We start from the raw sequence: 115343 nt of genomic DNA on the forward strand, positions 1-115343 counted from the left end.
GGATAGCTCGCCAGGGTTTGCTCGACGTGCAGCAAATGCGCGGCGTCGGGGTATTGAGGTTGTTGCTGGATCGGCAGGGCGCGCCAGCTGTCAGGGCTCCAGGGTTGGCTCATTGCAGTCTCTAGTGTTTTACGCTCGGACGGTTATGTTATCAGCAATTAGTGCGTGACCTGTTCCCGTCGCTTCGCGGACAATCGCGCCTTTGCCGCTGCACGCAGCGGTTTTATTGCGCTGCTGTTTATTACATTGCAGGCCCGGTGACGATCAGGAGACGAAATGACTGAGGAGCGCGTCGAGCATTTGCTCGCCGAGGTACAGGATGAGTTCGGCGTGATTCGCGTGCTGGAAGTGGCTGATTACCGTTTTCTGGAGTTCGGTGATGCCATCGAACAGAGTTGCGTGTTCACCGCCGATCCGAGCTGGCTCGAGTACGATTACACCCGGGCAATGCTGATTGGCGCACTGTGCCATGAACAGCCGGAAAGCGCGCTGTTCCTCGGGCTCGGCGCCGGGACACTGACCCAGGCTTGCCTGAAGTTCCTGCCGCTGGAAGACGTCGAAGCCATCGAGCTACGCCCTGACGTGCCGCGCCTGGCCATCGAGTATCTGGGGCTGGATGATGATCCGCGGCTGTACATCCGCGTCGGCGATGCCCTGGAGTTGCTCGATACCGCCGAGCCGGCGGACCTGATTTTCGTCGACCTCTATACCGATGTCGGGCCGGGTGTCGGGCATCTGGCCTGGAGCTTTCTGGAAAACTGTCAGAAACGGTTGAACCCGGGTGGCTGGCTGGTGATCAACCAGTGGGCCACCGACGACGGCAAGCCGTTGGGGGCGGCGTTGTTGCGCGGTCTCTATCACCGGCATTACTGGGAACTGCCGGTGAAGGAGGGCAACGTGATTCTGATCGTGCCATCGGAGCTGGATCAGGAACTGGACATGGATGGGCTGATGGCGCGCGCTGAAGGCCTGGCGCCGCGATTGGGGTATTCGTTACAGTCGTTGATCAAGGCGATTCGGCCGGCGACATAGATAGTGGTTGGCCTTTAGGGCTTCTTCGCGGGCAAGCCTCCTCGCTCCTACAATGGTTGTGCGCATCCTGTATGTAGGAGCGAGGCTTGCCCGCGAAGGCTTTCTACCCGCCAACACATCCCTCAGAGCCCTTTGAAAACGCCCGGCCGCTTCTCGATCATCGACCGCACACCCTCCTTGGCATCCTCGCTATTCAGCAATTTCTTCACCTGCGCCGGCAAGGCCTGAGCTGCCGCCATTTCACCCTCATAGCGCGCTTTCCGGGCAGACATCAGCGTTGCCTGAACCCCCAACGGCGCCTGCCGGGCAATCCGCTCAGCCAGTTCAATTGCCCGTGGCAGCAGATCCTCGCTGGCCATGACCTCCTGCACCAACCCCAGATGCAAGGCGTCATGGGCGTCGAATTCATCGCCAGTGAGCAGCCAGCGCATGGCATTGCCCCAGCCGGCGATCTGATGCAGACGCAAAGTGGCGCCGCCGAACGGGAAGATCCCGCGTTGCACTTCCTTCTGGGCAAAACGGGTGTTGCTGGCGCACAGGTTGATGTCGGCGGCCAGCATCAACTCGATGCCGACGGTCAGGCAGTAGCCTTGCGCCGCGACAATCACCGGTTTGCTGACCCTGGGGCCTGCGAGCACGCCCCAAGGGTCGCAGCCACCGGGCGGTGCCTGCCAGCCTTCGGCCAGGGCCGCGCCGGCGCTGACCAGATCGAGCCCGGCAGTGAAATGCTCGCCATGACCGAACACCACCGCGACCCGCGCCTCGCTGTCGGCCTCGAACTCGCCATAGGCCAGACTGAGTTCGTTGAGCAGGTCGATGTCGAAGGCATTGCGTTTGGCCACCCGATCCAGGCCGATCATCAGGACATGGCCGTGCCGTTCACGGGTTACACGACTGGGGCTGGGCTGATTCATGGTGCATTTCCTCGGGCGGGAAGGGGTATGCCAGATCGCAGGTCTGCGTCACAAAGATGAACCGTTTTAGCGCTATCGTCAGCAGGGCCGGGCCTTTGAAAAATAGACCGTTGCACGATTATCCGCAAAGCCCGTGACATAACGGTGCGCGCCGGTTTTTTCCGATAAAAAAAGCTCCCTTTTCGGGCGAATTCCGGTATAGTGCGCGCCGGCCTTTAACCGGGCCGCGTTTAGGTAGCGCAATTCCCCGAAGCCAGCTTCGGCTGCACGTCCGCACAGCGGACTCTTCCTTGACGAATCTTTTTCATTCATTCGTTTTCGCAAATCCCCGCCGACAAAGCAGCCAGGGCGACTCTTGAGTCTTACACGGCATGCGCAGCTTTGGAGCATGGGTCTTTGCGGATGCACTTAGAGGCAGACCCATGACCCAGGAAACCGGCGGCTTCGCCGCTTTTAATCTTAATCCGAATATTCTTGCAGCCGTCATTGCGACCGGCTACGAAGAACCTTCGGCTATTCAGCAGCAATCGATCCCGATCATCATGGCCGGTCACGACATGATTGGTCAGGCGCAAACCGGTACGGGTAAAACCGCCGCGTTCGCCCTGCCGATCCTGCACCGCATCGATCCTGCCAAGCGCGAGCCGCAAGCCCTGATCCTGGCGCCAACCCGTGAGTTGGCGCTGCAAGTAGCAACCGCTTTCGAAACCTACGCCAAGCAAATGCCGGGCGTTACCGTTGTGGCCGTTTACGGCGGCGCGCCTATGGGCCCGCAACTGAAAGCAATCCGTAATGGCGCACAGATCGTTGTCGCCACACCGGGCCGTCTGTGCGACCACCTGCGTCGTGACGAAAAAGTCCTGGCTACCGTGAACCACCTGGTTCTCGACGAAGCCGATGAAATGCTCAAACTGGGTTTCATGGACGACCTCGAAGTTATCTTCAAGGCCCTGCCAGCAACCCGTCAGACCGTATTGTTCTCGGCTACCCTGCCGCAGTCGATCCGTGCCATTGCCGAACGCCATCTGCGCGATCCGCAACACGTGAAGATCCAGACCAAGACTCAGACCGTTACCGCGATCGAACAGGCTCACCTGTTGGTTCACGCTGACCAGAAGACCTCGGCTGTATTGAGCCTGCTGGAAGTGGAAGATTTCGACGCCCTGATCATGTTCGTGCGCACCAAGCAAGCGACCCTGGACCTGGCCAGTGCCCTGGAAGCCAAAGGCTACAAAGCCGCTGCGCTGAATGGTGACATTGCTCAGAACCAACGTGAGCGCGTGATCGAATCCCTCAAGGATGGCCGTCTGGACATCGTTGTGGCGACCGACGTTGCCGCTCGTGGCCTGGACGTTCCGCGTATCACTCACGTATTCAACGTTGATATGCCGTACGACCCGGAATCCTACGTTCACCGTATCGGCCGTACCGGCCGTGCCGGTCGCGAAGGTCGTGCACTGCTGCTGGTGACTCCTCGCGAGCGCCGCATGCTGCAAGTGATCGAGCGTGTCACCGGTCAGAAAGTAGCCGAAGTTCGCCTGCCGGACGCTCAGGCTGTTCTCGATGCTCGCATCAAGAAACTGACCAACAGCTTGTCGCCGCTGGTCGCTGATGCCGAATCGACCCACGGTGATCTGCTCGATCGTCTGACTGCCGATATCGGTTGCACCCCGCGTGCACTGGCCGCTGCTCTGTTGCGCAAGGCTACCAACGCTCAAGCGCTGACCCTGGCCGCGATCGAGAAAGAACGTCCACTGGTGCCGAACAATGCACCGCGTGGCGATCGTCCAGAGCGTTCCGGTGATCGTCCGGACCGTGGTGACCGCGAGCGTCGTGCTCCGGTCCCGCTGGCTGAAGGTCGTGCTCGTTGCCGTACCGCGCTGGGTGCGCGTGATGGTATCGCTGCCAAGAACCTGCTGGGCGCCATCCTCAACGAAGGTGGTCTGGCGCGTGAAGCCATCGGTCGCATCCAGGTGCGTGACAGCTTCAGCCTCGTCGAGCTGCCGGAAGATGGTCTGGAGCGTCTGCTGACCAAACTGAAGGACACTCGCGTTGCCGGTAAGCAGTTGAAGCTGCGTCGCTATCGCGAAGATTGATCCGCTCTCGGGCTGATTGATCGAACATAAAAAATCCCCGACTGGTTCGGGGATTTTTTTCGCCTGCTGTTTGTGCCCGGTCTACCTGTCAGCCAAAACGATAAATGTCCATCCCCAGCGCCCCCATGGTGAACCCCTGATGGGCCACGCTGAACTCACCCCCGGCCGCGCGGGCAAAGTACAGCGGTAGCAAATGCTCGTCACTCGGATGGTTACGTACAGCGTTCGGAGCTTGCTGACGATAGTCGTGCAACGCGGCTTCGTCGTTCGCTTCGAGTTTCTCGATCATCCAGTCGCGGAACGCCTTGGCCCATGGTTCAACGCTTTCCGGGCCGGCATGCCAGTCCAGTTCGCGCAGGTTGTGGGTGATGCTGCCGGAGCCGATCAACAGCACGCCGTGTTCGCGCAGGCTGGCCAAGGCACGGCCGACGCGGGTTTGCAGGGCAGGGCCGCCACGGGTGGGTAGCGAAACCTGCACCACCGGGATGTCAGCCTGCGGATACATCAACGACAAGGGCACCCAAACGCCATGGTCGAACGGTCGCTGGGTGTCGATGCGCGCAGGCAGGCCATCGGCCTTCAGCAGCTCGGTAACTTCCGCCGCCAGTTGCGGATTGCCGGGTGCCGGGTACTGCACTTCGAACAAGGCCTGCGGAAAACCGCCGAAGTCATGCCAGGTTTCGGGTTGGGGATTGCCGCTGACCAACAGTTCGCCGCTTTCCCAGTGTGCGGAAACCATCACGATGGCCTTGGGTTTCGGCAACGCGGCGGCCAGGCGTGCGAGGGCCGGCCCGCTGGCGCCAGGTTCCAGGGCTAGCATGGGGGAGCCATGAGATATATACAGGCTGGGAAACATGAATGAGCTCCTGAGAGTAAGATGGCACCATCTTCAGTCAGATCATTGATCTAAATCTAATATAAGTTTTAGGGTCTTTTGATCGAATTTTTCGGGGTTAACTATGCAGCCGGAGTTTTGGCACAAACGATGGGCGTCGAATCAGATCGGCTTTCATCTGCCGGAAGTGAATCCCTATCTGCAACGGTTCTGGCCGCAGCTGGGCCTTGATGAGGGTTCTCGCGTGCTGGTGCCGTTATGTGGCAAAAGCCTGGACCTGTTGTGGCTGGCGCACAGCGGTCACGAGGTTCTGGGTATCGAACTGTCGGAAAAGGCCATTGAGGACTTTTTCAATGAGCATCAACTGGACCCGGCCGTCAGCGAGCAGGGGCCTTTCCAGGTTTATCGGGCGGGGTCGATCGAGCTGTGGTGCGGTGATTTCTTCGAGTTGACGGCAGGCGATGTCGCCGATTGCGGCGCGCTGTACGACCGCGCGGCGTTGATTGCCTTGCCGCCGGCGATGCGTGAGCAATACGCAGCTCATCTGATTCGGATTCTGCCGAAGGATTCTTTAGGGCTTTTGATTACGCTGGATTACGACCAGGCGCAGATGGCCGGACCGCCGTTTGCTGTGCTTGATGACGAAGTGCAACGGTTGCTGGGTGTTTCGTGGGAGCTGAAGATTCTGGAGGATCAGGACGTCCTGGGTGAGAGCTGGAAGTTTCTCGAGGCTGGTGTCACGCGGCTTGAGGAGCGGGTGTATCGGGTTTCCAGTCGATAAAAGGGTATTGTTGCGGGCTTCTTCGCGGGCAAGCCTCGCTCCTACAGGTTTTGTGTAATTCGCCGATTATGTGAGCGACACAAGACCTGTAGGAGCGAGGCTTGCCCGCGAAGAGGCCTGATGAACACCACACCAACCAGAAGTCAAAAAGAAAAGGCCCGCATTCACTGCGGGCCTTTTCTTTTAGTGCAGAGCCTGTCAGCCCCGACGACGCAGTGCGTCGATGCGTTCTTCCAGCGGCGGGTGGCTCATGAACATACGGGCGAACCCTTGTTTGAGGCCACCGTTGATGCCGAAGGCATTCAGGGTGTCCGGCATGTGCACCGGCAGCCCTTGTTCTGCCCGCAGACGCTGCAGGGCACCGATCATTGCGCTGGTACCCGCCAGGCGTGCGCCGGCTTCGTCGGCGCGGAATTCGCGTTTGCGCGAGAACCACATGACGATGGCGCTGGCCAGGATGCCCAGAACCAGTTCAGCGAAGATGGTCGCCACGTAGTAGGCAATGCCCTGGCCTTCTTCGTTCTTGAAGATCACCTTGTCGACAAAGTTGCCGATGATCCGGGCGAAGAACATCACGAAGGTGTTCACCACGCCCTGGATCAGCGCCAGGGTGACCATGTCGCCATTGGCCACGTGGCCGATTTCGTGGGCCAGAACGGCTTTCACTTCATCCGGCGAGAAACGCTCGAGCAAGCCCTGACTGACCGCGACCAGTGCGTCGTTCTTGTTCCAGCCGGTGGCGAAGGCGTTGGCTTCATAGGCCGGGAAAATCCCGACTTCGGGCATCTTGATCCCGGCTTCGCGGGACAATTGCTCGACGGTTTGCAGCAGCCATTGCTCGTGCCGGGTGCGCGGCTGGCTGATGATCTGGGTGCTGGTGCTCATCTTCGCCATCCACTTGGAGATGAACAGCGAGAACAGGGAACCGGCGAAACCAAAGACCGCACAGAAAATCAGCAGCTGATTGAGGTTGAGATCAACCCCATTGGCCGCCATGAACCCGTTGAAGCCGAAAAGGCTCAGGGTGATGCTGGCAATCAGCACGACCGCCAGGTTAGTGGCCAAAAACAGCAAAATGCGCATCATGGTTGTAGAAATCTCCTCGTGCTAAAGATGTAGCGTACTGCGGGGTATATAAGGTGCTGCACCGGGCTATTCAACCGAGTGACTATTTCAAACTGTGTCCTACGGCAACAGTCTAGCTGTTTGAAGGGTATTTCCGACGTCGGCATGGGAAACGGTTGACAGCCAATTAGCGTTGCAAGCCCCCGCCGTTGTTAGGCGCGGGCATGAAACGTGTCGTCAGTCAGCGCTTGAAACAATGATGCAGGGCAGGGCGCACAGATGTGTTGCTGAATTAATCACCGTGCGACTTTCGCAAGCGTCGCACGGTGACAGGCTACTTACTGGCGATAGGACTTGAGGAAGTTACCGATCCGGCCGATGGCCTGATCCAGGTCGTCGAGCCGTGGCAGGGTGACCACACGGAAGTGGTCCGGCCATGGCCAGTTGAAGGCCGTGCCTTGTACCACCAGCAGCTTCTCCGAGAGCAGCAGGTCGAGTACGAATTTTTCGTCATTGTGGATCGGGCAGACTTTCGGGTCGATCCGCGGGAATGCATACAGCGCGCCCATCGGCTTGACGCAGCTCACGCCCGGAATGTCGTTCAGCAGTTCCCAGGTACGATTGCGCTGTTCCAGCAGGCGCCCCTGGGGCAATACCAGGTCATTGATGCTCTGGTAGCCGCCGAGTGCGGTCTGAATCGCGTGCTGGCTCGGCACGTTGGCACACAGGCGCATGTTGGCCAGCATGTCGATGCCCTCGATGTAGCTCTGGGCGTGGTGTTTCGGGCCGGAAATGGCGATCCAGCCGGAACGGAAACCGGCCACGCGATAGGACTTGGACAGACCGTTGAAGGTCAGGCACAGCAGGTCCGGTGCCAGCGAGGCGGTGCAGATATGCACGGCGTCGTCGTACAGGATCTTGTCGTAGATCTCGTCGGAGAACACCACCAGATTGTGCTGGCGCGCCAGTTCCAGCATGCCCAGCAGTACTTCTTTCGAATACACGGCGCCGGTCGGGTTGTTCGGGTTGATGATCACCAGAGCCTTGGTGTTCGGGGTGATCTTGGCCTTGATGTCGGCCAGATCCGGCCACCAGTTGGCCTGTTCATCGCACAGGTAATGCACCGGGTTGCCGCCCGCCAGGCTTACTGCGGCAGTCCACAGCGGATAGTCGGGAGCCGGCACCAGCACTTCGTCGCCGTTGTTGAGCAGGGCCTGCATCGACATCACGATCAGCTCGGAAACGCCGTTACCCAGGTAGATGTCTTCGATGCCGACGCCTTCCACCTGCTTTTGCTGGTAGTACTGCATCACGGCCTTGCGGGCGCTGAACAGCCCTTTGGAGTCGCTGTAGCCCTGGGCAGTCGGCAGATTGCGGATCACGTCCTGGAGGATTTCATCCGGTGCTTCGAAACCAAAGGGCGCCGGGTTGCCGATGTTCAGCTTGAGGATGCGATGGCCTTCCTCTTCCAGGCGTTTGGCGTGCTTGAGCACTGGGCCGCGAATGTCGTAGCAGACGTTGGCGAGCTTGTTCGATTTGCTGACCTGCATGGCGATGTGTTCCCGAAAATGAACGATCCAGGCGGCGTATGAACGACCGTGCTGGGAATCCTGCGTATTCACACAGGCCTGACGCCTTGAGTGCCGGCACTCATAATCCGTTTGAATGCGCGTGGTCTGGCTGCCAGACTGGCGTTTGACGAGGCGCAATCATACGTGCCGCCCGATCCGTGGAAAAGGTACAGATCGGGCTTTTTCAGCTGCTGAGGTGTGATGATGGAAAAGTTGGAAAAAACCCTGGAAGAATGGCGGGCCATGCTCGATCCGGAGCAGTACAACGTTTGCCGCCTCAAGGGCACCGAACGGCCGTTCTCCGGCAAGTACAACGACAGCAAGGTCGACGGTGTTTACCACTGCATCTGCTGCAATGCGCCTCTGTTCGACTCAAAGACCAAATTCGATTCCGGCTGCGGCTGGCCGAGTTTCTACGCGCCGATCGGCGACAGCGCCATGGTCGAGATCCGTGATGTCAGCCACGGCATGATCCGCACCGAAGTGGTCTGCGCCACATGCGATGCGCACCTTGGGCATGTGTTCCCGGACGGTCCGCCGCCCACTGGCCTGCGTTATTGCATCAACTCGGTGTGTCTGGACCTCGTTCCCCGCTCGTAATGCGAGCCCCGTAGGAGCGAAGGCGTCTTGGCATTCAACACCGATGTTGACTGACCCGGCGCCTTCGCGAGCAAGCTTCGCTCCTACAGATGAACGGCGTTCAATATTTTAAATTGCACACAATTCAATTGCTCGCTATGTTTGTTCTTTCTTCTACTCGGAGTTCGTGCCATGAGCGAAAACCTGCTGAGCATCCCGTGCACCACGATCAAGGGTGAGCAAAAGACCCTGGCCGATTTCGCCGGCAAAGCGGTGCTGGTGGTCAATACTGCCAGCAAATGCGGTTTCACCCCGCAGTACAAAGGCCTCGAAGAGCTGTGGCAGACCTACAAGGATCAAGGCCTGGTGGTGCTTGGCTTTCCTTGCAATCAGTTCGGCAAGCAGGAGCCGGGTAACGAGGGGGCGATTTCCGAGTTCTGCGAGTTGAACTACGGAGTGAGCTTCCCGCTGTTCAAGAAGATCGACGTCAACGGTGCTGGCGCCCATCCACTGTTCGTTCAGCTGAAAAAGCGCGCACCGGGTGTATTGGGTTCCCAAGGCATCAAGTGGAACTTCACCAAGTTCCTGATTGGCAAGGATGGCCAATTGGTCAAGCGTTTCGCGCCGGCGACCAAGCCGCAGGACCTGAGCCGCGAGATCGAAGCCCTGCTCAAATGAACACGTTGTCGGTTGATTCGCTAAAGCTCGACAGTCAGCTCTGCTTCAAGCTGTACGCTGCCTCTCGGGCGGTAATCCGAGCCTACAAGCCGATGCTTGATCAGTTGGGCCTGACCTACCCGCAATACCTGGCGATGCTGGTGCTGTGGGAATGGCAGGAAGCAGCGCCGGAGCAGCCGACGGTCAAGGCCCTGGGTGAGCGCCTGGCGCTGGATTCCGGAACCCTGACGCCGCTGCTCAAGCGTCTTGAACAGCTACAACTGGTGCAGCGTCAGCGTTCAGCGCGCGATGAGCGCGAGGTGCACCTGAGCCTGTCGCCCACCGGCAAAGCCTTGCGCGATCAGGTCGGGCCGCTCAAGGCTCGGCTGTTGTGCGATAGCGGCGTCGATCTGGATCGCCTGAATGATCTGCGCGATGGCCTCGATCATCTGTTGGGGCAAATCAAAGCGCTGTCGTAGTGGGTATCCACAAGTCGAGCAGGGCCGCCAGTTCTTCCCGGCGGAAGGGTTTGGCCAGGTAGTCGCTCATGCCCGCGGCACGGCAGCGTTCGCGTTCTTCGGACATGGCGTTGGCGGTCAGGGCAACAATGGGCAACTGTGGCCAGCGCCCGCTGCGACGGATTTGCCGACTGGCTTCATAGCCGTCCATCACCGGCATGTTGCAGTCCATCAGCACCAGATCGAATTCGCTCTGCTCAAGCTGATCCAGCGCTTCGGCGCCATGGGCCGCGACGCTCACCTCGCAACCGAGTTTTCCGAGCATTCCCTTGGCCACCAACTGATTGACCGGGTTGTCCTCCACCAGCAGGATGCGCCCGCGTCGTTGGGGTGACAGGACTTCGATCCGGGCGCCGTTGATGGTGTTGAGTTCCGGCTGCAAGATCCGCCGCAATGTCTGGTAGAGCGCGTTGCGTGCCAAAGGCCGCGCCTGTTGCTGCAAGGGCGCCAGAGCGTTGGCTTGTTCGCTGGGCAGGAAGCTGCCGTAAGCGGTCACCAGCAGAATCGGCGCGGTGAAGGTAGGGCGCAAGCCAAACAGGCATTCGGGACAGTCGGTGATCAGCACATCCGGCTCCAGGCCAATCAACCGGTCATCGATGGAACGTTGCTGATAGTCGAGCCCCCAACCGGGCAACAGACTGTTCAACAGTTCCGCCAGACCGCTGCTGGCGGCGGTGATTGCGATGATATTGCCCTGCAGCGGTGCCGGGGACACGGTCGGGGTATGGCAGGGCAGCGGCAGGTCGGCGCAGAACTGACTGCCAAAGCCTGCTTCCGAGCTGATTGTCAGACGCCCTTGCATGGCTTCGCAGAGGTTGTAAGTGAGCGCCAGACCCAGGCCGGTACCACCGAATTGCCGGGTAATGCCGGCACCGGCCTGGGTGAACGGCTGGAAGATTTTGACTTGCGCGTCCTGGGCGATGCCAATGCCGGTGTCGCAGACTTCAATTCGCACGCCGTCTTCGAACGTTGAAAGACGCACATCGACCCGCCCGAAACGGGTGAACTTGAGGGCGTTGGACAACAGATTGCTGACGATCTGCCGGACCCGGGTCGGATCACCGAGCACCAGTGCAGGAAATTGCGGATCGATCAGGCACGCCAGCTCAACGCTCGGCGCGGCGTTCTGGGACAGCAGGTTGGCGGTGTCTTCGATCAGCGAGCCGAGGTCGAATGGAATGTGTTCGAGTTCGAGCTGGCCGGCATCGAATTTCGACAGGTCGAGAATATCGTTGAGCAATTCCACCAGTACTTTGCCCGAGTCATGGGCGATGGACAGCTGTTGCTGCTGCTCGGCATTGAGCGGGCCGTCCAGCGAGAGCGCGATCATCCCCAGCAGACCGTTGAGGGGCGTGCGGATTTCATGACTCATGTTGGCCAGAAACACCGAGCGCGCTTCGGCCATGTCCAGGGCAGTGCTGCGGGCGACTTCCAGCTCCTCGTTCGATTGACTGAGCCGAGTGTTGATCGCCTTGAGCTCCGCGGTGCGGGCGGAGACGATATTTTCCAGCTGCGACAGGTAGTCGGTCAGGCGATTTTCGGCGTTGCGCCGTTGCTGGATTTCGGTGGCGATATTTTCGAACTGCTGATTGGCGACCTCGACCAAGACTCCGATTTCATCGTTTTCATGCCCCGTCGGACATTCCAGCCACGTCGGCTCCGCGCTGCGTGGATCACGCCCACTGAGTTCGCGGATGACCCGCACCAGCGGTTTGGTCAGCATCACGTAAAACAGCGCCAGCAGAATGCCCGTGAGAATCAGGCTGCGCGCGAAGCCGTTGAGCAGGGTCACTTCGGCCCGGCGCAGGAAACGACTGCCGAAGGTGTAGGTGTCGACTTCCAGGCGCAAAGTCCCGAGGGATTCGTCCGGCAAGTTGTCGAGATAGAGGCGGTCTTCGAACTGCCGGTTGGCGCCGAACAGGAAGTCGCTGATCATCCGGTCATTGTTTTCCAGACCTGGGCGTTTGACGCTGGCCAGCACAGTATTGTTGTTGTCTGTCAATTGCGCGCCGATGATTGCCGGGGAGCGCAACAGACCCAGGGCCAGTTCCTGAGCGAGTTCGGCATCGATGTTATAGGCGATGCGGGATGCGGGGTTATGGCTGATTTCCAGCAAGGACAGTATTTCGCGGTTGATGGAGGCATCTTCGCTGGCATAATCGATGCCTATTTGCAGCAGGCTGAGCAGCGTGCCCAGAATGAAACCGGCCAGCACCGTAATCCTGGCTTGTTTGTACGACAGCCGATGGCTGAACTTGATATCCATGGGATGTTGAACCACTTCCGTTTCCCTTCGCTGCTCAAGCATAGTCGATCATCAATGGATACCGATGTTCTCGCAAAACACCTATAGGGGGTGTAGACGCTGTATTTCGTCGCTGTATCGCCATCATTACCTTGAACGTGCCCGAGGAGAAGACGTGGATTCCCGATTGAATGCTTTTCTTGAACGCGCCGATGCCGTTTTGGCCCGTATCGAACCGCTGCTTCCCGCGCCTCGGCAAGCCATCGACTGGACGCACTGCCTGGCCGCACGCTGGCAGCGCGAGGGACGCAGCGGTTTTCTGTTGCCGCTGCAAGTCAGCCTGGACACGCGTTTGTCCGATTTGATCGGCGTTGACCGGCAACTGGAGCAACTGGGCCGCAACACCCAACAGTTCCTCGACGGCATGCCGGCCAACCACGCTTTGCTCTGGGGCTCGCGTGGTACCGGTAAATCGTCGCTGGTGCGCGCCTTGCTGTCGGAACACGCCAAGAGCGGTCTGCGGCTGATCGAGATCGAACGCGATCACCTGGCGGACTTGCCGCGCGTGGTCGAGCAGATCGCCAAGTTGCCTCAGCGCTTTGTGCTGTTCTGCGATGACCTGTCGTTCGAGTCGGGCGAAGGCGATTATCGCGTACTCAAAAGCGTACTCGATGGTTCGCTCGAACAGGCGCCAGACAACGTTCTGCTGTACGCCACCTCCAACCGTCGCCATCTGGTGCCGGAAAAGGAAAGCGATAACGAAAACTGGAAAAGGGTCGATGGAGAACTCCATCCCAGTGAGGCGGTGGAAGACAAGATCGCGCTGTCGGACCGCTTTGGTCTGTGGCTGTCGTTCTATCCGTTTACTCAGGAGCATTTCCTCAACGTCGTCGAACACTGGATCGGCCAATTGGCCGACAAGGCCGGCCTTGAGTGGCAGCGTGACGAAGAGCTGGACATCCTCGCAGTGCGCTGGGCCACGGGCCGGGGTAATCGCAACGGGCGATGCGCGTATCAATTTGCCCGCTATTGGGTCGGGCTGAAGCTGTTGGAGCACAAGGCATGATCGATTTACAAAAGAGCGGCCAGGGCTTGGAGGGCTACGGCATGCTGTGGGCGCAGCTGGAATCATTGCTGGCAGACGAGCGTGATTTTATCGCCAACGCTGCACAATTTTCGGCGTTTCTGTTCAATCAGCTCGATGACCTGAACTGGGCCGGTTTCTACCTTAATCGCAACGAAGAACTGGTGCTTGGCCCGTTTCAGGGGCAGATCGCCTGCGTACGGATTCCATTCGGCCGGGGCGTGTGCGGGGCGGCGGCAGCCACCTTGCAGACTCAACGGGTCGAAGACGTACACGCGTTCCCCGGGCACATCGCGTGCGACAGTGCCTCGAACAGCGAGCTGGTGGTGCCGCTAGTCAAGGACGGTCGACTGATTGGCGTGCTGGACCTCGACAGCCCGAAACTGGCGCGTTTTACCGCTGACGATCAGGCCGGTATCGAGCAACTGGCGGCGATTTTCCTGCGTCTGACCGACTGCTGATCACGCTTTCAATCCGGCCTTGATCAGCAGACTTGAGGGGTCGACGGCATCGATCTGTCGTGGCTCGAGGAATTGACTGGCGTACTGCAAGTAGATTTCATCGGTGATGAACAGCCCGAACAACTCAGCGTCGATGTGGGCGTCACGGCACATGGTGGCCATGATGCTCAGGGCTTCGCTCAAGGACTTGGCTTTCTTGTAGGGGCGATCGGCGGCGGTCAGCGCTTCGAAAATATCGGCAATCGCCATCATCCGCGCCGGCAGGCTCATGTCTTCGCGCTTCAACCGTTTGGGATAACCGGTGCCGTCCATTTTTTCGTGGTGGCCACCGGCGATTTCCGCGACATTGTTGAGGTGGCCGGGGAAGGGCAGGTGACTGAGCATCAGGATCGTCTGCACCATGTGGTGATTGATGATGTAACGCTCCTCACGGGTCAGGGTGCCTCGGGTGATGCTCAGGTTGTAGAGCTCGCCCCGGTTGTACTTGTAGCGTGGCACGTCGAGTTTGAACCCCCAGGGATTGTCGGCCGGGATCAGTTCGCTGTCGGCACGTTCGAGCAGGTGTTCGGGTTTATCCGCCAACAGCGGCTCGCTGACCGGCAGGGCCGGCGTCGGGGTCCGGGCCTGGCGACGGTTCTCTTCCCACGAAACGCCAAGCCGATCATCCAGGGTTCGGGTCCAGGTACGTTGGGCGATGGTATTGAGGCGTTGCAGATCGGCCTCGGCCATGACCTCGCTGCCGAGGTTGCAGCGGGCGATGAACGCGAAATCATCATCCAGCGCCGCCAGGTTCGCATTGCGCAATTGCGCCAGATGCGGCTCGTCACCCCCCAGGGCGATGGCCTGCCAGTAGTTGATCCAGGCATCACGCTTGAGCACTTCGAAGCGAGTGCGGATTTCGTGGATACGGTCGTTCAAGGTTTCGAGTTTCGTGGCTTTATCGACGACGTATTCAGGGGTCGTGACCTTGCCGCAGTCATGCAGCCAGGCGGCGATGTGCAGGGCTTCCCACTCATCGTCGGTGGGTTGATAGCTGCTGAAGGCCGGGTCCTGACTGGCCGCGGCCGCCTGCGCCAGCATCAACGTCAGTGCCGGTACCCGCTGGCAGTGCCCGCCGGTATAGGGGCTCTTGGCATCGATAGCACCCGCCAGCAGTTGAATAAAAGAGTCCAGCAACTGTTTCTGTCTGGCTTGCAGGCGCTGACTTTCGATACTCACGGCGGCCGCGCCGGAAACCGCCTGGAGAAACGCGATGCGATCCGGGCGCAGTTTTTCCAGGTCGTCTTGCGTGCCGCTGTCGGTCAGTAGCAGGACCAGCAGGCCCACGGTTTCGTTATGACGATTGTGCAGCCGGATACCGATCAGATGAACCCGTGGGCACTCCAGCGCGAGCAAAACCTTCTGCAAATCCCCCGCCTCTTCGAAACCCAGGCTGATGACGACATTATTGGCGTTTGACAGCTTTTGCATCCATTGAGGGCTTTGCGGATCCTGAGGCGCGTGACCTTGAATGTCGAATGACCGCAATGCCTGTGGGATGCCATTGATGACCAGCGCATGAGGCTCCACGCGATCATCATCGCTTTCCCGCAGGTAGAGCAGACCGGCCTGGGCTTGACCGATCTTCGCGGTTTCAAACAGCACCCGTTGCAGCAAGGGGGCGAAACGGGTCTCGGCGCTCAGGCTGTCGGTGATTCGGAAAAAACTCGCCAGGGTGTCTTTCATGCGTGCCATCGACACGCTCAGTTGGTCGACCTCAAGCACCGGCGAGCGACGGGTGGTCGGAAAGTTGAAATCGAAACTACGAATCGCATCGGCTTCCTGAACCAGGGCGCGCAAGGGTTTGACCAGGATCCTCGACGTCAGCCAACCCATTGGCAGGCACAACAGCAGCGTCGCCAGGGTAATCAGCGCACCTTGCCAGCGCATGCGGTAGGCATCGACGAGCAATTCGTCCTCCGGCACCAGCAGCGCCAGTTGCAGTCCCTGCGGGCCACCCTCCTGGATGCTGCTGCGCGCCACGATCCATTGGCGGTCTGTGGCGCTCAGGCGTTTGACCTTGGGAGGGCTGGTGAGCAAGGCCGCGAGGCTGGGGCTCAGGTCTGCGGCTTTGATCAACCGTGCCGTCTGGTCGTCGACGATCAGTTTGCTGCTGTCAGGGTAGGCGATGGCATTGCCCTGGGCATCGAACAGCACAATTTCGGTACTGGGTGTCACCACATGTTTGGCCAGGGTCGCTGACAGCTCAGCCAGCGTAAGGTCGGCCCCCATCACAGCTTGTTCGCCACTGCGCCGGGCCAGGGTGGTGCCGACGTTGTGGGTGGAGAAAAAAAGATAAGGTTCAGTGGTGATCTGATCCGGGGCACTGCGGGCGCTGGAGAACCAGGCGCGGGTACGGGGGTCGTAGGTTTCTTCGGGGTTGTCCTGACGGCTGATGAGGGCCAGGTTCTGATCGAAAAACAATGATTGGGAACGGACCTGACCGTTGCCTGGGTGCTCGATGCTCCATACCTGATATGCCGCGGTGTCCGGCGCCTTGACTAGCGTTTTCAGGGTGACGGTGCGCAGGGGGCGAACCATGAAGAAGTCGCCGTTGCCGTAGCCCAGGTACAGCGATGCCAGATCAGGGTTGTTCTTGAGGGATTGGCTGAAGGGCTTGAGCAACGCCAGGCGCTGCTCAAGGTCGGGCGCCCGGGTTGTTGGATTGTCCGCCAGCAGGCTCAGCAGATGACGAATCGGCTCATAGGTGCGATGCAGGTCCAGACGGACATCCTGCTCAATGCGGTTGAAGAGTTTTTCGCTGCTGGAAAGAATGATCTGGGTGGTTTGCCGGTAGTTGAAAATGCCCAACACCACCCCGGTCAGCAACAACAGGAAGGTGAACATCACGCTGATATGGATATGCAGGGGAAACCGGCGTTGATCCGGGCGCAGTGGGCTGGGCATTGCAGCTTTCTCCATGATGATGAACACACTGCTCAGCCTTCAAGCATAGTTAATGCTCCATCATTCTGCTTTTGTCGTGGTGTGCCATCTGTTGTTGCAACGCCTGCTCCAGTTCGAGCATGGCGCGCTCCATGGACTTGCTGCAATCGGCCACTTCCTCGTGGTGGAACACCTCATGACAAGCCTTCTCGAGCGCCTCGCAACTGTCGATCAGTCGGGAGGCCTGGACGATTCGGGCGGCGCCCTTGATTTTGTGGGCGATGTCGAGGAATGACTGCCGATCCTCTGTCTGGGACAACGCCAGCAGTGCTTGCCGGTCCAGACGGTTGCTGTTCAGCAGCTCGGTTAACAATCGCCGGTTCAGTGTCGGGTTGCCACCGGTCAACAGGTGCAACCCCTCCAGACTGAAGGCTGGCTCGCCGACCGTCGGCGTAATGCCTTCGACCCATTGACTCAAGGCTGTCAGGGTGAGGGGTTTGAACAGGCAATCGTCCATCCCGGCTTGTTTGCAGCGTTGTTTTTCCTCCGGCTGCGCGTTGGCGGTGAAACCCAGAACGGTACAGGGAGGGCGCTGCGTGTGTTGTTCATGTTGGCGAATGGCACGGGCCATGTCATATCCATTCATGATCGGCATGTTGCAATCGGCAATCACCAGGTCGAATGCCTCACTCTTCCACGCCAGGAGCCCCGCCTCGCCATCCGGTGCGACGCTGAACCGATGCCCCAGAAACTCCAGTTGCTGGCACATGAGCAAGCGATTGGCCGGGTGATCATCGACCACCAGAACGTTCAAGGGTGCAGTGCTTGGATGAATGTGCGGCTCGGCAATATCTGGTATCCGCTCCGGTGGCAGGGTTGCCAGGTTCAGCGAAACCCTGACCTGAGTGCCGACCCCAGGCTGGCTGCTCAATTGCAGGCTGCCACCCATCATTTCGCACAGATTGCGGCTGATCACCAGGCCCAGCCCCGCGCCGCCTCTGGGCAACTGGCCGGGGGTATCGGCCTGGATGAAAGGCTCGAACAACCGATGTTGGTCCTGCTCGCTGATCCCGGCGCCACTGTCTTCAACCAGCAATTGCAGGTGGACCCGCTCGGGCTCGTCGGTTCGCTGCAACTTGACGCTGATCCTGATGTGGCCCCGTTGCGTAAACTTGATGGCATTGCTGACCAGGTTGGACAGCACCTGCTTGAAGCGCATCGGGTCCAACAGAACATCGGTTGTCGGTTTGGCAGGGCTGAACTCCAGATGCAGTCCGAGATTTTTCTGCCGGGCCAGCCCGTCGAAGATCCGCACCACCGAGGCTACGTTTTCAGCCAGATTGACGCGTTCCGGGCTCAGGCTCAAACGTCCGGATTCGATGCGCGCAATATCTAGAATGTCCCCGATCAGTTCCAGCAGGTCTTTCGCCGAATGGTATGCAACCTCGATGGCTGCTCGATCCGGATGGCTATGATCATTCCGTTTGAGCGTCAGTTCGAGCATGCCGATGATCGCATTCATCGGCGTGCGGATCTCATGGCTCATGGTCGCCAGAAAGGTACTTTTAGCCCGGTTGGCTTCATCAGCACGTTCTTTCGCCGCCTGACGCTGTTTTATCTGGCGGCTCATGTAGGCGTTCCAGGCAACGGATATCAGCAGCAACACGCCGGCGCCTATAACGATCTGATAGAACACTCGGTGATAGTTGCTCCAGGTACTTTGCGAGGACGCTGAATAGCCACGCCAGCGGTTGTTGACGATGCCCAGCTCTTCCGGGGCGATGCTCAGCAGTGCCTTGTCGAGGATGGCATTCAGTTCTTTGGCGTCGCGTCCGGTCGCCAGGGAAAACGCCGCCTGCTGGGTGCCGATGGTGGTGCTGATCTGAAGTGCCTGTTCGAAGATCCGCGATGAGATGAAGTAGTTGGCGATCACCAGTGAGTTCACCGCACCCTCTGCCTGGCCCTCGGCGAGCAACTCCACGGCACTGAACGTGTCAGGGGTTTCAACCAGGTTGATCCGCGGGAACTCGTTGCGCAGGTAATCCACCAGTGGATTGCCTTGGGCGATGGCCAGGCGTTTGCCCTGTAGTTGGGTGAGGTTGGTCGGGCTGTCAGCCGCTTTGCGCGTCAGCAAGACAAAAGAGTTTTCCAGATAAGGGCGGCTGAAGTTCAACCTCGTTTCACGTTGGGTGCTGGGGAGCAGAGCGGCGATCAGGTCGGCTTGATGGTTACCGATCTGTTCGATCATCTCGTCATCGCTTCGGCTGCGCTGGATTTCGAAACGCAAACCGGTGCGCAGTCTGATCAGCTCGAGCAGGTCAGCCGTGATTCCCCGAAAGTTGCCGTCGCTGTCGAAAAACGTCAGTGGCGCAAATGCTTCATTGACCACCACGCGTACGACCGGATGTTGCGCCAGCCAGCGTTCTTCGCGATGGGTGAGTTGCAGTTTGTGATCGGTGAGAAGAATGTCGCTGCCGGCACTCCAGCGTTTGGCGATGTTTTCTCGCTCGCTGGTGGGGATGGCCTGGAGGACCGCGTTGATGATCCCGAGCAGATCCGGGTTGTCCTTTTGCACGGCAAAGCTGAAACCATGGGCTTCGTGTTTACCGAAGCTGGCCATGCGGATGTTGTTCAGGTACCCCTTGTTGATCATGTAATGGGTTGAAATGGTGTCACCGAGAAAAACGTCGGCCTGATCGAAGGCAACCGCGTTGATTGCGTTCTGATAGGACGGGTAGGAGGTGATGATCGCCTTCGGATACAGTGCCCTGACCTCGTCCAGAGGCAGATAGTGATACACCATGCTGAGCCGCATGCCGACAAGTCCATCGGTCAGCGACCTGGTTTCTCCTTCTCGTGTTACCAGTACGGGTTGATCCACTGCATAAGGCGTGGACAGCGCAATGTCGGCGTTGTCGGCCTCGAACCCATTGGCGGTGCCGAGCATGTCGACCTGGCCTTTTTCCAGCGCCTCGATCGCGGCCCCTCGGGACGCGAAGCGCTGAACCTTGACTGGCAACCCTATGGCCTTGCCGAGGATGCCCGCGTAATCGGCGGTGAAACCTTCATAGTCCTGGCCGCTGAGGGTCAGGTCGAAAGGAGGATAATCCGGGGCCGACGTGCCCAGGATCAGTTCACGTTTGTCTTTAACCCATTGTCGTTGTGAGGTATCCAGTTGGACTTCCATGTGCTCGACCGTCGAGCGACTGAGCAGGGTATAGTGCTCGCTGGCCGTCTGTGCCGCGAGCACCGGGGGGCTCAGGCATAAACCCGCGGCCATGAGTAGTAGATAATCCTTAAAGCGGCTGGGCATCCTGTTTCTCACACCAATGCGTTACGTTTTGCCATATCGATGAGTTCAACCAGGGATTTGGCTTTGAGTTTTTGCATGAGTCGTTTTTTATAGGTGCTTACAGTTTTGTTGCTGAGAAACATGCCCTTGGCAATTTCTTTATTGGTGCGACCTTGGGCGAAAAGTTGTAACACCATCAGTTCTCGATCGTTAACGGATTTGAATAATTCCAGATCGGCCCACTGCGCGTCGTCACTCCGAACAGGGTTCAAGGCCTGGCTGGGGAAATAGTTGTAACCTGATAAAACCGCTTTGATCGCGCTCACCAATTCACTGAGTTCTTCCTGTTTGCATACATACCCCGATGCACCGGACTGCATGCAGCGAATGCCGAAAAGTTTCGGGCATTGTGCAGTTAATACCAATGTTTTTAATGGTGTACTCATGGCGTTGAAACGGGAGAGAACTTCCAGCCCATCCAGTTTGGGAATGCCGATGTCGAGGATGATCAGGTCAGGCATGCATTCGCGAACCATCTGCATTGCATCGACCCCATTATCAGTTTCGCCGACGACTTTGTAACCTTCATGTTCCAGCAGCATTCGAACGGCAAGGCGGATGACAGGGTGATCGTCGACAATAAAAACGGAGTTCATAATAAACTGCGGCACATGTGCAAACAGGCGCTCTAGATCAAGGCACCCACAACTGGCCGCTCGATGTTGTACCCCGCAAGCTACCCCGGCAGGAGTATCTGAAAATGAGCAGAGCCCGCACACGAGAAGCCGTCGCTACCGTCGATGTATTGATGCCCCCGGAAGACGTTATGTACGCGTTGGGTATCGGCAGCCGCACAACCCTGGATAAATACGTAGCCGCTGGCTGGCTCAAGGCGCCCGTAGAGGTCGGACCACCGCGCCGCAATGGGAGCGCCGGAAAAGTCGCCTGGCTGAAAAGCGAGGTAGACGCATTCATTCTTGCGCGTGCAGCAGCGCGTCCGGTGGCTTGCCCGTTGGCTGCCTTCGACGGTGCCAGTCAGCCTGCCTGAATTTCCTGCGGACAAAAGAAAACCCCAAGGAGCACGAACTCGAAGGGGTTAAGGGGTATTTCCGATGAGTAATTATAGCTCGACCGCGTCCGCGAGTCACCGACTCCCGCCGACCATTTTCGAACTCGCTGCCAAGCATCTTGTTGGCCATAGCAACAAACCAGGCGCTGGTTTAGTTGGGGTCACGGTGCAGCCGTCAGGCACACCGCTGCAATCAATCACAGGCACGGCGCACACCTCTACCGTGTCCTTCAAAGTCGACCCGCAGCCGGCTGCCAACGAGCCCATAGAGTGGAACGCTGGCGCCTGGTTGACTGCCTTTAACGCTGCTCTAGGCGCTGAAGACGGCGACCAGCAAGACGCACTTGCCCATCTCGCCAAGGAGGCCATGGAAGGCGCACAGCAGCGTGGCGACACCGCCCTCGAACACTCGATAAGAACGGCAGCTGCCAAGGCGAGGGACGCCCGCGAGGAAGCCCAGCAACAGGCAGAGGATGAGACCCAGTCGCCCCCTGTGCCAAACATCGAAGTTCCATTTGGCGCGGGTCCGACCGCATTACCTTTGACGCCAGCCAGCCCTTACCAGCATGTGGCTACCGCCAAGGATTTCAGTGCGCCCGCAGCGAAGCCAAAAAGCGGCATCGACCGCGAATCCCGCGAGATTCTGAAATACATTTCAGAAGACTTCGTCATGTTGGCCAGCGGCTCCAAGCTGATGGCGTACCAAATCGCCAGCGGCGACGAGTTCGGCAAGGAAGGCTTTAGGCAATTTATCGCGCTGCATTACGGCAAAATCGTGATGCTTTTGGTGGACAGTGAAGGCAATCAAACACAGAAAGAGGCAGCGGCTGGCGACATCTGGTGGGAGTGGAACGACCCTACACGTCGAGTGGTACGTCGTATCGTCATGGAACCGACCAGCAAGTCCGCTTTTCAGGACGCAGACGACAACCCGGAAGTGTTCAACCGCTGGCACATCCTGAAAGAGACAATGACTGAGCCGGACGGGCGTTCAACCCGCGCCGACATCCAGATCCTTGAGGACCACCTGTTGTTCCTCAGTGACAACGATCAACCAGGGGTGATGCACTTCCTGTGCTGGTTGGCCTGGATGTATCAGTTTCCAGAGAAGAAAAAGCAGCCGGTTGCACCTTACCTCAGCTCTCCGCTGGGCGGGGTCGGTAAATCGATGATCTTCCCGCTGCTGTCTGCCGTGTTCGGTCCGCCACTTTGCGCTGAACTGAGCGGTAAAGACCTGATCAAGTCGCAAGGGTTTACCTCTCGACTCGAAGGGCGGCGTCTGATCTGGGTCAACGAAGTGGAGCGCGATAGAAACGGCGACGTCTCTGGCACACTCAAGGACTGGATCGACGGCACCACCGTCAACTTCGAAAGCAAAGGACGGAACTCGCAGACCCACAAAAACATCATGCACTTCGTCCTGACCGGCAACAAAAAAGATGCCATTGAGCTGATGGAAAATGACCGCCGCTACTCGGTATTGCGGTGCACCAGCAAACCGAAGGATCGCGCCTACTACACTGCCTTCCTCGAGTGGCGGGACGGCCCCGGCCCTGCCGCGTTGGCCAATGTGCTGAAACACTGGGTGTTCCCGGATGATTGGGACGCATACGGCCCTGCACCTCAGTCAGCGGCCGCACGGGAGCTGCAACAACAGTCGGTTGACCCAATGGTGGAAATCCTCAGCCCGCTGCTGGACAAGCGGCTGTCACCGTTTGATAGAGACGTAGGCCGCTACGCGAGCATGGCGCGAGCCATCGCTGTCGTGTGTGACGGGATCGTACCGGGCCGGCTGACCCCCAACAGATACGCCAATGTGATGGAATCACTGGGCGCTGTTCGGATCGGTAATCCCAACGCCACCGCCGCCAGGTACAAGGCTTGGTCCTGGCGCCGGCCCACCTACTGGAGCGGCAAAGGCCCAGCCGATTGGGATCAGCACATCGACGCGGGCAAGAACCCCGACGACTATCCGAAAACAGAGGTGTCCGATCATGAATGACGATTGGGTGGGCGGCATCATCAGCGTGGCGGTGATTTTCGGCGGGCTATATGTGCTCGACCAATGGTCAGCCGAGGAAAGCCGGAAGCAGGAGGCACTGTGCGACGTGGCGATGTCGCACGTGGAAGTGCTCGAGGCGCGAGCACCGCGATCAATGGAACTCAAGAGCGCTAGGAAGGCAGTGAGCGATGTCTGCGACCAGCACGACTACTACGCTGGAGATTGAACCACACCGAAGCCAGGGCCTACTTACACGCGATGAGCATGGTCCTGGTTATGACCGATCCGCCGTACAGGCCGTATTGGCTACCCCCGACCACGCTCCCTTCGTCGCCAGATCTTTCCAAAACCTCATACCCGCGTGTACCACACAAAGACCCAGCTTTTTCGAGGCATTTACCCCAACTCAGTGCACTCCCAGAGCAGTCAATGCTGAACCCCTCGCGACCGTCAGGGGTGTAGGTTTTAGAGGACATGGCGCAGCCATTGAGCGCTAACGTGATGCCTAGTAGAGCGAGATTCAATTTCATGCGTCCTTACTCCATGTACGGAAGGTTGAATGGTCGACACCTATGCACCAGAAAAGAAGCTTAGCTGGATATCTGCCGCGACATGCCGCACACGCTGCTACTCTTCCGGTTTTCTCGAGCGGAGTCGAAGCAATGCCAGCACCTGAATACTCTCTCCCTGACGTCCTTGAACGTATGCACGAAAACCAGCAGGCCCTTGAGGCCGCGCTGATGGAGCTGACGCTGTTGACTGAGCAGCAAGGCAATGCGGAGATCGGTGGAAATATACGCGGTGCTCTCGAGACGATCGCTGAGAACGCTGGGCACATCAAGCAAGGCCTGGCCAAGCTGACGCTCCAGCACCGTGATTGATCAGCGGGTAAAACAAAGGGCGCTCTCCATGGCCCCTTGTCGTGTACGTGCACCCGTCACTTGCCCTTCTTTCCGCCACCCTTCCCGGGTGGTGGCTCCGAGCGCGTACGCGGGAACCACGACTCGCCAGTCGGGATGGGCTTCTTGGTTTCGCCTTCACGTTTATCGATCATTTCATCACCTCATCGTCAGCGCCGGAATGGCACAGTTTGTTTTCTATGGCCGTCAGCAGTTCGACCGTGTGCCCGAACAGCTCAGCGCGCAGTACCTGGGCAATTTCTCCCAGCCTCGGCTTGTCGGCCATCGTCCACAGCGCTGCACGGAACCCCTTGAGCAATTGCCGGCGACGCTGCTTCACGGCTTCGCTGGTGCGACAGGCCTCGATGTCGTTTTGCAGGCTCCGCAACAGCGCTTCGAGGTTTGCCGCCGTCAGCTTAGGCTGTGGCCGTTTCCTGTACTTGAGTGCGTGTTCGCTCGGCATAGCACACCCCCTCAGATCAGAACGCCGGCTTAACAGCGCTGCCGCTTTTCAGCGACGACCAGTACTTATCGAACTCAGCTTCGCTCATGTCGCTGATGTCAGACGCGGAGATAGCGCCGCGTTCATCTGGTGCCCGCGCAGCCCCGCCGAGGTTGGACAAGCTGGTCGGTGGCTCGCGTTTGGCGGCGCGGCTGGCGGACTTGAAGCCAAGCTGCTGCGCACGCGTGTACGTGTGTTCGGCCGGATCAACACCCTGTGCCTGGCACATACGCGTGTACTGGATCAACGCAGCGGTCTGCACATTCTGGAGCTGCTCAGGCGTGGCGTTGGGGTGCTGCTGGCGGATATTTTGCGCGACAGTCTGCTGCAGGAAGGTCGCTGCTTCTGAGTAGTCGGCCCACTGCTGCATCGCACGACGTTCGGATTCGATCAGCACAGGCGTAACCTCTGCAACCCCGCGCTGGAATTGCACCTGCACATCTTCGACTTGCTGCTGGCCGCCGTTCTTCAGCTGCTCGAGCGCCTGATTGAGCTGGATCTCCTTGGCCCTGATAAATCCGATCGGATCGATTTCCGGGTCAGGGATTTCCGCCTCAGACTGCTGTTGTAACTGCGCCTGCTGTGCCGCCGCCCACTGAGCCTGGAGCTGCTGCATCTGCTGAGTCTGAGCATGCAGCTGGAGTTCCAGCGCTTGGCGTTTGGTGCGTTCCTCATGCAACGCCGCGAGCGGTACCTTGCGCTTGCTTTGTTGCGCTTGGTCTTGCTCTGCTTCGCGACCGAGCGCGCCCTGCTGGGTATCCTCCACGTCATTGGAAAGGCGGATATCCTTTTCGGCGAGGTGTTGTTCCTGCTGTTCGAGATCGGCGGCCAAAGCCTCAGGCATATCGTTGCCGATGTCATCCATCCCGGTGCTGCCGGTAAGTTCGGCGGCGAGCCCCTGGCTAAGGTCTTCGTTTTCGTTAAAGTCGCTCATTAGGCTTTCGCTCCACGGGATGGTGCACGTTTAAGTTTGGCGGCACCTGCCGCAGTGCGCGGTGCTGGCTCTGGTTCGGCCTTGCTTGGCGCCACGTGGTAACGAGCGGCGAGGTCAGCAGTACCAGCGCTGGCGGCAGCGGCCTTGGCGTTGTCCTCGAGCACCGAACGAAGCTCGTTCTGGAGGCGCTTCACTTCACGCTGATGTGCGGTGTGGGCGATGAATTCGCTGACCTCCTGAGAGGTCAAAGGTCGGCGCACCAACTGGTCGCTGCTCAGCCCGAACGCTCGGCCCGAACGCAGGCGGGTACGTTCGGCCCGCTGGATACGCATCAGCCACGTCAGCATTTCGCCTTCGGCCATCGCAGCGGTGCGTGCATCGATGCTACTCGGCGCATCAGCCAGCACATCACCCAGCGGGAACAGCGGTGGGTCCAGCTCGACGACGTAGCCCCCGGTCCTGGCCTGGACGATCCGCGCACGCGAAAAGTCGACGCTGTTTAGCTCGGCTTCGCGACGCAGGTTTCGCAGTTCGCCAGCGTCGAACACGACTACATTTCTCTCACTCATTTTGGGAGGCCTCTGTTTGCCTGGCGGCGGTGATCTTGCGATTTAGGATTTCCAGCTCAGCTTTACGAATCGCTGCACCGGTTGGCTTGGTCGCTGCGCGGAGCGCCTTCTCTGCGGCCTGTAGCACAGCGCGGGCAGCTGGCAGTTGCGTCTCGAGTAGCTTTTCGATCTCGAGCAGTTTGTCGAGCGCGGCCTGGGCTTCTAGCACAGCGGCTTGTAGTGTTTCTCGGTTAGCGGTCATCGGTTGATCCTCTTGCGTAGGTTATCGACGGGCGCCCGTTTGCCTATCGCCACATAGGAGGTGAAAGCCATCCGCACAGTGGTACGGGCTTTGGTCGAAAGCTTGTCCAGGGTTTCACGCTTCTGGTCGTCGTCCATCAGCCGCCAAGCTTTCGAGCGAATCAACTGTTTGGCGCCCTTGTGGACCAGTGCCCCGACCAGTTCGTTGAACTCGGCTTGCTGCTCTGCGGACAAAGGGAACTCTTTACCCCTGCGCGTGATGTGCGTCGGGGCATCACCCGGCGCCCAGCCAATGCGGGCCGCTTCCAGGCGCACAGGGTCGGTGCTTTCCTTGGAGTGGGTCATTGGCGCTATCGCGTTGAAGGCATTGTCAGCGTAGCGGTTGTTGGCGAGTGGCTGGCCCCATGCGTCCTGACGCACTGGCACAGACTCCCGAAGCCCTGGTAGGCGGGCCTTCATGGCGTCCATGAACGAGTCAGGTTTGCGGGCGTATTCGTCCTGGCGCGAGGCGATCCCACTGAGCAGTGCGTTGGGTTGCAGCACCGACGCAGCCGTGCGGCTGAGGAAACTGCCCGCATAGCGATCCGGGTCCGAGAGCGCTTGAGAGAGACCCTCGACGCCCTGCATCCAGGTCTTGGAGACGATGTTTTCGGCGAACGAAGCGATCAGCTTGAGCGCTACTTTCTCGGCGTCCTGATCCTTGACCTTCATGTTCACCATGTCAGACGCGAGGCCCGCCCACGCTGCGAAGGGGTCGAGGCGGTTGTAGCCATGCCATGTACCGTTGATCTTTACCGACCAAGGCTGATTACCTGCGGCGAGCCAGGCATCGCGCTCTTTGTTATCGCTGGGGCCTGCACCGGTTAAGTAACCCGCTTGTGCCAGCAAGCCTGCACCGATCATGGCTTGCGTGCCGGACATCATCTTGGCTAGGGCCATTTCCTGCTTGGCACCGCCTGCCATGAGGTCGCGCCACACGCTTGGGTACATGACACCTGCGGGCGAACCTTTGAGAACCCGACTGATCACGTTCATCGGCGTGCGGACGAAGGGAACGATTATGTTCGTCCATGGCGCAGCGGCTTTCATGGCTAGCACTTTCGCAGCGATCGGGCCAGCGGCCTGGTTGAAGGTTGACTCCCGTGCATAGTCGCCCGCGTCTTCGATCATCTGCGGGGTTGGATCGTTGGCGAGCTGGTCTATCCGTTTGCTGACGGTCATGCCTTGCGGGAGGCTACCGGCCTTCTTCTCGGCGAAGGCGGCGCGGTGCGCCAGTGCCCTAACCTGCGCTTCGTAGTTGGTCGTTGCGAAGTAAGCATCTTCAGCACCGAGGGCGCGGAACGGCAACAACGCCACGTTATCGGCCGCCAGTTTTGCTGTACCAAGTTTTCCAGGCATGGTGCGCTGCGGGAGACTGGACTGCTCCAACTTGCCGGCGCCGAGCATCGGCGATTCACCCGCGACGAACGCCCGCCCGGTTGCACCGATTGCTTTCATCTGCCCACGGATAGCACCACTCAGCAGGGCTAGCGGCTCTGACCACATGGTCTCGCCCTTGAGGCCGAACAGGCGCTTACCGCCCGCCAGCACAGCGGCGTTCATCCGATCTACGGTGTTCAGGCCGACCATGCCCGTGTTGCCAGCCATGTTGGCAACATGCGTGGACGGGTCATACAGCCACCCGGCTTTGATGTAGTCGGTGAGATGGTTGCCCTTACGAATCACTTTCGCTGCGTTGGCGAGACCACCCGATTGGATCGCTGCACCAATGGCTTTCGCCAGATCGTCTGCGCCGGATACGCCGCCTACGCTTTCAAGGATCGCCAGCGCTTGTTTATGATCGAGCGTTGTACGACGCAATGCAGCCATGGCCCGACCGGCTTCGGCCTTCGCGCCGAGCAATTCACCCGAAGCGTGACGCATCCCCGCAAGGTCGGTGACGAACTGAGCCTTCTCTAAATCAGTGGCCTGTCCCTTGGCGATGCGTTGCTGTAAGTCCAGGACGTTAGTCATCTGGGTTTGTACGGCAGAATTAACGGCGCGGAATTCCTCGGCGTTGAATGTCTGCCCAAGCTTGCGGCCATGGAGCAATGCCTGGGCACCATCAAGGCCGATCAGGTTGGCTAACTGGGTCTGTTCTGCGTTGGTGACGACACCACGACGTCGCGCTTCTACGTCGGGTTCCGCCGGTCGTAACAGGTCGAGCGCTTGGGTTCGGCGCTCACCCTGCAGGCCGAGATTGTCGAGCGTCGCATTTATATCGACACTGCCTGCGAATGGAGTGGGTGCCAGAGTTGCGGGCGTCTGCTGATTGCCTTGCGTGGCAGCCATGACTTGGGCGTGCAAGCCCTGTGGTGCGATTGGGGCGGCGCTGGGTGCAGTGCCTGGCGTCGGCATGGCCTGCGGGTTGAATACTGGCTGACCTTGGGACTGCTGCGCGGGTTGTTGCATTGGCACAGGGGCGGTCATGTTCGGACGGCGAAGGCTGGCAGCGCCGCCCATGAGGCCACCCAATACCGCGCCTTGGCCGGCAGCATTGCCGACGCCTTCCATTGCTGGTCGGTCGGTGGCCAGGTTGGTCAGGACTTGTTGCTGCGCGCTCTGGGAAAGCTCTTCCAAGGATTCAATGCCCGCACCAGTCAGCGCACGGTTGACGATGCCTTTGGCCACATCCACGCCGTTGGCGCCGGCCAGCTGTGCATCGATGTCGAGCACGCCTAACTTGCGTCCGATGCGTGCACCAGCGGCGCCGAGCAGTCCGGTCAAACCGCCTGACAGCAGGGCAAGGCCAGTTTGACCGGCAGTAAGATCACCTGTCTGTTGGGTAATTTGTGAGGCCTGTTGGCCCGCTGCGAACAAGCCTTCGCCTGTACCTGCCCCGATCGCCCCGGCCATGCCTGGTGCAGCACCGAGCGCTCTGGCACCGAGCGCGGCGCCTTTGCCAGCGACACCGCCGACGACCATCGTCGGGACGGCCTCGATAATCTGGCCGCCGGTATACGCCGGGTTTTGCAGCATCGCAGCGATCGTCGGACCGAAGCCCTTGGCGTTCGCTACTTCATCCCTCTGCGCTTTGGCCTGCGGCGACATTTCGTCTTCCAGTACCTGACGCGCCGCCTTTGAATCCAGGCCATGCTGAACAAGCCACGGCGTAACCGCGCCCCCGGTGAGGATGTCGCCCAGACCAGCGCCTGCATCGAACGCGTTATAGGCACTGCGACCGACGCTTCCGCCGATGTCTGTCACCCATTGACCGGCTGTGCGGTCGGGCAAATCGGTTTGTCCCTGCGGTTGTGCGGCCATGAGCGCGCCGGCCATGCCACCGACTGGCGCTGGCGGATCGACCTCAAGCGGATCGCCGAACGAGCTGAGCGGATCGCCGAAGGCTGACGTGGCCTGCGCTTTTGGCACAGGGGGGCTCGGCAAAGCTGCGGGTCCGCCGTCGTCGATTGGATCACCAAACGCGCTAGTGGTCATGATCCATTACCGCCCCTGCTTCGTGGCGACACGACCGGTCGCCGGGTCGATGTACTGGCTGCCCGCTGGCAGTGCGTCATAGTCGGCCTTGGTCTTCGGCGTGGCGGGTCCGCGTGCCGTCGGGTTGCTACCACTACCATGCATGAGCAACTCGGCACCTTGGCGGGCTGGCGGTGCGCCGGTTGCGTTAGCCCCCGGCACCGCTGGACCTTGACCAGCGCTTTCGTCTGGCGTGGCCCCACCCAGCAGCGCGGCGAGCTCGTCAGTGGACGCGCTACGCCTGAAGGGCCGCCCGTACGGGCTGTAAGAATTCGTGGACGCGTCGAAAATATGGCGCTGGACCAGATTGTCGGGACCGCCCAGAGGTTCGTCCAACGTCTGCCGAGGGGCCGGCGTTCTCTGCCGCGCAGAGTCGGCAGCCATGCGGGCCTGGCTCTGCTGAAACTGGCTGGCGGACTGACCCTGGCTTTGCTGGAACTGCTGCGCCATGCGCTCTTGCGATTGCTGCCATTGTTCGGCCTGTTGCTGACGGTGCGCTTCCAAACTGCTTTGGCCATAGGCCTTTAAGGTGTCGTCGAGCGGCAAGCCGGCTGCCGCCAACTGACGACTGAGCGGGTCAAGTTTACTGAGGAACTCAGGGTCGGCTGACAACTGCTCCATCCGGGCAGCCATCTCCTGTTTGCGCTGCGCAGCCTCGGCACGGGACTTACTCAGGGCGAGTGCGTTTTGCGCCATCGCTTGCTGATAAGCGACCTGCTGCTGTTGCGCTTGCTGCTGTTGCATGCCCGCGAGCGCCTGGCCCATACGGGCACCGCCACCAGGGTTGCCTTGCTGCGGGCCGCTGGCGAGCATTAATTGCATACCAAGCTGACCCAGTGGGGTATTCATCCCACCGATGCCTTGATTCAACATTTCCACGATTGTGGCCATTTTGGTAACTCCTCCGGCAGCAGGCCGGCGATCAATGCAAAGTGGGTTGAGTCGCGGCCTTTTCGGCAACGGCCTCGGCGATGAGGTGTTCGTGCGCGTCGAACAGCGGCACATACACGGCAGGTGCAGACATCCATGCCGGCTGAGCTTGCGGCGCGGCAGCACCGAACAGGCCGTAACTCGGTAGGTCGGCGGACGGCTCCAGATACGTGGCTTCGATCAACGCCGATACGAGGACGCTGTGGTTTTTGGTAATCGGTACGATTTTGCTCACGGCTGGCTTCCTTCTGAAGGGGTGCGGTGGGGTTGGCGGTTGGCACAGCGACGGGTACGAAGCGCGGCGAGTTCGGCGTCGAGCATGGCCTGGGCCTTGACGCGCAGCTCTGGCGGCAGGTCGTCGAGTTGTTCAAACACGAAGTGGCGACCGGCGTCGTCATCAATCAGGCGGGCATTGACTCTCATGGCGACGTTCTCCTGGTCGCGGATACCGGGCATCAACGCCACGCGCAAGCGGCACTCGACGTCAGTCAGGAAAGAAGTTTTGGTGAGGATGAAGTCGGCTAGCTGTTCAAGGTCGTAGCCCTTGGCAGGCCTTCCACCTTTTGGACTGGCGGATGGCACATCGAAGGCTTGCGGCAGGTCGTCGCGGTGCAGGGTGAAAAACGACGGGGACAGGTCGGCCAGATCGGCCAGTTGCTGCGTGGTGATGGCGGTGGTCTTCATTTTCCTGACCTCTCCCCAGAGGTTTTTGTGTATCTAGAATATACGCCTAGTTATTCCTTTTGGGTATTGGACTTATAGTTGTTTTTGTTGTATTAGAGATTAATCCGACAGGCGGCATTGGCGGGGTTAGGCTAGCTGTGCTAAGCGTTTAAGCGATTGACCTGGGACGGGTGCTTAAATAGACAGCTTTATAAAATTAGAGAGGGGATTTAGGGACTGATAATTAAGCGCGGACTGCTTTAGCACGGGGGGTCTTAGCTGGATAACGGCTAAAATTTTGCGGGGGATTTTTTGGAAAATTAGGCAGGATTTTAAAAATTAGTGTTGAGGGCTCTGGTGTGTATTACGTATGTGACGCGAACGAGAAAAACGGTACCCCACCTACCCACCCCGACCATTCCAGCCGCTGCCCGCTCCCCTGGCAGTCCAGCCCGCAGCCCTCCGCCCTTCCTCCCTCCGTCATCGAGTCGAGCTATCAACGATCTGATTGTGTGCTGGCGAGGGGTAATGATTCGGGAGGGATGCCCTGTTTGCCTGGGGCTCAAAAGGTACACCTTGTGATCCACTCGTCGGCTGTGCGCCGCAGGGTAGCTCATAGGTGTTGACTAGTTATGAGCCATGCACTTATATATGAGCCATAGATTGTGAGCCACCCGGCCACAAGGTGATGAGGGTTCAATCATGGCTACCATCGGATACCTGCGCGTCAGCACAGATGAACAAAGCGTCGAGGCCCAGCGCCACGCCCTGAGCGGCGATCTCTACAGTATCGAGCATTGGTATGAGGATGTCGGCGTATCTGGCGCTGTGAAGGCGCTGGAGCGGCCTGGGTTCGCAGCGCTGGCTGCGTACGCCCGCAAAGGCGATGTCGTAGTGGTGGGCGCCATCGATCGACTGGGGCGCGACACCGTCGATGTGCTGAGCACAGTGGAAATGCTGAAGGGCAAAGGCGTTGGCATTATCAGCCGGCGCGAAGGCTTCGACCTGAGCACAGAGCACGGCCAGTTCATGCTCACTATGCTGGCGGCTGTGGCGCAGCTGGAGCGCTCCAACATCAAGGCGCGGCAGATGGCCGGGATTGAGGCAGCCAAGGCGCAAGGCAAAGCGCTGGGGCGCAAGCGGACCATAGACGGCGACCAAGTCGCGGCATGGCGCAAGGACAATTCCGCGAGCATTGCACAGACAGCCAGGCACTTCGAAATCAGCGAGGCGTCGGTAAAGCGGGCGATGCGGCAATGATGGCCATGGAGGCACATGGCTATTACAACAAAAACCTGGAGCAGCCGCTCTAGCACGCTGGTTTCAGCGATTTAATGGGCTCTTAATGGGCCTGTGATGGACTTGGCCTCAAGCCTATCAGCGGTTGAAAGCCCCGGACTAGAGCGGTTCGAGCACCGTATTAATAGACTTAGGCCATTTTTAATAGGCGATTTTGCATTCCGGAAGTACAGCGCCTATATAGCCCCTCTCTACCCCTACAACCCTATAGCTACTACAGTCTTTTATTATTTATCCTTGAATATAAGAAGAAGTATATTAAGGGTATTAAAAAGCTCTACAGCCTTGTGCCAGCAAAGCTTACAGCCTAATACACTGTGCCAAACCACCTTCATTATCTAATAGGCAAGCGCCTATTAAAACCTGTGCATATATCCGAAAAGCTTAATAGCTAATTTTTTATGCCAATCTAAGCTATGTCCCTCGACCCCATTAAAGACCATCGAAAGTGCCATCATTGCCCCGTGACGGTAGCCCAAAGTCCCTCGACATAATCCGCCCACTTCTGCATCGCCTCGCGCCGCTGTTCTAGTAGCTGTGCCCTGGCGTACGTCGCTCCTAGTGCCCCAGGCATGCGGTGCCCAAGGCAGAGTTCCAGCACGATCGGGTCCAGCTTCAATACCTCGTGCCCAAGGCTGCGGAACGTCGAGCGGAATCCATGGCTGGTGATGATACCGCGCTCATAGCCCAGGCCTGAGCGTATGCGCACCAGCAGCGTGTCGGCTGATATTGGTACGCCGAACTTCCCTGATGACGGAAATACCCACGTCGGTAGGTCCACGACTTCACTTGCAGCGGTCATTCCGAAAGGCGTGGTGCCGAGTACTCCTTTCCTGTTCAGTGCCGTGCTGTGATCCAGTAGTCCACGCAACATGCCCACAGCTTGGTTCGGCAGGGGGACGATGTGCGGCTGGCCGGTCTTGGGCACCGTATAGCGCCATTCGGCCTTGTCGAGGTCTAATTGTTCCCACTTCATGGTGGCGAGTTCGGCGGGGCGCACTGGCAGTAGCACCATAAGCCACAGTGCCGAGACCACGCTGTCGTTATACGCCACAAAATTGTTCAGCCGGCGTAAAAACTCAGCCAGGTCGTCCGGGGTTTCCAGTGCGGCGCGGTGCACCGTCTTGTGCTTCTTCAGCAGACCTGAGCGCCGTGCAGCGACGTTCTTGTCTATCAACTCGTGGTTCATGGCGTGATCCAGGATCATGCGCATCAAGCTTAGCGAGTAGCGAGCCATGGTGGGGGAGGCGGCTAGGCGCTCCAGCACCGTTTTGACGTGGCTGAAAGAGATGTCGGTCACCGGCACATCGCCCGCGACGGGGTAGAGGTGGTTCTTCAGCGCTCCGCGGTGGCCGGACAGAGTCTTCGGTGCCAGGTGCGAATTGAAGTCCAGCCACTCTTCGGCCACCTTGCGGAACGTGTTTGCTTCCTTGGTTCGCTGTGCTTCCTTCTTGGCTGTCTTCGCCTTTAATGGATGAATCCCTTGGGCTACGGCGGTCCGCGCTTCCTGTGCCAGTTCGCGGGCTCTGTCGATGGTAACGTCTGGGTATATGCCAACAGAAAACAAACCTTCTTCACCATTCAAGAAAAACTTGAGTCTCCATAACTGCGAAGTGCTGCTTACTTGTAGGAACAAGCCTTTGATAGTTCCCTCCGAATACTTACCGGGCTTTTTCAGCTCTTTGATAATGGCCGCGATGTTCTCGGGGCTATCGGCCTTGCGCTTGGTGGAAGTGGTGGGGGTCGATGTCATGGGGTATCCGAAGGCGATGAAAGGTGTGGATACCCCTAAAGTACCCCGTTATTTTGTAGCGGACAATGAAAAAAAGGGGTATGTTGATACGTAATGAAGCGAAAAACCCAGCATTAATAGGGGGTTTAAGCCAGAAGGCTGAAATCACAGGTGATGACTGGACTTCATAATAAAATCCCATACGTGCACAAATAAAGCGCGCACCTTAGCTCAGATAGTTTAGGGGGCGCATGAACTGACGGGCCGATAGCGGTAATATAGGAAAAATCCTACAAATGAAAAAGAATAGGACTACGTGTCAACTAGGTTTTGAATGAGGAAGACTAAAAGTTCGATAGGTATAGTCAAGTGGCTGAAGGCGTTAAGATATAAGGCGGAATTTATATTCTGGTCATGGTTTTAGTGTGTTTGGGTTGTTGTGGATTTATTGCGTGGCCAAGGTCAACAGGTTTCTAAAGTCTGATTGTTTCAATGGCTTGATCAAATAACCGAGCAAGGGTAGTCCACGTTCGTAGGCCATTATTTTAAGTGCGTCCAGTTCGACAGATGTCAGGCTGCTCAGAAGTATTGCCTGTCTGATCATCCCCCGGTGGCTGGCGTATTCGATCAAATCAAGGCCTGGGAGGTCGGGCAGGCATTGGTCGCACAGAAGAATATCGAACGGTTGCGCAGCCTTGAGCATTTGTTGCAAGGCGCCTTCGGCACTGTCAGCGGTGGTCAGTTGGGTGAAGCCGTAACTCTCGAGCAGGTATTGGGTCGCTCTTAGCTGAAAGGGATGATCCTCCACCAGCAAGATGCGCCAATCGTGTTTGGACATAGGAATTTTCATGCTTCATCTGTCGAGCAGTGGGCGTGTGATTATTTCGCGAGATGGACGAACAATCGATCAGTCAGCTCTGCACAGGGTGTAGGGCGATTCTGTCGACGTTGAAATACAGAGGGATGTCGAGAAACTCGATCAGCCGTTCAGGCGTCTGAGGCGGCTGATCGATGCGCCTTTATCTGTGGCTTGAACGACCGGTCATCTCCAGCGCCATTTCACTGGCATAGCTGTCGGTCATGCCGGCGATGAAATCAATCATGCGCAAGAACGAGGTATGTAAAGGGCCATTAGGATCGGGCGCATTGTTGCCCAACAGGTCGAGTATGCGGCGGTTCTTGAAAGATGGCGTACGGCCGTTGTGCTGCTCCAGTGCCGCGCCGCAAAAGGCGTTGAGCAGGATTTCCAGGGTGGTGTAGGCGCCGATTTCGTGGAGCGTCTTGCGCTTGTCCTGGAAGATTTTTTTGCGCGCCATGTCCTTGGCATTCAAGACGCAGCGTTTGGCGGGGCCATGCATGTGTTCCACCAAATCGCCAGGTAGCGTGCCGGCCAGCAGCGCGTCCTGTTGCTCGACAAAGGCTCGGGCTGCTGCGTTGGTCAGGTGCTCGATGGCTTTGCCCCGCAGGATCGCCAGTTTGCGCCGACGCGAATCCCGTGGACCGAGCTGGCGATAGGTTTCCGGAAGATCGTCGCCCACCAGGTCCAACAGCAGGGACTCGACTTCGGTGTAATCCAGCAGCTCCATCTCCAGGCCATCTTCCAGATCTATCAGCGCGTAGCAGATGTCGTCGGCGGCCTCCATCAGATACACCAGCGGATGGCGCGCCCAGCGCTGTTCGTCCAGTTGGGGCAGGCCGAGTTTATGAGCGATCTGTTCCAGCAGTGGCAGTTCGCTCTGATAGCAGCCGAACTTGTGCTTCTTGTAGCCCAGTGAGTCGGCGTGCCGAGCGGTCCATGGGTATTTCAGGTAGGTGCCCAGGGTGGCGTAGGTCAGCCGGGTCCCCCCTTCGAACTGATGGTATTCAAGCTGGGTGAGCACACGGAAACCTTGGGCATTGCCTTCGAAATTGAGGAAGTCATTGCGTTCGGCCTCGCTCATGGCATCCAGCCAGCCACGGCCTGCGGCCTGCTGGAACCAGTGGCGGATCGCGTCTTCGCCGGAATGGCCGAAGGGCGGATTACCGATGTCATGGGCCAGGCAAGCCGATTGCACCACCATCCCCAGGTCGCTCGGTTCGCACCAGTCGGGCAGGGCGCTGCGGATGGTTTCACCGACGCGCATACCCAGCGAACGGCCGACGCAGCTGACTTCCAGCGAGTGGGTCAGGCGCGTGTGGATATGATCGTTGCTGGAGACCGGATGGACCTGGGTCTTGCGCCCGAGACGGCGGAACGCGCCCGAGAAAATGATGCGGTCGTGGTCTTTATGGAAAGGGCTGCGGCCGAGTTCTTCCGGGCTGTGTACAGGCTTTCCGAGGCGTTCGCGGGTAAGCAGGGTTTGCCAATCCAAGGCTGGTTTCTCCGTCAGGTGACTGATCCCCTAGCTTCCCGGTTCGCGCCGGTCCCTGCAAGGGGAACTAGAGCCCAGCGGCATCGATATCGATGAGCAGCAGTCGCTCGCCATTGTCGAAAAATTGCCCGGCAGTGAGGCAATACTGATTGCTGGTGGCGTCGCGGTAGGTGTTGGAAAGCGTCAGACGGCGCTCATCCCAACCCTCGGCCAGCAAGTGATAAAAATAGGGGCGCCACGACCAGTTATGGCCCAGATATCGGTTGTCGGCTTCCCAGCCGTTGTTGCGCCATTCCAGGTTGGGGGTCAGCTGCGTGCCATGGCGGTCGCATTGATAAAAACGCAACAGCCAGGGAAACGCTTCCAGTTGCGGCAAGGTGCTGAGGGGCGCTCTGGCCTGAGCCCAGGCTTGCAGGATCGCCATCAGTTCGCTCAGTTGTTGGCGCATGATCATCAGGCGAGCACGCTCAGCCAGTTTTTGCCGAACATAGCGCTGACGCAGTTGCGCGAAGCGCTCCACAAAGGCATCTGTGGCGAAGAAGTCCGCTTGCGCACGGGCGAACAGAAAGCCTTGTACGTAGCGTGAGCCACACTCCAGGGCAAAATTCAGTTGAGCTTCAGTTTCCACGCCTTCGGCGATGATCCAGCAACCGGTTTTTTCCGCCATTTGCGCCAGTGCCTTCACCACTTCGCTGCTGGGACCACCCAACGCGGCAGCCTGGAACAGCCGCATGTCGAGCTTGAGAATGTCTGGTTGCAGTGCCAGCACGCGATCGAGCTGAGAGTAACCGGCTCCGAAATCATCAATGGCGATCCGTGCCCCGGCTTGTCGGTAGCGGGCCACGACTTCGGTCAGACGTTGGCTGTTGCCATCCAGTTCGGTGATTTCGAAGACGATTCGCTGCGCGTCGACGCCATGTTTGCTCAGTTGCTTGAGACTCGGCAGTGGCTGGTCACAGCGCAAACGGCTGATCCAGCGGGGTGATATGTTCAGGCTGAGAAACCAGTCGGGGGGTGCTTCATGCAGACGGCTCAGGGCGTTATCGCGAATCTGGCGATCGAGACGACGCAAGGCGATGGCGGGGGTTCGTGGGTCGGCGAACAGCGGTCCTACCGAGGTCAGTTGACCATCGGCTTGACGCAGTCGACCCAGCGCTTCGACGCCAGCGATGCGGCCTGTGGCGGTATCGATGAACGGCTGAAAGCAGGCGAGCGGTTGCCCGTCGATCACGAGGCCTCCTTAGTAAGGTCTTGTTTTGGGGATACCTGGACACCAGCAGAGAGGTACGCAGGATTAACCTCTCGATAAACAGAGGTTAATCCCGGTGGTATTGCAAGAATGCAGCCAGACAGGACTGACTAGTGTTTGCGCGAAGAGCTCTGCATGATCAGTTTGATCAATGGCCCCAGCGTGACGCCCAAGCGAGCCAGCCGAGTCAGGCTGCCGATACCGCCGCCCTTGGCGCCCTTGCCGGTCAGAAAGCCCAACCCGATCACGGCCGCGATGCCCCAGAGCGGGGCGTGTTTGATGCCGAAGCCGTCTTGCAGGCTTTGCGTCATCCCACGCACCCGTTGCAGGGGGTGCAGCAGTTGTTGGGATTCGTGGCGAATTTCCTGGCGATGCATTTCCATGCGCAGGCGGATCAGCGCCTTGCGCATTTCCGTGCGTGAGCTGTTGCGGGGAAGTTCAGGCATGCTCATGGCAACAGACGCTCCCGATCATTGGCCAACTCTTCCAGGGTGCCGTGGAAGGGGGAGGACTCATCGAAAATCGCCGCTCTCAAGCGCATCGCACAGAACAACGCTGCGAGTGTATAGAACACACAAAGCCCGATGATCGCTGCCAGGCGATAGGTGTCCCAAAACAGGATCAACACCAGTGTCGACAAGCCCACCAGCAACAACAAGGCAAAGACCAGCGTCAGGCCTGCAAACAGCAACAGGCTTACGGTGCGTGCTTTTTGTTCCTGCAGTTCGATGCCGAACAGTTCGACATGGCTGTGCAGCAGTCCAAGAAACGCGGCACCCAGGCGCCGCGGAGATGAGCCGGTGCCCGTCGCGGACGAGCCGGATTCGCCGATCGCCATATCAGCGCCGAGAGGCTAGCAGGCCAATCAGGAAACCCACGCCGGCCGCGATTCCGACCGATTGCCATGGGTTGGCCTGGACGTAATCTTCCGTGGCGGTAACAGCGGCTTTGCCACGCTCGCGTACGGAATCTTCGGTCAACTTCAGGGTTTCGCGTGCGCGCATCAGGCTGTCATGGATCTGCTGGCGCAACTCATCGGCCTGGTCGCCCGCCAGGGATTTGGTGTGTTCCAGCAACCGTTCAGTGTCACTGACCAGCGTTTGAAAATCTTCCATCAGAACTTCTTGAGCAGTCTTTGCCGTGGTGCGTGCCATGGGTGATCTCCGTAAGTGGCTTCTGAAGCGTTCGAGTATGAGCCTTGCGCGAAGGTTCAGTACAAATGACTGGTACATCTTTTGCTACGTCGTGGTGCGTCGGCCGGCTTCGTTGCGCTGTTGCCGGGCATGATTTCAGGAAAACCTTAACTCAAACAATCAAAAAAACGCGCAGAGGCTTGGCTCTTGTGCGCCAAAGCGGTTCACCTGATCAGTGCTTTCGTTCTGGGTGAGCTGCAACTTGGTGCGTCGGCACTCTGCGCGAACTGCTTTGGTGCTTTTTTTAGCCTTCAGGTCTGCCAATCCATGGAAAATCTACAAAGTGCTGTGGACAGTCTGGTCCATAGCTCCAACACGTTGTTCATCCTTATCGGTGCGGTCATGGTCCTGGCCATGCACGCCGGTTTCGCCTTTCTCGAGGTCGGTACGGTTCGACAAAAGAACCAGGTCAATGCCTTGTCGAAGATCCTCAGCGACTTCGCCATTTCGACCCTGGCCTACTTCTTTATAGGCTATTGGATTTCTTACGGGGTCACATTCATGCAACCGGCGGCGGTGATCACCGCCGACCATGGTTATGGGTTGGTGAAGTTTTTCTTTCTGCTGACCTTTGCTGCGGCGATACCGGCGATTATTTCCGGAGGCATTGCCGAACGCGCCCGGTTTGTCCCCCAGTTGTGCGCGACGGCGCTGATCGTGGCGTTCATCTATCCCTTCTTCGAAGGCATGATCTGGAATGGCAACTTTGGTCTGCAAGCCTGGTTGCTGGAGCGCTTCGGCGCCAGCTTCCATGACTTCGCAGGCTCTGTGGTGGTTCACGCCATGGGCGGCTGGCTGGCACTCGCGGCGGTGTTGTTGCTCGGACCGAGGCAAGGCCGTTATCGCGACGGACGACTGGTGGCATTCGCACCGTCGAGCATTCCCTTTCTGGCGTTGGGTTCGTGGATCCTGATCGTAGGCTGGTTCGGCTTCAACGTGATGAGCGCTCAGACACTGCAAGGGGTCAGCGGGCTGGTGGCGGTGAATTCGTTGATGGCCATGGTCGGTGGCACCGTGGCGGCGTTGATCGTCGGGCGCAATGACCCGGGCTTTTTGCATAACGGCCCGTTGGCCGGGCTGGTGGCGATCTGCGCCGGCTCGGATCTGATGCATCCGGTAGGCGCGTTGGTGACCGGTGCCATCGCCGGGGCACTGTTTGTCTGGTGCTTTACTGCGGCTCAAGGCAAATGGCATATCGACGATGTGCTGGGCGTCTGGCCTTTGCACGGGCTGTGTGGTGTCTGGGGCGGGATCGCGTGCGGCCTCTTCGGTCAAACCACCTTGGGTGGTTTGGGGGGCGTAAGCCTGATCAGTCAACTGATCGGTACCTCGTTGGGGGTAGTCGTGGCGCTGGCCGGTGGTTTTGCGGTGTATGGCGCGATCAAGGCGTTCCATGGTCTGCGCCTGAGCCAGGAAGAGGAGTATTACGGCGCGGACTTGTCGGTGCACAAGATCGGTGCCGTGAGTCAGGATTGAATCACCGTTCCTCATCGTCAGCGCCGGGGTAAAAACCGTGCAGCAGGCGATAGCGGTCACGCCGTACCTGGTCGACCCGGTCTCGCACCTGCTGGCCGGGTATGCCCAGCATGATCAGCGCGTGGGAGGCGAGCATCAGGCTCGACTCCAGCAACTCGGGTACGACTTCGCTGGCGCCGGCCGCCTTCAACTCGGCCAACTGACTGTCGTCCCGTGTGCGCACCAGGATCGACACGCTCGGGTTGAAGCGGCGTGCTTCCTTGAGTATCAACAGTGCGATGTCCGTCTTGTCCACGGCGACCACCAGCAGTCTGGCGCGTTCCAGCCCTATCGCGACCAGCAGCTCGCCGCGACGTGAGTCGCCGTAATGAACACAGCTTTCATTGACGGCTGCTTCCTGAACCCGTACCGGGTCGGTATCCAGCGCAATGTAAGGTTGATCTATATTACGCAGGACCCGCCCGATGGACTGGCCTACGCGGCCGTAGCCACAGATCACTACGTGATTGTGCAAGCCAGCGTTGAACGCGCTGATTTCTTCGAGTTCGGCTTCTTCGTTGGGCTTGTGGTGCAGGCGTGTGGCGATGTGGGGAGCGGCGCGCAGCAGTAAAGGCGTTACCAGCATCGAGCAGAACGTGGCGGCCAGCAGCAGGCCACCGAAGTCGGTGGGCATCAGTTTGTTCTGCTGCATCTGCGCCATCAGGGCAAAGCAGAATTCGCCCCCTTGAGCCAATGCCAGGCCGCTGCGCCAAGCGGTTTCGACATCGCTGCCGCGCCATTTGACCAGCAGCGCGACCACGGTGCCTTTGATCAGCAGCAACCCCAGCGTCAGGCCGAGAATCAGCAGGCCGTGGCTGGCAAACAACTGCAAGTCGATCAGCATGCCGATACTGACGAAGAATACCCCGAGCAGAATGTCGCGAAACGGACGGATGTCCGCCTCGATCTGATGTCGATAATGGCTTTCCCCCAGCAGCATGCCGGCGAGAAAGGCGCCCAGGGCAGGAGAGAGGCCGAGCAGGTGAGTCAGCCAGGCCGTCAGCAGAACGATCACCAGCGCCAGCAGCACGAATAGCTCCGCGGACCGGGACGCGGCGACTTCATGGAACAGCCGTGGCAGAAACCAGCGACTGACCAGCAGCAGACCGACGAACAGCACCAGGGTCTTGCCCAGCGTCAATGGCAATGCCCAGTACCAGGGCTGTTCGCTGCTGCCGGCGAACACCGGCACCAGGGTCAGCAGCAACACCGCAACCACGTCCTGAAACAGCAGTACGGCAATGGCATTCTGGCCGTGACGGCTGAAAATCTCGCCGAGGCTGGTCAACTCCTTGCTGACAATAGCGGTGGACGACAGCGCCAAACCGGCACCGAGTAACAGTGCAGGCGTGGTCGGCATGCCGAACAGCATCAGCAGAACCCCCAGCACGATCCCGGAACCCAACACTTGCAGGCTGCCCAGGCCAAATACCACCTGGCGCAGTGCGAGCATTTTCGACAGGGAAAACTCAAGCCCCAGGGAGAACAGCAAGAACACCACGCCCAATTCGGCCAGGTCGGGCAACTCTTCGCTTTCATTCACCCAGTTGAATGCAGTCGGCCCGATCATCAGCCCCACGCACAGGTAACCCAGCACCGGTGGCAAACGCAGGCGCTGGAACAGTGCAATCACCACCAGGGAGGAGGCGAGGATGATCAACAGGTTGGCGAACACAAAAAACTCCGGTGAGGGTTCTGGCTACCCAAGCGTAGAGGCAAAAAAAGACGCGAGCATCGCGCAAATGACAGTTGATGTGAATGATTTGCGTCAGGAGTTTGCCGAAATCTCTTGAAATCAGCCATTGCTCGGACATGTAGGGCATTGGCTCGACTGCTTTTGATCGCGGGCCTAGAATGAGCGCTTACTTCGTTTGGTCTTGTCGTCATGCCTCCTGAATGTCAGCTGTTCGGCACCGTTGGTTGCCATCTCTGTGAACTCGCCGAAGCCATGCTGATGGAATTTGTCGAGCGTGGTCTGTTGGTGGAGCTGGTGGATATCGCGGACGATGAAACCTGGTTCGAAGCTTACAGTCTGCGTATTCCGGTGTTGCGACGGGTCGATACCGGCGCTGAGCTGGGCTGGCCGTTTGGTGCCGATGAAGTGGTGGCGTTTCTGCGGTAGAGGGGACGGCGACGGTGTTCCCGCGTGTCGAACTTTACGATTGATACCTTGGCTTAACCGATGTTATTCGGATACTGTATGAGCATACAGTTATTCGCGATGCTGCCTTGCCGCCGCTGGTTTTCGGGTTTGAGCAGGCAAGTCGGGTGCAAGAGGGATGAATCATGGTCAATGTCGAACAATTGAAGAGTAGCGTGAACCGGATGTCGGCGGACGTGGTGCGCGAGGCCGTCCTCGAGTTGCGCCTGGATGGTCTGGTCACGGAGGGAAAAACGCCCTTCAATAAACTGCATTTCAATACCTGTTTCGCCGAAATCGAAGCTTTGTTCCAGCGTGCGGGCTATCACCGGCAGCTAGATGTCGTGGGCTATCAGGGATTGTTGTATGCGCTTTATGATCCGGGTCGTTGGGAAGCGGTCGATGTGCTGCGCTGGCTCAAGGAGTTCACCGAAGCGGCTGCTCGAACGCAGTCGATACCGGCCTGAGGATTCTCTTCTAGGTTCGTTCCGGCCACTGTTGGATAATGCCGCCCTGCATTGAGGGTTAGAGCTTTTCGTATGTCCACTTCATCTTTTTCGGCTGCACATAACCAGGCCAGTACGCTCTATCTGCCGCCTGGTCCGTGGCAGACTGTATTCGATTGCCTGTGTGAACACTTCAGCGCCATCGGTCGTGAACAATGGCTGGACAGAATCGCTCGCGGTCGTGTCCTCGATGGGCAAGGCCTGCCGATCGCCCTGGATCTGCCTTACAAGGAAGGTCTGCGGATTCATTATTTCCGTGAGGTGCCGGACGAAAAGCCGATCCTGGTGCTGGAGTCGATCCTCTATGCCGATGAGCATCTGGTGGTGGCGGACAAACCGCACTTTCTGCCCGTGACGCCGGCGGGTGAATACGTGGAGCAGACGTTGCTGCGACGGCTGATCCGTCGACTGGATAACCCGCATCTGGTGCCTTTGCATCGCATTGACCGGCATACAGCAGGGCTGGTGCTGTTTTCAGCCAACCCTCAGAGTCGGTCGGCGTATCAGTCACTGTTTCCTACACGCCAGATTGAAAAGCGCTACGAAGCAATCGCCCGTGCGTTGCCTGAGCGGTCCTTCCCATTGGTCCATAAAAGTCGACTCATCGATGGCGAGCCGTTCTTTCGCATGCAGGAAGGTCCAGGAGTCAGCAATACCGAGACGGCTGTGGAGGTCAGGGAAAAAAACGGTGAGTTCTGGCGTTATGCGCTTTACCCGGTGACGGGCAAAAAACATCAGTTGAGAGTGCACATGGCTGCCTTGGGTGCCGGCATCTGCAATGACCCGTTCTATCCGCAGGTGCTCAAGGGTGTAGAAGATGACTATGCCAACCCCTTGAAGCTGCTGGCCCAGGGGTTGCGATTTGTCGATCCGGTCACGGGACTGGAAAGAGAATTCGAAAGCACCATCACCTTGCAGTGGTGATTAAAGGGGTAACCATAGATGTAGCAGCTGGCGAAGCCTGCGTTCGGCTGCGTAGCAGTCGTAAAATCAGAGATTGCGGTACGTCAGGAAGACCGCATCCACCGAATTCACGACTGCTTCGCAGCCGAACGCAGGCTTCGCCAGCGGCTACACGGAGTGCGTCGTTGCTGAAATGGCTTGACTGGCTAGCCGCCGAGCCTGCTTTTCTTCAGCCACGAAAAAGCCCGCTTTTATAAGCGGGCTTTTCTGTATCCGGTTGTCGTCGCAAAGATTACAACTCTTTAACGGTACGAACCTGATCCTTGTTGATGCGGGTGTGTTTGCCATCCAGCTGTTCGAATTCGTAAAAACCCGAATCTTGATCGTACTTAGGCGCGTCGACGGCCTGGATTTCTCTACCGTCATTCAAGGTGATCACTGCAGGCGATGCGCAACCGGCGAGGGTCGCAAGGCCCAGTGCGAGCATGAAAGTGGCGAGGGTCCGTTGGGTCATGGGTGTGTCTCCGAATGGAAATTCTTTTGGTTGCCGAGCTTGAGACGTATACAACGCGCGCAAGTTCCTTCGCGTGTCAGTCTGGCACAGTGGGGTATGTGTTTAACAGTTCCGGCGTGTTGAGGTTGGCCAGACGAGGGTCATTGTCGGGGCACTGCAGGGCTGTGGCGCCCAATTTGTGCATAAGGCGGCCAGGGCTGCGCTCGCCTTCGCTCCAGGCCGTCTCGAAAGCCGCTGAAAGAGCGACGGGAATCATGCACAGCAAGGGTTCCCAGTGTTCGCCATGGCGCAGCATCAGTGGTTTATCCGGATGCTGCCCGGCGGTTTCACGCATGCTCTGGAGCAGCGCGGCATCGATGCGTGGCACATCGCAGGGCAGCACGAGTAAGCAGGCGTGACGGGCGGCCTTCAGGCCTGCGCGAATACCCGCCAATGGCCCCGGAAAGTCGCCTTCGTCGTCATGGACCAACTGATCCGCATAGGGCGCATATTTCTCCAGGTTTCTGTTGCAGGAAATGATCAGGTCATCACTCAGCGGGCGAGTCTTACGGTGCAGATGCGCGATCAGCGGCTCGCCGTGCCATTCCAGCAACCCCTTGTCCTGACCGCCCATGCGTTGGCCGCGACCACCGGCCAGGAGCAGAATGGAGCAAGGTGGCAGAGGTGTATTCGAGTCCATCGCACTTCTCCATGGGGGCGGCGAAAAAATGAGGCGCTGTGATATAACACCGGGCTGTTTCTCCTACAACTGGACGAGCCTATGAAAGCCAAGGCTGATGTACCTTTCGCACCGCTCAACATCGCGGTGCTGACTGTCAGCGATACCCGTACCCTGGAAACCGATACGTCAGGCCAGGTCTTCGTCGACCGCTTGAGCGCTGCCGGTCATAACCTGGCGGCCCGTGTACTGCTCAAAGATGACCTCTACAAAATTCGCGCGCAAGTCGCCAACTGGATTGCCGATGAGGTCGTGCAAGTGGTGCTGATCACCGGCGGTACCGGGTTCACCGGTCGCGACAGCACGCCCGAAGCCGTGAATTGCCTGCTGGATAAGCAAGTCGATGGTTTTGGTGAGTTGTTCCGGCAAATATCGGTGGCGGATATCGGCACCTCGACAGTTCAGTCCCGGGCCTTGGCCGGTCTGGCCAATGGCACGCTGGTGTGCTGTTTGCCGGGTTCGACCAATGCTGTACGCACCGGTTGGGATGGCATTCTCGCCGAGCAACTGGATTCCCGGCACCGTCCGTGCAATTTCGTGGCCCATCTGAAACAGGCGACACCTTGTGAATCCCGCGGGTAAGCCAGGCAAGACTGGCAGTCTGATGGCTGTCGAGGTGGCACTGGCGCGTTTGCTGGAAATGGCCGACGCCTCGAAAATTCGTGAACACGAACGCTTGCCCTTGGCGCAGGTTCAGGGGCGGGTACTGGCCGCTGACCTGGTCTCGTCACTGGATTTGCCGCCCTGGCCCAACAGTGCCATGGACGGTTATGCCTTGCGCCTGTCCGACTGGACGGGAGAGCCGTTGATGGTCAGTCAGAAGATTTTTGCAGGCCAGGCTCCGGAGCCCTTGAAGCCGGGCACCTGTGCGCGGATCTTCACCGGCGCCCCTGTGCCCGCGGGTGCCGACTGTGTCGAGATGCAGGAGAACGCCGAGGTCCAGGCAGATGAGCGGGTACGTTTCACCGAAACCATGACCCGGGGACAGAACATCCGTCCACAAGGCCAGGAAAGCACAGTCGGCGAGCTGATCTTGCCCGCCGGAACACGCTTGGGTCCCATCGAGCAGGGGCTGGCGGCATCGCTGGGATGCGCTGAACTGGAGGTGGTTCGCAAGGTTCGTGTGGCGGTCTTGTCTACCGGTGATGAGCTGATTGAACCGGGCCAGCCCCTTGGACCGGGACAGATCTATAACAGTAATCGAGTGTTGCTCTGCAGCTGGTTGCAACGTTTGGGGTGTGAGGTGATTGATGCCGGCATTCTTCCAGATGATTTAGCGACCACTCGTGCCCGCCTTGGCGAGTTGAAGGATGTCGACCTGATTCTCTCGACCGGTGGCGTTTCGGTGGGAGAGGCCGACTTTCTGGGCATTGCCTTGCGGGAAGAGGGCGAGTTGACCCTGTGGAAGCTTGCCATCAAACCAGGCAAGCCGCTGACGTTCGGGCATTTTCGCGGTGTACCTGTGATTGGCTTGCCCGGTAATCCGGCGTCGACCCTGGTGACCTTTGCTCTGTTGGCAAGGCCCTACCTCTTGCGCCGCCAAGGCGTAAAAGAGGTAGAACCCCTGAAGTTTCAGGTGCCAGCAGGGTTTGTCTGGTCAAAGGCTGGTAACCGACGTGAGTACTTGCGCGGACGTCTGGAGAATGGTCGGGCAGTCATCTACAAGAATCAGAGCTCTGGCGTACTGCGCAGTGCCGCCTGGGCTGACGGTCTGGTTGAAGTGCTGGAGGACCGTACGTTGATCGAGGGTGATTGTGTGAGTTTCATCCCGCTGAGTGAAGTCTTGAGCTGATTCCTTCCATACCCTTGTCACGCAAGCCCGGTTTATAGGGCAGGGCTTGCGTTCATGGATGCCCTTAATGCGCCAGAAGTGTCACGACCTGGTCGAAGCGGCTGTTGGCGATCCAGGCCAAAAGCCCCAGGATCACGGCTGTTCCGCCAGCTGAATAGGCAAGCCTGTGCTTGATGGATTTGACGTCACCGCGGACTTCATCCATGTCTCTTCGGATGTACTTGAGGTGTGTCTCCAGTTCAATGACGCGAGGTTCCATATCAACTTCTCCGGTGGGCTTTGTGTTGTTTTTGAGATCAGCCTGATGATTGGCGCGATTTTCTGCGAACGGCGCGACCGGAGTGACCGGAGTGACCGGTAGTCTGAAGTCATGGCTTTGCATGGAATAACTGGCTCCTTGCGTTAAAAACACTCAAGTGACCGATGCCGTTATGACTTGCGCTTCTTGAGGCCCTCAAGGGGGTTCCATTCATTGTTTGCACGTCCCTGTGTAAATTACCTGTTGATGACTGATTGACCGCTGACACAACGGTGTACCAATTGCCCTGATGGGTCAATTGAGCCGATTCCTCACGTTATGTAAGAAAAAATACCGCTCTGTAGGACGCGCGTTTCCTTCCCCGGAAATAATTCAAATCCGTGCGACTTTTATGAGGGGGGGTGAGGTCAACATATCCCATACGGATTCCGCAAAGGGAGTGACAAAAATGAGCGAGCGCAAGGCGCTGTTGATTCTGCATGGCAAGCAGGCACTCAATGAGGAGGTCCGTGCAGCCGTCGAAGGCAAGCGCCAACAGGGCTGGGAACTGGCTGTTCGGCTGACCTGGGAGGCTGGTGATGCACAGCGGTTGGTGGAGGAGGCGCTGACCGCAGGCTATACGCAGCTGATTGCCGGCGGCGGTGATGGCACCTTGCGTGATATCGCCGAAGCCATGGCAGCGCATTCGACGCAGGCCAGTCTGGTGCTTTTGCCCTTGGGCACCGCCAACGATTTTGCTCGCGCCGCCGGCGTGCCCCTGGGGCCCGCTCAAGCGCTGGACCTTCTGGAAGTGGCCCCGCAAGCCATTGATCTGGGAGAGGTCGGCGGGCAGGTTTTTCTGAACATGGCCACGGGCGGCTTCGGCAGTCAGGTCACGGCCAATACCTCCGAGGATCTGAAAAAAATTCTCGGAGGCGCGGCTTATCTCTTCACGGGTTTATCGCGCTTCAGTGAGTTGCATGCGGCCTATGGCGAGTTGCAGGGGCCGGATTTTCACTGGAGCGGCGAGCTGTTGGCGTTGGGCATCGGCAATGGCCGACAGGCTGGCGGTGGTCATGTGTTGTGCCCGCAGGCGCTGGCTGACGATGGTCTGCTGGATATCAGCATTTTGCCCGCGCCGCAGGAGGTGGTTGGCACCTTGAAAGATCTGCTGACCGATGGCTTCGGAATCGACAACATGTTTGTGCGAGCCCGTTTGCCATGGGTCGAGATTAAAGTATCGGAAGGTCTTTATATCAACCTTGATGGTGAGCCTCTGGAGGGCGATAGTCTGCGTTTCTCGGCACGTCCGGCGGCATTGCGTGTGCATTTGCCCCCAGGCTCGCCGTTGCTGAGCGTCTCGAATCCAGCTAATCGTCCAGACTGATGATTTGCTCGCGCACGGCGAACAGCACCAAGCCGGCCACATCGTAAATCTGCAAACGTTTCATGATCTGCGAGCGGTGGGTTTCGACGGTCTTGATGCTCAGGCCCAGGCCATTGGCGATTTCCCGGGTGGATTTTCCGCGAACAATCAGTCGCAGGATTTCCAGCTGACGTGCCGTCAGGTTGTGCGAGTCATGGGTTTGCGCCTGATTTTTCTGGGTTCGGATCAGCGCCTGATTGATGACGGTGTGGGCGATGGCCGGGCTCAGGTAGCGTTCGTTATTGCGCAAGGCATCCAGGGCATGTTCTAGCTCGGTGGCCGTGGTGTCCTTGAGCAGGTAGCCATGAGCCCCGGATTCCAGTGCCTGCATGATGAGCGCCGGGTCGGTGTGCATCGACAGGATCAGCACTTTGCACTGCGGGCGTACTCGTTTGAGTCGCTGCAAGGCTTCAAGGCCACCGGTTTGCTTCATGGAAATATCCAGCAGGATGATGTCCGGGGACAGCTGCTCGACCATCTCGACTAACTGCGAGCCGTCATTGGCCTCGCCGATGACCGCATAGCCGGGAATATCCAGCACCAGAGCGCGCACGCCAGCCCTGATAAGCGAGTGGTCATCCACCAGAAGTAAGTTACAAGTCAATGCATAACCTTATTCGTACTGGCCCGTTCTAGCGCACGGGGAGCCCAGGGGAAGAGTGCTTCGATTTGAGTGCCTTTGCCCGGCTCGCTGGTCACGGTCAGTGTGCCACCTAGCTGATCGATCCGTTCCGACATCCCGGCCATTCCGCGTTGCCCCTCGCGAGCGGGGTCTGCCGCTGGCGTGAAACCCAGGCCATCGTCGCGGATCAACAGTGTCAGGCCTTGGGGCAGGCGTTGCAGGCGGACCAACAAATTCCTGGCCTGGGCGTGGCGCAGTATATTGGTAACCGCTTCTTGAGTGATCCGAAAGGCCGCCACCGCCATTTCCTCCGGTATGCCCGTCAGGCGTTGATGGCATTCCAGGCTCCAGTGCACGGACGTATTGGCCAGTGTCCTGAGTAAATGCGCACGCAGACTCGCTTCCAGTCCGAGACTGGTCAGCTGCCGCGGATTCAGGATGGCCGATACATCACGAACCTTGGTCAGGGTTTCGTCCAGCGTATCGCACAGTACCGAACACTGCCCCTGCAGTTCTGCGGGCAATCGACGTTTGAGCCATTCACTTTGAAGTTTTGCGGCGGTCAGCAACTGTCCGATGTCATCATGCAGTTCCCGACTGAGCCGGTGGCGTTCGTTTTCCTGCACTTCCAGCAGACGGTCGGCCAGTTCTTGAGGCTGAAACTTTATCGATTTGCGCGAGAGCCGATGTCCCACCCAGACGCAAGTCATCGCCGCACTATTGAGCACCAGCAGACTCACCGGTAGCGGCATGGACAAGCTATAGACCAGCAGACTGCCAAGCGCGGAGCAGGTACACAGTAAAAGCGTGAACCGGCGCGCGTTTTTTCGGGAGGGTGGCCATAGGGTAATTGACTTGAGGCTGGCGTACATAGCAGATGGAGCCAATGGATGTTCGCTGCGGGCAGACCGGCCATAGTGGCTGGCGGGTCTGTGTGTGGAAATCTATTGTGTGAGTCGTCTTCAACGGAGCAGTGATCGAAATACAGCCTTCAACGTTATCGGGCTGTTCTCGTCTGGAGTCACTCGGCCATTAATTGACGTCAACTAATGGTCGGCATAATACCACTTAAGATACCGTTGGTCGCGTTCGCTATATATGTCTGAACAGTCAGGAAATAAGGTGTCTGGACGCTGGTTCCACAATGGAAAAACTTTCGACTTTTAAAAGTCGGAAGATCTCGATTGCACCAGGCATTTTATTTTTATTGAGGGGCAATACCGAAAGTCGAGACAGGAGTCATTATTTGTTTCGAGCTGTCGTCGGCAGGTATGAAATTATCAACTGCGACAATGCGCGTACTCAAGTTGCAGGACGGCATCATGGCAATAAAAATACGCAACGCGGTATAGGGCGGGTGAGTTTAAGCTTGCTGTTCCGAGAGCGAAACGAGCGTGAACGGCCTGGAGTTGCTGAGCGGCTGAAACTGACTTTGTCCCACTTGAAACGCAAACGCTTCAATCAGGGAGGCCTGTTCAGTGTCATCGAGGCCAAGTTGGCCGGTCGTCTGGTCGACAAGTTCGAGTTGCCAGGCCATTAATGTGAAGCAATCCTTGAGCGCATCCAGGGCTTGATCGTGCAGGTCCATATGGTTCTGGGCGTGGCTCAGTAATCCATGAATATGCAGTGAGAATTCCGAAACTGCTGCCAGTGCCAGGGCATCGGTCCTGGCGGCCAGTTTGAGAAGGATACTGAGCATGCAATCGATGGCGTCCTGGTCATTGCTGATCAGCTGCAAATGACTCAGGCAGTCCTCGGATTTGGCCAGGAGTGTTTCAGCCTCGACGAGAAACTCTGGAAATCGGTGAGCCCACTCTTTAGGGTCGTTCGGCATGCTTATCTCCACAACGTCATGTCAGATGAGGGAATGTCGTGTGTGCCGACGAGAACCTTAAGTGTCCCGGTGTTGCCAAGCCTTGGTGAGATCGCGTTCCGGCAGGCTGGGGTGCCGGCTGGGGAACTCGAGAGGGTGGATAGCCACTGACCTGCGATCGCGCACAAAAGCCCGACTCCGTTCATGCAATGAGAATGGCGTCACATTAATGGCTATTGGATATTGCGAATATCAGGTTGGGCCTGATTGTGACTAGGGGAATCCCTTACGCAGGGGAACCTAACGTGCAAACCGAGGTCGCGCCGTAGAGGATGAAGCAGAGGGGGGAGCACGGAGTTAGTAAAGCATGATGTTAATGTGACATCAATGCTTGGCCATGGCATTTTATCTGGGGGTCAAGATCCGGCAAAAACAGCCGATAACTCCCTTATAGTGAATTCACAGAACAAGCCCAGGAGTCATTAATGGCCGGCATTCTCGACACGGTAGACCAACGCACGCAACTGGTGGGTGAGAATCGCCTGGAAATTCTCATGTTCCGGCTGGCCGGACGGCAATTGTTCGCGATCAACGTCTTCAAGGTCCAGGAAGTGCTGCAGCTGCCGAAGCTGACGCTGATGCCGCAGCGCCATCCCTTTGTTTGCGGCGTGGTCAACCTGCGTGGCCAGACGCTGCCGGTGATCGACCTGTCCCAGGCCATCGGCATGCGTCCGCTGGTGCCAAGCCCCACCAGTACCATCATCGTCACCGAGTACAACCGCTCGGTGCAGGCGTTCCTGGTCGGTGGCGTGGACCGCATCGTCAACATGAACTGGGAAGCTATTCTGCCACCACCGACCAGCGCTGGTCGCCAGCATTACCTGACCGCCATCAGCAAGGTCGACGATCAGTTGGTGGAAATCATCGACGTCGAAAAAGTCCTGGCCGAAATCGTTCCGTACAACGCCAAGGTCTCGCGTGACAAACTTGACGATCCGGTTCTGGAGCGCGCCCGTGGCCGTGAAGTGCTGTTGGTGGATGACTCGAATGTAGCCCTGTCGCAATTGCGCGACACCTTGGGCCAACTGGGCGTGAAGATGCATATCGCCAGCGATGGCTTGAAGGCTCTGAACATGCTCAAGGCCTGGGCCGATACGGGCGAAGTCATGACCGACAAGCTGCTGATGATCTTCACCGATGCGGAAATGCCGGAGATGGACGGCTATCGACTGACCACCGAAATCCGCAACGACCCCCGTTTGCGCGGCCTTTATGTGGTCTTGCACACCTCGCTATCGGGTAGTTTCAACGACTCGATGGTCAAGAAGGTCGGCTGCGACAACTTTCTCTCCAAGTTCCAGCCCGACAAACTCGTCGACGTGGTGCGCCAGCGCCTGATGCTCGACGAAGTACCTGCCTGATAGCGATCTGGAAGAGCGCGGTGGCAGGGTTTGGAGCTGCTGCGTAATCCAACAGGGCAAGCCCCAATGCCGGCAAGTCAAAAGTTGTGAGCGACAAAAATCCTGTGGGAGCGTGGCTTGCCCGCGAAGAATGCACTGCGGTTTTTCAGGTATTACGTGTCATTGTTCTTCGCGGGCAAGCCACGCTCCCACAGGTTCTGCGCAAGCCCCCCTCGCCACAGGGCCTTTGATTCGGCAATCAAGCTCGTATAGGGTGGCGTTCTTTACCCACCAGGGAGCTGGCCATGCGTCTGAGCGCGCTTTATCGTTATCCGTTGAAATCCGGCAAGGGCGAGACCCTGAATCAGGTTAGCCTGGACAAGCTGGGGCTGGACGGCGATCGACGCTGGATGCTGGTGGACGAGGCCAGCGGGCGCTTTCTGACTCAACGCGCGGTTGCGAAAATGAGTCAGCTGTCAGCGTTATGGAATGTCGACGGTGGTTTGACCCTCAGTGCCCCGGGCCATTCACCGATCGATATCGCTTTGCCCGCCAACGACGCAGAGCTGCGGGGCGTGACCATCTGGCGCGACACCTTGCGCGTTCCCGATGCGGGTGACGCGGCAGGTGCCTGGGTCAGTGAATTCATTGGCAAGCCGACGCGCCTGGTGCAAGTGCCGTTTGATCGCGCGCGGACCACCCAGGCCGGCTACGGCAAGGACGACGATCAGGTGGCTTTTGCCGACGGCTTTCCGTTGTTGCTGATTGGCCAGGCGTCGCTGGAAGACTTGTCGCGACGGGTTGGGCGGCCACTGGAGATGTTGCGCTTTCGGCCCAACCTGGTGATCGAGGGCAGCGAGGCGTATGCCGAAGATGGCTGGAAGCGCATCCGCATTGGCGATGTCGAGTTCCGCGTGGTCAAGTCCTGCTCACGTTGCATTCTGACCACCATCGACCCGCAGACCGGCGAACGCAGCGAAGATCGTGAACCTCTGGCGACCTTGCAGAAGTACCGGGCCGAGGAAGACGGCGCGATGTTCGGTCAGAACCTGGTCAATGACAGTAACGGCCGGCTCGAAGTCGGCATGCCGGTGACGATCCTCGAATAGCAGCCCTTGAACGACTGCTCTCGAATGACTGCTCTTGAATAAAAAATGCCCGTGTCCTTGGACACGGGCATTTTTTTTGTCGCTGTGAAACCCCGGGGGGTTAGCCGCGGTATTCGCACAGGTAAGCGGTGTCGACGGCCACTTTCAGCTGGAACTTGCTGTTGGCGGGCACGTTGAACTGACTGCCGGCGGCGAAGGTTTCCCAGGTGTCGCTGTCAGGCAGTTTGACGGTCAGGGCGCCGGACACCACGTGCATGATTTCACGCTGGCTGGTGCCGAATTCGTATTCGCCCGGTGCCATGACGCCGATGGTCGCAGGACCTTCAGCGGTGCCAAAGGCGATCGACTTGACGGTGCCGTCGAAGTACTCGTTGACTTTAAACATGGGCGATTCCTCGAAAAGGGCTAAAAAGGGCCGGCCAGTATGCACAAGGTGTCGATAGGCGTCACCTCCTGCACTCAAGGATTAGCGGGGAAAATCAGTGGCAACAAACGCGCCGTATTGCGTGCGTCTTCCAGGGCTCTATGCTGCTGACCGTTGAACTGCAGGCCCGCCAGTTGCAGGGCACCATTGAGGCTCAACGGGCGCTCAAGCCGACAAACCTTGGCGAAGCGTTGCTTGAGGTTCATGTGTGGCACCCGGCTCAGGACACTGTCGAGTTGCAGGCGCTGCCATTCCTGAAGCAGTTGTTTGCGGTCGTAATCGCCCCAACTGGCCCAGCCGTCCAGGCGTGCGTGATGTTGGCCGAGCCAGCGTTCGAACGACGGCCAGACGTCGGTGAGCGGCTGTGCGGCATCGACATTGGCCTGGGTGATGTGGGTCAGTTCCCGGCAAAACGGCGTCAGCAAGGGCCGGCGCAACGGGCGCACGAAGCACTGGAAGTGATCCAGTTCCTGGCCCTTGCGGTCCACGAGGGTGGCACCGATTTCGATGATTTCCATTTCCGTTACTGGCCAGCCACCCTCATCGGTGGTGGCTTCCAGATCAATGACCAGCCAGTGAGGCATTGCAGGTTTCCTGGTATCCGCGTCCTGATAGGGCTTGAGCGTAGCCAAACCCGGCGGATCCGCCTAGCGGCTTATTCGACCTCCAACAAAATCTGACGATTTTTCACCTGATCGCCAACCTTGACCTGCAAGCGTTTGAGCACCCCGTCGATGCCCGATTTGAGCGGATGCTCCATTTTCATGGCTTCGAGCACCACCAGCAGCTGACCTTTGCTGACCGGGCTGCCCTCACTGACCAGTACATCGACGATTGCCCCGTCCATCGGCGCCTTGAGCGTGCCGGAACTGACACTGGCCTGGCCGCTGACCAGCACCTGGGTCCGATCGACCAGCCGCAGGCTGCCGGGGCGCGTGAACAACCAGAGTTGCCCGGATTCGAGGCGGTAGGCATGGCGTTGGCGGATGCCGTCGATTTCCAGGGTGGCCCAGCGTCCGTCGCATCCAATGACCTTCAGTTCGAGGGTGCGAACGCCGACCTGAGCACGGTAGGGCTTGCCAGGTTCAGCGTTCAACTCCACCGGCCACTCCTGATCCTCCTGGCCGATTCGGTAGTGCAAAGGCTCGCTGGCGTTGTTGCGCCAACCGGCCAGCGGGGTGCGATGAGCCTGCGCCGAAGCCTGATAAAACAGCGCCGCAGCGATGGCCAATTCTTCGGCGCTCGGCAAGTAGGGATGCAGGCAAGGATGATCGGCGAAGTACGTGGGGATGAACCCGGTGCTGAACTCACCGCTGATGAACTGCGGATGTTCCAGCAAATTGGCGAGCAAGCGCTGATTGCTCTGTACGCCCAGCAGCACGCTGTCCTGCACCGCTCGCAGCAACTTGCGCCGGGCTTCTTCGCGGGTGGCACCATGGGCGATGAGCTTGCCCAGCATCGGGTCATAGAACGGGCTGACAGACTGACCTTCGATCAGGCCATGGTCGATCCGCACGCCACCCTGCAACGCTGGCTCCCAGGCGGCGATTCGTCCGGTTTGCGGCACAAATCCCTGGGCCGGATCTTCAGCGTACAGGCGCACCTCCATGGCGTGCCCGTTGAGCTGCACCTGCTCCTGTCGCAGTGGTAGCGGCAGTCCTTCGGCGATGTGTAACTGCCAGGCCACCAGATCGAGGCCGGTGATCAGTTCGGTCACCGGGTGTTCCACTTGCAACCGAGTGTTCATCTCCAGGAAGTAGAACTGCCCGCGAGCATCCAGCAGGAACTCTACAGTGCCGGCGCCGACGTAATTCACCGCGCGCCCCGCCTTGAGCGCCGCTTCGCCCATAGCCTGGCGCAACTCGGCGGTCATTACCGGGCAGGGCGCTTCTTCGATGATTTTCTGGTGGCGGCGCTGGATCGAACAATCGCGCTCACTGAGGTAGATCAGGTTGCCGTGCTGATCGCCGAACACCTGAACCTCGACGTGACGCGGGTCGATCAAGGCTTGCTCGAGGATCAGTTCGTCGCTGCCAAACCCGTGCAGCGCCTCGGAGCGTGCGGTACGGAGTTGCTCCAGCAATTCTCCAGCGCTGTGCACCAGGCGCATGCCACGACCGCCACCGCCGGCACTGGCCTTGATCATCAGCGGGTAGCCGATGCGTTCGGCTTCGCGGCTCAGAGTCGCGTCGTCTTGTTCGCTGCCCTGATAGCCTTTGATGCAGGGCACGCCTGCTTTGATCATGGCGAGTTTTGACAGACGTTTGCTGCCCATCAGCTCGATGGCTTCGGGGCTGGGGCCAATGAACGTGATGCCGGCCTGTTGGCAGGTAAGGGCGAAACCGGCGTTTTCCGAGAGAAAGCCATAGCCGGGATGGATTGCGTCGGCGCCGGTGCGCCGGGCGGCGTCGATGATTGCCGGAATGTTCAGGTAAGACTGCTGCACCGGGGCGGAGCCGATGTTCATGGATTCGTCGGCCATTTGCACATGCAAGGCATCGGCGTCGGCATCGCTGAACACCGCGACGGTGCGGTAGCCCAGATTTTGCGCGGTGCGCTGGACGCGGCAGGCGATTTCACCGCGGTTGGCGATCAGGATCTTGCTGAAGGCGGGCATGGGATATTCCCTTGGTTTTTGCGGTGAATGTGATGGCCTCTTCGCGGGCAAGCCTCGCTCCTACAGATTTTGTGTCGTGCCCAAATTACGCGGCAATCGTTAGACCTGTAGGAGCGAGGCTTGCCCGCGAAGCTCTTAAGTGGCCCACCCCGGTTTACGCTTCTGCACAAAAGCCATCGTCCCCTCGACCCCTTCATCCCCGGTCACTGCTTCGCTGAACCACTCGGCCGCCTGATCGAGCAGGCCATCCGAAGGTTGTCCGGCACTCGCCAGCAAGAGTTTTTTGGTCGCCGCATTCGCCCCCGGGGCGCAACACAACACATGGGCCAGCACCTCATCGAGGCGCTCGGCCAAGGCTTGCGGGTCATGCTCGACAAAATGCACCAACCCCATCCGTCGCGCATGGGTGCCATCGAACCGTGCGGCGGTCAGGGCCAGTCGGCGGGCCTGGGTCAGGCCGATGCGCTGCACCACGAACGGCGCGATCTGCGCCGGCAGCAGGCCGAGGCTGGTTTCCGGCAGGCCGAATTGCGCCTGATGATCGGCCATCGCGATATCGCTGACACAGGCCAGACCGAAGCCGCCGCCAAGCACTGCGCCTTGCAGCACGGTGATCACCACTTGCGGCGCGTGCTGGGTTTCTTCCAGCAAGGCGCCGAACACACGGTTCAAATCGCGATAGGCCGTTTGGCCCTGAGCACGGGCATTGGCCATGTCCTTGATGTCGGCACCGGCACAAAAATGCCCGCCGGCACCGCCGATCACCAACGCGCGAACCTGCCGGTCATCCCGCACCGCCGCCAGCACTGCGCGCAGTTCGGCGACCATTTGCAGGTTCATGGCGTTGCGACTGTCGGGGCGATTGAGGGTGATGTGCAGGACGCCGTTATGCCGTTCGAGCAACAGGGTCTGACAAACGGGTAGGGTGCTCATTTCTTTTTCCCCGGCAGGATGCCCATGAGTTTGCAGATGATCCCCAGCATGATTTCGTCGGCACCGCCGCCGATCGACACCAGCCGCACGTCGCGGTAAGCCCGGGCCACCGGGTTGTCCCACATGAAGCCCATGCCGCCCCAATATTGCAGGCAACTGTCGCTGACTTCCCGGCCCAGTCGCCCGGCCTTGAGTTTGGCCATGGATGCCAATCGAGTCACGTCCTGGCCTTTGATGTATTGCTCGGTGGCCTGGTAGACCAGCGCTCGCAGGCATTCGATTTCGGTTTGCAATTCGGCCAGGCGGAAGTGGATGACCTGGTTGTCGATCAGCGCGTTGCCGAAAGTTTTGCGCTCCTTGCAGTACTCGATGGTGCTGTCGACGCAGTACTCCAGGCCCTTGATCATGTTCGCCGCGCCGAACAGTCGTTCTTCCTGGAACTGCAGCATCTGCATCATGAACCCCGCGCCTTCGTGGCCGATGCGGTTGCGTTGCGGCACGCGCACGTTGTCGAAGAATATCTGGGCGGTTTCCGAACTGTGCATGCCGAGCTTGTCCAGATGTGAACTGAGGCTGATGCCGGGGCTGTTCATTGGCACCATGATCAGCGACTTGTTGATGTGCGGCTTGTCGTCCGAGGTGTTGGCCAGCAGGCAGATGAAGTCGGCGCTCGGCGAGTTGGTGATCCACATCTTGCTGCCGTTGATCACGTAGTCGTCGCCGTCCTTGCGGGCGGTGGTTTTCAAACCTGCTACGTCGGAGCCGGCGCCGACTTCGGAGACGCCAATGCAGCCGACCTGCTCGCCGGTGATCGCGGGGCGGAGGAATTCTTCGCGCAGTTCATCGGAGCCGAAACGCGCCAGGGCCGGGGTGCACATGTCGGTCTGCACGCCGATGGACATTGGGATACCGCCGCAATGAATGGTGCCGAACTCTTCGGCCGCGACGATCGAATAACTGTAATCGAGCCCCATGCCGCCGAATTTTTCCGGTTTGCAAATCCCCAGCAGACCGAGGTCGCCCGCCTTGCGGAAGACCTCATGGATCGGAAAGCGCCCGGCTTTTTCCCATTCATCGACGTGAGGATTGATCTCGTGATCGACAAATTGGCGGACGGTGCGGCGCAGTGCTTCGTGTTCCTGGGTGAAGATCATTTTTATTGTTCTCCTGATCGCCCTTAGAAACGGGCTACACCAAAACTGTTGGGTTGCAGTCCACGAACCTCGGCCTCATGGCAGATGTCCAGCAAGTACCCGAGCAACGTGCGGGTATCCCGCGGATCGATCAGCCCGTCGTCCCACAAATTGGCGCTGCCATACAGCGCGGTGGACTGACTGTCGAGTTTCTGCGCAGTGACCTGTTCCAGCATGTCGAGCATTTTCGGGTCGGGCACCAACCCGTCCTTGAGCTGTTTGGCTTCGGTGACGATCCGCAACACTTTGCCGGCCTGGGCGCCGCCCATCACCGCGGTGCGGCTGTTGGGCCAGGCGAAGATGAACCGCGGGTCGAGGCCACGGCCGCACATCGCATAGTTGCCGGCACCGTAGGAACCGCCAACGACGATCGTCAGTTTGGGTACTCGGGCATTGGCCACCGCTTGAATCATTTTGGCGCCGTGCTTGATCACGCCTTGCTGTTCCGACTCGGTGCCAACCATGAAGCCGGTGGTGTTGTGGAAAAACAGCAGCGGCGTCTGGCTCTGGTCGCAGAGCTGAATGAATTGCGCGGCCTTGCTTGCGCCTTTGGGGGTGATCGGGCCGTTGTTGCCGATGAACCCGCAGGCTCGACCCTGAATCTGCAAATGCCCGCAAACCGTCTGCTGATCGAACTCACCCTTGAATTCGAGAAAGTTCGAAGCGTCGGCAATCCGGGCGATGATTTCGCGCACGTCGTAAGGCTTTTTCGCGTCGTCGGGAATCAGCCCGAGCAACTCGTCGATCGGGTACAGCGGTTCGTTCCAATGCCGTGCAGGTGCTAAAGGCAACCGCGCATTCCACGGCAACAGGCTCATGATCTCGCGTACCTGGCGCACGCCATCGGCATCGTTCTCGGCCAGGTATTCGGCGGTGCCGGCGGTTTGTGCGTGCATCTGGGCGCCGCCCAGTTCTTCATCGGTGGCGACTTCACCGGTGGCGGCCTTTAGCAGCGGGGGACCTGCGAGAAACAGCTTGGCCTTGCCGCGCACCACCACCACGTAATCCGACAACCCCGGCTGATAAGCACCGCCCGCCGTGGCCGAGCCATGGACCACGGTGATTTGCGGCAAGCCCATGGCCGACATCCGCGCCTGATTGGCAAAGCTGCGCGCGCCTTCGACGAAAATCTCCGCTGCGTAATTGAGGTTGGCGCCCCCGCTCTCGGCGAGGGTGATCACCGGCAGTTTGTTTTCCATGGCGATCTGTTGCAGGCGCAGGGATTTTTTCAAACCGCTGGGGGAAATGGTTCCACCCTTGATCGCGCTGTTGTTCGCCACCACCAATACCCGCACGCCGGACACGTAACCGATTCCGGCGATCAAACCGCCGCCGGCCGAGCTGCCGTCCTTGTCGTCGTGCAGCTTGTAGCCGGCCAGGCTCGCCAGTTCGAGGAACGGCGCGCCGGGGTCGAGCAGTAGGTTCAACCGTTCCCGGGGTAACAGTTGCCCACGCTTGTCGAACCTGGCCTTGGCCTCGGCCGCTTTGCTCAGCAGGTCCTGCTCGAGCTGGCGAACCTGCTCGATGCCGGCCAGCATGGCCGCACGGTTGCGAGCGAACGGTTCGCTGAACGGGTCGACTTGGGACTGGATCACCGGCATGGGTTATTCCTTGTCCTTGAGCTCGTCTGGTTTAGACGTGTCTGGTTTGAACGCGTCGGGTCTCAGCACTTCGGGTAAACAGGCGCGGTGAAAGCCGTTGTACGAGTGACTGTTCTGCGCTTTGTGCATCGGCCAGGCCCGCCCGCCGAGGCTGGCGGCACCGTCGATGCGCAACGTGCTGCCGCTGACAAAAGCGGCTGCCGGGCTGAGCAGGAAAACAACCGCCGCGCTGATTTCCGATTCGGTGCCGATGCGCTTGAGCGGCACGTGTTCGCACAAGGTCGGGATCACCGCCCGGAACGCGCCTTCGTAGGTGTCCATGCCGCTGGAGGCGACCCAGCCCGGCGCGACGGCGTTGACCCGCACACCGGCGTAGCCCCATTCGAACGCGGCGGTCTTGGTGAAGTTGTCCATGCCCGAACGTGCCGCGCCCGAGTGCCCCATGCCGGGCATGCCGCCCCACATGTCGGCGAGCATGTTGACGATGGCGCCACCGTGCTTGCTCATGGACTGATTGAATACCTCCCGGGCCATCAGAAATCCGCCCACCAGGTTGGTGCGCAGTATGGTTTCGAAACCTTTCTGGTTGATCGACGCCAGCGGCGAGGGGTATTGCCCGCCAGCATTGTTGACCAGCCCATGAATCGGTCCGTGTTTGCGGATCAGTTCGCTGACCAGTTGCGTGACGGCATCTTCATCGCGGATATCGCAGACCTGCCAACTGGCTTTACCCCCGTCTTCGGTGATTTCGGCGGCGACCTTTTTCAGTTTCTCGGTATTACGTCCCACCAGCAGCACATGCGCGCCGAGGGCTGCGAGCTCGTGGGCGGTGCAACGGCCGATACCGCTGCCGCCACCGGTGACGATGATGTTTTGGCCAGCGAACAGGTCGGGTTTGTAAATCGAGTCATAAGCCATGGCGACGGTCCTCTAGTTGACCTGATCGGCGATGCGCTGCGGCACCGGAATCTGGATCTCCAGCAGTTGTTGGGCAAACGCCTTGCCTTGCGGATCGATCCGCAGGCTGGCCACGCCACCGCCGCCGAGTGCGTTCTCCAGAAGAAAATTAAAGCTCTGAGTGCCGGGTAAATACCAGCGTTCGACACGCCCGTGGATCGGATCGAGGACATGGCTCATCCAGTCGACCATTACCGCAGGTGTCAGCGCTTCGGCGATCCACGGCAGGTAGTCGGGATGGCGGGCCATGACGCCGATATTGCTGTGATTGCCCTTGTCGCCGGAGCGCGCCACGGCGAGTTTGATCAGGGCCACGCTGGCGTCGGCGCGTTCTGTGGGTTGGGGCGGATCGAACGCTAGCGGCAAGTCAGCCGGGTCGAGTACATCGAGGGCGGGCAGGGCGCAGGGGTGGCGCTCACCGGCGAGGTCGATTTCCAGGGTGCAGGCGGTTTTGTCGATCAGGAACGAAAACAGCCGGATCAACGGGTACACCGTCGGTCGTCCGCCGACGATCCCGGTCAATCCCGGTGCCATGCCGGTGGCGGCCTGGGCGATTTCCCGAGAGAACAGAATCAAGGCCTGTTTGCTCGGATGGCGTACGGCGAGTTTGATCACCACTTCGCGGCTGTCCTGACGCTGACCGTGGGGGCCGTAAGTGGCTTCGCTGCCCAGCAGTTCGATGTTCACTTCGCTGTAGGGCGCCCAGCCGCGCTGGCTGAAGATTTCCGAGGTCTTGTTGATGATCGCCTGGCTGACCCGTCGGGCCTTGGCCACCGCATCGATCCCGGCGATCAGGCAACTGGCGGTGCAGCGGAAACCGTCCGGATACGTGGCGCTGACCTTGTACTGGCCGGTCGGCAGCAAGCCTTTTGCGCCATGCACCTGAACCGCGTTTTTGCCTTGTTGCACGAGTTTGACCTGACTGAAATCGCACACCACGTCGGGCAACAGATAGGCCTGCGGGTCGCCGATTTCATAAAGCATCTGCTCGCCCACCGTCAGGGGCGTGACCAGACCGCCGGAACCGTCGGGTTTACTGACAATAAACTGGCTGTCGGCGCTGACTTCGACGATTGGAAAACCGATGTGTTCGTAGTCGGGCACGTCGCGCCAATCGGTGAAATTACCGCCGGTGCACTGGGCGCCACATTCGATAAGGTGCCCGGCCAATGCCGCTTGGGCGAGTTTGTCGTAGTCGTGCCACGACCAGCCGAACTCATGCACCAGCGCGGCGCTGACCACCGCGCTGTCGACCACGCGGCCGGTAATCACAATGTCGGCGCCCAGGCGCAGGGCTTCGACGATGCCCGGTGCGCCGAGGTAGGCGTTGGTCGACACGCACATCGGCGGCAGCGGCGCGCCACTGAACATCTCATGGAGGCCAAGGCTGCTCAGGTGTTTGAACCGGGGTTGCAGGTCGTCACCCGATAGCACAGCGATCTTCAGTGCCACTCCGGCCTTGTCGCAGGCCGCTTGCAGGGCAGCGGCGCAAGCCCGTGGATTGACTCCGCCAGCGTTGCTGATGACGCGGATATTCTGTTCCGCGAGCTGATTGAGGAGGGGACTGAGCACTTCGATGAAGTCGCTGGCGTAGCCGGTGGCGGGATCTTTCATCCGCGCCCCGGCCATGATCGACATCGTGATTTCGGCCAGATAATCGAACACCAGATAGTCCAGCCGTCCGCCCTCCACCAATTGCGCGGCGGCAGTCGAGGTGTCGCCCCAGAATGCGCTGGCGCAACCGATGCGAATGGTTTTAGGCACAGTCAACTCCATAGCCACCTCCGACAGAAGTGCTTCGAGACTACCAAGCAAGCGCTTGGTTTGTAAGCGACTGAACTATCTTCTTCCCAAGCGCTTGCTTGGTCGTCCTCGCCAGCTTAAATTGCCCGCGCAACCCCGCTGTTTTCGCGGGCAGCAGCGCAATTGATTGATCGACTGTAGGAGAGAACGGGTGGACGAGCAAAAAGCCCTGAGGGTGATGCGCGAATTGGTCGACAACGGCCAATTGACCGACCCGGACAGCGCCCGCGGCAAACTGCTGCAAGTGGCTGCTCACCTGTTTCGTCACAAAGGTTATGAACGTACCACCGTGCGTGATCTGGCCGGTGCGGTGGGTATTCAGTCAGGCAGCATTTTTCATCACTTCAAAAGCAAGGACGAGATCCTGCGGGCGGTGATGGAGGAGACCATTCGCTACAACACCGCGTTGATGCGTGCAGCCCTCGCCGAGGCCGGCAGCGTGCGTGAGCGGGTGCTGGCGCTGATTCGCTGCGAATTGCAGTCGATCATGGGCGGCAGCGGCGAAGCCATGGCGGTGCTGGTGTATGAGTGGCGTTCGCTGTCCGAAGAAGGACAAGTGCAGGTATTGGCGCTGCGTGATATTTATGAAGACATCTGGTTGCAGGTGCTGGGTGAAGCCAAGAACGCCGGTTTTATCCGTGGTGATGTGTTCATCACTCGCCGTTTCCTGACGGGCGCGTTGTCCTGGACCACCACCTGGTTTCGGGCCGACGGCAGCATGAGCCTCGATCAATTGGCCGATGAGGCGTTGATTCTGGTGCTTGAAGAACGGCAGTGAGCCGTCTATCTCGGCAAGAAACTGGCTAAGTCGGTGAAACCGCCTAGCTTGAATGCATTGATGATTTTTTTTTTTTTTTCGGGGAGTAGGCTGTTTTGATGTCTTCACCAATTCGAACGGCGTCGCGGCTTTTGCTGGCGGCGCTTGCAGTGTGCTGGCTGTTGCCGTCTCAGGCGGCGCAACTGGTGCGGGTCGGTGCCGCGCATTTTCCACCCTATACCGTGCGCCCGGAGAACGGTGCCGACACCGGTCTGCTGCCGCAACTGGTGGAAGCGCTGAATCAGTTGCAAACCGACTATCAGTTTGTGCTGGTGCCGACCTCGATTCCCAGGCGTTTCAACGACTTCAAGGAAGGTCGGGTCGATATGGCGATTTTTGAGAACCCGGACTGGGGCTGGAAGGACATCCCGCATACCCTCGTCGACATGGGCCTGGAAGATGCAGAAATCTTTGTCGCGCAGAAGAAACCCGATCGCGATGAGAATTACTTCAAAGACCTGACGGGCAAGCGTCTGGCGCTGTACAGCGGCTACCACTACGAGTTTGCCAATTTTAATGCCGATCCCAAGTATCTGGCCGACACCTACAACGCCACGCTGACCTATTCCCATGACAGCAACTTGTTGATAGTGCTGCGTGGGCGGGCGGACATTGCCTTGGTGACACGCTCCTACCTGAGCGATTACCTGTTGCGTAACGAGAAAGTCGGTGAGCAATTGTTGGTGTCCCAACGCATCGATCAGGTCTATCACCATTACGCGTTGATCCGCCCGCAGGCGCCGATTACTGGCGAAGCATTCGGCAAGTTGCTGCAAGGTCTGCGAAACAACGGCCAGATGCTGAAGATTTTCGATCCTTACAAAATTGCCCTGGTGCCGGTGGGTAACCCCTGAAGCGTGCCACGGGTCGCGTATTTGGCGATCGCGCTTAAATTTCCTGCCCCGGCTCACGTCACATCGTTGAACTGTCGACGATTACCGTGAGCCCGCCCCATGTCCAATCTGAATGACCTGACCACCCTGGCCTTGCCGTCAGGCAACTGTCTTGTAGCCGATGAAACCGCAAGCCGTCTGAGCCTCAGCCTCGAAGGGCAACCGCTGATCGAACTGCGGCTGACCCGTGAGCCCGAGTTGCATCTGCGGCTGGAGGAACGCTTCGGCCGTCCTGACGGTCAGGCATTCTGGGCAGCCTGCTATTGGCTGTTTGCCCGGGACCCTGGCTGTCAGCGCCTGACCTGGCACCTGGAAGAGGTGCTCACCGAAGCCTTGCTCAGCGGGTTGCTGATCCTGACCGAGGTCACCGGTCAATATCACTGCGAGCGTACGCTGTTCTGGCAACTGCCTCAGTCTTGGCTGGGTGAGTCGCGCACCGGCAGCTATCCGCAGCAAATGGTCATCAGTGGCGGCAAACGCCATCCACTGCGGGCGGTGAAACCCCGTGGTGAGGTGTATCGACGCTTCGATGCGCGGCTGGGTGCGTGGGTTTCCCTGCGCACGGTAGAAATCGAGCATGACCTGGCGCGTTTCAACCGCTGGCAGAACAGCCCGCGGGTGGCGAGTTTCTGGCAGGAGGAGGGCAGTCTCGAGAAACATCGGGAATACCTGAACAAGCTCGAAGCCGACCCGCACACGTTGACGCTGATCGGTTGCTTCGATGATCAGCCGTTTGCCTATTTCGAAGCCTACTGGGCCAAGGAAGATCGCATTGCGCCGTTCTATGACGCCGGTGATTACGACCGTGGCATTCACATGCTGGTGGGCGAAGAACATCACCGCGGCCCGCACAAGGTGGCGAGCTGGTTATCGGCGCTGGTGCATTACCTGTTTCTTGATGATCCACGCACTCAACGGGTGGTCGCCGAGCCTCGTGCCGACAACGCGAAGATGATCGGGCACATGCACAATCAGTGTTTCCACTGCGAAAAAGAGTTCGACTTCCCGCACAAGCGCGCGGCGCTGATGATGCTGGGGCGTGAGCGGTTTTTTGATCGGTGTTCGTTGGCCTGAGGTGTATGGCTCAAGGTCTGTTGCGGTCTTGAGTCAGCCTTCGCGGGCAAGCCTCGCTCCTACAGGTTTGTGGTGCATCGCGCATCACCTCTAACTGTAGGAGCGAGGCTTGCCCGCGAAGCTTTTAACGGCGCGCAAAGGTATCCGCACGATTGCCCGACACTTTGCGGCAATGCACCAGCGCATCACGAATCATGAAGTTCACCAGGGTTGGCGAGACACCGAGTTCCTTGGCGATGTCTTTTTGCGGCACGCCATGCAGGCGGTACATCTCGAAGGCGTAACGGGTGCGGCTGGGCAGCTCCGTCAGCGCATCGGCAATGTTTTCCAGGGTCGAGAAATTGATGTGCGAGGTTTCTGGCGACGCCCCCTGAATCACCACGTTCAGACCTTCCTCTTCCGGGCCCGAATACTTCTGCTCCAACGCCTGCTTGCGATAGTGATCGATCGCCAGGTTGCGCACGATCTGGAACAGGTAACTGAGCTGCGCCTTGATTGACGACGTGATTTGCGGCGCCGATTGCAGCCGGAAGAACGCATCCTGCACCACGTCTTCGGCACGGGATCGGCAACCGGTGATGCGGGCGGCAATCTTGACCAGAATCAGTCGGTTGTCGACGAAGGCCTGAAGTAGCGGTGAATCGCACCTGCTTGTGGATACTTGTTCCGTCATTGGAAATCACCTTGCTGCAAATAGGTTAGTGGGACGACAGGGGGATCGGAGCCGTCCTACGCATCGAGCGACAAATTATTCTGAATGATAATGATTGTCAATTGAGAAAGAGAATTAATGCTCCCCGAATGTGTGGAGTGAGAACTGCGACACGCGGACGCACCTGCTGACCGCAAGCCTGCTGGCGCTCAAGCCTGGCGACTAATTATTTCAAGACCTCATCCGTTCTCATTGGTGAATGGCTGCGCACGCAAGCCCCGGCCAAAACAGCATTCCCAAGCCTTGCGCGGTCGGCGAAGACCGCGTCCTGCATGCCCGTGAACGGGTGTGACGTACGAAAACCGATTCCACTTGCAAGCCGAATTCAGGCAGGAAACCTCATGACCGACGCGTTCGAACTCCCCAGCACACTGGTCCAAGCCCTTCAGCGCCGCGCGGCCCTGACACCGGACCGGGTGGCCTTGCGTTTTCTCGCCGAAACCCAGGATCAGGCTGTGGTGCTCAGTTATCGTGAGCTGGATCAACGGGCGCGAACCATTGCCGGCGCGTTGCAGGCCGAGGCGTCGTTTGGCGATCGCGCGGTGCTGCTGTTTCCCAGCGGCCCGGATTACGTCGCGGCGTTTTTTGGCTGCCTGTACGCCGGGGTGATCGCAGTGCCGGCCTATCCACCGGAGTCGACCCGTCGTCATCACCAGGAACGTCTACTGTCGATCATTAGCGATGCCGAGCCGCGCTTGCTGTTGACCAGCGCCGACCTGCGCGACGCGTTGCTGCACATCCAAGAGGCGCCACCGCTGCTGTGTGTCGACACCCTCGACAGCGCCCTGGCCGAACGTTGGGTCGCGCCAGACTTGCAAGGCGACGACATTGCCTTCCTGCAATACACCTCCGGTTCCACCGCGCAGCCTAAAGGTGTGCAAGTCAGCCACGGCAACCTGGTGGCCAACGAACTATTGATTCGTCACGGCTTTGGCATCGATCTCAATCCTGACGACGTGATCGTCAGCTGGTTGCCGCTGTACCACGACATGGGCCTGATCGGTGGTCTGTTGCAGCCGATTTTCAGCGGTGTGCCGTGCGTGTTGATGTCGCCGGCATACTTCCTCGGTCGGCCATTGCGCTGGCTGGAGGCGATCAGCGAATACGGCGGCACCATCAGCGGCGGGCCGGACTTCGCCTATCGGCTGTGCAGCGAACGGGTCAGCGAATCCGCTCTGGAGCGCCTCGACCTGAGTGGCTGGCGTGTGGCGTATTCCGGTTCCGAACCGATTCGCCTCGACACCCTGGAGCGCTTCGCCGAGAAGTTCGCAGCCTGTGGCTTTACATCGGACAGCTTCATGGCTTCCTACGGCTTGGCGGAAGCCACGTTGTTCGTTGCCGGCAGTCCGCGTGGTCAGGGCATTCCGACGTTGCGTGTGGATGATCTGGCCCTGGCGCAGAACCGTGCCGAGCCGGGTGACGGCAGTCCGATCATGAGTTGCGGTATCAGCCAGCCGGATCACGCGGTGCTGATTGTCGATTCCGTATCGCTCGAAGAACTCGCCGACAACGCGATCGGTGAAGTCTGGGCCACCGGGCCGAGCATCGCCCATGGCTACTGGCGCAACCCTGAAGCCACGGCCAAGACGTTCGTCCAGCACGCCGGCCGCACCTGGCTGCGCACCGGTGATTTGGGCTTTTTGCGTGATGGGGAACTGTTCATCACCGGGCGCCTGAAAGACATGCTGATCGTTCGCGGTCACAACCTTTATCCGCAGGACATCGAGCAGACCATCGAGCGTGAAGTGGAGGTGGTGCGCAAAGGTCGCGTAGCCGCGTTCGCGATCAATATCGAGGGCCAGGAAGGCATTGGCATCGCCGCGGAAATCAGCCGCAGCGTGCAGAAAATCCTGCCGCCCGAGGCACTGATCAAAGCCATCCGCCAGGCCGTGGCCGAGGCGTATCAGGAAGCGCCGAGCGTGGTGGTGTTGCTCAATCCGGGCGCGCTGCCCAAGACCTCCAGCGGCAAGTTGCAACGCTCGGCCTGCCGTAATCGCTTGGCCGATGGCAGCCTCGACAGCTATGCGCTGTTCCCGTCGGCAGACATCGCCAATACGTCTGAAACCGACACCGGCTCAGCGCTGCAAACCCTGATCGGCCAGATCTGGTGCGAGCAATTGCAGGTCAAGCAGGTCAATGCCGACGATCACTTCTTCCTGCTCGGCGGCAACTCCATCGCCGCCACTCAAGTGGTCGCACGCCTGCGTGAAGTATTGGCACTGGAGCTGAATCTGCGCCTGTTGTTCGAAGCGCCGACCCTCGGTGCGTTCGCCGCTGCTGTCGCCCGGCAACAACAGGAGGGTGCCCAGGCTCAAGGCGCGATCATGTGTTTGTCGCGCACCGATGCCATGCTGCAATCCCTGGCGCAAAACCGTTTGTGGATCACCTGGCTACTCGACCCGCAGAGCAGCGCCTACAACATTCCCGGTGCCTTGCGTCTGCGCGGCGAACTGGACGAAGACGCCTTGCGCGCCAGTTTCCAGCAACTGATCGAACGTCACGAATCCCTGCGCACGCGGTTTTTCGAGCGCGACGGTGTGGCCCTGCAACAGGTCATTGCTGCTGAATTCAACCTGCAAGTGATCAACATCAGCGACGTGCCAGCTGCCGAGCGTGAAGCTCGCGCGCAGCACATCCGCGAGTACGAAGCCCGCACCCAGTTCGATCTGGAGAAGGGCCCGCTGCTGCGGGTGACCCTGGTGCGCCTCGACGATGAGGACCATCAACTGTTGGTGACGATGCACCACATCATCGCCGATGGCTGGTCGCTGAACGTGCTGATCGACGAGTTCTCGCGGCTGTATGCGGCCGCCTCTCAAGGCCAGACCGCCAGCCTTCCCGCCTTGCCGACTCAATACGCCGACTATGGCAGTTGGCAGCGCCAATGGCTGGCGCAAGGGGAGGGCGAGCGGCAACTCGCTTACTGGAAACAGCAGTTGGGCGTTGATCATCCGACCTTGAGCCTGGCCACCGACCACCCGCGCTCGGCGCAACACACTCACAGCGCCGCCCGTTACACACTGCGTTTGGACGCGAGCCTGAGCGATGCCATTCGCCAGACCGCCCAGGCCCATGAGTCGACGTCTTTCATGTTGTTGCTCACGGCATTCCAGAGCCTGTTGCATCGCTACAGCGGCCAGCGCGACATTCGCATCGGCGTGCCAAATGCCAACCGTCCGCGCCTGGAAACCCAAGGGCTGATTGGCTTCTTCATCAACACCCAAGTGCTGCGCGCCGAGGTGGATTCGCGACGGCCGTTCGTTGAGTTACTGGCGCAAACCCGTCAAGCGGCGTTGGGTGCGCAAGCGCATCAGGACCTGCCGTTCGAACAACTGCTTGAAGCCTTCCCGCAGGCCCGCGAACAAGGTCTGTTCCAGGTCATGTTCAACCATCAACAACGGGACCTCAGTGCCCTGCGTCGCTTGCCGGGGCTGATCGCCGAAGAGCTGCCGTGGCACAGCCGCGAAGCCAAGTTCGACCTGCAACTGCACAGCGAGGAGGACCGCAACGGTCGCTTGAGCCTGTCGTTCGACTACGCCAGCGAGTTGTTTGACGCCGCGACTATCGAGCGTCTGGCCGAGCATTTCGCCAACCTGCTGCGAGCCGCCTGCGAACAACCGACGACCGCCATCGGTGATCTGCAACTGCTCGCCCCGTGCGAGCACGATCAGCAATCCGCCTGGAGCGTCGCACCGTGCACACCGGCCAGCCAATGGTTGCCGGAGCTGCTCAATGAACAAGCGCGCCAGACCCCGGAGCGCACCGCGCTGCTGTGGGACGGCGGCAGCCTGGACTTCGCCGAACTGCACGCCCAGGCCAACCGCCTGGCGCATTACCTGCGCGACAAAGGCGTCGGCCCGGACGTGTGCGTGGCCATCGCCGCCGAGCGTTCGCCGCAGTTGTTGATCGGTTTGCTCGCGATCATCAAGGCCGGCGGCGCTTATGTGCCGCTGGACCCGGATTACCCGGCCGAGCGCTTGGCCTACATGCTCAGCGACAGTCGCGTCGAGCTTCTGCTAACTCAAACCGAATTGCTCGACCGCTTGCCGGCCACCGATGGCGTCAGCGTGATTGCCATGGACGCCCTGCATCTGGAGAACTGGCCAAGCCATGCGCCGGGTCTGCATTTGCACGGCGACAACCTGGCGTATGTGATTTACACCTCCGGTTCCACCGGTCAGCCGAAGGGCGTTGGCAACACTCATGCGGCGCTCGCTGAACGCCTGCAATGGATGCAAGCCACCTACCGTCTGGACCAAACCGACGTGCTGATGCAAAAAGCGCCGATCAGTTTCGACGTGTCGGTGTGGGAATGCTTCTGGCCGCTGATCACCGGTTGCCGTCTGCTCATCGCCGGCCCCGGCGAACACCGCGATCCGCACCGCATCGCGCAACTGGTTCAGCAGTACGGCGTAACCACGCTGCACTTCGTGCCGCCGCTGCTGGCGTTGTTCATCGACGAACCACTGACCTCCGAATGCACCAGCCTGCGCCGACTGTTCTCCGGCGGCGAAGCCTTGCCCGCCGAACTGCGCAACCGGGTGCTGGAACACCTGCCGGCGGTGCAACTGCACAACCGCTACGGCCCGACCGAAACGGCAATCAACGTCACCCACTGGCATTGCACCCCCGCTGATGGCGAGCGTTCGCCGATTGGTCGCCCGTTGGGCAACGTAGTCTGCCGAGTACTCGACAGCGACCTCAACCCGGTTCCGGTCGGTGTGCCGGGTGAACTGTGTATCAGCGGTATCGGTTTGGCCCGGGGTTATCTCGGTCGTCCGGGGCTGACCGCCGAACGCTTTGTGGTCGATCCGCTGGGCGAGCAGGGCGCTCGTCTGTACCGCACCGGCGACCGTGCCCGCTGGACCGCCGACGGCGTGATTGAATACCTTGGTCGCCTCGATCAGCAAGTCAAACTGCGTGGTTTTCGTGTCGAACCGGAAGAAATCGAAGCGCGTCTGTTGGCGCAGCCCGGAGTCGCCCAAGCGGTGGTGCTGGTACGCGAAACGGCGGCCGGCGGGCAGTTGATCGGTTACTACACCGCCACTGACTCCACTGAAGAAGTCGACGCTCAAAGCGCACGCCTGAAAGCCGCGCTGGCCGCCGAACTGCCGGAGTACATGGTCCCTGCGCAACTCATGCGTCTGGACGAAATGCCGCTCAGCCCGAGCGGTAAACTCGACCGCCGCGCCTTGCCGGAGCCCCAATGGCAAGTCCGCGAGCACGTCGAGCCGGTCACCGCCCTTGAGCAACAAATCGCCGGCATCTGGCGCGAGGTGCTGGGCCAAACGCAGATCGGTCTGCGCGATGACTTCTTCGCCCTCGGCGGTCATTCTTTGCTGGCCACGCAAATCATTTCCCGCACCCGGCAGGCCTGCGACGTCGAGTTACCGCTGCGGGCGCTGTTCGAAAACAGCGAACTGGACGCATTCGCCGAACAGGTTCGCTTGATCCAGGCCAGCGGCAAAACCAACAAGCAGCCGCCGATCGAGAAAGTCGATCGCAGCCAACCGGTGCCACTGTCCTATTCCCAGCAACGCATGTGGTTCCTCTGGCAGATGGAGCCGGACAGCCCGGCCTACAACGTCGGCGGCATGGCGCGGTTGCGCGGCGTGCTGGATGTCGGGCGTTTCGAAGCGGCGCTGCAAGCGCTGATCATGCGTCACGAAACCCTGCGCACGACCTTCCCGAGCGTCGACGGCGTGGCCCGGCAACAGGTTCATCCGGACACCGGCCTGCGCATGGACTGGAAGGATTTCTCCGCGCTGGCGGCCGACACCCGTGAGCAGCGAGTCCAGCAACTGGCCGATGACGAAGCCCATAAACCTTTTGATCTGGAAACCGGACCGCTGCTGCGGGCTTGCCTGGTCAAGACCGCCGAACAGGAGCATTACTTTGTCCTGACGCTGCATCACATCGTCACCGAAGGCTGGGCGATGGACATCTTCGCCCGGGAACTGAGCGCGCTCTACGAAGCGTTCGTCGATGATCGCGAATCGCCGTTGCAACCACTGCCGGTGCAGTACCTGGATTACAGCGTGTGGCAGCGTCAGTGGCTGGAGTCCGGTGAACGTCAGCGCCAGCTCGATTACTGGACCGCGCAACTGGGCCGCGAACACCCACTGCTGGAATTGCCCGCCGATCGTCCGCGTCCGCCGGTGCAAAGCCATCAGGGCGAACTGTTCCGCTTCGACCTCAGCGATGACCTTGCGGCGCGGGTCCGTGCCTTCAACGCAGACAACGGTCTGACCCTGTTCATGACCATGACCGCTGCGCTGGCGGTGCTGCTTTATCGCTACAGCGGCCAGACCGATCTGCGCATCGGTGCGCCGGTGGCCAACCGCATTCGCCCGGAAAGCGAAGGGCTGATCGGCGCGTTCCTCAATACCCAAGTGCTGCGTTGCCAGCTCGATGGGCAGATGTCCGTCGGCGAGTTGTTCGAGCAGGTTCGTCACACCGTGATCGAAGGCCAGTCCCATCAGGACCTGCCGTTCGATCATCTGGTAGAAGCCTTGCAGCCACCGCGCAGCGCTGCGTACAACCCGCTGTTCCAGGTGATGTGCAACGTGCAGCGGTGGGAATTCCAGCAGAGCCGCACCCTGGCCGGGATGACCGTCGAGTACCTGGCCAACGATGCGCGGGCGACCAAGTTCGACCTCAACCTGGAAGTCACCGACCTCGACCATCGCCTTGGTTGCTGCTTGACCTACAGCACCGATCTGTTCGACGAGCCGCGCATTGCGCGCATGGCCGGACACTGGCGCAACCTGCTGGAAGCGTTGCTCGCCGATCCGCAACAGCGCTTGAGTGAGCTGCCGTTGCTGGAAGCTACTGAACAGCAAAACCTGCTCGACAGCCTCGGCATTGAGCCGGGCGAACATCGCCTCGATCAATGCATCCATCACCTGTTCAGCCAACAGGCGCTGGTGCGCAAGGATGCCCCGGCACTGATCTTCGCCGGGCAAACCCTGAGCTACGCCGAGCTCGATAGCCGTGCCAATCGTCTGGCCTGGATGCTTCGCGAGCGCGGCGTCGGGCCACAGGTTCGGGTCGGTCTGGCCCTGGAGCGTTCACTGGAGATGGTCGTCGGCCTGCTAGCGATCCTCAAGGCTGGCGGCGCCTATGTGCCGCTGGACCCGGAGTACCCGCTGGATCGCTTGCACTACATGATCGAAGACAGCGGCATCGGTCTACTGCTCAGCGATGCAGCAATGTTCGCCGCCCTCGGCGAATTGCCGGCCAGCGTCGCCCGCTGGTGCCTGGAAGAAGACGCCGCTGCACTGGCCAACTACCCGGCTAGCGAGCTGCCGTTTATCAGCCTGCCGCAACATCAGGCGTATCTGATTTACACCTCCGGCTCCACCGGCAAACCGAAAGGCGTGGTGGTGTCCCACGGTGAAATCGCCATGCATTGTCGCGCGGTGATCGAGCGCTTCGGTATGCGCCCGGATGACTGTGAGCTGCACTTCTACTCGATCAACTTCGATGCCGCGACCGAGCGCCTGCTGGTGCCGCTGCTCCGTGGTGCTCAAGTGGTGCTGCGGGCTCAGGGTCAATGGGATGCGCAAGAAATCTGCGGGCTGATTCGTCGCCACCACATCAACATTCTTGGTTTCACCCCAAGCTACGGCAGCCAGTTGGCGCAATGGCTGGCGACCCAGGGCGAAACCCTGCCGGTGCGCATGTGCATCACCGGTGGCGAGGCCCTGACTGGCGAACACCTGCAACGGATTCGCGCAGCGTTTAAACCGAGCCTGTTTTTCAACGCCTATGGCCCGACCGAAACCGTGGTCATGCCGCTCGCCAGCCTGGCACCCGAGCAACTGGAAGAAGGGCTGGGCAGCGTGCCGATCGGCAGCGTGATTGGCGCTCGCGTGGCGTACATTCTCGACGCCGATCTGGCGTTGGTGCCGCAAGGCGCGACGGGCGAGCTGTATGTCGGCGGTGCCGGCCTGGCGCAGGGTTATCACCAGCGTCCGGGTATGACCGCCGAACGGTTTGTTGCTGATCCGTTCGCCGCCAATGGCGGACGTTTGTACCGCACCGGCGACCTTGTCCGTCAGCGCGCCGATGGTCTGGTCGAGTACCTCGGCCGGATTGACCATCAAGTGAAGATCCGTGGTTTCCGCATCGAACTGGGCGAGATCGAAACCCGCCTCCTGGAGCATGAATCGATCCGTGAAGCTGTTGTTCTGGCACTTGATGCACCGAGCGGCAAACAACTGGTTGGCTATTTGGTAACCGAAGTGGCCGAGCAGGACGAAGCGCAACAAACTGCATTGCGCGAAGCGTTGAAGGCGCACCTCAAGTCTCAGTTGCCGGATTACATGGTGCCGACGCACTTGATCCTGCTGGCCAGTATGCCGCTGACCGCCAACGGCAAACTCGACCGTCGCGCACTGCCGGCACCGGACCCGGAATTGAATCGTCAGCAGTACGTGGCGCCAAGCAACGAACTCGAGCTGACTCTGGCGGGCATCTGGTGTGAAGTGTTGAACGTCCAGCAGGTCGGCCTTAACGACAACTTCTTCGAACTGGGCGGCGATTCGATTCTGTCGATCCAGGTGGTCAGCCGTGCGCGGCAGCAGGGTATTCACTTCAGCCCGCGTGACCTGTTCCAGCACCAGACCGTGCAAACCCTCGCCTGCGTTGCGACCCGCACCGAGCAGGTCACCGCCGAGCAAGGTCTGCTGAGCGGTCAATCGCGGTTGACGCCGATCCAGCACTGGTTCTTCGACACTGAGATCCCACAGCGTCAGCACTGGAACCAGGCATTGTTGCTGGAGCCGACCGTGGCGCTGGACCCGCATCGTCTGGAGCAGGCGCTGCTGGCGGTGATCGAACAGCACGACGCTTTGCGCCTGCGTTTTACCGAAGCCGACGGCCATTGGCAGGCTGAGCACCAGGCGGTTTCCGACGCCGCTGTGCTGTGGCAGGTACATGTGCCGGCCATGGACAAATGCACCGCGCTATTCGCCGATGCCCAGCGCAGTCTCGACCTTGAGCAAGGGCCGCTGATGCGGGCGCTGCTGGTGGATGATCCTGAGGGACGGCAACGGTTGTTCATCGCCATTCACCACCTGGTGGTGGACGGTGTGTCGTGGCGGGTGCTGCTGGACGACCTGCAAACGGTTTATCGTCAACTGGACGCGGAGCAGTCAGTAAAACTGCCGGCGAAAACCAGTGGCTTCAAGGACTGGGCCGCACGGTTGCAGGCTTATGCCGGCAGCGAATCCCTGCGTGAAGAATTGAGCTGGTGGCAGACGCAATTGGCCGGTCCAAGCGCTGAATTGCCGTGTGATCGTCCGCAGGGCGGACAGCAAAATCGTCACGCGCAAACCGTCAGCGTGCGCCTCGACAGCGATCGCACCCGCCAACTGCTGCAACAGGCGCCGACGGCCTATCGCACTCAGGTAAATGACCTGCTGCTGACCGCATTGGCCCGTGTGTTGTGCCGCTGGAGTGGTCATCAATCGGCGTTGATTCAACTCGAAGGCCACGGTCGCGAAACCCTGTTCGACGAGATCGACCTGACCCGCACCGTCGGCTGGTTCACCAGTGCCTATCCGCTACGCCTCACACCCGAGAATGAACAGGGTGCGTCGATCAAAGCGATCAAGGAGCAATTGCGTGCGGTGCCTCACAAAGGCCTGGGTTATGGCGTGCTGCGTTACCTCGCCGATGGTCTGTGCCGTCAGGCCATGGCCGCTCTGCCAGTGGCGCCGATCACCTTCAACTACCTTGGCCAGTTCGATCAGAGCTTCGGCAGCGATACGCTGTTCCGTCCGCTCGATGAGCCCGTCGGCGCGGCCCACGATCCGCACGCTCCGCTGCCCAACGAACTGAGCATCGACAGCCAGGTCTACGGCGGTGAACTGGTGCTGCGCTGGACCTTCAGCGCCGAACGCCACGATCTGCACACCATCACCGAACTGGCAGAGGCGTATCTGAGCGAATTGCACAGCCTGACCCAGCACTGCCTGAGCGACAACGCGGGTGGCCTGACGCCGTCGGACTTCCCGCTGGCCAGACTGACTCAGCCGCAACTCGACGCACTGCCAGTGCCGGCGGCGATGATCGAAGACGTCTACCCGCTGACCCCGATGCAGGAAGGCATGCTGCTGCACACCTTGCTCGAACCGGGTACCGGCCTCTATTACATGCAGGATCGCTACCGCATCAACAGCGGGCTCGACCCACAACGTTTCGCCCAGGCCTGGCAAGCGGTGATCGCCCGTCACGAAGCCTTGCGTGCGTCGTTCTGCTGGAACGTCGGCGAAGACATGCTGCAAGTGATCCACAAACCGGGCAGCACGCCGATCGAATATCTGGACTGGAGCGCGATTGCCGAAACCGAGCAAGAGCCGAAGTTGCAGGCGCTGCTGAAAAGCGAGCGTGAGGCCGGGTTCGATTTGCTCAATCAGGCACCGTTCCACCTGCGCTTGATCCGTGTAGGCGCGGCGCGTTACTGGTTCATGATGAGCAACCACCACATTCTCATCGATGCCTGGTGCCGTTCGCTGCTGATGAACGACTTCTTCGAGATCTACACCGCCCTCGGCGAAGGCCGGGAAGCGCAACTGGCCGTACCGCCGCGCTATCGCGATTACATCGGCTGGCTGCAACGTCAGAGCCTGGCCGAGGCGCGGCAGTGGTGGCAGCAGAACCTGCAAGGTTTCGAGCGCACCACACCGATTCCGAGCGACCGGCCGTTCCTGCGTGAACATGCCGGCGACAGCGGCGGCATGATCGTCGGCGATCGCTACACACGGCTCGATGCCCGTGATGGGGCGCAACTGCGCGAACTGGCTCAGGCCCATCAGCTGACCATCAACACCTTCGCCCAAGCAGCGTGGGCTCTGGTGTTGCGCCGCTTGAGCGGTGATCGTGACGTGCTGTTCGGCGTCACGGTGGCCGGGCGTCCGGTGGAGATGCCGCAGATGCAGCGCACCGTCGGGCTGTTCATCAACAGCATCGCCCTGCGGGTGAAAATGCCCGAAGACGATCAGCGTTGCAGCGTTCGTCAGTGGCTCAGCGGTCTGCTCGACAGCAACATGCAACTGCGCGAGTACGAATACCTGCCGCTGGTGAGCATCCAGGAAAACAGCGAACTGCCTAAAGGCCAGCCGCTGTTCGACAGCCTGTTCGTGTTCGAAAACGCTCCGGTGGAAGTCTCGGTGCTGGACCGTGCGCAAAGCCTCAACGCCACCTCGGATTCGGGCCGCACCCACACCAACTTCCCGTTGACGGCGGTGTGTTATCCGGGCGATGACCTTGGCTTGCACCTGTCCTACGACCAGCGCTATTTCGACGAATCCACGGTCGAGCGCATGCTCGGCGAATTCAAGCGCCTGCTGCTTGCGCTGGTCGAAGGCTTCCATGGCGACATGGCCGATCTGCCGCTGTTGGGCACTGAAGAGCAGGACTTCCTGATCCACGGCTGCAACCAGAGCGAGCACGATTACCCGCTGGAGCAGAGTTACGTCGAGTTGTTCGAAGCGCAAGTGGCTCAGCATCCGCAACGGATCGCCGCCAGTTGCCTGGGTCAGCAGTACAGCTATGTTGAGCTGAATCAGCGCAGTAACCGCCTCGGTCATGCCTTGATCGCCGCAGGCGTTGGGCTCGATCAACCGGTGGCATTGCTCGCCGAACGTAACCTCGATCTGCTGGGCATGATCATCGGCAGCTTCAAGGCCGGTGCCGGTTACCTGCCGCTGGACCCGAGCCTGCCGGGTCAGCGTCTGAGCCGGATCATTGACCTGAGCCGTACGCCGTTGCTGGTCTGCACACAGGCTTGTCATGAGCAAGCACTGGCGTTACTCGATGAGTTCGGTTGTGCCAACCGACCTCGATTGCTGGTCTGGGAAGACGTGCAGGCGAGCGATGTTTCGGTGGCCAATCCGGGCATTTACAGCGCCCCGGACAACCTCGCCTACGTGATCTACACCTCGGGCTCCACCGGTCTGCCGAAGGGCGTGATGGTCGAGCAGCGCGGCATGCTCAATAACCAGTTGAGCAAGGTGCCGTACCTGAAGCTGAGCGACGCCGATGTGATTGCCCAGACGGCCTCGCAAAGCTTCGATATTTCGGTCTGGCAGTTCCTCGCGGCGCCACTGTTCGGCGCTCGGGTGGACATCGTGCCAAACGCCGTCGCCCACGATCCGCAAGGGTTGCTGGCCCATGTTCAGAGCCAGGGCATCACCGTGCTGGAAAGCGTGCCGTCGCTGATTCAGGGCATGCTTGCCCAGGAGCGCATGAGCCTCGATGGCTTGCGCTGGATGCTGCCGACCGGTGAAGCGATGCCGCCGGAACTGGCGCATCAATGGTTGCTGCGCTACCCGGAGATTGGTTTGGTGAACGCCTATGGTCCGGCGGAATGCTCGGACGATGTGGCGTTCTTCCGCGTCGATCTGGCTTCGACGCGCGGCAGTTATCTGCCGATTGGCACGCCGACTGACAACAACCGTCTGTACCTGCTCGATGGTGCGCTGGAACTGGTGCCATTGGGTGCAGTGGGTGAGTTGTGCGTGGCCGGCACTGGCGTGGGTCGCGGTTATGTAAGCGATCCGTTGCGCACTGCGCAGGTGTTTGTGCCGAACCCGTTCGGTGCGCCGGGGGATCGCCTGTATCGCACTGGCGATCTGGCCCGTCGTCGCAGTGACGGCGTGCTGGAATACGTCGGGCGCATCGACCATCAGGTGAAGATCCGCGGTTACCGCATTGAACTGGGTGAAATCGAGGCGCGTCTGCACGAGCAACCGGAAGTCCGCGACGCGGCGGTGGGTGTGCAGGAAGGCGTCAACGGCAAGCATTTGGTTGGCTATCTGGTCGCAGCGGATTCGGTGCTGAATCCGCATGAACGACTGGAGCGCATCAAGCAGCGCCTGCGCGCCGAGCTGCCGGAATACATGGTGCCGCTGCACTGGTTGTGGCTCGACAAGCTGCCGCTCAACGCCAACGGCAAGCTCGATCGAAAAGCCCTGCCAACGCTGGAAATCGGCCAGTTGCAGAGCCAGGACTATCAGGCGCCGCGCAATGAGCTGGAACAGACCCTGGCGGCTATCTGGGCTGACGTGTTGAAGGTCGAGAAGGTCGGTGTTCGCGATAATTTCTTCGAGCTCGGCGGGCATTCGCTGCTGGCCACGCAGATCGCCTCGCGGGTGCAAAAAGCCCTGCAACGCAACGTACCGCTGCGGGCGATGTTCGAGTGCAGCACGGTGGCGGAGTTGGCCGAGTACATCGACGGGTTGGCGGCGAGCGACATGACCGAGGAGAAGGTGGATCGGTTGAATGACCTGATGGCGGAGCTGGAGGGCCTGTGATTTTTTAGCGTTTGTGAAGGCCCCTTCGCGAGCAAGCCCGCTCCCGCTCCCACATGAGTCCTGCGAACACAGGCCCGGTGTGGGAGCGGGCTTGCTCGCGAAAGGGCCAGTGCAGACACCACAAAGGTTCGGGTTGACTGACAGGTCCCACCGGCTCAGTCTTTCTGTGCTTTTTTAATGGATCTTATTTCACCAAGGAGACAGTCGATGCCCTTCGTTACGATTGATGGACAACCGCTTCACTACATAGATCAAGGCAAAGGCCCGGCGGTTCTGTTGGCTGGCAGTTATCTATGGGACCAGGGCATGTGGGCGCCACAGATCAAGGTCCTGTCGCAGCACTATCGGGTCATCGCCCTGGACCTGTGGGGCCATGGCGAATCCGGGCGGATGCCCGAATGCACAAAGTCGCTGGATGACGTAGCACGCCAGGCTCTGGCATTGCTCGATCATCTGGACATCCACAAGGTCACGCTGGTCGGTCTTTCGGTCGGTGCCATGTGGGGCGTTCGAATGGCGCTGTCGGCGCCGCAACGGCTCAACGGTCTGGTGATGATGGACACTTATGTGGGTGTCGAACCGGAACCGACCCGCCAATACTATTTCTCGCTGTTCAAGCAGATCGAAGACGCCGGTGCGATCTCGCCGGAACTGCTCGACATTATTGTGCCGATTTTCTTCCGGCCGGGCATCGATCCGCAGTCGGCGCTGTATCAGGGTTTCCGCGCCAAACTGGCTGCGCTGCCGGCCGACCGTCTGCGTCAAAGCATCGTGCCGATGGGGCGGATTACCTTTGGGCGTGATGATGTGTTGCCGCGCCTGGGTCAGTTGAACCCTGAAACCACGCTGTTGATGTGCGGCGATCAGGACAAACCACGGCCGCCGTCGGAAACCAAGGAAATGGCCGAGTTGATTGGGTGTCCGTACCTATTGGTGCCTGAAGCAGGGCATATCTCCAATCTGGAGAACCCGGCATTTGTCACCGCGGCGCTGCTGAAGTTTCTGAAAGAGAGAACCTGCAAGACCGTGTAATCGTTCTTCGCGAGCAAGCCCGCTCCCACATTAGTCCTGCGAACACAGGCCCAGTGTGGGAGCGGGCTTGCTCGCGAAGGCACCAGTGAAATCAGCTCAACCCTGAAGGCTGAATCACTTGGGCCCGAGAATCTTCACCAACTTCTCCGGCGACGGCGCGCCTTGCTGTTGTTGCAGCTGGCCGTTGTCGTCCATATAGAAGATCGCCGGGGTGGCGGCCAACTCCAGGTCTTCCATCAACTGCATGTTCGCCGCGAGTTTCGCCTGAATGGCCGGCGGCACGTCTTTCAGGGCTTTGAGCGAACTGTCCTTGCCGGATTTCTCGTGGTCTGCCAACGCTTTTTGCGGGTCCTTGGCGGCCAGCAGCGCGGCGGATTTGCCCGGGCTGTCTTCGCGAATGATGCCGACCATGATGTGCCGCAATTGTACTTTGCCGGCCTTGACCCACGGCCGCGCCTGTTCCCAGAACATGTTGCAGTACAGGCAATTCGGGTCGCTGAACAGGTAGACGATCCGCGGTGCATCCTTGTTGCCGTCACCGATCCAGTTGCTGGCTTCCATCTTGCCCCAGATTTCTTTGGCCATCGGCGCGTACACCAGTTTCTGCAACGGCGCGCTGCTCAGGTCATTGCCGTCGGCGTCGTACAGGTTGCCCAGCAGCACATGTTTGCCATCCGGGGTCAGGTACAGCGCCATGCCGCGGTTCTGGTATTGCGCCGCATAACCACGCAGGCCATCGGGCGCGTCGAAGGTGCCGACGATTTTGGCGCCCTTGGCTTCGATCTTCTTGATTGCTTCAGGCAGTTCTTCGGCCTGCACCGACGGCAAGTGCAGCAGGGCGGCACCCAGGGTCAACGTCAGCAGGTGGCGGAGGCGGAGGCGGAGCATGGCAGTTTCCTTGAAGGCGTGGCCGAGGTGGCCGGGTTCGGGGTGTCGAAGTTTTCCAGGGCGCGGGCCAGGCTCGCTTCAGAGAGTTCTCCCAGATGGCTGCCCAGCAGGTACCCGTCGGGGCTATAGAACAGCGTAGTCGGCAATGCCATGGAACCCACGGCCTTACTCAGTCGACCGCTGCCATCGAACAGCACGTTGGTCAGGCTCAGGCCCTGGGTTTCGAGGAAGGTGCTGACGCTCTGCATGCTTTCGGTCTGGTTGACGAACAGGAAGGTCAGGTCCGGGCGTTGCTTCTGGGCGTTTTCCAGCACCGGCATTTCCCGGCGGCACGGCGGGCACCAGGTAGCCCAAAGGTTGATGACCAGCGGACCGCCCTGATAGTCGCTGAGCTGCACGGTTTGCCCGGCGGCATTGCGCAGGGTGATCTGCGGCAGGCGCGTGCCTTGTTCGTAAATACTCAGAGAGAAGCTTGCCAGCAGCCAGAACGCCAGACCACTGCCCACGCCAAAGCCCAACGGCAGACGCATGCCCGGGCGACGCCAGCCTCGATACAGCGCGGCGAGCAACAGCACGACCACCCCCGGCCAGGCGAGGAAACCACCGTCGCGCACGTCGATGATCTGCCACGGATCGTTGCGATACTGCGCCCAGTAGGCGATCACGAAACCGACCCGGGCCGCCAGCATGCCCAGCAAGAACAAGCTGAACAGCACCGACTCCGGGTTCTCGCCGCCACGCTTGGCCACTCGCCAGCCGACAAAAGTCGCCAGCGCCAGGGCACTGATCAGCAGCAGGTGATTAAGCGCGATGGCAAAGGTGCCGAGGGTAAAAGTCAGCATTAACGAGCGTCTCGGGTAGTGGTCCAGCGTTGCAGGAAGATGCCGGCATCGACCTCTCCGGTGATGCGCTGGCTGCGGCGCTCTTGGCCGTCGGGGCCGATCCACAACAGGCTTGGTGGCCCCGGCACTTTATAACGGCCGAGCAGTTCGCGGCTGGCGGCATTGTCGGCGGTGACGTCCAGCCGTAGCAAGCGCACATCGCTCAGCGCTTGCAGTACCTGCGGTTTGCCGAAGACCTGTTTTTCCATGACTTTGCACGACACACACCAGTCGGCGTAATAGTCCAGCAGCACCCACTGACCCTGGGCTCGGGCCGCGTCGAGCTCGCGTTGCAGTGCGGCCGGGTCCTTGATCGTGGTGAAGGCGTCATGGGCGCCAGGGGCGGTGACGGTGCTGGTCGCGCTATAGACCTGCAACGGCTTGAACACGTCGTCGCCGCCCCCCGCGGCACCGATCACCAGCAGGCTGCCCCACAGACCCAACAGCAGCGAACTGGCGCCGAACAGGTGGGCAATTCGGCCAAAACCTTGCGACTGCTTCCAGGCGCTGTAGGCGGCGATCAGCAACAGGGCACCGCACAATCCGAGCCACAGCGATTCATCCAGCACCGGACGCAACATCAGCAACGCCGTGGCGAGGAACAGGAAACCGAACACGCCTTTGAGCAGGTTCATCCAGGCACCGGGTTTGGGCAGGAAGCGATTGCCGACGGTCACCAGCAACAACAGTGGCACACCGATGCCGATGCCCATGGCGAACAGAATCAGCCCGCCGTGCAGGGCATTGCCGCTCTGGGCGATATAGAGCAAGGCCCCCGCCAGCGGTGCGGTCATGCACGGGCCTACCAGTAGGCCGGACAAAGCCCCCAATACACCGGCACCGATCAGGCTGCCACCACGCTGATTACGCGAAACATGTTCCAGCCGATCTCGCACAGCCACCGGCAATTGAAGCTCGAAGAATCCGAACATCGGCAAGGCCAGCAACACGAACACCGCCGCAAAGCTGCCCAGCAGCCACGGATTCTGCAGCAACGCCTGAAGGTTCGCCCCGAGCAGAGCAGCCAGAACACCCATCGCTGCATACACCAGCGCCATGCTCACGACGTAGCTGGTGGCCAATGCAAAGCCACGTTTGGGTGTGGCGCCACTGCCGACGATCAAACCTGCCAGAATCGGCAGCATCGGCAACGAGCAAGGCGTGAACGCCAGCAGCAGCCCCAGCCCGAAAAACACCAGCAGGCTCCAACCCAGGGCCCGTTGTTGCAGGTCACTGGCCAGAGCCTGGTCGGGCGCTTGTTCATTTAACGCGGTAAGGACGTTACTGGCGCCAAGGTTGACGACTTGAGTCTGTGGCGGATAACACAAACCGGCATCGGCGCAGCCCTGGAAGCCCACGTTGATCTGACCAGTGGCACCGGCCGGGATCTTCAGTTCCAAGCCTTGGCGATAGACCTGTTGTTCACCGAAGAACTCATCGCTGTGGGCTTCACCATCGGGCAATGCAGGTTTGTATTCAGAAGATAAACCATCGAGTTTCAGGCGTTGCTGATACAGGTAATAACCGTCGGCGATCTGCCAATAGAGTTGGGTTTCCCCGGTTTCAAGGCGTTCGGAGGTGAAGATGAACGCTTTTTCCACTGGGAGAAAATCGGGTTTGGTTTCGAACGGATTCGTTCCTGCCTGGGCCACACCCGAGATCAAGAGAACAAAGAACAAAAACAGTCGACGCATGGATAAGCCTTATCCCGGTGCAAGTGAGTTGCACAATGGGAGGTGGCGATTAACCGATGATTAACCACACTCGCCTTGTGACAATGGCACTTGCGGCATAATGTCCGCTTAATCGGCTACCGGCCTAATCACCTTTTTTCTACGGGGCTCACCATGCACGTACTGGTTTGCGAAGACGATGAGCTGATCGCCAGCGGCATTGTTGCTGGCCTGACCGCTCAAGGCCTGACCGTCGAACACGTCGCCACCGCATCAAAGGCCCGGGCGATGCTCAAGGTCGCCGAATTTGACGTGATGGTGCTGGACCTCGGCCTGCCCGATGAAGATGGCCTGAAGCTGTTGCAGCAGTTGCGCCACCATGGCCTGGAAATCCCGGTGCTGATCCTCACCGCGCGGGATTCGGTCACCGACCGGGTCGATGGCTTGCAAGCCGGTGCCGACGATTACCTGCTCAAACCCTTCGACCTGCGCGAACTTGCCGCGCGCCTGCACACCTTGTTGCGACGGGTGGCGGGGCGCAGCGTCAACCTGATTGAACACGGTCGTTTGACCTATGACCCGAGCAGCCGCGAAACCCTGCTCGGCGGCCAATCGGTGGATCTGTCACGCCGTGAGCAATCGCTGTTGCAAGCCTTGCTGCACAATCGCGGTCGGGTATTGTCCACCGAGCAACTGAAGGACAGCGTCTACGGTTTCAACGACGAACTGGAAAGCAACGCCCTTAACGTCCATATCCATCACCTGCGGCGCAAACTCGGCAATGGCATTGTCGAGACGGTGCGTGGCTTGGGCTATCGCCTGGGGCCGGCCGATGGCGGAGAGCAATCGAAGTGATGAGCCTGCGTTTGCGGCTGAGCCTGACCCTCGGCGCCGCGTTTGCGCTGATCTGGGCCCTGGCCGCCGCCTGGATGCTCAGTGATCTGCGCAACCAGATGATGTTTTCCCTCGACCAGCGGCTGGTGGCATCGGCGCGGATGGTGGCCGGGCTGCTGGAGCAACTGCCGGCGTTGCCGAGCAAGGGCGAGGGGACCCATTTCAGCGCTGAACAGCTGAGCATTCCTGGCGGCATGGCCTGTCAGGTCAGCTCGTTGCGCGGCGAGATCCTGGCCCGCAGCCACAGCAGCCCCGAACAAACCCTGGAAGCCGAAAAAATGGGTTTCCACGATCAAATGATCGACGGCGCACCCTGGCGCAGCTTCACCCTGGCGCGCGGTGATGTGCGCATTACCACCGCCGACCGGCAGATCGAGCGCGAAGCACTGAACATGTCCATTCTGCTGGCGGCCTCGGTGCCGGTCGGCGTGGCGCTGCTCGGTTGCCTGTGCCTGTTGTGGCTTGGCATCGGTCAGGGGCTGGCACCGCTCAATCGTATGCGCGATGCATTGATGCGCCGCAGCGCCGATTCCCTCGAACCGTTGCAGATCCAGCCACTGCCCAGCGAACTGCAACCGCTGCTGGAAACCCAGAATCAGCTGTTCCAGCGCATCGGCAAGACCATCGAGCGCGAGCGGCGCCTGACCGGTGATGCCGCACACGAGTTGCGCAGCCCGCTGACCGCCATCAAAACCCACCTGCAAGTGGCGCGCATGACTGAGGGTGCCGCCCGGGATCAGTCACTGTCCCGGGCCGAAGAGGGCGCCGACCGTCTGCACCGCACGCTTGAACAATTGCTGTTACTGGCGCGTGTAGAGGGCAGTCTGTCGTTCGATGATGGCGTGCAATGCAGTGCTGAGCAGGTGGCTAAACTGGCGATTCAGGATGCGGCCAGCGGTGATCGCCAGCGGATCAAGTTTCAATTGCCGGCCACATTCTCCGATGCGCCGCTGCAAATGCCCGCGGTGCTGTCGATCGCCGCGTTGCGCAACTTGCTCGACAACGCCCTGCGCCATACCCCAGGCGATGGGGCGGTGGAGCTGAGCCTGGAAACCACCGGCCATCGCGTGCGCTTTTTGGTCCGCGACCACGGTCCGGGGATTGCAGAAGATGACTTGCAACACCTGACCCAGCGCTTCTGGCGCAACGGCCAGAGCACCGGTTGCGGCCTCGGTCTGGCGATTGTCCAAGCCATCGTCCAGCGCTGCGGCTGCACCCTGCATTTCGACAGCCGGCCGGATGGCTTGCGGGTTGAATTGACGATGCCTCTGCAACCCATCTAACAAACGACACAAATCCAGTGTGTGTGGGCTTGCTCGCGAAAGCGGACTATCAGTCAACATTATTGTTGAATGTGAAATCGCTTTCGCGAGCAAGCCCGCTCCCACAGTAGATCTGTGTTGATCACAGGACCGGTGACTACCCTTAACCAAGACCGCTGCTCTGTGTTACACACCAAATGTAACGCCTCTCCATTAGCCACCCACCCCCCCACAGCGTTATCGTCCCCGGCAGCTTTGACTCAATGGATTGAGGTAACAGCGCCATGGATGCATCGATACACATCTGCAAGGCAACGCCCGCCGACGCCGGGATCATCAGCCGCATCGTCGAGCGTTCCATTCGCGTCGGCTGCGTGCTCGACCACCGCAACGATCCGCGAACCGTCGCCACCTGGACCCACAACAAGACCATCGACCACGTGCAGCCCTGGCTGACCGACCCTCGGTTGTACCTGAGCATCGCCCTGTTGCAGGACAAACCGATCGGCGTTGCCATGGCTGCCATCAGCGGCAAGGTTGCGTTTTGTTATGTGCAGCCGGAATGGTTTCGACGAGGCGCCGGACAAGCGCTGGTGCACGATCTTGAGAGGTGGTTGATCGCTCAGGGTTTGCCTCAGGCGCGGCTCAACAGTACCCGTACCAGCGAGGCGTTTTATCGCCGTTTGGGTTATCGAACCTGCGCACAAACCTTCACGGTGGCGGGGCTTCACGCCATTCCCATGCACAAGGCGCTGTCGCCACCCTCATAGAAAGCTGATCGCGGGTCTAAATCCTTGAGGTCCTGATGCGTTTCCAGAACAGGAAAACCTGCAAGTGCGCCCCGTGACCGGAACGCGCACCTGCCCGGTGTGCAGTTTTGGTCACTATCAACAGCGTATTGAGAGGTCGAGAGATGTCAGTCGCTACCCGCCTTATCGAAGATCAGCCGGCCCGGATCGTCCCGACGCCTGCCGAGACGCTTTATCAGTTCAACGAATCGCCGCTGCTGGCCCGTCAGAGCCAGCAGGAATCGAATGCTCGCAGCTACCCGCGGCGCATTCCCCTGGCACTCAAACGCGCCAAGGGCATTTATGTCGAGGACGTCGAAGGCCGCAGTTTCATCGATTGCCTGGCCGGTGCCGGAACCCTGGCCCTGGGGCACAACCACCCGGTGGTTATCGAAGCGATCCAGCAAGTGCTGACGGATGAGCTGCCGCTGCACACCCTCGACCTGACCACACCGGTCAAGGATCAGTTTGTCCAGGACCTGTTCGGTCTGTTGCCGCCGGCATTGGCCGCTGAAGCCAAAATCCAGTTTTGTGGCCCGACCGGCACCGACGCGGTGGAAGCCGCGCTGAAACTGGTGCGCACCGCCACCGGGCGCAGCACCGTGTTGTCGTTCCAGGGTGGTTACCACGGCATGAGCCAAGGCGCGCTGAGCCTGATGGGCAGTCTGGGGCCGAAAAAGCCCTTGGGCGCATTGCTCAGTAACGGCGTGCAGTTCATGCCTTACCCCTACGATTACCGCTGCCCGTTCGGCCTCGGCGGCGCGCAGGGGATACAGGTCAACCTCAATTACCTGGAAAACCTGCTGAATGATCCAGAGGCCGGTGTGCTATTGCCCGCTGCCGTGATCGTCGAAGCGGTGCAGGGCGAGGGCGGGGTGATTCCGGCTGATCTCGATTGGCTGCGCGGCTTGCGACGCATCACCGAAAAGGTCGGCGTAGCGCTGATCGTCGATGAAATTCAGAGCGGTTTTGCCCGTACTGGCAAGATGTTCGCCTTCGAGCACGCCGGGATCATTCCGGATGTGGTGGTGATGTCCAAGGCTATCGGCGGCAGCCTGCCGCTGGCGGTGGTGGTCTATCGCGACTGGCTCGACACCTGGCTGCCGGGCGCCCATGCCGGGACCTTCCGCGGTAATCAGATGGCCATGGCCGCAGGCTCTGCGGTGATGCGCTACCTGATCGAGCACAAGGTTTGCGAGCACGCTGCTGCCATGGGCGAACGCCTGAGTGAACACCTGCGCATCCTGCAACGGGATTTCCCGCAACTGGGCGATATTCGCGGACGTGGCTTGATGCTGGGCGTCGAGCTGGTGGACCCGACCGGTGCGCCGGACGCTCAAGGCCATCCACCGATATTCGGTCGTCTGGCGCCGCTGGTGCAGCGCGAATGCCTCAAGCGCGGGTTGATCCTCGAACTGGGCGGGCGTCACGGCGGTGTCGTGCGTTTCCTGCCACCGCTGGTGATCACCGCGGCAGAAATCGACCGTGTGGCCGAGATTTTCGGCAGGGCCATGGCCGCAGCCACCGCCAGCCTCTAAATTTTTCGTTGCCTCGAACGTTCCTTCTACATAACGGCTGCACACGCCGTGCAGCCCACCCTACAGCGATGGAGACACAGCATGACGTCAGTATTCGACCGCGAGGACATCCTCTTTCAGGTCGTGGTCAACCACGAAGAGCAATACTCGATCTGGCCTGACTACAAGGCCGTGCCACAAGGCTGGCGCACCGTGGGCAAGAGCGGTCTGAAAAAGGAATGCCTGGCCTACATCGAAGAGGTCTGGACCGACATGCGTCCACTGAGCCTGCGCCAGAAAATGGAAGAACAGGCTGCCGTGGCTCACTGAGCTGTAAGTGAGACGCGGAGCGTCTCTGGCTGCATTCCTTTGCGGCGCCTGTGAACGAAAAGCCCGCTGAACCGGTGACGGTCAGCGGGCTTTTTCATGACTTGAGATTGCCTTCGCGGGCAAGCCTCGCTCCTACGGGTTTGGGGTGTTCACACATACCGTGATCGACACAAAACCTGTAGGAGCGAGGCTTGCCCGCGAAGAACGATAATGCGGTCCAGCTGACCTTACACTCCGCTCAACCCCTTGATCACCTGATCCACATTCCCTTCCAGTTCGGCCACCGGATCCGCTGCATCGACACTCAACACCACCAACCGACTGCCCGCCTCGGCAATCACCGCTTTCACCGCGTCCGGTGGCTGCCGATGATGCAATACCACCGCCACGTCATTGTCTTTGAGCGTTGCGCCCAATTGCGTCAGGGCTTCGGGTGTCCACTCGGCATCCGGCCGTGCATCGAGGCCGATCAGCTCCAGGTTGAGGCTGCCGATCAGGTAGCCGAAATGATCGCTCAGGCTCATCACACTCAGGTTGTCGGCACGGGCCAGCCGTGACTCGCTGTCGGCGCTGAGCTTGAGCAAACGCTGTTTGAGCGCTGCCAGGTTGGCATCGATCTTCGGTTTGGCCGCTGGCGCCAGGCGCACCAGATCGGCCGCCATGACATCCGCCATGCGGCCCATGTTGTTGCTGGCCAGCCAAGGCTGACTGTTCAAGCCGTCGACCTTACTGCCCGGTTGCACGGCGATGCCGGGCAGGGCGCCGTCCACCGGGCGCGCGGCGTCGACTTCGACGATGCGGATGTTGCTGCGCCGAGAGATCGGGTAGAGCGGATCGTCTGGCCACAGCGAGCGCAGGCCGATTACCGCGTCTGCATCGATCGCCAACTTATTGAGTTCTGGAGCGCCACGGCCGGTGAAATAAGCGGTCTGCCGACTGCCAGGCAGGTTGGCTGGCGCGGCTCGTTCAAGGTTGATGTCGGTGCCTTTGAGCAGAACTTCGCCCAAGCCATAAGTGATTGGCAAGGACGCCAGCACTCGTAACGGCTTGACGCTGTCAGCGGCGAGCAGTGGGGCGTTGACCAAGCCACTGAGGGGCAATGTGAAGGTCAATGCCAGGGTCAGTTGACGCAGAGAAAAAGACATTTATCCGAGATTCCCTTTCAGACTTGGGACGATGCCGCGAGCGATGGCGGCCAGGGCGAAGGCGATGCCGGCCACCAGAATGATCGCGGCGCCGGACGGGATGGGCAGGTCAAACACAATCGGTGCAAGGATTCCGCACAATGTGCTGACCGTGGCGATCAGTACCGAACACCAGAAGAAACCCTTCAGCGACTGGCTGAGCAAACGCGCGGCCGCCGCTGGAATCACCAATAGAGCGCCGACCAGAATCGCACCGATGACTTTCACCGCCGCCACGGTGATCAGGGTCACCAGGATCACGAACAGGTAATCCAGGGTCTTCACCGCCACACCGCGTACCGCTGCCAGTTGCGGGTTAAAACTGGCGAGCATGATGCGGTTGTACAGCGGCAAGGCCAGCGCCATCACCAGCGAACCGACGATGGCCAATACCAGCAGGTCGTTGCCGTTGACCGTCAGCACTGAACCGAACAGCACGTTCTCCAGAATGTGTACGTTGATCTTGCCCGCCAGGATCAGCAGCAGGCTGGCACCGAGCGCCAACGATACGGAGAGAAACACGCCGATCAACGTATCCGGCGCCAGACCCGTACGGTTGCGCAGGTAGTTCAGCAAAATCCCGAACAGCAGGCAGTAACCGAACAGGCTGCCATAAGGCCCGGTGTAAGGTTCACCGAGCAAAATACCGATAGCCACGCCAGTCAAAGCCGCGTGACCCACCGCTTCGGAGAAAAACGCGAAGCGCTTGACCACCACCAGCGTACCCAAACCGCCCAGCACCGGCCCGATCAGCAATCCGGCGAGCAGGGCATTGACCACAAATCCATAGGCCAGCGCTTCCGGCAGATAACCCGACGAGGCCCACCCCTGGACCGTCAAACGAAAGGTTTCGTAACTCATCAGGCAGCGCTCCGGGGATGGGTCGAGAACAGGGTCAGCAGTCGCTCCGGGGTCAATGCCTGTTTCGGCGTGGCATCGAACAGCACCCGGCGATTGAGCCCGGTGACCCGGTCCGCCAGACGCCCGACCGCTTCCAGATCGTGTTCGATCCACAGCACGGTGATGCCGCTCTGGCGCCAGTCGCCCAGCAACCGTTCGAACACTTGAATACCGGCCTCATCGAGGGCCGACATCGGTTCATCGAGCACCAGCAATTGCGGCGCAGGAATCAGCCCCTGGGCCAACAAAACGCGCTGGCGCTCACCGCCGGACAACGCGCCCATGCGCCGCTTGCGTTTGTCCTGCATGCCGACTCGTTCCAGCGCTTCGCCGATAGCCGCCGCGTAATGCTTGCTTAAACCGAGGAACGCCGGACGCCGCTGACACATGGCGGCCATGAAATCATCGACAGTCATCGGTAAGCCGCGATCGAACTCCAGCGCCTGGGGCACGTAGCCGATGGTTCCTGGCTCACCAGGCCATTGCAGGCTCAAGCGACCCTGATGCGGCATCTGCCCGAGCAGGGTCTTGATCAGCGAACTCTTGCCGCCACCATTGGGGCCGACCAGGGCATGCACGCTGCCGGGCTGGACCTGGAACGTCACGTTGTCGAGGATCGTCGTGCGGCCCAGCGTCAGGCTGACTTCGGCGAAATCCAGGGTCGGCCCCGAAACCTGTGGGAGCGAGCCTGCTCGCGAATGCGGTGTGTCATTTAATGATGATGTTGACTGACTGGACGCCTTCGCGAGCAGGCTCGCCCCCACAGGGGATTCGGGGGTGGTCGGGCTGATGGTTTCTTTAGCCGTCATGCGCCTGACTCCTGAATCGCGCGGACGACAGTGTTGAGGTTGCCGGTCATTTCTTTTTCGTACTTGTCGGCGGTATATTCGCCATAGGAAATGTGCGACAGCGGATACAGCTTCACGCCGGATTCACGCTGGATGGTCTCGACGTAGGTGGACGGGAAATCCATCTCCGAGAAGATCACTTTTACGTCCAGCTCCCGCAGTTGATCGATGGTCTTTTTCAGCTGGCTCGGGCTCGGTTCGATACCGTGGGCCGGTTCGACCACGGCGGTCACTTCAAGGCCGAACTCGCGCAGCAAATAGTCGTAGGCGGCATGGACCGTGGCCACGCGCAGCTCGGCGTTCGGCGCCTGGGTCAGTTTTGCCAGCGCGTCGGCTCGCATCTGCCGCAAGCGCTTGCCGTAGGCGCGGGCGTTCTGGGTGTAGGTTTTGGCGTTGCTCGGGTCAAGCTTGCCCAGTTCCCGGGCGATGTTGTTGACCTGGGCGATGGACGCGCTGATCGACAGGAACGTGTGCGGATTGACCACCTTGCCGGCTCCCCGGGCAGCGACGCCGGTGGCGGCCAGCAGGGGCACGTTTTCGTTGGCTTCGATCACCTTGATGTTCGGGGTTTCGCTGGCGGCGATCATGCGGTCGGCGAAGTCGTCATGACCCACGCCGTTGAGCACGATCACGTCCAGCCCGCCGATGCGCTTGATGTCTTCGGCCCGTGGCTCGTAGGCATGGGGGTTGAAACCGGCCGGAATCAGCGGCACCACCTCGGCTTTGTCGCCGACGATGTTGGCCACGTAGCTGTAATAAGGGTGCAGGGTGATGCCGATGCGCAGACGCTTGGCTTCGTCGGCACTGGCCAGGGGTGTCAGCAAACAGGCAAGCAGGCCGACCAGCAGCAGGCGAACAAGGGGACGACGTTGAGATGAGCTAGGCATGGGGAAGCGGTCTTCTCTCGGGTGAAGGCGGTGGTTCAATGCCGATGCTGGCGGGTAACGCCGGCATCGAATTGCGCGACGATCTGCTGCCAGCCGGTGCTTTCGAGCGCAGCGTCAGCGAGATCGTTCGGGGCGGTGAGGGCGTTGCCTCGGTTGAGCCAGATGTCCGGTGCGGCGTCGTCTTCAGCGCTCAGGCGCATCAGAAACGAACCGGCCACGGTCGGGGTCTGGCTCTGGCCGAAGTAAGCCTTGGCGTCCAGCAACTGCCAGGCATGACCGCCGCGGCTGACAGAACTGGCGTCCTGAGCAAACGGCGCAAAACCTTCATCGGCGAGACTTGCGGGCGTCGGCAACGCTTGTTGTTCCAGACGCAGCAGACGAATTTCGTCCAGTGTGACCCGCAGATCGGCGTAGATGCCTTGCTCGGATGCGCTCAGGTCGCGACGGGCATCCAGTTGGTGGTTGCCAACGCTGCTCACCTCCTGAGCCTCGCCGCGCCAGGCAACTACTGAGCCGGCTACCGCCAAAATCATCAGGCACAACAGCAATACATAGAGGGTTTCATGGCCGGCACCGGCCGGGCGAACCACTTGGGTGGTTGGCGTGATCATGCTCATGTTCAGGGCGCCTCGATGTCGGCTTGGTCGATCTCGACGACGTGGCCGGGACCGGCGTCGAACAGCACGTAGAACTCGGCGCCGGGCTTCTTGAACGTCAGAGTCGAATCGGCGCCGAGCTTGCCCGGCACCAGAATGGTTTCGTCGTAGCCGATCACGTCCAGGGTCACTCCCGGCGCGCCGCTGCCATCGGAGAAACCGCCGGTGCATTGGATTTGTTCGGCGTCGATGGCCTTGCATTCGCACATCGGGTTGTGGGCCAGGGCACTGGTGCTGAAGCCGGCGCAGAGCACCAGTAAAACGGCATGCAAAGGGCGAAAAGCCTTGGTCATGGTTTGCCTCCTTGTTTGTTCAGCCACGCGAGGGTGGCCGGGGATGCCTGGCTCAGGGGGATGGACGCTTGATGCATGCTGCCGTCCCAGCCTTCCATGGTGATCCACAGCTCGGCGTCGGTTTTGGTCTTTTCGGGGACCGGCACCCCGGCGCCCATGCGGTACGGTGTGCCGAAGAAAATCACCCCGGCGGCGCGCAGGCTGCGTGGTTTGCCGATGCGCAGGTACGTCGCCTTGACCTGATCGCGACAGCTGTCGCAGAGCGCCGCGTTGAAGTACTTGATGGGGCCGGCCGGGCCGTCGGATACCGGGGCCTGGTTGCGATATTCGGCCAGACGCAGGCTCCAGGGGCCGACCTGAACTTCACCGATTTCTCGCTCACCCAGGCCGGTGTCGCCGCGTATCAGTGCTGCGTCGGCGAAATATTTGGGCATGAATCCCAGTGGCACCAGCAACAGCAGCACGTTGATGTGGAAGCGCCATGTGTGCCAGAAACGGCTTAGCGGCGAGCGCGATTTTTCTGCTGCGACCTGGTTCATCGGCTGACCTCCGTGGCTTCGCGGCCCATGGCCGGCTGACTGGCCACCGCAGTCCGTGGACGCTTGTTGCTGCGCTTGAGGGCATTGGCCGTGGCCAGGGCGGTGCGTTTTGTCCAGATCAACAGGCCGCTGAGGACCATCATGCTCAGGATCAAGCCGAAGAAAAACCAGATCAACTTGATCCAGATGCCGCCGAAATCGCCGGTGTGCAACGGACGCATGGATTCGGTCACCCACTCCAGACCCGACCGGTCCGACAGCAGGCGCGTGGTGGCAATGTCACCGGTATACGGGTTGACTTCGGCGCTCTGGTAGATCAACGGGTACCCGCTGCGTCCGCTCACCGAAAGGTGGCTATAGGCATTGGCGGGCAGGCTGACAGAGCTGTCTTCCAGACCGGGAATGCGCTCCTTGGCCTCGCGGATCGCGCTTTCCAGACTGATCATCGGCGCCGGTGCACCATCGACGGTGAGCGGCACGCTTTCCCGCGCAACGACGGGCGCGACAGGTGCGGTGGAAATCGAAATGTGGTTATCGAACAGGATCGCTTCAATCATGAACCAGGTGCTGGTGACGGAAATCACCGCAATGAACCAGATCGACCAGATGCCACTGAGCCGGTGAAAGTCGCCCCAGAAAATCCGCGCGCCATGACGAATGCGCAGGGTCGGCCGCAAGAAGCCTTTCCAGAACCGTTTGTAGACCACAAGCCCCGTCACCAGCGAAGCCAGCATCGGCAGCCCGAGGAACGACACCAGATACCAGCCCCAGCTGTAGCCGTTAGTGAACGGCACCAGCCACCAGCCATGCAGTGCGCGAGTAAAGGCCTTGAAGTTGAATTGTGGAGCAGTGCCCTGGATCACCCCGCTGTAGGGGTTCACGTAGACCGTTACCGAGCGTCCGTCCGGGTAACTGACTTCTACGTCCAGAGCGAAATGCGACTCGTCGGGGCGGCTGATGCGCTCGACCAGCGTTTGGGGTTCGGCCTTTTTGATGGCGGCGATGATCTGGTCATAGCTGAGCAGCGGCGCGTCGTCCGAAGGCGGGCTGGCGCGCATTTGCGGGTTGGCCAGCCAGACGATTTCCTGACTGACCACCGCCAGCGTACCGGTCACACAGACGATCAGTACAAAGAACCAGATGGGCAGCGCCAGCCAGCTATGGACCAGAAACCAGAGTTTTGAGCGGGATTTCTTCGACATGATTAAAGGTCTTGTTTCGATGAGAGGGCCGCTGCTGTGGGCTTCCCAGCGTTGCGGTCCTTGAAAAGTCCGGCCGTGGCTTTTGCCTACGCGACCGACTGCATCTAAATAAGACGTATGAGCATCGAAAATCCCGAAAGGGGATATGAAAGTAAATGTTTCTCGCTTCTGCCTTGGGTGGGAGTGGTCCTGACAGTCAACATTGATGTTGAATGTCCGGGCCTCTTCGCGATCAAGCCCACACATTGGATCGGTGTTGAACACACATTATGTGCGCGCAGCCGATCAACTGTGCGGGCTTGCTCGCGAAGAGGCCCGGACATCCACTGAAAAACTCAACCCTGCTTAAACATCTCCTTGGCCCGCTGTTCGATCTGTTCCTGAGTCAGGTCCTCCTTGCGCGTGGCCAGAAACCACAGATGCCCATAGGGATCCTTCAAGGTCCCCGAGCGGTCGCCGTAAAACTGATCCTTGACCTCGGACACCACCGTGGCACCGGCATCGACTGCCTGTTTATAGGACTTGTCCACATCGTTCACATACAGATGCAGCCCCACGGACGGCGACTTGTCCGGGTTGCTCAATGGGCCCTGGTCGCACGGCGTTCCGAGCATGATCGGACAGTCGCCGATACGCAGTTCAGCATGGCCGATGCCACCATCAGGCATGGCCAGGCGCATGACTTCGGTGGCGCCAAAGGCTTTCTTGTAGAAGTCGATGGCTTCGGCAGCTTTCTGAATGCCCAGGTAAGGGGTGATGCTGTGATAACCCTCTGGAATAGGTTTGACGCTCATGACGGTTCTCCTTTTTGTTGTGGGTTAAGGTGTTCCTTCGCCGATTTCCGATCGAATAACTATAGGTCAGCCCCTTTGCCACAACCGAGTGCCCGACGAGCAGTAGCGCCACTATTCAGCTATCAATCGTGATGCAGTAGATGGCTTCTAAATCCTCATCGACTGACAGGACGCCTTCGCGAGCAAGCCCGCACACATTTGATCGGCGTCGAATGCACATTTTGTAACCAATGGAGATCCCCTGTGGGAGCGGGCTTGCGAAAACCGTCACCTTCGGATCATCCAGGTGCTGCATAACCTGGCGCTTAGCCACGACCACGCGCTGCACGCTGATCGGCTAGATCGACAACTGCATCAAACGCTCGCCCTGCAGGTTCTCCGTCGGCCGACGTTTATTCACCGCCAGTTCGCCGATCTTGATCAGCCGGGTGCGTGTCACATTGCGGCTCAGTCCCAGCAGGGCAGCGGTGTGCACCTGGTTGTAGTGGCTAAAGCGGTAGGCCGCTCGCAACAACGCATCTTCGACTTTCTCGTGCAGCGCACCGGCCTGTTCCTCGAAGAGCTTTTGAAAGGCCCGATCGAGCAAGGCTTCCGGTGAGTCGTCAACGCTGGCGTGGTGCTCGTCCTGACGTTCGATGCGCATGTTCGACAGGCGCAAGTCATCGCGCTCGATCACTCCGTTGCGGCAGATCAGCAGGGTGTGGTGAATGACGTTTTCCAGTTCGCGGATGTTGCCCGGCCAGCTGTAACTGCGCAGTTTGTGTTCGGCCTCTTTACTGATGGTGATGCTGCCGTAGCCCAGGCGGTGGCTGTAGGCTTCGATGAAATGCCGAGTCAGCGGCAGGATGTCGCCGGGGCGCTCGCGCAACGGGCTCAGTTCCAGGCTGACCACGTCAAGACGGTAATACAGGTCCTCGCGAAAATGCCCGGCGTTGATGGCTTTTTCCAGCTGCACGTTGGTCGCCGCCAGCACTCGCACATCGATGGGAATGCTCTTGCGCGATCCCAGTCGCACCACTTCGCGTTCCTGTAACACCCGCAGCAACTTCACTTGAATCGCCATCGGCAGATCGCCGATTTCGTCGAGGAACAAAGTGCCGCCATCGGCCTCTTCGAACCAGCCGGCCTTGGCGCTCAATGCCCCGGTGAAGGCGCCTTTCTCATGACCGAACAGCTCCGCCTCCACCAGCGATTCGGAGAATGCGCCGCAGTTCACCGCCACGAATGGCCGGTTGCGGCGGGCGCTGAGGTTGTGGATATGCCGCGCCACCAGCTCCTTGCCGGTGCCGGTTTCGCCGATGATCAGCACGCTGGCTTCACTCGGCGCGACCTGCTGCAAGTGCGCGAGCAGGGCCTGGGACTTCGGGTCTTCGAACACCTGCGCCGTGGCGCGGATCGAGGTGGCCAGCGCGGGCGAGGGCGGTAAGGTCAGTAGTTGCATGGGGCAGGCTCCATGAGTTGAAAGCTATGAATAGAAGGTCGGGATCGGCAGGGACTGGTTCAGCGCCCATTCACCCAGTTCATGGAGTTTGTAATCCACCGGGTCGTGCAGGGTTTGCGTGCGCAGGTTGCGCCAGTGACGGTCCAGTCGCAGTGAGGCGTGAGTCGAGCGGGCGCCGGTCACTTCGAACAAGCGGCTGCACAGCTCCAGGCCATTGCGCGTGGCGGCGACCTTGGCGGTGGCGATCGCTGTGGCGAGGTGTCCGCGTTCCTCGGCGCTCAGGTTCGGACCCTTGGCCCAGGCCTTGTCGAGCAACTCGGCGGCTCGTTCCACCAGTAATCGAACACCCCCCAGCGCCACCCAGAATTCGCCGTAATGGCCGAGCACGTAAGGATCCTGACGCACATCCTGAACGCTGGATTTGTGCCACGGACGGGTTTCGGTGAGGGTGTATTGCCGCGCTTCCTCAAAGGCACCTTCGGCAATGCCGAGGAACATATGGGTGAACGTGAGCTGGGCGATCAATGGGCGCAGGCAGGCGAACGGCGTGCTCAGCGGGCCAGGGTCGAGCAGCAACTCCGACTCTTCGACCCGCACCCGTTCGAACGTGGCGCTGCCGCTGTCGGTCTGACGCTGGCCCATGTTGTTCCAGTCGTTATGCAGAGTGATGCCGCTGCGCCCGCTGGGAATCGCGGCAATCAACAGCTTGCCGCCGGCACTTTCATCGACGGCCGAGGCGATCAGCATTTCCGAGTCGCTGGCACCGGAACAGAAGCTTTTCTTGCCGGAAAACTCGCGCCAGCCTCCGAGGTCTTTCACTACGGTGCGGGTGTCCAGCGGGTTGAGGGCGTTGCCCCAGAACCAGTTCTTGCGCGCCGTCTGTTCAAACCACGGCTGCCACTGCTCGGGCCGGGCGAACAGGCGCACGGTGGCGAGCATCAGGTGATGAAAGCCGAAGACATGTGCGATGGAACTGTCGACCTTGGCGAACTCGCGCACGATGGTCAGGGTTTCGCTCCAGCTGGCGCCGAGGCCGCCGTACTGGGTGGGAATGCTTAAAGCGAGCAGGCCACTATGGCGCAAGGCATCACGCTCGGCTTTCGGCGTACCGCCGCGTTCATCGCGTTCGACAGCGGTCAGGGCAAACTCGGCGGCCAACTGGCGGGCGGTCTGCGAGGGGGACAACAGGGCGCTTAGCGGCTTGGCAGTCACGCGGGGTTCCTCATGGAAGTCGGCGCAATCCCTTGTGGAAAGAGCTTTTGTGGCGAGGGAGCTTGCTCCCGCTCGGCTGCGAAGCAGTCGTAAACCGGCTGATGCGGTCTATCAGTACACCGCATTGGCCTGTTCAGGGACTGCTTCGCAGTCCAGCGGGAGCAAGCTCCCTCGCCACAAGTTTTCGGGTCCACAGGAGAGCGGTTTTCAGGCCGTGGCTTTGGCAGGCAACACATCATTGGCAATCATTTCGCCAAACGGCCCGGTGAGGTTGGTGACGCCACGTCCGGCCAGGCTGGCATACGGCTCGGGCAGCAGCGGGAACACCAGTTCGGCAAAGCGATAAGCCTCTTCAAGATGCGGGTAGCCGGAGAAGATGAAGCTTTCGATCCCCAGGTCCGCGTACTCCTTGATTCGCGCCGCCACTTGCTGCGGATCGCCCACCAGCGCCGTCCCGGCACCGCCGCGCACCAGACCGACGCCGGCCCAGAGGTTGGGGGAAATTTCCAGGTTGTCGCGACGGCCGTCATGCAGCGCGGCCATGCGTCGCTGGCCTTCGGAGTCGAAGCGCGAAAACGACTTCTGCGCCGCCGCAATGGTTTCGTCGCCGATGTGCTCGATGAGTTTGTCGGCGGCTTTCCAGGCCTCTTCGGCGGTTTCGCGGACGATCACGTGCAAGCGAATCCCGAACTTCACCGTGCGACCGTTTCGCGCGGCACGCTGACGAACATCGGCCAGTTTTTCTGCCACGGCGGCGGGCGGTTCGCCCCACGTCAGGTAGACGTCGACCTGCTCGGCAGCCAGGTCATGAGCGGCATCGGACGAACCACCGAAATACAGCGGCGGATAAGGTTTCTGCACCGGTGGATACAGTGCCTTGGCGTTCTGCACCCGTAGGTGTTTGCCTTCGAAATCCACCGCTTCGCCTTGCAGCACGCGACGCCAGATCTTCAGGAATTCGTCGGTGACTTCGTAGCGTTCGCTGTGATCGAGAAAGCTGCCGTCGCCCCGGTTTTCATCCGGGTCGCCGCCGGTCACCACATTGATCAGCAAGCGGCCGTTGGACAGGCGATCCAGCGTCGCGGCCATCCGCGCCGAAACCGTCGGTGAAATAATCCCCGGACGAATCGCCACCAGATACCGCAGGCGCTCGGTCAGCGGTACCAGGGCCGAGGCGATCACCCACGAGTCCTCGCAGGAACGTCCGGTAGGAATCAGCACACCGTGGTAGCCGAGACTGTCGGCGGCCTGAGCGACTTGTTTCAGGTAGTTGAGCGTCACCGGACGCGCGCCCTGAGTAGTGCCCAGGTAATGGCCGTCGCCGTGGGTCGGCAGAAACCAGAAAACATCCATGAAGAGATCCTTAAGCGATTTTCAGCAGATTTTTGGGGTGCACGCCGAACAACGGGGCCGCACGTTCTGCAGCAAGACGAATGCGGGCCTTCAAGGGCTCACTGGTTATTTGGTAATTGGAAAAATCGGCTTCAGTGGCGTACACACCAATCGGCAAGGTCAGGGCCTGAAAGAAACTGAACAGTGGCCTCAACTGATGATCGAGCACCAGCGCATGACGTTCGCTGCCCCCGGTGGCGGCCAACAGCACCGGGGTGTCGATCAGCGCGTTGAGGTCGATCAGGTCGAACAGGTGCTTGAGCAGGCCCGGGTAGGAACCGCGATAAACCGGCGCGGCGACGATCAGCAGGTCGGCGCTTTCGATCGCTTGCAGCTCGGCTTCGATATCGGCGCTCAGTTCCTGGCGCGACAGTGCGGCGCCCAGTGGTCGGGCGATGTCGCCCAGTTCGATCAGCTTGCTCTCGATCGGCAACTGCTCGGCCAGTTCGGCCAGCAGTGCCTGAGTCAGCACCAAGGTGCGAGACGGACGCCAGGTACCGCCGGAAAGGGCAACGACTTTCAATGAACGCGACATGATCAGTTCCTTTTTAAACAGTTGCTCAGCGAGCAGTGAGTAGTCACCAGCGTTGAGCAAGAGCTGTACCAATCCTTCAGAGCGCCGGTTTACGTGGCTTTCAGCGCGGTTGTTGGCAGGCGCTGTTCGATTTGACGGGCTGTTTGTTGATTGACTGTTGCTGAGAAAACAGTTGCATCAGCAACAGTGCGTGAAGCGATGGAGTTGTTATAAATGCTCGCTGTTATTCCGTAAAAGACCATAAATTAATATTTATAGATCATTGGGAGATATGAGGCCGGCAATCAGAGCGGCGTTTACCAAAGTCGATAGCGACTATCGAGAGTGTTGATTTCTACCCTTCGAGCGGCACGGGTAGCCTGTGTTCATTGCCCCGAACCCGATGTCAGGACACCCAAAATGAAACCTCTACTGGCCACATTCTTGCTGCTCGCCGTTTCCGTTCTCGCCGGATGTGCCAGCCACGTTTCACCGGAACTGCGGCCCTACACCGCTGAAGAAACTCGAGAGCTGGCGCTGGAGGCCTTGAATCGTCGCGGCTTGTCCTTCGACGAGTACCACGCGAAGAAAGCCGAATTGCTCGGTCAGCCGCCAAAATCGTTCAATTTCGACAAACAAGGCGAGATGAATGCCGGACGCGCAGTACAGCTGCATGGTCGTCCAAGTTGAGAACGACTGTACTGCTCGAACTTTCACGCAACTGTCCGTGGGTTTCTCTCAAGGCGTGCGATAGGGTCAACACCTGACTGACCCTGATGGACTGCCACCGATGACACTCTCGCTCGACTTGCTGCTGGGCTTTGCCCTGTTTGCCCTTGTCACCTCGATCACCCCCGGTCCGAACAACACCATGTTGCTGGCTTCGGGCGTGAATTTCGGCTTTCACCGCACCATTCCCCACATGCTGGGCATCACCTGCGGCTTCTTCGTCCTGGTGGTCGCCGTCGGGTTCGGCCTGGGCGCGGTATTTCAATCCTATCCAATGCTTTACACCGTGTTGCGCTATGTCGGCGCGGCGTATTTGCTGTACCTGGCGTGGAAGATTGCTCATTCCGGGCCGGTAGCCGACGGCGAACAGGGCGAGGGCAAGCCGATCAGTTATTTGGGCGCTGCAGCGTTTCAATGGGTCAATCCCAAGGCCTGGATCATGGCCATCGGTGCCATCAGCACCTACACGCCGATGCAGGGTTATTTCACCAATGTGATTGTGATTGCCGCAGTCTTTGCTCTGATCAACCTCCCGAGCGTCAGTGTGTGGGCCGGTTGCGGCACGCTGTTGCGTAATTTGCTGCGCGATCGCCGTTGGTTACGGCTGTTCAACTGGGGCATGGCCTTATTGTTGGTGGCTTCGCTGTATCCGTTATTGCTCGAAAGTTTTAGCTGACGCATTGCTTCAACCGGTTGCCCGATGCCTGTTAAGCTCGACTTCAGGAGCGTTCCTACGCACTTTTAAATGAAGTTGTTCTTCTTTAACGGCCTCCGATCAGGTATTTCTAACGTTCTGAACTATCGGCGCAGCTCACGAGGTTGCGCTTTGATATTTCGGTGACGAGCCTCCTGATCCCGGAACACGCTCTGCGAGTCTTTTATGAATAAACGTCCGTTGTATTTCGACTACGCCGCCACCACGCCGGTGGATGAGCGGGTCATCAAGGTCATGGTCGAGTGTCTGGGTTTCACGGGTAACTTCGGCAATCCAGCATCCAGCTCCCACTCTTTTGGCCAACAGGCCCGGCAATCGGTCGAGCAGGCACGGCGCCAGGTCGCCGAATTGGTGGGCGCCCGGGCGGAGCAGATCGTCTGGACCTCCGGTGCCACCGAATCCAACAACCTTGCCCTCAAAGGTGTGGCCCAGGCCCGCGGTGTGTCCGGCGGCCACATCATCACCAGCCAGATCGAACACAAAGCGATTCTCGACACTGCAAAACAATTGCAGGACGCGGGCGTTGCCGTGACGTATCTGGTGCCGGATGCCGAAGGCCTGATTACCCCGCAAGCGGTCAGCGAGGCGATGCGCGAGGACACCTTCCTGGTGTCGCTGATGCTGGTCAACAACGAACTGGGCACCGTCAACGACATTCCTGCCATCGGCCAGGTGGTGCGTGATCGCGATGCGTTGTTCCACGTCGATGCGGCTCAGGGCGCAGGCAAAGTGGCGATCGACCTGGCCTGGTGGCCGGTGGATTTGATGTCGTTCTCGGCGCACAAGGTCTACGGCCCCAAAGGCATCGGCGCGCTGTATGTCGGTCCTCGCGCCCAGCAGCGTTTGCAGGCGCAGATCCACGGCGGTGGTCACGAGGGCGGGTTGCGTTCCGGCACTCTGGCGACTCACCAGATCGCGGCCATGGGTGTGGCTTTCGCGTTGGCGGCTGCCTCGTTCGATGAAGAAAAAGCCACCATCGTGCGTCTGCGTGAACGCTTGCTTGAGCCACTGCTGAGTATTCCAGGCGTTCGCCTCAATGGCAGTCCGACCCAGCGCATTCCTCACACCTTGAGCCTGACCTTCAACGAAGGCGAGTTCAATGTCACGGCGTTGAGCACCTCGATCGCGTTTTCCGCGACCTCGGCCTGTAACTCCGCCAGCAATGCTCCATCCCACGTGTTGCTGGCCCTGGGGCGTGACGCGCGCTCGGCCCGTCGCACCATTCGCTTGAGCCTGGGACGTTTCACCACCGAGCAGGATATCGACCAGGCGGTACACCTGATTAAAGCAGCAGTCGCCAGTGCTCCGGCATTCTGGGCGACAGGCCCATAAGCGCTGACTTTGATCGGCACTAAACAATAATGATGAAGTGGTTAGCAGGAGATACGATGAGTACGCAGCCTTCGATCAATGGATTGGTGCCCCAGCGCTTGGCGCAAACCCGCGAACTGATGAGCCGGGAGGGCATTCATGCTCTGTTGGTGCCGTCGGCCGACCCGCACTTGTCGGAATACCTGCCGGGCTATTGGCAGGGGCGGCAGTGGCTGTCGGGTTTTCATGGCTCGGTGGGCACGCTGATCGTCACGCCGGATTTTGCCGGCGTCTGGGCCGACAGCCGCTATTGGGAACAAGCGAGCAAGGAACTCAAGGGCAGCGGCATCGAACTGGTCAAGCTGCAACCAGGTCAACCTGGCCCGCTCGATTGGTTGGCCGAACAAACTCCTGAGGGTGGTGTCGTCGCAGTCGATGGCGCGGTGATGGCCGTGGCCTCGGCGCGCACCCTGAGCAGCAAACTCGAAGAACGCGGCGCACGGCTGCGTACCGACATCGATTTGTTGAGCGACGTCTGGAGTGATCGTCCGGGTTTGCCGAATGAGCCGATTTATCAACACTTGCCGCCTCAGGCGACCGTCAGCCGTGGGGAAAAACTTGCCCAGCTGCGTGGCGTATTGAAAGAGCGCGGTGCCGACTGGCATTTTATTGCCACCCTCGACGACATCGCCTGGCTGTTCAACCTGCGCGGCGGCGATGTGTCGTTCAATCCGGTGTTTGTCTCTTTCGCCTTGATCAGCCAACAGCAGGCCACTCTGTTTGTGGCCTTGAGTAAAGTCAGCGCCGAACTGCGCGCGACCCTCGAACAGGACGGTGTCACCCTGCGCGATTACAGCGAAGTGGCCGACGCCTTGCACGCCGTACCGAGCGGCGCGAGCCTGCAGGTCGATCCGGCGCGGGTCACCGCGGGTCTGCTGGATAATCTGAACAGCGGCGTGAAACTACTCGAAGGTCTGAACCCGACCACCCTGGCCAAGTCGCAGAAAAGCCTGGCCGATGCCGAACACATTCGTCGAGCCATGGAGCAGGATGGCGCGGCGCTGTGCGAATTCTTCGCCTGGCTGGAAGCCGCATGGGGGCGTGAACGTATCACTGAACTGACCATCGACGAACACCTGACCGCGGCTCGCACCCGACGTCCGGATTATGTGTCGCTGAGCTTCAACACCATTGCCGCGTTCAACGCCAATGGCGCCATGCCGCACTACCACGCCACCGAAGAAGAGCACGCGGTAATCGAGGGGAACGGGCTGTTGCTGATCGACTCTGGCGGCCAATACCTGGGCGGTACCACCGACATCACCCGAATGGTGCCGGTGGGGGTGCCGACTGATGAGCAGAAGCGCGATTGCACCCGAGTGCTCAAAGGCGTGATTGCACTCTCCCGCGCACAATTCCCACGAGGCATTCTGTCGCCGTTGCTGGACTCCATTGCCCGCGCGCCGATCTGGGCCGAAAGCGTCGACTACGGTCACGGCACCGGTCACGGCGTCGGCTACTTCCTCAACGTTCATGAGGGCCCGCAAGTCATCGCCTATCAGGCCGCGGCGGCACCGCAAACCGCGATGCAGCCGGGCATGATCACGTCCATCGAACCAGGCACTTACCGTCCGGGGCGCTGGGGGGTGCGGATCGAGAACCTGGTGTTGAACCGCGAAGCGGGCAAGAGCGAATTCGGTGAATTCCTGAAATTCGAAACCCTGACCCTGTGCCCGATCGACACCCGTTGCCTGGAACCGTCACTGCTGACCGAAGACGAAAAACAGTGGTTCAACGCCTATCACGCCGAGGTACGTGAACGCTTAAGCCCGTTGCTCGATGGCGCGGCCCTTGAGTGGTTGAACACTCGAACCGCGGCTATTTGAGCGGCTCGAGCCAGGCGCTGTTTCCCGCGCCTGGTTCATGCAATCGACAGGCGCCAGCTATTGCGCACGCAGGGCTTCAAGGACGAAGTCCAACCGATCCTGACCGAAGAGCAGCTGATTTTCGACAAACATGCTCGGTGCACCGAATACGCCACGTTGCACCGCTTCCTCGGTGTTTTCCTTGAGGGTGGCTTTGACGGCTTCATCGGTGGTCAGCGCCAGCACCTCGTTCGGATCGAAACCATTTTGCGTCAGCACGGCGGCAACGGTCGCTGGATCATCGAGGCTGCATCCTTCAACCCACAGGGCGTGAAACAGGCAATCGATAAACGCTTGAAAGCGTTCGGGATGGCGCAGTTGCATACCCGTGACAGCGCGCATCAGCATCAGGGTATTGATGGGGAAGTGCGGGTTGAACTTCAGCGGTACTCCATAGCGTTTGGCAAAGCGGTCCAGGTCCTGAAACATGTAGTGTCCCTTGGCCGGCACGGTGATGGGGGAAGCATTGCCGGTAGCTTTGAAGACACCGCCCAACAGCATCGGTCTGTAGATCAGCTGACTATTGGTTTGCTCGCAGATTTTCGGCAGTTGGGTATAAGCCAGGTAGGTGGCGGGGCTGCCGAGGTCGAAAAAGAACTCCACGGTTTTGCTCATGGTCGATGTGCTCTTCTTATTGTTGCGGGGGCTTACCAGCGTTCGTTCCAGGGGCGCAGGTCCAGCTCGAAGGTCCAGGCGTCCCGTGGCTGGCTGTGCAGGTACCAATAGTTTTCGGCGATATGCTCGGGATTGAGGATGCCGTCCTGATCCTTGGTCGCGTATTTTTCCGGAAAGTTGTCGCGGATAAAGTCTGTATCGATGGCGCCATCAACTACGACGTGGGCGACATGGATGTTCATTGGTCCCAGTTCGCGGGCCATGCTTTGCGCCAGGGCGCGAATCCCGTGCTTGGCACCGGCGAAGGCTGCGAAACCTGCGGCCCCGCGCAAGCCAGCAGTGGCGCCGGTGAACAGGATCGTGCCCCGTTGGCGGGTGACCATGCGCCTGGCCACTTCACGAGCGTTGAGAAACCCTGAGAAACAGGCCATTTCCCAAATCTTGAAATACTTGCGGGCGGTTTCTTCGAGAATACTGCACGGCACATTGGCGCCGATATTGAAGACGAACGCTTCGATGGGACCGATTTCGGTTTCGATCTGCTCGATGAGCGCTATCACTTCCTCGTCCTTGCGCGCATCGCAGGCAAAACCATGGGCCTCGCCGCCACTCGCCTCAATAGCGTCTACCAATGACTGAAGTTTGTCTGCCCTGCGACGCGTGACGCAAGCAACGAACCCTTCCTGAGCAAAACGTTTGGCGATGGCGCCGCCGGTGGCATCGCCGGCGCCGACGACCAATACGACTTTCTTGTTATGGATAGCGGTGGTCATGGATATCGCCCTTTGCTGAACGGTCAGTGACTGACGAACGTTAGCAGCAACCTGGCAAAGCGCCTATCGGGCTACGCAAACCCGATAGAAGGGGAAGGTTACTTGCAGATGACGATCATGCTGCGGCTGGTATAGCCGGCCGGGTTGAGGCCGAACGGATAATCACCGGGTTCTTCCACGGCATCCCCTGACTTGGCGATCACCTTGTACCCCTTGGGTAAGCACGAATTGGCGGCGCTGGTGTAGCACTTGTCCCAGGAGGAGGACAGCCCCGAACAGTTGATATGCAGCCCTTTCTTGCCGTGTTTCATCTGGGGCTTCGAGGTCGCTGCGCAACCCGCAACTGCAAGTACGGCGATCAGTATCAAAACTCGTTTCATTGCTGTCCTTATAGAGGCCCCGGATCTTGTGCCTGGGTCTGCCTGCATTCGCTTTTGCTTGAAGCGCTCTGATATCCCTATCTGAAAAAATCCATGTCTGACACAGAGTTATATGGTCTAAACATGGCCTAATTGAGCGGCAAATACCAGACCTTCGTCAAATCTCGTTTCAATCCGCTGCGACCACTGGCTTGGCGGTACTCCCCATGGTCATGGTCGCGCCGACGGAAGCCAGAATGATGCACAGGATAGCCATCCACTGTGACAGGGAAAGGTATTCCTGGAGGAACAACAGGCCGGACAACGCGCCGAACGCAGGTTCGATGCTCATCAATGTGCCGAAGGTCCGGGCTGGAATCCGTGTGAGGGCGACCATCTCCAGGGTATAGGGCAGGGCGGTGGACAGAATGGCGACTCCGATGGCGACGGGAATCAACGAGGGCGTCAGTAACGCTGCGCCAGCGTGAACAATGCCGATGGGGGCTACGAACAGTGCGGCAATCATCACGCCCAACGCGGCGGTCTGCACCCCATTATCAGCACCGGCCTTCTGACCGAACAGAATGTACAACGCCCAACAGACACCAGCACCAAGGGCATAACCTGCGCCAACCAGATCGATGCCTGCGCTCGTGGCGCCTGTCGGAATCAACAACAGTAAGCCTGTGGCTGCCAAAGCGATCCACAGAAAGTCGATCGCTCGACGTGAGGCATAAATAGCAACCGCCAATGGTCCTGTGAACTCCAGGGCTACCGCGATACCCAAAGGGACAGTGCGCAAGGACATATAGAAGAGGAAGTTCATGCCGCCCAACGCCATTCCGTAGACGATAACGGTGCGCAGCGATTTTGCGGTGAGCTTCGCTCGCCATGGTCGTAATAGAAGCAGCATGATCACGCTGGCGAAGATCAATCGCAGGGTGGTCGTTCCTTGCGCGCCGATAACCGGGAACATACTTTTGGCCAGGGAGGCGCCGGACTGGATCGATGCCATGGCTATCAAGAGCAGGCCAACCGAGAACAGGATCGAGGCAAGGTTGCGGGGGTGGTCATTCATTACGTGGCATCGTCCGAAGTAGAAGCGAGAGTATAATTTTATGTGTTGGGCAATATACTGCGCATTCGTTACGGGCGCGTCTATATATAAGCAGGGTTTTTGAGCATCCTGATAGAAAAGCGTAATTAGGGGTTGACGGCAGATTCTGGAAGTCTATAATTCGCCCCACTTCCGGCGCAGTCGAAACGGAAAACTCCTTGGTAAACAAAGAGTTACGCAGTTTTCGACAGCGGTTACGCTTCAGTTCATCGAAGCCAGAAGGAGTTGAAAGGGCGGTGTTGTTTGGCTCTTTTAACGGTTCGATCTTCTCGGTCGAAAGCGGAGAAAAAGAGGTGTTGACAGCAGCGAGTAACGCTGTAGAATTCGCCTCCCGCTAACGAGAGATCGGAAGCGCAAGTGGTTGAAGTTGTTAAGGATTTCCAAGCGAAACTTTGAAAACTTCTGAAAATAACCGCTTGACAGTAACAGGGGCTGCTGTAGAATGCGCGCCTCGGTTGAGACGAAAGATCTTAACCAACCGCTCTTTAACAATTGAATCAAGCAATTCGTGTGGGTGCTTGTGGAGTCAGACTGATAGTCAACAAGATTATCAGCATCACAAGTTACTCCGCGAGAAATCAAAGATGTAACCAACGATTGCTGAGCCAAGTTTAGGGTTTTCTCAAAACCCAAAGATGTTTGAACTGAAGAGTTTGATCATGGCTCAGATTGAACGCTGGCGGCAGGCCTAACACATGCAAGTCGAGCGGCAGCACGGGTACTTGTACCTGGTGGCGAGCGGCGGACGGGTGAGTAATGTTAGGAATCTGCCTGGTAGTGGGGGATAACGCTCGGAAACGGACGCTAATACCGCATACGTCCTACGGGAGAAAGCAGGGGACCTTCGGGCCTTGCGCTATCAGATGAGCCTAGGTCGGATTAGCTAGTTGGTGAGGTAATGGCTCACCAAGGCGACGATCCGTAACTGGTCTGAGAGGATGATCAGTCACACTGGAACTGAGACACGGTCCAGACTCCTACGGGAGGCAGCAGTGGGGAATATTGGACAATGGGCGAAAGCCTGATCCAGCCATGCCGCGTGTGTGAAGAAGGTCTTCGGATTGTAAAGCACTTTAAGTTGGGAGGAAGGGCAGTTACCTAATACGTAATTGTTTTGACGTTACCGACAGAATAAGCACCGGCTAACTCTGTGCCAGCAGCCGCGGTAATACAGAGGGTGCAAGCGTTAATCGGAATTACTGGGCGTAAAGCGCGCGTAGGTGGTTCGTTAAGTTGGATGTGAAATCCCCGGGCTCAACCTGGGAACTGCATTCAAAACTGTCGAGCTAGAGTATGGTAGAGGGTGGTGGAATTTCCTGTGTAGCGGTGAAATGCGTAGATATAGGAAGGAACACCAGTGGCGAAGGCGACCACCTGGACTGATACTGACACTGAGGTGCGAAAGCGTGGGGAGCAAACAGGATTAGATACCCTGGTAGTCCACGCCGTAAACGATGTCAACTAGCCGTTGGGAGCCTTGAGCTCTTAGTGGCGCAGCTAACGCATTAAGTTGACCGCCTGGGGAGTACGGCCGCAAGGTTAAAACTCAAATGAATTGACGGGGGCCCGCACAAGCGGTGGAGCATGTGGTTTAATTCGAAGCAACGCGAAGAACCTTACCAGGCCTTGACATCCAATGAACTTTCCAGAGATGGATTGGTGCCTTCGGGAACATTGAGACAGGTGCTGCATGGCTGTCGTCAGCTCGTGTCGTGAGATGTTGGGTTAAGTCCCGTAACGAGCGCAACCCTTGTCCTTAGTTACCAGCACGTAATGGTGGGCACTCTAAGGAGACTGCCGGTGACAAACCGGAGGAAGGTGGGGATGACGTCAAGTCATCATGGCCCTTACGGCCTGGGCTACACACGTGCTACAATGGTCGGTACAGAGGGTTGCCAAGCCGCGAGGTGGAGCTAATCCCATAAAACCGATCGTAGTCCGGATCGCAGTCTGCAACTCGACTGCGTGAAGTCGGAATCGCTAGTAATCGCGAATCAGAATGTCGCGGTGAATACGTTCCCGGGCCTTGTACACACCGCCCGTCACACCATGGGAGTGGGTTGCACCAGAAGTAGCTAGTCTAACCTTCGGGAGGACGGTTACCACGGTGTGATTCATGACTGGGGTGAAGTCGTAACAAGGTAGCCGTAGGGGAACCTGCGGCTGGATCACCTCCTTAATCGACGACATCAGCTGCTCCATAAGTTCCCACACGAATTGCTTGATTCATTGAAGAAGACGATAAGAAGCAGCCCGAAATTGGGTCTGTAGCTCAGTTGGTTAGAGCGCACCCCTGATAAGGGTGAGGTCGGCAGTTCGAATCTGCCCAGACCCACCAATTTTGTGTGGGAAACGCCTGTAGAAATACGGGGCCATAGCTCAGCTGGGAGAGCGCCTGCCTTGCACGCAGGAGGTCAACGGTTCGATCCCGTTTGGCTCCACCACTAACTGCTTCTGTTGTTGAAAGCTTAGAAATGAGCATTCCATTGTGATGATGGTGAATGTTGATTTCTAGTCTTTTGCTAGATCGTTCTTTAAAAATTTGGGTATGTGATAGAAAGATAGACTGAACGCCACTTTCACTGGTGGTGGATCAGGCTAAGGTAAAATTTGTGAGTTTAATCGCGAATTTTCGGCGAATGTCGTCTTCACAGTATAACCAGATTGCTTGGGGTTATATGGTCAAGTGAAGAAGCGCATACGGTGGATGCCTTGGCAGTCAGAGGCGATGAAAGACGTGGTAGCCTGCGAAAAGCTTCGGGGAGTCGGCAAACAGACTTTGATCCGGAGATGTCTGAATGGGGGAACCCACCTAACATAAGTTAGGTATCTTAAGCTGAATACATAGGCTTAAGAAGCGAACCAGGGGAACTGAAACATCTAAGTACCCTGAGGAAAAGAAATCAACCGAGATTCCCTTAGTAGTGGCGAGCGAACGGGGACTAGCCCTTAAGTGGCTTTGAGATTAGCGGAACGCTCTGGAAAGTGCGGCCATAGTGGGTGATAGCCCTGTACGCGAAAATCTCTTGGTCATGAAATCGAGTAGGACGGAGCACGAGAAACTTTGTCTGAATATGGGGGGACCATCCTCCAAGGCTAAATACTACTGACTGACCGATAGTGAACTAGTACCGTGAGGGAAAGGCGAAAAGAACCCCGGAGAGGGGAGTGAAATAGATCCTGAAACCGTATGCGTACAAGCAGTGGGAGCCCACTTTGTTGGGTGACTGCGTACCTTTTGTATAATGGGTCAGCGACTTATTTTCAGTGGCGAGCTTAACCGAATAGGGGAGGCGTAGCGAAAGCGAGTCTTAATAGGGCGTCTAGTCGCTGGGAATAGACCCGAAACCGGGCGATCTATCCATGGGCAGGTTGAAGGTTGGGTAACACTAACTGGAGGACCGAACCGACTACCGTTGAAAAGTTAGCGGATGACCTGTGGATCGGAGTGAAAGGCTAATCAAGCTCGGAGATAGCTGGTTCTCCTCGAAAGCTATTTAGGTAGCGCCTCATGTATCACTGTAGGGGGTAGAGCACTGTTTCGGCTAGGGGGTCATCCCGACTTACCAAACCGATGCAAACTCCGAATACCTACAAGTGCCGAGCATGGGAGACACACGGCGGGTGCTAACGTCCGTCGTGAAAAGGGAAACAACCCAGACCGTCAGCTAAGGTCCCAAAGTTATGGTTAAGTGGGAAACGATGTGGGAAGGCTTAGACAGCTAGGAGGTTGGCTTAGAAGCAGCCACCCTTTAAAGAAAGCGTAATAGCTCACTAGTCGAGTCGGCCTGCGCGGAAGATGTAACGGGGCTCAAACCATACACCGAAGCTACGGGTATCACTTAGGTGATGCGGTAGAGGAGCGTTCTGTAAGCCTGTGAAGGTGAGTTGAGAAGCTTGCTGGAGGTATCAGAAGTGCGAATGCTGACATGAGTAACGACAATGGGTGTGAAAAACACCCACGCCGAAAGACCAAGGTTTCCTGCGCAACGTTAATCGACGCAGGGTTAGTCGGTCCCTAAGGCGAGGCTGAAAAGCGTAGTCGATGGAAAACAGGTTAATATTCCTGTACTTCTGGTTATTGCGATGGAGGGACGGAGAAGGCTAGGCCAGCTTGGCGTTGGTTGTCCAAGTTTAAGGTGGTAGGCTGGAATCTTAGGTAAATCCGGGATTTCAAGGCCGAGAGCTGATGACGAGTGTTCTTTTAGAACACGAAGTGGTTGATGCCATGCTTCCAAGAAAAGCTTCTAAGCTTCAGGTAACCAGGAACCGTACCCCAAACCGACACAGGTGGTTGGGTAGAGAATACCAAGGCGCTTGAGAGAACTCGGGTGAAGGAACTAGGCAAAATGGCACCGTAACTTCGGGAGAAGGTGCGCCGGTGAGGGTGAAGGACTTGCTCCGTAAGCTCATGCCGGTCGAAGATACCAGGCCGCTGCGACTGTTTATTAAAAACACAGCACTCTGCAAACACGAAAGTGGACGTATAGGGTGTGACGCCTGCCCGGTGCCGGAAGGTTAATTGATGGGGTTAGCTAACGCGAAGCTCTTGATCGAAGCCCCGGTAAACGGCGGCCGTAACTATAACGGTCCTAAGGTAGCGAAATTCCTTGTCGGGTAAGTTCCGACCTGCACGAATGGCGTAACGATGGCGGCGCTGTCTCCACCCGAGACTCAGTGAAATTGAAATCGCTGTGAAGATGCAGTGTATCCGCGGCTAGACGGAAAGACCCCGTGAACCTTTACTATAGCTTTGCACTGGACTTTGAATTTGCTTGTGTAGGATAGGTGGGAGGCTTTGAAGCGTGGACGCCAGTTCGCGTGGAGCCAACCTTGAAATACCACCCTGGCAACTTTGAGGTTCTAACTCAGGTCCGTTATCCGGATCGAGGACAGTGTATGGTGGGTAGTTTGACTGGGGCGGTCTCCTCCTAAAGAGTAACGGAGGAGTACGAAGGTGCGCTCAGACCGGTCGGAAATCGGTCGTAGAGTATAAAGGCAAAAGCGCGCTTGACTGCGAGACAGACACGTCGAGCAGGTACGAAAGTAGGTCTTAGTGATCCGGTGGTTCTGTATGGAAGGGCCATCGCTCAACGGATAAAAGGTACTCCGGGGATAACAGGCTGATACCGCCCAAGAGTTCATATCGACGGCGGTGTTTGGCACCTCGATGTCGGCTCATCACATCCTGGGGCTGAAGCCGGTCCCAAGGGTATGGCTGTTCGCCATTTAAAGTGGTACGCGAGCTGGGTTTAGAACGTCGTGAGACAGTTCGGTCCCTATCTGCCGTGGACGTTTGAGATTTGAGAGGGGCTGCTCCTAGTACGAGAGGACCGGAGTGGACGAACCTCTGGTGTTCCGGTTGTCACGCCAGTGGCATTGCCGGGTAGCTATGTTCGGAATAGATAACCGCTGAAAGCATCTAAGCGGGAAACTAGCCTCAAGATGAGATCTCACTGGGACCTTGAGTCCCCTGAAGGGCCGTCGAAGACTACGACGTTGATAGGTTGGGTGTGTAAGCGCTGTGAGGCGTTGAGCTAACCAATACTAATTGCCCGTGAGGCTTGACCATATAACACCCAAGCAATTTGTTGGCCCGAACGGGCACCAGATTGCGGTGTGTGAAGACGAAACGAACCGAAAGTTTGTGACACTCACGAAACACCAGATCTATCACATACCCATTCGCTGGAGCGTGATCTCGCAAGAGAAAACGACCTGGCTACCGAATTTCTTGACGACCATAGAGCATTGGAACCACCTGATCCCATCCCGAACTCAGCAGTGAAACGATGCATCGCCGATGGTAGTGTGGGGTTTCCCCATGTGAGAGTAGGTCATCGTCAAGATTAAATTCCGAAACCCCTATCTGCGTATGCAGGTAGGGGTTTTGTTTTGCCCGCAGGAAAGTGTCGTGGAGGCTATCCCAGGTAACAGCTGCATTGTTCATGAAGTTTCGGTAGAACGGGCGTTAAAGTAACCACGCCGTTTTTGGTATGGTGCAGCTCGTTTTTACGGACTGATTTCAAGCCTACGGATCGGCACCCCTCTACAGTCAAAGAGCTGCTGCAGAAATGCCTGACCCGATACTGATCAAGGACCACGAAAAAGAGACGCGCCTGGTCAACAAAAGACTGATGGCCTGCGCCTTGTTCGTCGTTGCTATTACCTGCGCGCTGGTGGTACGCCTGTATGTCCTGCAGGTGGTTGAGTACGACTACCACTCGACGATCTCCGAAAACAACCGTGTCCACGTGTTGCCGATCGCCCCTACCCGCGGGTTGATCTATGACCGCAATGGCGTGGTTCTGGCGGACAACCGACCCAGCTTCAACCTGACCATCACCCGCGAACGCGCCTCCGACGTCAAAGAAGAACTGGATGACGTGGTCCACCTCCTGCACCTACCGGCAGAAGACCGCACGCT

98 protein-coding genes, 2 tRNA genes and 3 rRNA genes (2 of these 103 running past the window's edge) are annotated in these 115343 nt (G+C 59.3%); 42 read left to right on the forward strand and 61 right to left on the reverse strand.

Annotated elements, in window-relative coordinates; genetic code table 11:
* A protein-coding gene (locus ACA044_RS09410) for a class II 3-deoxy-7-phosphoheptulonate synthase (protein WP_497446113.1) crosses the window boundary here: on the reverse strand, positions 1-113 show its 5' end (the start). Its footprint begins 1234 nt before the window's first position; only the first 113 of its 1347 coding nucleotides appear in the window; it begins with the start codon at positions 111-113; the stop codon falls past the left edge of the window.
* Positions 114-276: 163 nt separating this feature from the next.
* Here ACA044_RS09410 and ACA044_RS09415 point away from each other — a divergent pair, with 163 nt between their 5' ends.
* The gene (locus tag ACA044_RS09415; RefSeq protein ID WP_497446114.1) at positions 277-1032 is read left to right on the forward strand and encodes a spermidine synthase; all 756 of its coding nucleotides are present in this window, start codon (positions 277-279) and stop codon (positions 1030-1032) included.
* 122 nt (positions 1033-1154) lie between these two features.
* Here the strand turns inward: ACA044_RS09415 and ACA044_RS09420 are convergent, their stop codons facing one another.
* The gene (locus tag ACA044_RS09420; protein ID WP_497446115.1) at positions 1155-1946 is read right to left on the reverse strand and encodes a crotonase/enoyl-CoA hydratase family protein; all 792 of its coding nucleotides are present in this window, start codon (positions 1944-1946) and stop codon (positions 1155-1157) included.
* A 78-nt stretch (positions 1947-2024) separates the two neighbouring features.
* The gene (locus ACA044_RS09425) at positions 2025-2258 is read right to left on the reverse strand and encodes a hypothetical protein (RefSeq protein ID WP_497446116.1); all 234 of its coding nucleotides are present in this window, start codon (positions 2256-2258) and stop codon (positions 2025-2027) included.
* A 110-nt stretch (positions 2259-2368) separates the two neighbouring features.
* On the opposite strand from ACA044_RS09425, the gene ACA044_RS09430 reads away from it, so the two are divergent.
* Positions 2369-4042, forward strand: a complete 1674-nt coding sequence (locus ACA044_RS09430) for a DEAD/DEAH box helicase (protein ID WP_095078676.1) — start codon at positions 2369-2371, stop codon at positions 4040-4042.
* Positions 4043-4130: 88 nt separating this feature from the next.
* Here the strand turns inward: ACA044_RS09430 and ACA044_RS09435 are convergent, their stop codons facing one another.
* Positions 4131-4898, reverse strand: coding sequence for a DODA-type extradiol aromatic ring-opening family dioxygenase (locus tag ACA044_RS09435; protein ID WP_497446117.1), 768 nt, complete (start codon positions 4896-4898; stop codon positions 4131-4133).
* A gap of 103 nt (positions 4899-5001) precedes the next feature.
* Between ACA044_RS09435 and ACA044_RS09440 the strand changes: the two genes are divergently transcribed.
* Complete coding sequence (locus ACA044_RS09440; protein WP_497446118.1) at positions 5002-5658, forward strand: thiopurine S-methyltransferase; 657 nt, start codon at positions 5002-5004, stop codon at positions 5656-5658.
* A gap of 198 nt (positions 5659-5856) precedes the next feature.
* On the opposite strand, the gene htpX is transcribed toward ACA044_RS09440, so the two are convergent.
* Positions 5857-6744 (reverse strand): protease HtpX, encoded by an 888-nt coding sequence (gene htpX / locus ACA044_RS09445; protein WP_007895034.1) that lies wholly within the window; start codon positions 6742-6744, stop codon positions 5857-5859.
* Positions 6745-7061: 317 nt separating this feature from the next.
* Entirely contained in the window at positions 7062-8273 is a 1212-nt protein-coding gene (locus ACA044_RS09450; protein ID WP_008009397.1) for a pyridoxal phosphate-dependent aminotransferase, read from the reverse strand.
* A 225-nt stretch (positions 8274-8498) separates the two neighbouring features.
* Here ACA044_RS09450 and msrB point away from each other — a divergent pair, with 225 nt between their 5' ends.
* The 3 genes from msrB (at position 8499) to ACA044_RS09465 (ending at position 10009) form a co-directional block, all read left to right on the forward strand.
* Positions 8499-8894: a peptide-methionine (R)-S-oxide reductase MsrB gene (gene msrB / locus ACA044_RS09455; protein WP_448724853.1), complete on the forward strand. Its 396-nt coding sequence runs from the start codon at positions 8499-8501 to the stop codon at positions 8892-8894.
* A 171-nt stretch (positions 8895-9065) separates the two neighbouring features.
* Entirely contained in the window at positions 9066-9551 is a 486-nt protein-coding gene (locus ACA044_RS09460; RefSeq protein ID WP_497446119.1) for a glutathione peroxidase, read from the forward strand.
* Positions 9548-10009 (forward strand): MarR family winged helix-turn-helix transcriptional regulator, encoded by a 462-nt coding sequence (locus ACA044_RS09465; protein ID WP_008145868.1) that lies wholly within the window; start codon positions 9548-9550, stop codon positions 10007-10009. Before ACA044_RS09460 ends, ACA044_RS09465 begins: the two co-directional genes overlap by 4 nt.
* On the opposite strand, the gene ACA044_RS09470 is transcribed toward ACA044_RS09465, so the two are convergent.
* On the reverse strand, positions 9993-12314 hold the full coding sequence (locus tag ACA044_RS09470) for a hybrid sensor histidine kinase/response regulator (protein ID WP_497446120.1): 2322 nt from the start codon (positions 12312-12314) through the stop codon (positions 9993-9995). The two genes, ACA044_RS09465 and ACA044_RS09470, sit on opposite strands and share 17 nt — an antisense overlap.
* A 154-nt stretch (positions 12315-12468) precedes the next feature.
* Between ACA044_RS09470 and ACA044_RS09475 the strand changes: the two genes are divergently transcribed.
* Together ACA044_RS09475 and ACA044_RS09480 are read left to right on the forward strand one after the other, a co-directional pair.
* Positions 12469-13359 (forward strand): ATP-binding protein, encoded by an 891-nt coding sequence (locus tag ACA044_RS09475; RefSeq protein ID WP_052963990.1) that lies wholly within the window; start codon positions 12469-12471, stop codon positions 13357-13359.
* Positions 13356-13838: a GAF domain-containing protein gene (locus tag ACA044_RS09480; RefSeq protein WP_007940023.1), complete on the forward strand. Its 483-nt coding sequence runs from the start codon at positions 13356-13358 to the stop codon at positions 13836-13838. The genes ACA044_RS09475 and ACA044_RS09480 overlap by 4 nt, the downstream gene beginning before the upstream one ends.
* Here the strand turns inward: ACA044_RS09480 and ACA044_RS09485 are convergent, their stop codons facing one another.
* From ACA044_RS09485 to ACA044_RS09495, 3 genes are read right to left on the reverse strand one after another with little or no spacing between them, the layout of a single operon-like run.
* Positions 13839-16784, reverse strand: coding sequence for an HD domain-containing phosphohydrolase (locus tag ACA044_RS09485; RefSeq protein WP_497446121.1), 2946 nt, complete (start codon positions 16782-16784; stop codon positions 13839-13841).
* 49 nt (positions 16785-16833) lie between these two features.
* Entirely contained in the window at positions 16834-20076 is a 3243-nt protein-coding gene (locus ACA044_RS09490) for a transporter substrate-binding domain-containing protein (protein ID WP_497446122.1), read from the reverse strand.
* 8 nt (positions 20077-20084) lie between these two features.
* Positions 20085-20711 (reverse strand): response regulator, encoded by a 627-nt coding sequence (locus ACA044_RS09495; protein ID WP_497446123.1) that lies wholly within the window; start codon positions 20709-20711, stop codon positions 20085-20087.
* A gap of 104 nt (positions 20712-20815) precedes the next feature.
* Between ACA044_RS09495 and ACA044_RS09500 the strand changes: the two genes are divergently transcribed.
* The 4 genes from ACA044_RS09500 to ACA044_RS09515 all read left to right on the forward strand — a co-directional run bounded on the left by ACA044_RS09500 (position 20816) and on the right by ACA044_RS09515 (position 24007).
* Positions 20816-21103, forward strand: a complete 288-nt coding sequence (locus ACA044_RS09500) for a helix-turn-helix transcriptional regulator (protein ID WP_497446124.1) — start codon at positions 20816-20818, stop codon at positions 21101-21103.
* A gap of 64 nt (positions 21104-21167) precedes the next feature.
* Positions 21168-23126: a DUF5906 domain-containing protein gene (locus ACA044_RS09505; RefSeq protein ID WP_497446125.1), complete on the forward strand. Its 1959-nt coding sequence runs from the start codon at positions 21168-21170 to the stop codon at positions 23124-23126.
* Entirely contained in the window at positions 23119-23352 is a 234-nt protein-coding gene (locus ACA044_RS09510) for a hypothetical protein (RefSeq protein WP_497446126.1), read from the forward strand. The genes ACA044_RS09505 and ACA044_RS09510 overlap by 8 nt, the downstream gene beginning before the upstream one ends.
* Positions 23353-23788: 436 nt before the next feature.
* On the forward strand, positions 23789-24007 hold the full coding sequence (locus tag ACA044_RS09515) for a hypothetical protein (protein ID WP_497446127.1): 219 nt from the start codon (positions 23789-23791) through the stop codon (positions 24005-24007).
* Between the two features lie 169 nt (positions 24008-24176).
* On the opposite strand, the gene ACA044_RS09520 is transcribed toward ACA044_RS09515, so the two are convergent.
* The 8 genes from ACA044_RS09520 to ACA044_RS09555 all read right to left on the reverse strand — a co-directional run bounded on the left by ACA044_RS09520 (position 24177) and on the right by ACA044_RS09555 (position 31400).
* Complete coding sequence (locus ACA044_RS09520) at positions 24177-24488, reverse strand: hypothetical protein (protein WP_497446128.1); 312 nt, start codon at positions 24486-24488, stop codon at positions 24177-24179.
* A gap of 16 nt (positions 24489-24504) precedes the next feature.
* On the reverse strand, positions 24505-25392 hold the full coding sequence (locus ACA044_RS09525; protein WP_497446129.1) for a hypothetical protein: 888 nt from the start codon (positions 25390-25392) through the stop codon (positions 24505-24507).
* 68 nt (positions 25393-25460) lie between these two features.
* Entirely contained in the window at positions 25461-26030 is a 570-nt protein-coding gene (locus ACA044_RS09530; protein WP_497446130.1) for a hypothetical protein, read from the reverse strand.
* On the reverse strand, positions 26023-26271 hold the full coding sequence (locus ACA044_RS09535) for a hypothetical protein (protein ID WP_497446131.1): 249 nt from the start codon (positions 26269-26271) through the stop codon (positions 26023-26025). The genes ACA044_RS09530 and ACA044_RS09535 overlap by 8 nt, the downstream gene beginning before the upstream one ends.
* Entirely contained in the window at positions 26268-29681 is a 3414-nt protein-coding gene (locus ACA044_RS09540) for a hypothetical protein (RefSeq protein WP_497446132.1), read from the reverse strand. Before ACA044_RS09540 ends, ACA044_RS09535 begins: the two co-directional genes overlap by 4 nt.
* Positions 29682-29753: 72 nt before the next feature.
* Positions 29754-30677, reverse strand: coding sequence for a hypothetical protein (locus ACA044_RS09545; RefSeq protein WP_497446133.1), 924 nt, complete (start codon positions 30675-30677; stop codon positions 29754-29756).
* Between the two features lie 31 nt (positions 30678-30708).
* Positions 30709-30951: a hypothetical protein gene (locus ACA044_RS09550; protein WP_497446134.1), complete on the reverse strand. Its 243-nt coding sequence runs from the start codon at positions 30949-30951 to the stop codon at positions 30709-30711.
* Positions 30948-31400, reverse strand: a complete 453-nt coding sequence (locus ACA044_RS09555) for a hypothetical protein (protein WP_497446135.1) — start codon at positions 31398-31400, stop codon at positions 30948-30950. The genes ACA044_RS09550 and ACA044_RS09555 overlap by 4 nt, the downstream gene beginning before the upstream one ends.
* A gap of 681 nt (positions 31401-32081) precedes the next feature.
* Between ACA044_RS09555 and ACA044_RS09560 the strand changes: the two genes are divergently transcribed.
* Positions 32082-32639 carry a recombinase family protein gene (locus tag ACA044_RS09560; protein ID WP_497446136.1) on the forward strand — a complete coding sequence of 186 codons (558 nt, stop codon included), beginning with the start codon at positions 32082-32084 and terminating at the stop codon, positions 32637-32639.
* 493 nt (positions 32640-33132) lie between these two features.
* Here ACA044_RS09560 and ACA044_RS09565 read toward each other — a convergent pair whose 3' ends face one another.
* The 7 genes from ACA044_RS09565 to ACA044_RS09595 form a co-directional block, all read right to left on the reverse strand.
* Entirely contained in the window at positions 33133-34431 is a 1299-nt protein-coding gene (locus ACA044_RS09565; RefSeq protein WP_497446137.1) for a tyrosine-type recombinase/integrase, read from the reverse strand.
* Between the two features lie 424 nt (positions 34432-34855).
* Complete coding sequence (locus tag ACA044_RS09570) at positions 34856-35260, reverse strand: response regulator (RefSeq protein WP_497446138.1); 405 nt, start codon at positions 35258-35260, stop codon at positions 34856-34858.
* Positions 35261-35429: 169 nt separating this feature from the next.
* Positions 35430-36761, reverse strand: a complete 1332-nt coding sequence (locus tag ACA044_RS09575) for a deoxyguanosinetriphosphate triphosphohydrolase (protein ID WP_497446139.1) — start codon at positions 36759-36761, stop codon at positions 35430-35432.
* Between the two features lie 67 nt (positions 36762-36828).
* The gene (locus tag ACA044_RS09580) at positions 36829-37992 is read right to left on the reverse strand and encodes an EAL domain-containing protein (protein WP_497446140.1); all 1164 of its coding nucleotides are present in this window, start codon (positions 37990-37992) and stop codon (positions 36829-36831) included.
* A gap of 128 nt (positions 37993-38120) precedes the next feature.
* The gene (locus tag ACA044_RS09585; RefSeq protein ID WP_497446141.1) at positions 38121-38462 is read right to left on the reverse strand and encodes a hypothetical protein; all 342 of its coding nucleotides are present in this window, start codon (positions 38460-38462) and stop codon (positions 38121-38123) included.
* Positions 38459-38848, reverse strand: a complete 390-nt coding sequence (locus ACA044_RS09590) for a phage holin family protein (protein WP_497446142.1) — start codon at positions 38846-38848, stop codon at positions 38459-38461. Before ACA044_RS09590 ends, ACA044_RS09585 begins: the two co-directional genes overlap by 4 nt.
* Before the next feature lies 1 nt (position 38849).
* A complete protein-coding gene (locus ACA044_RS09595) occupies positions 38850-39164 on the reverse strand; it encodes an ElaB/YgaM/YqjD family protein (protein WP_497446143.1) in 315 nt (104 codons plus the stop codon).
* 306 nt (positions 39165-39470) lie between these two features.
* Here ACA044_RS09595 and ACA044_RS09600 point away from each other — a divergent pair, with 306 nt between their 5' ends.
* Entirely contained in the window at positions 39471-40679 is a 1209-nt protein-coding gene (locus ACA044_RS09600) for an ammonium transporter (RefSeq protein ID WP_497446144.1), read from the forward strand.
* 1 nt (position 40680) lies between these two features.
* Here ACA044_RS09600 and ACA044_RS09605 read toward each other — a convergent pair whose 3' ends face one another.
* Entirely contained in the window at positions 40681-42393 is a 1713-nt protein-coding gene (locus tag ACA044_RS09605) for a cation:proton antiporter (protein ID WP_497446145.1), read from the reverse strand.
* A gap of 210 nt (positions 42394-42603) precedes the next feature.
* On the opposite strand from ACA044_RS09605, the gene ACA044_RS09610 reads away from it, so the two are divergent.
* The 3 genes from ACA044_RS09610 to ACA044_RS09620 all read left to right on the forward strand — a co-directional run bounded on the left by ACA044_RS09610 (position 42604) and on the right by ACA044_RS09620 (position 44288).
* On the forward strand, positions 42604-42840 hold the full coding sequence (locus ACA044_RS09610; RefSeq protein ID WP_030132301.1) for a glutaredoxin family protein: 237 nt from the start codon (positions 42604-42606) through the stop codon (positions 42838-42840).
* 164 nt (positions 42841-43004) lie between these two features.
* A complete protein-coding gene (locus tag ACA044_RS09615; RefSeq protein WP_095055482.1) occupies positions 43005-43325 on the forward strand; it encodes a transcriptional regulator in 321 nt (106 codons plus the stop codon).
* A gap of 72 nt (positions 43326-43397) precedes the next feature.
* Positions 43398-44288, forward strand: coding sequence for a pseudouridine synthase (locus ACA044_RS09620; RefSeq protein WP_497446146.1), 891 nt, complete (start codon positions 43398-43400; stop codon positions 44286-44288).
* 271 nt (positions 44289-44559) lie between these two features.
* Here ACA044_RS09620 and ACA044_RS09625 read toward each other — a convergent pair whose 3' ends face one another.
* Positions 44560-44781, reverse strand: coding sequence for a YgdI/YgdR family lipoprotein (locus ACA044_RS09625; protein WP_497446147.1), 222 nt, complete (start codon positions 44779-44781; stop codon positions 44560-44562).
* A 76-nt stretch (positions 44782-44857) separates the two neighbouring features.
* Complete coding sequence (gene mobA / locus ACA044_RS09630; protein WP_497446148.1) at positions 44858-45460, reverse strand: molybdenum cofactor guanylyltransferase MobA; 603 nt, start codon at positions 45458-45460, stop codon at positions 44858-44860.
* Between the two features lie 81 nt (positions 45461-45541).
* On the opposite strand from mobA, the gene moaB reads away from it, so the two are divergent.
* Positions 45542-46081, forward strand: a complete 540-nt coding sequence (moaB, locus tag ACA044_RS09635) for a molybdenum cofactor biosynthesis protein B (RefSeq protein WP_497446149.1) — start codon at positions 45542-45544, stop codon at positions 46079-46081.
* Positions 46082-46103: 22 nt separating this feature from the next.
* A complete protein-coding gene (locus ACA044_RS09640; RefSeq protein WP_497447193.1) occupies positions 46104-47291 on the forward strand; it encodes a molybdopterin molybdotransferase MoeA in 1188 nt (395 codons plus the stop codon).
* 64 nt (positions 47292-47355) lie between these two features.
* Here the strand turns inward: ACA044_RS09640 and ACA044_RS09645 are convergent, their stop codons facing one another.
* Entirely contained in the window at positions 47356-47673 is a 318-nt protein-coding gene (locus ACA044_RS09645; protein WP_497446150.1) for a hypothetical protein, read from the reverse strand.
* A gap of 325 nt (positions 47674-47998) precedes the next feature.
* On the opposite strand from ACA044_RS09645, the gene yegS reads away from it, so the two are divergent.
* Positions 47999-48916, forward strand: coding sequence for a lipid kinase YegS (gene yegS, locus ACA044_RS09650; RefSeq protein WP_497446151.1), 918 nt, complete (start codon positions 47999-48001; stop codon positions 48914-48916).
* Here the strand turns inward: yegS and ACA044_RS09655 are convergent.
* From ACA044_RS09655 to ACA044_RS09665, 3 genes are all read right to left on the reverse strand, one after another.
* The gene (locus ACA044_RS09655; RefSeq protein WP_497446152.1) at positions 48900-49559 is read right to left on the reverse strand and encodes a response regulator; all 660 of its coding nucleotides are present in this window, start codon (positions 49557-49559) and stop codon (positions 48900-48902) included. The two genes, yegS and ACA044_RS09655, sit on opposite strands and share 17 nt — an antisense overlap.
* A complete protein-coding gene (locus tag ACA044_RS09660) occupies positions 49556-50449 on the reverse strand; it encodes a sensor histidine kinase (protein WP_497447194.1) in 894 nt (297 codons plus the stop codon). Before ACA044_RS09660 ends, ACA044_RS09655 begins: the two co-directional genes overlap by 4 nt.
* 491 nt (positions 50450-50940) lie before the next feature.
* Positions 50941-51411, reverse strand: a complete 471-nt coding sequence (locus tag ACA044_RS09665) for a hypothetical protein (protein WP_497446153.1) — start codon at positions 51409-51411, stop codon at positions 50941-50943.
* 464 nt (positions 51412-51875) lie between these two features.
* Between ACA044_RS09665 and ACA044_RS09670 the strand changes: the two genes are divergently transcribed.
* A complete protein-coding gene (locus tag ACA044_RS09670) occupies positions 51876-52811 on the forward strand; it encodes a chemotaxis protein CheV (RefSeq protein WP_497446154.1) in 936 nt (311 codons plus the stop codon).
* Between the two features lie 284 nt (positions 52812-53095).
* Positions 53096-53899 carry an MOSC domain-containing protein gene (locus ACA044_RS09675; RefSeq protein ID WP_497446155.1) on the forward strand — a complete coding sequence of 268 codons (804 nt, stop codon included), beginning with the start codon at positions 53096-53098 and terminating at the stop codon, positions 53897-53899.
* 100 nt (positions 53900-53999) lie between these two features.
* Here the strand turns inward: ACA044_RS09675 and ppnP are convergent, their stop codons facing one another.
* The 8 genes from ppnP to ACA044_RS09715 all read right to left on the reverse strand — a co-directional run bounded on the left by ppnP (position 54000) and on the right by ACA044_RS09715 (position 63388).
* A complete protein-coding gene (ppnP, locus tag ACA044_RS09680) occupies positions 54000-54284 on the reverse strand; it encodes a pyrimidine/purine nucleoside phosphorylase (protein ID WP_007895072.1) in 285 nt (94 codons plus the stop codon).
* Between the two features lie 74 nt (positions 54285-54358).
* On the reverse strand, positions 54359-54907 hold the full coding sequence (locus ACA044_RS09685; RefSeq protein ID WP_497446156.1) for a 3'-5' exonuclease: 549 nt from the start codon (positions 54905-54907) through the stop codon (positions 54359-54361).
* Between the two features lie 71 nt (positions 54908-54978).
* Complete coding sequence (locus tag ACA044_RS09690; RefSeq protein ID WP_497446157.1) at positions 54979-56940, reverse strand: acetyl/propionyl/methylcrotonyl-CoA carboxylase subunit alpha; 1962 nt, start codon at positions 56938-56940, stop codon at positions 54979-54981.
* 135 nt (positions 56941-57075) lie between these two features.
* Complete coding sequence (locus ACA044_RS09695; RefSeq protein WP_497446158.1) at positions 57076-57873, reverse strand: enoyl-CoA hydratase/isomerase family protein; 798 nt, start codon at positions 57871-57873, stop codon at positions 57076-57078.
* Entirely contained in the window at positions 57870-59027 is a 1158-nt protein-coding gene (gene atuD / locus ACA044_RS09700; protein WP_497446159.1) for a citronellyl-CoA dehydrogenase, read from the reverse strand. Before atuD ends, ACA044_RS09695 begins: the two co-directional genes overlap by 4 nt.
* A gap of 23 nt (positions 59028-59050) precedes the next feature.
* The gene (atuC, locus tag ACA044_RS09705) at positions 59051-60667 is read right to left on the reverse strand and encodes a geranyl-CoA carboxylase subunit beta (RefSeq protein WP_497446160.1); all 1617 of its coding nucleotides are present in this window, start codon (positions 60665-60667) and stop codon (positions 59051-59053) included.
* A gap of 3 nt (positions 60668-60670) precedes the next feature.
* A complete protein-coding gene (locus ACA044_RS09710) occupies positions 60671-61585 on the reverse strand; it encodes an SDR family oxidoreductase (protein WP_497446161.1) in 915 nt (304 codons plus the stop codon).
* 12 nt (positions 61586-61597) lie between these two features.
* Complete coding sequence (locus ACA044_RS09715) at positions 61598-63388, reverse strand: acyclic terpene utilization AtuA family protein (protein ID WP_497446162.1); 1791 nt, start codon at positions 63386-63388, stop codon at positions 61598-61600.
* A 190-nt stretch (positions 63389-63578) separates the two neighbouring features.
* On the opposite strand from ACA044_RS09715, the gene ACA044_RS09720 reads away from it, so the two are divergent.
* From ACA044_RS09720 to ACA044_RS09730, 3 genes are all read left to right on the forward strand, one after another.
* Positions 63579-64205, forward strand: a complete 627-nt coding sequence (locus ACA044_RS09720; protein WP_497446163.1) for a TetR/AcrR family transcriptional regulator — start codon at positions 63579-63581, stop codon at positions 64203-64205.
* A gap of 98 nt (positions 64206-64303) precedes the next feature.
* The gene (locus tag ACA044_RS09725) at positions 64304-65098 is read left to right on the forward strand and encodes a substrate-binding periplasmic protein (RefSeq protein WP_497446164.1); all 795 of its coding nucleotides are present in this window, start codon (positions 64304-64306) and stop codon (positions 65096-65098) included.
* Positions 65099-65197: 99 nt separating this feature from the next.
* Positions 65198-66211, forward strand: coding sequence for a GNAT family N-acetyltransferase (locus ACA044_RS09730; RefSeq protein WP_497446165.1), 1014 nt, complete (start codon positions 65198-65200; stop codon positions 66209-66211).
* A 124-nt stretch (positions 66212-66335) separates the two neighbouring features.
* On the opposite strand, the gene ACA044_RS09735 is transcribed toward ACA044_RS09730, so the two are convergent.
* A complete protein-coding gene (locus ACA044_RS09735) occupies positions 66336-66884 on the reverse strand; it encodes an RNA polymerase factor sigma-70 (RefSeq protein WP_007940073.1) in 549 nt (182 codons plus the stop codon).
* A gap of 380 nt (positions 66885-67264) precedes the next feature.
* Between ACA044_RS09735 and ACA044_RS09740 the strand changes: the two genes are divergently transcribed.
* Positions 67265-80245 (forward strand): non-ribosomal peptide synthetase, encoded by a 12981-nt coding sequence (locus tag ACA044_RS09740; RefSeq protein ID WP_497446166.1) that lies wholly within the window; start codon positions 67265-67267, stop codon positions 80243-80245.
* Between the two features lie 207 nt (positions 80246-80452).
* Positions 80453-81277, forward strand: a complete 825-nt coding sequence (locus ACA044_RS09745) for an alpha/beta fold hydrolase (protein ID WP_497446167.1) — start codon at positions 80453-80455, stop codon at positions 81275-81277.
* Between the two features lie 114 nt (positions 81278-81391).
* Here ACA044_RS09745 and dsbG read toward each other — a convergent pair whose 3' ends face one another.
* The 3 genes from dsbG to dsbD are packed head-to-tail and all read right to left on the reverse strand — an operon-like array spanning position 81392 to position 84740.
* Positions 81392-82165, reverse strand: a complete 774-nt coding sequence (gene dsbG, locus ACA044_RS09750) for a thiol:disulfide interchange protein DsbG (protein ID WP_497446168.1) — start codon at positions 82163-82165, stop codon at positions 81392-81394.
* Positions 82135-83007, reverse strand: coding sequence for a TlpA family protein disulfide reductase (locus ACA044_RS09755; protein WP_497446169.1), 873 nt, complete (start codon positions 83005-83007; stop codon positions 82135-82137). Before ACA044_RS09755 ends, dsbG begins: the two co-directional genes overlap by 31 nt.
* On the reverse strand, positions 83007-84740 hold the full coding sequence (gene dsbD, locus ACA044_RS09760; protein ID WP_497446170.1) for a protein-disulfide reductase DsbD: 1734 nt from the start codon (positions 84738-84740) through the stop codon (positions 83007-83009). The genes ACA044_RS09755 and dsbD overlap by 1 nt, the downstream gene beginning before the upstream one ends.
* Positions 84741-84893: 153 nt before the next feature.
* Here dsbD and ACA044_RS09765 point away from each other — a divergent pair, with 153 nt between their 5' ends.
* The 5 genes from ACA044_RS09765 to ACA044_RS09785 all read left to right on the forward strand — a co-directional run bounded on the left by ACA044_RS09765 (position 84894) and on the right by ACA044_RS09785 (position 89510).
* Entirely contained in the window at positions 84894-85574 is a 681-nt protein-coding gene (locus ACA044_RS09765) for a response regulator (RefSeq protein ID WP_030132275.1), read from the forward strand.
* Positions 85571-86896, forward strand: a complete 1326-nt coding sequence (locus ACA044_RS09770) for an ATP-binding protein (protein WP_497446171.1) — start codon at positions 85571-85573, stop codon at positions 86894-86896. The genes ACA044_RS09765 and ACA044_RS09770 overlap by 4 nt, the downstream gene beginning before the upstream one ends.
* 263 nt (positions 86897-87159) lie before the next feature.
* The gene (locus ACA044_RS09775; RefSeq protein ID WP_497446172.1) at positions 87160-87645 is read left to right on the forward strand and encodes a GNAT family N-acetyltransferase; all 486 of its coding nucleotides are present in this window, start codon (positions 87160-87162) and stop codon (positions 87643-87645) included.
* Positions 87646-87788: 143 nt separating this feature from the next.
* Positions 87789-89201, forward strand: a complete 1413-nt coding sequence (locus tag ACA044_RS09780; RefSeq protein WP_497446173.1) for an aspartate aminotransferase family protein — start codon at positions 87789-87791, stop codon at positions 89199-89201.
* A gap of 81 nt (positions 89202-89282) precedes the next feature.
* Positions 89283-89510 carry an MbtH family protein gene (locus ACA044_RS09785; protein ID WP_007934245.1) on the forward strand — a complete coding sequence of 76 codons (228 nt, stop codon included), beginning with the start codon at positions 89283-89285 and terminating at the stop codon, positions 89508-89510.
* A gap of 227 nt (positions 89511-89737) precedes the next feature.
* Here the strand turns inward: ACA044_RS09785 and ACA044_RS09790 are convergent, their stop codons facing one another.
* The 13 genes from ACA044_RS09790 to msuE form a co-directional block, all read right to left on the reverse strand.
* Complete coding sequence (locus ACA044_RS09790) at positions 89738-90655, reverse strand: metal ABC transporter substrate-binding protein (RefSeq protein ID WP_497446174.1); 918 nt, start codon at positions 90653-90655, stop codon at positions 89738-89740.
* Positions 90656-91555 carry a metal ABC transporter permease gene (locus ACA044_RS09795; protein WP_497446175.1) on the reverse strand — a complete coding sequence of 300 codons (900 nt, stop codon included), beginning with the start codon at positions 91553-91555 and terminating at the stop codon, positions 90656-90658.
* Positions 91555-92403: a metal ABC transporter ATP-binding protein gene (locus ACA044_RS09800; protein ID WP_497446176.1), complete on the reverse strand. Its 849-nt coding sequence runs from the start codon at positions 92401-92403 to the stop codon at positions 91555-91557. Before ACA044_RS09800 ends, ACA044_RS09795 begins: the two co-directional genes overlap by 1 nt.
* On the reverse strand, positions 92400-93329 hold the full coding sequence (locus tag ACA044_RS09805) for a metal ABC transporter substrate-binding protein (RefSeq protein ID WP_497446177.1): 930 nt from the start codon (positions 93327-93329) through the stop codon (positions 92400-92402). Before ACA044_RS09805 ends, ACA044_RS09800 begins: the two co-directional genes overlap by 4 nt.
* 35 nt (positions 93330-93364) lie before the next feature.
* The gene (locus tag ACA044_RS09810) at positions 93365-93940 is read right to left on the reverse strand and encodes a DUF6162 family protein (RefSeq protein ID WP_497447195.1); all 576 of its coding nucleotides are present in this window, start codon (positions 93938-93940) and stop codon (positions 93365-93367) included.
* A gap of 8 nt (positions 93941-93948) precedes the next feature.
* Positions 93949-94278: a hypothetical protein gene (locus ACA044_RS09815; protein WP_497446178.1), complete on the reverse strand. Its 330-nt coding sequence runs from the start codon at positions 94276-94278 to the stop codon at positions 93949-93951.
* A complete protein-coding gene (locus ACA044_RS09820) occupies positions 94275-94817 on the reverse strand; it encodes a PA2404 family protein (protein WP_497446179.1) in 543 nt (180 codons plus the stop codon). The genes ACA044_RS09815 and ACA044_RS09820 overlap by 4 nt, the downstream gene beginning before the upstream one ends.
* Positions 94814-96019 (reverse strand): PepSY-associated TM helix domain-containing protein, encoded by a 1206-nt coding sequence (locus ACA044_RS09825; RefSeq protein WP_497446180.1) that lies wholly within the window; start codon positions 96017-96019, stop codon positions 94814-94816. The genes ACA044_RS09820 and ACA044_RS09825 overlap by 4 nt, the downstream gene beginning before the upstream one ends.
* 335 nt (positions 96020-96354) lie before the next feature.
* A complete protein-coding gene (locus tag ACA044_RS09830; RefSeq protein ID WP_497446181.1) occupies positions 96355-96813 on the reverse strand; it encodes a VOC family protein in 459 nt (152 codons plus the stop codon).
* A gap of 337 nt (positions 96814-97150) precedes the next feature.
* Positions 97151-98254 carry a sigma-54 interaction domain-containing protein gene (locus ACA044_RS09835; RefSeq protein ID WP_497446182.1) on the reverse strand — a complete coding sequence of 368 codons (1104 nt, stop codon included), beginning with the start codon at positions 98252-98254 and terminating at the stop codon, positions 97151-97153.
* Positions 98255-98278: 24 nt separating this feature from the next.
* Positions 98279-99466, reverse strand: a complete 1188-nt coding sequence (locus ACA044_RS09840; protein ID WP_497446183.1) for an acyl-CoA dehydrogenase family protein — start codon at positions 99464-99466, stop codon at positions 98279-98281.
* A 207-nt stretch (positions 99467-99673) separates the two neighbouring features.
* On the reverse strand, positions 99674-100819 hold the full coding sequence (gene ssuD / locus ACA044_RS09845) for an FMNH2-dependent alkanesulfonate monooxygenase (protein WP_497446184.1): 1146 nt from the start codon (positions 100817-100819) through the stop codon (positions 99674-99676).
* 10 nt (positions 100820-100829) lie between these two features.
* The gene (msuE, locus tag ACA044_RS09850; RefSeq protein WP_497446185.1) at positions 100830-101393 is read right to left on the reverse strand and encodes an FMN reductase; all 564 of its coding nucleotides are present in this window, start codon (positions 101391-101393) and stop codon (positions 100830-100832) included.
* A gap of 399 nt (positions 101394-101792) precedes the next feature.
* On the opposite strand from msuE, the gene ACA044_RS09855 reads away from it, so the two are divergent.
* From ACA044_RS09855 to ACA044_RS09870, 4 genes are all read left to right on the forward strand, one after another.
* Positions 101793-102062: a hypothetical protein gene (locus ACA044_RS09855; protein WP_497446186.1), complete on the forward strand. Its 270-nt coding sequence runs from the start codon at positions 101793-101795 to the stop codon at positions 102060-102062.
* Positions 102063-102162: 100 nt separating this feature from the next.
* The gene (locus ACA044_RS09860) at positions 102163-102777 is read left to right on the forward strand and encodes a LysE family translocator (RefSeq protein WP_497446187.1); all 615 of its coding nucleotides are present in this window, start codon (positions 102163-102165) and stop codon (positions 102775-102777) included.
* 204 nt (positions 102778-102981) lie between these two features.
* Positions 102982-104148, forward strand: a complete 1167-nt coding sequence (locus ACA044_RS09865; RefSeq protein ID WP_497446188.1) for a cysteine desulfurase family protein — start codon at positions 102982-102984, stop codon at positions 104146-104148.
* 56 nt (positions 104149-104204) lie between these two features.
* Positions 104205-106013 (forward strand): aminopeptidase P family protein, encoded by a 1809-nt coding sequence (locus tag ACA044_RS09870; protein WP_497446189.1) that lies wholly within the window; start codon positions 104205-104207, stop codon positions 106011-106013.
* A 57-nt stretch (positions 106014-106070) separates the two neighbouring features.
* Here the strand turns inward: ACA044_RS09870 and ACA044_RS09875 are convergent, their stop codons facing one another.
* The 4 genes from ACA044_RS09875 to rhtA all read right to left on the reverse strand — a co-directional run bounded on the left by ACA044_RS09875 (position 106071) and on the right by rhtA (position 108877).
* Complete coding sequence (locus tag ACA044_RS09875) at positions 106071-106667, reverse strand: 2-hydroxychromene-2-carboxylate isomerase (protein ID WP_497446190.1); 597 nt, start codon at positions 106665-106667, stop codon at positions 106071-106073.
* A 32-nt stretch (positions 106668-106699) separates the two neighbouring features.
* Positions 106700-107440: an SDR family oxidoreductase gene (locus tag ACA044_RS09880; protein ID WP_497446191.1), complete on the reverse strand. Its 741-nt coding sequence runs from the start codon at positions 107438-107440 to the stop codon at positions 106700-106702.
* A gap of 98 nt (positions 107441-107538) precedes the next feature.
* Positions 107539-107820 (reverse strand): hypothetical protein, encoded by a 282-nt coding sequence (locus ACA044_RS09885; protein ID WP_497446192.1) that lies wholly within the window; start codon positions 107818-107820, stop codon positions 107539-107541.
* A 169-nt stretch (positions 107821-107989) separates the two neighbouring features.
* Positions 107990-108877 (reverse strand): threonine/homoserine exporter RhtA, encoded by an 888-nt coding sequence (rhtA, locus tag ACA044_RS09890; RefSeq protein ID WP_497446193.1) that lies wholly within the window; start codon positions 108875-108877, stop codon positions 107990-107992.
* A 680-nt stretch (positions 108878-109557) separates the two neighbouring features.
* On the opposite strand from rhtA, the gene ACA044_RS09895 reads away from it, so the two are divergent.
* The 6 genes from ACA044_RS09895 to mrdA form a co-directional block, all read left to right on the forward strand.
* A 16S ribosomal RNA gene (locus ACA044_RS09895) occupies positions 109558-111095 on the forward strand.
* An 82-nt stretch (positions 111096-111177) separates the two neighbouring features.
* Positions 111178-111254 (forward strand) — tRNA-Ile (locus ACA044_RS09900).
* A 30-nt stretch (positions 111255-111284) separates the two neighbouring features.
* Positions 111285-111360: transfer RNA gene (locus ACA044_RS09905), tRNA-Ala, on the forward strand.
* A gap of 236 nt (positions 111361-111596) precedes the next feature.
* A 23S ribosomal RNA gene (locus ACA044_RS09910) occupies positions 111597-114488 on the forward strand.
* 161 nt (positions 114489-114649) lie between these two features.
* Positions 114650-114765 (forward strand): 5S ribosomal RNA (gene rrf, locus ACA044_RS09915).
* Together the 16S, 23S and 5S rRNA genes with 2 tRNA genes alongside form the textbook arrangement of a ribosomal RNA operon.
* A 225-nt stretch (positions 114766-114990) precedes the next feature.
* Positions 114991-115343, forward strand: the beginning of a protein-coding gene (gene mrdA / locus ACA044_RS09920) for a penicillin-binding protein 2 (protein ID WP_497446194.1). Its footprint extends 1540 nt past the window's final position; the window shows 353 of its 1893 coding nt (coding positions 1-353); it begins with the start codon at positions 114991-114993; its stop codon lies beyond the right edge, outside the window.

Source organism: Pseudomonas sp. LBUM1673, assembly GCF_059695645.1.

Bases quoted from the DNA above. Each gene is read 5' to 3' on its own strand.
- ACA044_RS09415 (WP_497446114.1), top strand. From the start codon at position 277: ATGACTGAGGAGCGCGTCGAGCATTTGCTCGCCGAGGTACAGGATGAG.
- ACA044_RS09420 (WP_497446115.1), bottom strand. From the start codon at position 1,946: ATGAATCAGCCCAGCCCCAGTCGTGTAACCCGTGAACGGCACGGCCAT.
- ACA044_RS09425 (WP_497446116.1), bottom strand. From the start codon at position 2,258: ATGAATGAAAAAGATTCGTCAAGGAAGAGTCCGCTGTGCGGACGTGCA.
- ACA044_RS09430 (WP_095078676.1), top strand. From the start codon at position 2,369: ATGACCCAGGAAACCGGCGGCTTCGCCGCTTTTAATCTTAATCCGAAT.
- ACA044_RS09435 (WP_497446117.1), bottom strand. From the start codon at position 4,898: ATGTTTCCCAGCCTGTATATATCTCATGGCTCCCCCATGCTAGCCCTG.
- ACA044_RS09440 (WP_497446118.1), top strand. From the start codon at position 5,002: ATGCAGCCGGAGTTTTGGCACAAACGATGGGCGTCGAATCAGATCGGC.
- htpX (WP_007895034.1), bottom strand. From the start codon at position 6,744: ATGATGCGCATTTTGCTGTTTTTGGCCACTAACCTGGCGGTCGTGCTG.
- ACA044_RS09450 (WP_008009397.1), bottom strand. From the start codon at position 8,273: ATGCAGGTCAGCAAATCGAACAAGCTCGCCAACGTCTGCTACGACATT.
- msrB (WP_448724853.1), top strand. From the start codon at position 8,499: ATGGAAAAGTTGGAAAAAACCCTGGAAGAATGGCGGGCCATGCTCGAT.
- ACA044_RS09460 (WP_497446119.1), top strand. From the start codon at position 9,066: ATGAGCGAAAACCTGCTGAGCATCCCGTGCACCACGATCAAGGGTGAG.
- ACA044_RS09465 (WP_008145868.1), top strand. From the start codon at position 9,548: ATGAACACGTTGTCGGTTGATTCGCTAAAGCTCGACAGTCAGCTCTGC.
- ACA044_RS09470 (WP_497446120.1), bottom strand. From the start codon at position 12,314: ATGGATATCAAGTTCAGCCATCGGCTGTCGTACAAACAAGCCAGGATT.
- ACA044_RS09480 (WP_007940023.1), top strand. From the start codon at position 13,356: ATGATCGATTTACAAAAGAGCGGCCAGGGCTTGGAGGGCTACGGCATG.
- ACA044_RS09485 (WP_497446121.1), bottom strand. From the start codon at position 16,784: ATGCCCAGCCCACTGCGCCCGGATCAACGCCGGTTTCCCCTGCATATC.
- ACA044_RS09490 (WP_497446122.1), bottom strand. From the start codon at position 20,076: ATGCCCAGCCGCTTTAAGGATTATCTACTACTCATGGCCGCGGGTTTA.
- ACA044_RS09495 (WP_497446123.1), bottom strand. From the start codon at position 20,711: ATGAACTCCGTTTTTATTGTCGACGATCACCCTGTCATCCGCCTTGCC.
- ACA044_RS09500 (WP_497446124.1), top strand. From the start codon at position 20,816: ATGAGCAGAGCCCGCACACGAGAAGCCGTCGCTACCGTCGATGTATTG.
- ACA044_RS09505 (WP_497446125.1), top strand. From the start codon at position 21,168: ATGAGTAATTATAGCTCGACCGCGTCCGCGAGTCACCGACTCCCGCCG.
- ACA044_RS09510 (WP_497446126.1), top strand. From the start codon at position 23,119: ATGAATGACGATTGGGTGGGCGGCATCATCAGCGTGGCGGTGATTTTC.
- ACA044_RS09515 (WP_497446127.1), top strand. From the start codon at position 23,789: ATGCCAGCACCTGAATACTCTCTCCCTGACGTCCTTGAACGTATGCAC.
- ACA044_RS09520 (WP_497446128.1), bottom strand. From the start codon at position 24,488: ATGCCGAGCGAACACGCACTCAAGTACAGGAAACGGCCACAGCCTAAG.
- ACA044_RS09525 (WP_497446129.1), bottom strand. From the start codon at position 25,392: ATGGATGACATCGGCAACGATATGCCTGAGGCTTTGGCCGCCGATCTC.
- ACA044_RS09530 (WP_497446130.1), bottom strand. From the start codon at position 26,030: ATGAGTGAGAGAAATGTAGTCGTGTTCGACGCTGGCGAACTGCGAAAC.
- ACA044_RS09535 (WP_497446131.1), bottom strand. From the start codon at position 26,271: ATGACCGCTAACCGAGAAACACTACAAGCCGCTGTGCTAGAAGCCCAG.
- ACA044_RS09545 (WP_497446133.1), bottom strand. From the start codon at position 30,677: ATGGCCACAATCGTGGAAATGTTGAATCAAGGCATCGGTGGGATGAAT.
- ACA044_RS09555 (WP_497446135.1), bottom strand. From the start codon at position 31,400: ATGAAGACCACCGCCATCACCACGCAGCAACTGGCCGATCTGGCCGAC.
- ACA044_RS09560 (WP_497446136.1), top strand. From the start codon at position 32,082: ATGGCTACCATCGGATACCTGCGCGTCAGCACAGATGAACAAAGCGTC.
- ACA044_RS09565 (WP_497446137.1), bottom strand. From the start codon at position 34,431: ATGACATCGACCCCCACCACTTCCACCAAGCGCAAGGCCGATAGCCCC.
- ACA044_RS09570 (WP_497446138.1), bottom strand. From the start codon at position 35,260: ATGAAAATTCCTATGTCCAAACACGATTGGCGCATCTTGCTGGTGGAG.
- ACA044_RS09585 (WP_497446141.1), bottom strand. From the start codon at position 38,462: ATGAGCATGCCTGAACTTCCCCGCAACAGCTCACGCACGGAAATGCGC.
- ACA044_RS09590 (WP_497446142.1), bottom strand. From the start codon at position 38,848: ATGGCGATCGGCGAATCCGGCTCGTCCGCGACGGGCACCGGCTCATCT.
- ACA044_RS09595 (WP_497446143.1), bottom strand. From the start codon at position 39,164: ATGGCACGCACCACGGCAAAGACTGCTCAAGAAGTTCTGATGGAAGAT.
- ACA044_RS09600 (WP_497446144.1), top strand. From the start codon at position 39,471: ATGGAAAATCTACAAAGTGCTGTGGACAGTCTGGTCCATAGCTCCAAC.
- ACA044_RS09610 (WP_030132301.1), top strand. From the start codon at position 42,604: ATGCCTCCTGAATGTCAGCTGTTCGGCACCGTTGGTTGCCATCTCTGT.
- ACA044_RS09615 (WP_095055482.1), top strand. From the start codon at position 43,005: ATGGTCAATGTCGAACAATTGAAGAGTAGCGTGAACCGGATGTCGGCG.
- ACA044_RS09620 (WP_497446146.1), top strand. From the start codon at position 43,398: ATGTCCACTTCATCTTTTTCGGCTGCACATAACCAGGCCAGTACGCTC.
- ACA044_RS09625 (WP_497446147.1), bottom strand. From the start codon at position 44,781: ATGACCCAACGGACCCTCGCCACTTTCATGCTCGCACTGGGCCTTGCG.
- mobA (WP_497446148.1), bottom strand. From the start codon at position 45,460: ATGGACTCGAATACACCTCTGCCACCTTGCTCCATTCTGCTCCTGGCC.
- moaB (WP_497446149.1), top strand. From the start codon at position 45,542: ATGAAAGCCAAGGCTGATGTACCTTTCGCACCGCTCAACATCGCGGTG.
- ACA044_RS09640 (WP_497447193.1), top strand. From the start codon at position 46,104: ATGGCTGTCGAGGTGGCACTGGCGCGTTTGCTGGAAATGGCCGACGCC.
- ACA044_RS09645 (WP_497446150.1), bottom strand. From the start codon at position 47,673: ATGCAAAGCCATGACTTCAGACTACCGGTCACTCCGGTCACTCCGGTC.
- yegS (WP_497446151.1), top strand. From the start codon at position 47,999: ATGAGCGAGCGCAAGGCGCTGTTGATTCTGCATGGCAAGCAGGCACTC.
- ACA044_RS09660 (WP_497447194.1), bottom strand. From the start codon at position 50,449: ATGTACGCCAGCCTCAAGTCAATTACCCTATGGCCACCCTCCCGAAAA.
- ACA044_RS09665 (WP_497446153.1), bottom strand. From the start codon at position 51,411: ATGCCGAACGACCCTAAAGAGTGGGCTCACCGATTTCCAGAGTTTCTC.
- ACA044_RS09670 (WP_497446154.1), top strand. From the start codon at position 51,876: ATGGCCGGCATTCTCGACACGGTAGACCAACGCACGCAACTGGTGGGT.
- ACA044_RS09675 (WP_497446155.1), top strand. From the start codon at position 53,096: ATGCGTCTGAGCGCGCTTTATCGTTATCCGTTGAAATCCGGCAAGGGC.
- ppnP (WP_007895072.1), bottom strand. From the start codon at position 54,284: ATGTTTAAAGTCAACGAGTACTTCGACGGCACCGTCAAGTCGATCGCC.
- ACA044_RS09685 (WP_497446156.1), bottom strand. From the start codon at position 54,907: ATGCCTCACTGGCTGGTCATTGATCTGGAAGCCACCACCGATGAGGGT.
- ACA044_RS09690 (WP_497446157.1), bottom strand. From the start codon at position 56,940: ATGCCCGCCTTCAGCAAGATCCTGATCGCCAACCGCGGTGAAATCGCC.
- ACA044_RS09695 (WP_497446158.1), bottom strand. From the start codon at position 57,873: ATGAGCACCCTACCCGTTTGTCAGACCCTGTTGCTCGAACGGCATAAC.
- atuD (WP_497446159.1), bottom strand. From the start codon at position 59,027: ATGATCTTCACCCAGGAACACGAAGCACTGCGCCGCACCGTCCGCCAA.
- atuC (WP_497446160.1), bottom strand. From the start codon at position 60,667: ATGCCGGTGATCCAGTCCCAAGTCGACCCGTTCAGCGAACCGTTCGCT.
- ACA044_RS09710 (WP_497446161.1), bottom strand. From the start codon at position 61,585: ATGGCTTATGACTCGATTTACAAACCCGACCTGTTCGCTGGCCAAAAC.
- ACA044_RS09725 (WP_497446164.1), top strand. From the start codon at position 64,304: ATGTCTTCACCAATTCGAACGGCGTCGCGGCTTTTGCTGGCGGCGCTT.
- ACA044_RS09730 (WP_497446165.1), top strand. From the start codon at position 65,198: ATGTCCAATCTGAATGACCTGACCACCCTGGCCTTGCCGTCAGGCAAC.
- ACA044_RS09735 (WP_007940073.1), bottom strand. From the start codon at position 66,884: ATGACGGAACAAGTATCCACAAGCAGGTGCGATTCACCGCTACTTCAG.
- ACA044_RS09740 (WP_497446166.1), top strand. From the start codon at position 67,265: ATGACCGACGCGTTCGAACTCCCCAGCACACTGGTCCAAGCCCTTCAG.
- ACA044_RS09745 (WP_497446167.1), top strand. From the start codon at position 80,453: ATGCCCTTCGTTACGATTGATGGACAACCGCTTCACTACATAGATCAA.
- dsbG (WP_497446168.1), bottom strand. From the start codon at position 82,165: ATGCTCCGCCTCCGCCTCCGCCACCTGCTGACGTTGACCCTGGGTGCC.
- ACA044_RS09755 (WP_497446169.1), bottom strand. From the start codon at position 83,007: ATGCTGACTTTTACCCTCGGCACCTTTGCCATCGCGCTTAATCACCTG.
- dsbD (WP_497446170.1), bottom strand. From the start codon at position 84,740: ATGCGTCGACTGTTTTTGTTCTTTGTTCTCTTGATCTCGGGTGTGGCC.
- ACA044_RS09765 (WP_030132275.1), top strand. From the start codon at position 84,894: ATGCACGTACTGGTTTGCGAAGACGATGAGCTGATCGCCAGCGGCATT.
- ACA044_RS09775 (WP_497446172.1), top strand. From the start codon at position 87,160: ATGGATGCATCGATACACATCTGCAAGGCAACGCCCGCCGACGCCGGG.
- ACA044_RS09780 (WP_497446173.1), top strand. From the start codon at position 87,789: ATGTCAGTCGCTACCCGCCTTATCGAAGATCAGCCGGCCCGGATCGTC.
- ACA044_RS09785 (WP_007934245.1), top strand. From the start codon at position 89,283: ATGACGTCAGTATTCGACCGCGAGGACATCCTCTTTCAGGTCGTGGTC.
- ACA044_RS09790 (WP_497446174.1), bottom strand. From the start codon at position 90,655: ATGTCTTTTTCTCTGCGTCAACTGACCCTGGCATTGACCTTCACATTG.
- ACA044_RS09795 (WP_497446175.1), bottom strand. From the start codon at position 91,555: ATGAGTTACGAAACCTTTCGTTTGACGGTCCAGGGGTGGGCCTCGTCG.
- ACA044_RS09800 (WP_497446176.1), bottom strand. From the start codon at position 92,403: ATGACGGCTAAAGAAACCATCAGCCCGACCACCCCCGAATCCCCTGTG.
- ACA044_RS09805 (WP_497446177.1), bottom strand. From the start codon at position 93,329: ATGCCTAGCTCATCTCAACGTCGTCCCCTTGTTCGCCTGCTGCTGGTC.
- ACA044_RS09810 (WP_497447195.1), bottom strand. From the start codon at position 93,940: ATGATCACGCCAACCACCCAAGTGGTTCGCCCGGCCGGTGCCGGCCAT.
- ACA044_RS09815 (WP_497446178.1), bottom strand. From the start codon at position 94,278: ATGACCAAGGCTTTTCGCCCTTTGCATGCCGTTTTACTGGTGCTCTGC.
- ACA044_RS09820 (WP_497446179.1), bottom strand. From the start codon at position 94,817: ATGAACCAGGTCGCAGCAGAAAAATCGCGCTCGCCGCTAAGCCGTTTC.
- ACA044_RS09825 (WP_497446180.1), bottom strand. From the start codon at position 96,019: ATGTCGAAGAAATCCCGCTCAAAACTCTGGTTTCTGGTCCATAGCTGG.
- ACA044_RS09830 (WP_497446181.1), bottom strand. From the start codon at position 96,813: ATGAGCGTCAAACCTATTCCAGAGGGTTATCACAGCATCACCCCTTAC.
- ACA044_RS09835 (WP_497446182.1), bottom strand. From the start codon at position 98,254: ATGCAACTACTGACCTTACCGCCCTCGCCCGCGCTGGCCACCTCGATC.
- ssuD (WP_497446184.1), bottom strand. From the start codon at position 100,819: ATGGATGTTTTCTGGTTTCTGCCGACCCACGGCGACGGCCATTACCTG.
- msuE (WP_497446185.1), bottom strand. From the start codon at position 101,393: ATGTCGCGTTCATTGAAAGTCGTTGCCCTTTCCGGCGGTACCTGGCGT.
- ACA044_RS09855 (WP_497446186.1), top strand. From the start codon at position 101,793: ATGAAACCTCTACTGGCCACATTCTTGCTGCTCGCCGTTTCCGTTCTC.
- ACA044_RS09860 (WP_497446187.1), top strand. From the start codon at position 102,163: ATGACACTCTCGCTCGACTTGCTGCTGGGCTTTGCCCTGTTTGCCCTT.
- ACA044_RS09865 (WP_497446188.1), top strand. From the start codon at position 102,982: ATGAATAAACGTCCGTTGTATTTCGACTACGCCGCCACCACGCCGGTG.
- ACA044_RS09870 (WP_497446189.1), top strand. From the start codon at position 104,205: ATGAGTACGCAGCCTTCGATCAATGGATTGGTGCCCCAGCGCTTGGCG.
- ACA044_RS09875 (WP_497446190.1), bottom strand. From the start codon at position 106,667: ATGAGCAAAACCGTGGAGTTCTTTTTCGACCTCGGCAGCCCCGCCACC.
- ACA044_RS09880 (WP_497446191.1), bottom strand. From the start codon at position 107,440: ATGACCACCGCTATCCATAACAAGAAAGTCGTATTGGTCGTCGGCGCC.
- ACA044_RS09885 (WP_497446192.1), bottom strand. From the start codon at position 107,820: ATGAAACGAGTTTTGATACTGATCGCCGTACTTGCAGTTGCGGGTTGC.
- rhtA (WP_497446193.1), bottom strand. From the start codon at position 108,877: ATGAATGACCACCCCCGCAACCTTGCCTCGATCCTGTTCTCGGTTGGC.